The 115,343-nt window shown below is 38.3% G+C and carries 109 protein-coding genes, 1 tRNA gene and 1 pseudogene (1 of these 111 cut by a window edge); 54 read left to right on the forward strand and 57 right to left on the reverse strand.

Features of this window, described 5'->3' with window-relative positions:
• The 6 genes from H7U19_RS03725 to H7U19_RS03750 all read left to right on the forward strand — a co-directional run.
• A partial coding sequence (locus tag H7U19_RS03725; RefSeq protein ID WP_186558984.1) for a T9SS type B sorting domain-containing protein occupies nucleotides 1-1,742 on the forward strand: 1,742 nt, incomplete at its 5' end.
• 29 nt (nucleotides 1,743-1,771) lie between these two features.
• Nucleotides 1,772-2,698 carry a PorP/SprF family type IX secretion system membrane protein gene (locus tag H7U19_RS03730; RefSeq protein WP_186558986.1) on the forward strand — a complete coding sequence of 309 codons (927 nt, stop codon included), beginning with the start codon at nucleotides 1,772-1,774 and terminating at the stop codon, nucleotides 2,696-2,698.
• Between the two features lie 12 nt (nucleotides 2,699-2,710).
• The gene (locus H7U19_RS03735) at nucleotides 2,711-4,618 is read left to right on the forward strand and encodes an OmpA family protein (RefSeq protein ID WP_186558988.1); all 1,908 of its coding nucleotides are present in this window, start codon (nucleotides 2,711-2,713) and stop codon (nucleotides 4,616-4,618) included.
• A 109-nt stretch (nucleotides 4,619-4,727) separates the two neighbouring features.
• Nucleotides 4,728-5,255, forward strand: coding sequence for an isopentenyl-diphosphate Delta-isomerase (gene idi, locus H7U19_RS03740; RefSeq protein WP_186558989.1), 528 nt, complete (start codon nucleotides 4,728-4,730; stop codon nucleotides 5,253-5,255).
• Nucleotides 5,252-5,662 (forward strand): 6-pyruvoyl trahydropterin synthase family protein, encoded by a 411-nt coding sequence (locus H7U19_RS03745; protein WP_186558991.1) that lies wholly within the window; start codon nucleotides 5,252-5,254, stop codon nucleotides 5,660-5,662. The genes idi and H7U19_RS03745 overlap by 4 nt, the downstream gene beginning before the upstream one ends.
• A 170-nt stretch (nucleotides 5,663-5,832) precedes the next feature.
• On the forward strand, nucleotides 5,833-6,099 hold the full coding sequence (locus tag H7U19_RS03750) for a hypothetical protein (RefSeq protein WP_186558993.1): 267 nt from the start codon (nucleotides 5,833-5,835) through the stop codon (nucleotides 6,097-6,099).
• Between the two features lie 55 nt (nucleotides 6,100-6,154).
• On the opposite strand, the gene H7U19_RS03755 is transcribed toward H7U19_RS03750, so the two are convergent.
• Entirely contained in the window at nucleotides 6,155-6,850 is a 696-nt protein-coding gene (locus tag H7U19_RS03755) for a DUF4369 domain-containing protein (RefSeq protein WP_186558995.1), read from the reverse strand.
• Nucleotides 6,851-6,900: 50 nt separating this feature from the next.
• A complete protein-coding gene (locus tag H7U19_RS03760; protein WP_186558997.1) occupies nucleotides 6,901-8,205 on the reverse strand; it encodes a DUF819 family protein in 1,305 nt (434 codons plus the stop codon).
• Nucleotides 8,206-8,731: 526 nt separating this feature from the next.
• Here H7U19_RS03760 and H7U19_RS03765 point away from each other — a divergent pair.
• Nucleotides 8,732-9,397, forward strand: a complete 666-nt coding sequence (locus H7U19_RS03765; protein WP_186558999.1) for a M15 family metallopeptidase — start codon at nucleotides 8,732-8,734, stop codon at nucleotides 9,395-9,397.
• 60 nt (nucleotides 9,398-9,457) lie between these two features.
• Here the strand turns inward: H7U19_RS03765 and H7U19_RS03770 are convergent, their stop codons facing one another.
• Nucleotides 9,458-9,796 (reverse strand): DUF6249 domain-containing protein, encoded by a 339-nt coding sequence (locus H7U19_RS03770; RefSeq protein ID WP_222597370.1) that lies wholly within the window; start codon nucleotides 9,794-9,796, stop codon nucleotides 9,458-9,460.
• Between the two features lie 128 nt (nucleotides 9,797-9,924).
• On the opposite strand from H7U19_RS03770, the gene H7U19_RS03775 reads away from it, so the two are divergent.
• Nucleotides 9,925-10,512 carry an RNA polymerase sigma factor gene (locus H7U19_RS03775; protein ID WP_186559001.1) on the forward strand — a complete coding sequence of 196 codons (588 nt, stop codon included), beginning with the start codon at nucleotides 9,925-9,927 and terminating at the stop codon, nucleotides 10,510-10,512.
• Nucleotides 10,493-10,906, forward strand: coding sequence for a hypothetical protein (locus tag H7U19_RS03780; protein ID WP_186559003.1), 414 nt, complete (start codon nucleotides 10,493-10,495; stop codon nucleotides 10,904-10,906). Before H7U19_RS03775 ends, H7U19_RS03780 begins: the two co-directional genes overlap by 20 nt.
• Before the next feature lie 9 nt (nucleotides 10,907-10,915).
• Here the strand turns inward: H7U19_RS03780 and H7U19_RS03785 are convergent, their stop codons facing one another.
• From H7U19_RS03785 to htpG, 7 genes are all read right to left on the reverse strand, one after another.
• Nucleotides 10,916-11,422, reverse strand: a complete 507-nt coding sequence (locus H7U19_RS03785) for a cupin domain-containing protein (protein ID WP_186559004.1) — start codon at nucleotides 11,420-11,422, stop codon at nucleotides 10,916-10,918.
• Nucleotides 11,423-11,583: 161 nt separating this feature from the next.
• Nucleotides 11,584-12,738 (reverse strand): iron-containing alcohol dehydrogenase, encoded by a 1,155-nt coding sequence (locus H7U19_RS03790; protein ID WP_186559005.1) that lies wholly within the window; start codon nucleotides 12,736-12,738, stop codon nucleotides 11,584-11,586.
• A 277-nt stretch (nucleotides 12,739-13,015) separates the two neighbouring features.
• Nucleotides 13,016-13,654 (reverse strand): MOSC domain-containing protein, encoded by a 639-nt coding sequence (locus H7U19_RS03795; RefSeq protein ID WP_186559006.1) that lies wholly within the window; start codon nucleotides 13,652-13,654, stop codon nucleotides 13,016-13,018.
• Nucleotides 13,655-13,774: 120 nt separating this feature from the next.
• Nucleotides 13,775-14,830 carry a DUF3179 domain-containing (seleno)protein gene (locus tag H7U19_RS03800; RefSeq protein ID WP_186559007.1) on the reverse strand — a complete coding sequence of 352 codons (1,056 nt, stop codon included), beginning with the start codon at nucleotides 14,828-14,830 and terminating at the stop codon, nucleotides 13,775-13,777.
• Between the two features lie 11 nt (nucleotides 14,831-14,841).
• A complete protein-coding gene (locus H7U19_RS03805; RefSeq protein ID WP_186559008.1) occupies nucleotides 14,842-15,429 on the reverse strand; it encodes a TetR family transcriptional regulator in 588 nt (195 codons plus the stop codon).
• A 509-nt stretch (nucleotides 15,430-15,938) separates the two neighbouring features.
• Nucleotides 15,939-16,607, reverse strand: coding sequence for a hypothetical protein (locus tag H7U19_RS03810; RefSeq protein WP_186559009.1), 669 nt, complete (start codon nucleotides 16,605-16,607; stop codon nucleotides 15,939-15,941).
• 203 nt (nucleotides 16,608-16,810) lie between these two features.
• A complete protein-coding gene (htpG, locus tag H7U19_RS03815; protein ID WP_186559010.1) occupies nucleotides 16,811-18,724 on the reverse strand; it encodes a molecular chaperone HtpG in 1,914 nt (637 codons plus the stop codon).
• A gap of 521 nt (nucleotides 18,725-19,245) precedes the next feature.
• Between htpG and H7U19_RS03820 the strand changes: the two genes are divergently transcribed.
• Nucleotides 19,246-20,253: a 3-oxoacyl-ACP synthase III family protein gene (locus H7U19_RS03820; protein WP_186559011.1), complete on the forward strand. Its 1,008-nt coding sequence runs from the start codon at nucleotides 19,246-19,248 to the stop codon at nucleotides 20,251-20,253.
• A gap of 615 nt (nucleotides 20,254-20,868) precedes the next feature.
• Here the strand turns inward: H7U19_RS03820 and H7U19_RS03825 are convergent.
• Nucleotides 20,869-23,346, reverse strand: a complete 2,478-nt coding sequence (locus H7U19_RS03825; RefSeq protein ID WP_186559012.1) for a TonB-dependent receptor — start codon at nucleotides 23,344-23,346, stop codon at nucleotides 20,869-20,871.
• Nucleotides 23,347-23,499: 153 nt separating this feature from the next.
• Here H7U19_RS03825 and H7U19_RS03830 point away from each other — a divergent pair, with 153 nt between their 5' ends.
• Nucleotides 23,500-23,862: a CoA-binding protein gene (locus tag H7U19_RS03830; RefSeq protein WP_186559014.1), complete on the forward strand. Its 363-nt coding sequence runs from the start codon at nucleotides 23,500-23,502 to the stop codon at nucleotides 23,860-23,862.
• Here H7U19_RS03830 and H7U19_RS03835 read toward each other — a convergent pair.
• A complete protein-coding gene (locus tag H7U19_RS03835) occupies nucleotides 23,833-25,281 on the reverse strand; it encodes a sodium:solute symporter (RefSeq protein ID WP_186559016.1) in 1,449 nt (482 codons plus the stop codon). The genes H7U19_RS03830 and H7U19_RS03835 overlap by 30 nt on opposite strands.
• Nucleotides 25,282-25,381: 100 nt before the next feature.
• On the opposite strand from H7U19_RS03835, the gene recR reads away from it, so the two are divergent.
• The 13 genes from recR to H7U19_RS03900 all read left to right on the forward strand — a co-directional run bounded on the left by recR (nucleotide 25,382) and on the right by H7U19_RS03900 (nucleotide 36,016).
• Complete coding sequence (recR, locus tag H7U19_RS03840) at nucleotides 25,382-25,999, forward strand: recombination mediator RecR (protein ID WP_186559017.1); 618 nt, start codon at nucleotides 25,382-25,384, stop codon at nucleotides 25,997-25,999.
• A gap of 11 nt (nucleotides 26,000-26,010) precedes the next feature.
• A complete protein-coding gene (locus tag H7U19_RS03845) occupies nucleotides 26,011-27,108 on the forward strand; it encodes a glycosyltransferase family 2 protein (RefSeq protein ID WP_186559018.1) in 1,098 nt (365 codons plus the stop codon).
• Nucleotides 27,109-27,197: 89 nt separating this feature from the next.
• Nucleotides 27,198-28,523, forward strand: coding sequence for a dihydrolipoamide acetyltransferase family protein (locus tag H7U19_RS03850; RefSeq protein ID WP_186559019.1), 1,326 nt, complete (start codon nucleotides 27,198-27,200; stop codon nucleotides 28,521-28,523).
• A gap of 81 nt (nucleotides 28,524-28,604) precedes the next feature.
• Nucleotides 28,605-29,324, forward strand: a complete 720-nt coding sequence (locus H7U19_RS03855) for a hypothetical protein (RefSeq protein WP_186559020.1) — start codon at nucleotides 28,605-28,607, stop codon at nucleotides 29,322-29,324.
• A gap of 223 nt (nucleotides 29,325-29,547) precedes the next feature.
• A complete protein-coding gene (locus tag H7U19_RS03860; protein ID WP_186559892.1) occupies nucleotides 29,548-30,321 on the forward strand; it encodes a 3'-5' exonuclease in 774 nt (257 codons plus the stop codon).
• Between the two features lie 249 nt (nucleotides 30,322-30,570).
• Nucleotides 30,571-31,182, forward strand: a complete 612-nt coding sequence (locus tag H7U19_RS03865) for a fumarylacetoacetate hydrolase family protein (RefSeq protein WP_186559021.1) — start codon at nucleotides 30,571-30,573, stop codon at nucleotides 31,180-31,182.
• A gap of 1 nt (nucleotide 31,183) precedes the next feature.
• Entirely contained in the window at nucleotides 31,184-31,525 is a 342-nt protein-coding gene (locus tag H7U19_RS03870) for an Hpt domain-containing protein (RefSeq protein WP_186559022.1), read from the forward strand.
• Nucleotides 31,526-31,527: 2 nt separating this feature from the next.
• Nucleotides 31,528-32,778: a competence/damage-inducible protein A gene (locus tag H7U19_RS03875; protein WP_186559023.1), complete on the forward strand. Its 1,251-nt coding sequence runs from the start codon at nucleotides 31,528-31,530 to the stop codon at nucleotides 32,776-32,778.
• A gap of 82 nt (nucleotides 32,779-32,860) precedes the next feature.
• The gene (gene rpmB, locus H7U19_RS03880) at nucleotides 32,861-33,097 is read left to right on the forward strand and encodes a 50S ribosomal protein L28 (RefSeq protein ID WP_186559025.1); all 237 of its coding nucleotides are present in this window, start codon (nucleotides 32,861-32,863) and stop codon (nucleotides 33,095-33,097) included.
• A 24-nt stretch (nucleotides 33,098-33,121) separates the two neighbouring features.
• A complete protein-coding gene (gene rpmG / locus H7U19_RS03885; RefSeq protein ID WP_092579068.1) occupies nucleotides 33,122-33,304 on the forward strand; it encodes a 50S ribosomal protein L33 in 183 nt (60 codons plus the stop codon).
• Between the two features lie 33 nt (nucleotides 33,305-33,337).
• On the forward strand, nucleotides 33,338-33,490 hold the full coding sequence (locus H7U19_RS03890; RefSeq protein WP_186559027.1) for a DUF4295 domain-containing protein: 153 nt from the start codon (nucleotides 33,338-33,340) through the stop codon (nucleotides 33,488-33,490).
• Between the two features lie 394 nt (nucleotides 33,491-33,884).
• Nucleotides 33,885-34,838: a signal recognition particle-docking protein FtsY gene (gene ftsY, locus H7U19_RS03895; protein ID WP_186559029.1), complete on the forward strand. Its 954-nt coding sequence runs from the start codon at nucleotides 33,885-33,887 to the stop codon at nucleotides 34,836-34,838.
• A gap of 527 nt (nucleotides 34,839-35,365) precedes the next feature.
• Nucleotides 35,366-36,016, forward strand: coding sequence for a hypothetical protein (locus H7U19_RS03900; RefSeq protein WP_186559030.1), 651 nt, complete (start codon nucleotides 35,366-35,368; stop codon nucleotides 36,014-36,016).
• Here the strand turns inward: H7U19_RS03900 and H7U19_RS03905 are convergent.
• Nucleotides 36,009-37,097 carry a serine hydrolase domain-containing protein gene (locus H7U19_RS03905; RefSeq protein WP_186559031.1) on the reverse strand — a complete coding sequence of 363 codons (1,089 nt, stop codon included), beginning with the start codon at nucleotides 37,095-37,097 and terminating at the stop codon, nucleotides 36,009-36,011. The genes H7U19_RS03900 and H7U19_RS03905 overlap by 8 nt on opposite strands.
• A gap of 197 nt (nucleotides 37,098-37,294) precedes the next feature.
• Between H7U19_RS03905 and rimO the strand changes: the two genes are divergently transcribed.
• Nucleotides 37,295-38,599 carry a 30S ribosomal protein S12 methylthiotransferase RimO gene (gene rimO, locus H7U19_RS03910; RefSeq protein WP_186559035.1) on the forward strand — a complete coding sequence of 435 codons (1,305 nt, stop codon included), beginning with the start codon at nucleotides 37,295-37,297 and terminating at the stop codon, nucleotides 38,597-38,599.
• Between the two features lie 66 nt (nucleotides 38,600-38,665).
• On the opposite strand, the gene H7U19_RS03915 is transcribed toward rimO, so the two are convergent.
• From H7U19_RS03915 to H7U19_RS03925, 3 genes are all read right to left on the reverse strand, one after another.
• The gene (locus H7U19_RS03915) at nucleotides 38,666-39,946 is read right to left on the reverse strand and encodes a carboxypeptidase-like regulatory domain-containing protein (RefSeq protein WP_186559043.1); all 1,281 of its coding nucleotides are present in this window, start codon (nucleotides 39,944-39,946) and stop codon (nucleotides 38,666-38,668) included.
• Nucleotides 39,947-40,023: 77 nt separating this feature from the next.
• Complete coding sequence (locus H7U19_RS03920; RefSeq protein ID WP_186559045.1) at nucleotides 40,024-41,835, reverse strand: cytochrome-c peroxidase; 1,812 nt, start codon at nucleotides 41,833-41,835, stop codon at nucleotides 40,024-40,026.
• A 4-nt stretch (nucleotides 41,836-41,839) separates the two neighbouring features.
• Nucleotides 41,840-43,384 (reverse strand): alkaline phosphatase PhoX, encoded by a 1,545-nt coding sequence (locus tag H7U19_RS03925; protein ID WP_186559047.1) that lies wholly within the window; start codon nucleotides 43,382-43,384, stop codon nucleotides 41,840-41,842.
• Between the two features lie 393 nt (nucleotides 43,385-43,777).
• On the opposite strand from H7U19_RS03925, the gene H7U19_RS03930 reads away from it, so the two are divergent.
• From H7U19_RS03930 to bshC, 6 genes are all read left to right on the forward strand, one after another.
• On the forward strand, nucleotides 43,778-44,422 hold the full coding sequence (locus tag H7U19_RS03930; protein WP_186559049.1) for an outer membrane beta-barrel protein: 645 nt from the start codon (nucleotides 43,778-43,780) through the stop codon (nucleotides 44,420-44,422).
• A gap of 84 nt (nucleotides 44,423-44,506) precedes the next feature.
• Nucleotides 44,507-45,043, forward strand: coding sequence for a T9SS type A sorting domain-containing protein (locus H7U19_RS03935; RefSeq protein ID WP_186559051.1), 537 nt, complete (start codon nucleotides 44,507-44,509; stop codon nucleotides 45,041-45,043).
• A 19-nt stretch (nucleotides 45,044-45,062) separates the two neighbouring features.
• A complete protein-coding gene (locus tag H7U19_RS03940; protein ID WP_186559053.1) occupies nucleotides 45,063-47,393 on the forward strand; it encodes a hypothetical protein in 2,331 nt (776 codons plus the stop codon).
• Nucleotides 47,394-47,419: 26 nt separating this feature from the next.
• On the forward strand, nucleotides 47,420-52,810 hold the full coding sequence (locus H7U19_RS03945; RefSeq protein ID WP_186559061.1) for a T9SS type A sorting domain-containing protein: 5,391 nt from the start codon (nucleotides 47,420-47,422) through the stop codon (nucleotides 52,808-52,810).
• Nucleotides 52,807-53,520, forward strand: coding sequence for a hypothetical protein (locus tag H7U19_RS03950; RefSeq protein WP_186559063.1), 714 nt, complete (start codon nucleotides 52,807-52,809; stop codon nucleotides 53,518-53,520). The genes H7U19_RS03945 and H7U19_RS03950 overlap by 4 nt, the downstream gene beginning before the upstream one ends.
• A 72-nt stretch (nucleotides 53,521-53,592) precedes the next feature.
• On the forward strand, nucleotides 53,593-55,194 hold the full coding sequence (gene bshC / locus H7U19_RS03955) for a bacillithiol biosynthesis cysteine-adding enzyme BshC (RefSeq protein WP_186559073.1): 1,602 nt from the start codon (nucleotides 53,593-53,595) through the stop codon (nucleotides 55,192-55,194).
• A gap of 125 nt (nucleotides 55,195-55,319) precedes the next feature.
• On the opposite strand, the gene H7U19_RS03960 is transcribed toward bshC, so the two are convergent.
• Entirely contained in the window at nucleotides 55,320-57,176 is a 1,857-nt protein-coding gene (locus tag H7U19_RS03960) for a tetratricopeptide repeat protein (RefSeq protein ID WP_186559081.1), read from the reverse strand.
• Nucleotides 57,177-57,348: 172 nt separating this feature from the next.
• Between H7U19_RS03960 and guaA the strand changes: the two genes are divergently transcribed.
• The 4 genes from guaA (at nucleotide 57,349) to H7U19_RS03980 (ending at nucleotide 61,845) form a co-directional block, all read left to right on the forward strand.
• Complete coding sequence (gene guaA / locus H7U19_RS03965) at nucleotides 57,349-58,884, forward strand: glutamine-hydrolyzing GMP synthase (RefSeq protein ID WP_186559089.1); 1,536 nt, start codon at nucleotides 57,349-57,351, stop codon at nucleotides 58,882-58,884.
• A gap of 198 nt (nucleotides 58,885-59,082) precedes the next feature.
• Nucleotides 59,083-61,014 (forward strand): PBP1 and LysM peptidoglycan-binding domain-containing protein, encoded by a 1,932-nt coding sequence (locus H7U19_RS03970; protein ID WP_186559099.1) that lies wholly within the window; start codon nucleotides 59,083-59,085, stop codon nucleotides 61,012-61,014.
• Nucleotides 61,015-61,058: 44 nt separating this feature from the next.
• Nucleotides 61,059-61,601 carry a DUF922 domain-containing protein gene (locus tag H7U19_RS03975; protein ID WP_186559101.1) on the forward strand — a complete coding sequence of 181 codons (543 nt, stop codon included), beginning with the start codon at nucleotides 61,059-61,061 and terminating at the stop codon, nucleotides 61,599-61,601.
• A 4-nt stretch (nucleotides 61,602-61,605) separates the two neighbouring features.
• On the forward strand, nucleotides 61,606-61,845 hold the full coding sequence (locus tag H7U19_RS03980; RefSeq protein ID WP_186559894.1) for a DUF3820 family protein: 240 nt from the start codon (nucleotides 61,606-61,608) through the stop codon (nucleotides 61,843-61,845).
• 92 nt (nucleotides 61,846-61,937) lie between these two features.
• Here H7U19_RS03980 and H7U19_RS03985 read toward each other — a convergent pair whose 3' ends face one another.
• The 4 genes from H7U19_RS03985 to H7U19_RS04000 all read right to left on the reverse strand — a co-directional run bounded on the left by H7U19_RS03985 (nucleotide 61,938) and on the right by H7U19_RS04000 (nucleotide 64,182).
• Nucleotides 61,938-62,192 carry a hypothetical protein gene (locus tag H7U19_RS03985; protein WP_186559103.1) on the reverse strand — a complete coding sequence of 85 codons (255 nt, stop codon included), beginning with the start codon at nucleotides 62,190-62,192 and terminating at the stop codon, nucleotides 61,938-61,940.
• On the reverse strand, nucleotides 62,185-62,577 hold the full coding sequence (locus tag H7U19_RS03990) for a hypothetical protein (RefSeq protein ID WP_186559105.1): 393 nt from the start codon (nucleotides 62,575-62,577) through the stop codon (nucleotides 62,185-62,187). Before H7U19_RS03990 ends, H7U19_RS03985 begins: the two co-directional genes overlap by 8 nt.
• Before the next feature lie 12 nt (nucleotides 62,578-62,589).
• Nucleotides 62,590-63,135, reverse strand: coding sequence for an RNA polymerase sigma factor (locus H7U19_RS03995; RefSeq protein ID WP_186559107.1), 546 nt, complete (start codon nucleotides 63,133-63,135; stop codon nucleotides 62,590-62,592).
• Between the two features lie 198 nt (nucleotides 63,136-63,333).
• Nucleotides 63,334-64,182, reverse strand: a complete 849-nt coding sequence (locus H7U19_RS04000) for a transglutaminase domain-containing protein (RefSeq protein ID WP_186559109.1) — start codon at nucleotides 64,180-64,182, stop codon at nucleotides 63,334-63,336.
• Between the two features lie 265 nt (nucleotides 64,183-64,447).
• Here H7U19_RS04000 and radC point away from each other — a divergent pair, with 265 nt between their 5' ends.
• The 6 genes from radC (at nucleotide 64,448) to H7U19_RS04030 (ending at nucleotide 70,297) form a co-directional block, all read left to right on the forward strand.
• On the forward strand, nucleotides 64,448-65,146 hold the full coding sequence (gene radC / locus H7U19_RS04005) for a RadC family protein (protein ID WP_186559110.1): 699 nt from the start codon (nucleotides 64,448-64,450) through the stop codon (nucleotides 65,144-65,146).
• A gap of 91 nt (nucleotides 65,147-65,237) precedes the next feature.
• On the forward strand, nucleotides 65,238-66,542 hold the full coding sequence (locus H7U19_RS04010) for a polysaccharide deacetylase family protein (protein ID WP_186559112.1): 1,305 nt from the start codon (nucleotides 65,238-65,240) through the stop codon (nucleotides 66,540-66,542).
• A complete protein-coding gene (locus H7U19_RS04015) occupies nucleotides 66,529-67,221 on the forward strand; it encodes a YjjG family noncanonical pyrimidine nucleotidase (RefSeq protein WP_186559114.1) in 693 nt (230 codons plus the stop codon). The genes H7U19_RS04010 and H7U19_RS04015 overlap by 14 nt, the downstream gene beginning before the upstream one ends.
• A gap of 209 nt (nucleotides 67,222-67,430) precedes the next feature.
• Nucleotides 67,431-67,949, forward strand: coding sequence for a hypothetical protein (locus tag H7U19_RS04020; RefSeq protein WP_186559116.1), 519 nt, complete (start codon nucleotides 67,431-67,433; stop codon nucleotides 67,947-67,949).
• The gene (locus H7U19_RS04025; protein ID WP_186559118.1) at nucleotides 67,946-69,370 is read left to right on the forward strand and encodes a DUF5723 family protein; all 1,425 of its coding nucleotides are present in this window, start codon (nucleotides 67,946-67,948) and stop codon (nucleotides 69,368-69,370) included. Before H7U19_RS04020 ends, H7U19_RS04025 begins: the two co-directional genes overlap by 4 nt.
• 69 nt (nucleotides 69,371-69,439) lie before the next feature.
• Nucleotides 69,440-70,297 carry a hypothetical protein gene (locus H7U19_RS04030; protein ID WP_186559120.1) on the forward strand — a complete coding sequence of 286 codons (858 nt, stop codon included), beginning with the start codon at nucleotides 69,440-69,442 and terminating at the stop codon, nucleotides 70,295-70,297.
• A 51-nt stretch (nucleotides 70,298-70,348) separates the two neighbouring features.
• Here the strand turns inward: H7U19_RS04030 and H7U19_RS04035 are convergent, their stop codons facing one another.
• From H7U19_RS04035 to H7U19_RS04065, 7 genes are all read right to left on the reverse strand, one after another.
• Nucleotides 70,349-71,632, reverse strand: a complete 1,284-nt coding sequence (locus tag H7U19_RS04035; protein ID WP_186559122.1) for a replication-associated recombination protein A — start codon at nucleotides 71,630-71,632, stop codon at nucleotides 70,349-70,351.
• A 37-nt stretch (nucleotides 71,633-71,669) separates the two neighbouring features.
• Nucleotides 71,670-72,182, reverse strand: coding sequence for a CIA30 family protein (locus H7U19_RS04040; protein WP_246454586.1), 513 nt, complete (start codon nucleotides 72,180-72,182; stop codon nucleotides 71,670-71,672).
• Between the two features lie 41 nt (nucleotides 72,183-72,223).
• Nucleotides 72,224-72,709, reverse strand: coding sequence for a DUF192 domain-containing protein (locus H7U19_RS04045; protein ID WP_186559125.1), 486 nt, complete (start codon nucleotides 72,707-72,709; stop codon nucleotides 72,224-72,226).
• A 1-nt stretch (nucleotide 72,710) separates the two neighbouring features.
• A complete protein-coding gene (lgt, locus tag H7U19_RS04050; protein WP_186559127.1) occupies nucleotides 72,711-73,640 on the reverse strand; it encodes a prolipoprotein diacylglyceryl transferase in 930 nt (309 codons plus the stop codon).
• Nucleotides 73,641-73,788: 148 nt separating this feature from the next.
• Nucleotides 73,789-74,931: a peptidylprolyl isomerase gene (locus H7U19_RS04055; RefSeq protein ID WP_186559129.1), complete on the reverse strand. Its 1,143-nt coding sequence runs from the start codon at nucleotides 74,929-74,931 to the stop codon at nucleotides 73,789-73,791.
• Nucleotide 74,932: 1 nt separating this feature from the next.
• A complete protein-coding gene (gene gldI, locus H7U19_RS04060) occupies nucleotides 74,933-75,481 on the reverse strand; it encodes a gliding motility-associated peptidyl-prolyl isomerase GldI (protein WP_186559131.1) in 549 nt (182 codons plus the stop codon).
• Nucleotides 75,474-76,493 (reverse strand): DHH family phosphoesterase, encoded by a 1,020-nt coding sequence (locus H7U19_RS04065; protein WP_186559133.1) that lies wholly within the window; start codon nucleotides 76,491-76,493, stop codon nucleotides 75,474-75,476. Before H7U19_RS04065 ends, gldI begins: the two co-directional genes overlap by 8 nt.
• A gap of 76 nt (nucleotides 76,494-76,569) precedes the next feature.
• Between H7U19_RS04065 and H7U19_RS04070 the strand changes: the two genes are divergently transcribed.
• Complete coding sequence (locus H7U19_RS04070) at nucleotides 76,570-76,989, forward strand: nucleoside-diphosphate kinase (RefSeq protein ID WP_186559135.1); 420 nt, start codon at nucleotides 76,570-76,572, stop codon at nucleotides 76,987-76,989.
• A 64-nt stretch (nucleotides 76,990-77,053) separates the two neighbouring features.
• Here the strand turns inward: H7U19_RS04070 and H7U19_RS04075 are convergent, their stop codons facing one another.
• The 4 genes from H7U19_RS04075 to recF all read right to left on the reverse strand — a co-directional run bounded on the left by H7U19_RS04075 (nucleotide 77,054) and on the right by recF (nucleotide 79,839).
• Nucleotides 77,054-77,842, reverse strand: a complete 789-nt coding sequence (locus H7U19_RS04075) for a nuclear transport factor 2 family protein (RefSeq protein ID WP_186559137.1) — start codon at nucleotides 77,840-77,842, stop codon at nucleotides 77,054-77,056.
• A gap of 118 nt (nucleotides 77,843-77,960) precedes the next feature.
• Nucleotides 77,961-78,152 (reverse strand): cold-shock protein, encoded by a 192-nt coding sequence (locus tag H7U19_RS04080; RefSeq protein WP_186559139.1) that lies wholly within the window; start codon nucleotides 78,150-78,152, stop codon nucleotides 77,961-77,963.
• A gap of 210 nt (nucleotides 78,153-78,362) precedes the next feature.
• The gene (locus tag H7U19_RS04085; protein ID WP_186559141.1) at nucleotides 78,363-78,659 is read right to left on the reverse strand and encodes a DciA family protein; all 297 of its coding nucleotides are present in this window, start codon (nucleotides 78,657-78,659) and stop codon (nucleotides 78,363-78,365) included.
• Between the two features lie 88 nt (nucleotides 78,660-78,747).
• A complete protein-coding gene (gene recF / locus H7U19_RS04090; RefSeq protein WP_186559143.1) occupies nucleotides 78,748-79,839 on the reverse strand; it encodes a DNA replication/repair protein RecF in 1,092 nt (363 codons plus the stop codon).
• A 139-nt stretch (nucleotides 79,840-79,978) separates the two neighbouring features.
• On the opposite strand from recF, the gene H7U19_RS04095 reads away from it, so the two are divergent.
• The 7 genes from H7U19_RS04095 (at nucleotide 79,979) to H7U19_RS04125 (ending at nucleotide 86,472) form a co-directional block, all read left to right on the forward strand.
• Nucleotides 79,979-80,749: a tetratricopeptide repeat protein gene (locus tag H7U19_RS04095; protein WP_186559145.1), complete on the forward strand. Its 771-nt coding sequence runs from the start codon at nucleotides 79,979-79,981 to the stop codon at nucleotides 80,747-80,749.
• Nucleotide 80,750: 1 nt separating this feature from the next.
• The gene (gene ribH / locus H7U19_RS04100) at nucleotides 80,751-81,236 is read left to right on the forward strand and encodes a 6,7-dimethyl-8-ribityllumazine synthase (protein ID WP_186559147.1); all 486 of its coding nucleotides are present in this window, start codon (nucleotides 80,751-80,753) and stop codon (nucleotides 81,234-81,236) included.
• A 371-nt stretch (nucleotides 81,237-81,607) separates the two neighbouring features.
• A complete protein-coding gene (locus tag H7U19_RS04105; protein WP_186559149.1) occupies nucleotides 81,608-81,892 on the forward strand; it encodes a riboflavin synthase subunit beta in 285 nt (94 codons plus the stop codon).
• A gap of 7 nt (nucleotides 81,893-81,899) precedes the next feature.
• On the forward strand, nucleotides 81,900-83,756 hold the full coding sequence (gene mutL, locus H7U19_RS04110) for a DNA mismatch repair endonuclease MutL (RefSeq protein WP_186559157.1): 1,857 nt from the start codon (nucleotides 81,900-81,902) through the stop codon (nucleotides 83,754-83,756).
• A gap of 3 nt (nucleotides 83,757-83,759) precedes the next feature.
• Nucleotides 83,760-84,512, forward strand: coding sequence for a rhomboid family intramembrane serine protease (locus H7U19_RS04115; RefSeq protein ID WP_186559159.1), 753 nt, complete (start codon nucleotides 83,760-83,762; stop codon nucleotides 84,510-84,512).
• Nucleotides 84,513-85,382, forward strand: a complete 870-nt coding sequence (locus tag H7U19_RS04120) for a rhomboid family protein (RefSeq protein ID WP_186559161.1) — start codon at nucleotides 84,513-84,515, stop codon at nucleotides 85,380-85,382.
• A 64-nt stretch (nucleotides 85,383-85,446) separates the two neighbouring features.
• Nucleotides 85,447-86,472: an endonuclease/exonuclease/phosphatase family protein gene (locus H7U19_RS04125; RefSeq protein WP_186559163.1), complete on the forward strand. Its 1,026-nt coding sequence runs from the start codon at nucleotides 85,447-85,449 to the stop codon at nucleotides 86,470-86,472.
• Between the two features lie 153 nt (nucleotides 86,473-86,625).
• Here the strand turns inward: H7U19_RS04125 and H7U19_RS04130 are convergent, their stop codons facing one another.
• The 20 genes and pseudogenes from H7U19_RS04130 to H7U19_RS04220 form a co-directional block, all read right to left on the reverse strand.
• On the reverse strand, nucleotides 86,626-86,934 hold the full coding sequence (locus H7U19_RS04130) for a DUF6122 family protein (RefSeq protein ID WP_186559165.1): 309 nt from the start codon (nucleotides 86,932-86,934) through the stop codon (nucleotides 86,626-86,628).
• Nucleotides 86,934-87,557 carry a WbqC family protein gene (locus H7U19_RS04135; RefSeq protein WP_186559173.1) on the reverse strand — a complete coding sequence of 208 codons (624 nt, stop codon included), beginning with the start codon at nucleotides 87,555-87,557 and terminating at the stop codon, nucleotides 86,934-86,936. The genes H7U19_RS04130 and H7U19_RS04135 overlap by 1 nt, the downstream gene beginning before the upstream one ends.
• 107 nt (nucleotides 87,558-87,664) lie before the next feature.
• The gene (locus H7U19_RS16855; RefSeq protein ID WP_425489551.1) at nucleotides 87,665-88,096 is read right to left on the reverse strand and encodes an RDD family protein; all 432 of its coding nucleotides are present in this window, start codon (nucleotides 88,094-88,096) and stop codon (nucleotides 87,665-87,667) included.
• Nucleotides 88,097-89,683 (reverse strand): annotated as a pseudogene (gene lepB / locus H7U19_RS04140) (signal peptidase I); the annotation flags it as partial. It abuts the gene before it with no gap.
• Between the two features lie 65 nt (nucleotides 89,684-89,748).
• Nucleotides 89,749-90,453, reverse strand: a complete 705-nt coding sequence (dapB, locus tag H7U19_RS04145; protein ID WP_186559177.1) for a 4-hydroxy-tetrahydrodipicolinate reductase — start codon at nucleotides 90,451-90,453, stop codon at nucleotides 89,749-89,751.
• Nucleotides 90,454-90,480: 27 nt separating this feature from the next.
• A complete protein-coding gene (locus H7U19_RS04150) occupies nucleotides 90,481-91,098 on the reverse strand; it encodes a DUF5683 domain-containing protein (protein ID WP_186559179.1) in 618 nt (205 codons plus the stop codon).
• Nucleotides 91,088-91,999, reverse strand: a complete 912-nt coding sequence (locus H7U19_RS04155; protein WP_186559181.1) for a ParB/RepB/Spo0J family partition protein — start codon at nucleotides 91,997-91,999, stop codon at nucleotides 91,088-91,090. Before H7U19_RS04155 ends, H7U19_RS04150 begins: the two co-directional genes overlap by 11 nt.
• A gap of 3 nt (nucleotides 92,000-92,002) precedes the next feature.
• Entirely contained in the window at nucleotides 92,003-92,767 is a 765-nt protein-coding gene (locus H7U19_RS04160; RefSeq protein WP_186559183.1) for a ParA family protein, read from the reverse strand.
• Between the two features lie 118 nt (nucleotides 92,768-92,885).
• A complete protein-coding gene (locus H7U19_RS04165; protein ID WP_186559185.1) occupies nucleotides 92,886-95,702 on the reverse strand; it encodes a M16 family metallopeptidase in 2,817 nt (938 codons plus the stop codon).
• Nucleotides 95,703-95,860: 158 nt separating this feature from the next.
• Nucleotides 95,861-96,361, reverse strand: a complete 501-nt coding sequence (locus H7U19_RS04170) for a mechanosensitive ion channel domain-containing protein (protein ID WP_186559194.1) — start codon at nucleotides 96,359-96,361, stop codon at nucleotides 95,861-95,863.
• A 48-nt stretch (nucleotides 96,362-96,409) separates the two neighbouring features.
• The gene (gene scpA / locus H7U19_RS04175; RefSeq protein ID WP_186559202.1) at nucleotides 96,410-98,527 is read right to left on the reverse strand and encodes a methylmalonyl-CoA mutase; all 2,118 of its coding nucleotides are present in this window, start codon (nucleotides 98,525-98,527) and stop codon (nucleotides 96,410-96,412) included.
• 5 nt (nucleotides 98,528-98,532) lie between these two features.
• A complete protein-coding gene (locus H7U19_RS04180) occupies nucleotides 98,533-99,213 on the reverse strand; it encodes a hypothetical protein (RefSeq protein WP_186559204.1) in 681 nt (226 codons plus the stop codon).
• A 2-nt stretch (nucleotides 99,214-99,215) separates the two neighbouring features.
• Nucleotides 99,216-100,601 carry a methylmalonyl-CoA mutase subunit beta gene (locus H7U19_RS04185; RefSeq protein ID WP_186559206.1) on the reverse strand — a complete coding sequence of 462 codons (1,386 nt, stop codon included), beginning with the start codon at nucleotides 100,599-100,601 and terminating at the stop codon, nucleotides 99,216-99,218.
• Nucleotides 100,594-100,923: an FtsB family cell division protein gene (locus tag H7U19_RS04190; RefSeq protein ID WP_186559208.1), complete on the reverse strand. Its 330-nt coding sequence runs from the start codon at nucleotides 100,921-100,923 to the stop codon at nucleotides 100,594-100,596. Before H7U19_RS04190 ends, H7U19_RS04185 begins: the two co-directional genes overlap by 8 nt.
• Nucleotides 100,924-101,529 carry a uridine kinase gene (gene udk, locus H7U19_RS04195; protein ID WP_186559210.1) on the reverse strand — a complete coding sequence of 202 codons (606 nt, stop codon included), beginning with the start codon at nucleotides 101,527-101,529 and terminating at the stop codon, nucleotides 100,924-100,926.
• Between the two features lie 186 nt (nucleotides 101,530-101,715).
• Nucleotides 101,716-102,120, reverse strand: a complete 405-nt coding sequence (locus H7U19_RS04200; protein ID WP_186559212.1) for a c-type cytochrome — start codon at nucleotides 102,118-102,120, stop codon at nucleotides 101,716-101,718.
• Nucleotides 102,121-102,131: 11 nt separating this feature from the next.
• Entirely contained in the window at nucleotides 102,132-103,259 is a 1,128-nt protein-coding gene (locus tag H7U19_RS04205) for a PQQ-dependent sugar dehydrogenase (protein ID WP_186559214.1), read from the reverse strand.
• A 20-nt stretch (nucleotides 103,260-103,279) separates the two neighbouring features.
• On the reverse strand, nucleotides 103,280-105,574 hold the full coding sequence (locus tag H7U19_RS04210) for a TonB-dependent receptor domain-containing protein (protein WP_186559216.1): 2,295 nt from the start codon (nucleotides 105,572-105,574) through the stop codon (nucleotides 103,280-103,282).
• A gap of 70 nt (nucleotides 105,575-105,644) precedes the next feature.
• Nucleotides 105,645-106,607, reverse strand: coding sequence for a D-2-hydroxyacid dehydrogenase (locus H7U19_RS04215; protein WP_186559218.1), 963 nt, complete (start codon nucleotides 106,605-106,607; stop codon nucleotides 105,645-105,647).
• Nucleotides 106,608-106,898: 291 nt separating this feature from the next.
• Entirely contained in the window at nucleotides 106,899-107,366 is a 468-nt protein-coding gene (locus H7U19_RS04220) for a hypothetical protein (RefSeq protein ID WP_186559220.1), read from the reverse strand.
• Nucleotides 107,367-107,512: 146 nt separating this feature from the next.
• Here H7U19_RS04220 and trxB point away from each other — a divergent pair, with 146 nt between their 5' ends.
• The 3 genes from trxB to H7U19_RS04235 all read left to right on the forward strand — a co-directional run bounded on the left by trxB (nucleotide 107,513) and on the right by H7U19_RS04235 (nucleotide 108,970).
• A complete protein-coding gene (gene trxB, locus H7U19_RS04225; RefSeq protein WP_186559222.1) occupies nucleotides 107,513-108,493 on the forward strand; it encodes a thioredoxin-disulfide reductase in 981 nt (326 codons plus the stop codon).
• Between the two features lie 163 nt (nucleotides 108,494-108,656).
• Nucleotides 108,657-108,893, forward strand: a complete 237-nt coding sequence (locus H7U19_RS04230) for a GIY-YIG nuclease family protein (RefSeq protein ID WP_186559224.1) — start codon at nucleotides 108,657-108,659, stop codon at nucleotides 108,891-108,893.
• A gap of 2 nt (nucleotides 108,894-108,895) precedes the next feature.
• Nucleotides 108,896-108,970 (forward strand) — tRNA-Pro (locus H7U19_RS04235).
• 77 nt (nucleotides 108,971-109,047) lie between these two features.
• Here H7U19_RS04235 and H7U19_RS04240 read toward each other — a convergent pair.
• From H7U19_RS04240 to H7U19_RS04260, 5 genes are all read right to left on the reverse strand, one after another.
• Entirely contained in the window at nucleotides 109,048-109,884 is an 837-nt protein-coding gene (locus H7U19_RS04240; RefSeq protein WP_186559233.1) for a GIN domain-containing protein, read from the reverse strand.
• Nucleotides 109,885-110,197: 313 nt separating this feature from the next.
• The gene (locus tag H7U19_RS04245; protein WP_186559235.1) at nucleotides 110,198-110,923 is read right to left on the reverse strand and encodes a head GIN domain-containing protein; all 726 of its coding nucleotides are present in this window, start codon (nucleotides 110,921-110,923) and stop codon (nucleotides 110,198-110,200) included.
• 102 nt (nucleotides 110,924-111,025) lie between these two features.
• Nucleotides 111,026-112,822 carry a PspC domain-containing protein gene (locus H7U19_RS04250; protein ID WP_186559237.1) on the reverse strand — a complete coding sequence of 599 codons (1,797 nt, stop codon included), beginning with the start codon at nucleotides 112,820-112,822 and terminating at the stop codon, nucleotides 111,026-111,028.
• Nucleotides 112,819-113,160, reverse strand: a complete 342-nt coding sequence (locus H7U19_RS04255; protein WP_186559239.1) for a PadR family transcriptional regulator — start codon at nucleotides 113,158-113,160, stop codon at nucleotides 112,819-112,821. Before H7U19_RS04255 ends, H7U19_RS04250 begins: the two co-directional genes overlap by 4 nt.
• Nucleotides 113,161-113,461: 301 nt before the next feature.
• A complete protein-coding gene (locus H7U19_RS04260) occupies nucleotides 113,462-113,908 on the reverse strand; it encodes a DUF4870 domain-containing protein (RefSeq protein WP_186559241.1) in 447 nt (148 codons plus the stop codon).
• 281 nt (nucleotides 113,909-114,189) lie between these two features.
• Here H7U19_RS04260 and H7U19_RS04265 point away from each other — a divergent pair, with 281 nt between their 5' ends.
• Nucleotides 114,190-114,642 (forward strand): DUF4442 domain-containing protein, encoded by a 453-nt coding sequence (locus tag H7U19_RS04265; protein ID WP_186559243.1) that lies wholly within the window; start codon nucleotides 114,190-114,192, stop codon nucleotides 114,640-114,642.
• Between the two features lie 238 nt (nucleotides 114,643-114,880).
• A protein-coding gene (locus H7U19_RS04270; protein WP_186559245.1) for a TIGR00266 family protein crosses the window boundary here: on the forward strand, nucleotides 114,881-115,343 show its 5' portion. Its footprint extends 338 nt past the window's final position; only the first 463 of its 801 coding nucleotides appear in the window; its start codon is at nucleotides 114,881-114,883; its stop codon lies beyond the right edge, outside the window.

Raw genomic sequence — 115,343 nt, forward strand, 5'->3', positions numbered from 1 at the left:
GTGATCCGAACGACCCCTGCGATCCGATAGGAATAGATACAACCGACAGTGATGGCGATGGCTTGACCGACTGCGAGGAAACGACAGGAATCGATGACCCGAGCACACCGGACGATCCAACGACCTTTCCAGGTGGACCGACGAGTGATCCTAACGATCCCTGTGATCCGATTGGCATCGATACAACTGACAGTGATGGCGATGGCTTGACCGACTGCGAGGAAACGACAGGAATCGATGACCCGAGTACACCGGACGATCCAACGACCTTCCCAGGCGGACCGACGAGTGATCCGAACGACCCCTGCGATCCGATAGGAATAGATACAACCGACAGTGATGGCGATGGCCTAACGGACTGTGAGGAGACCACTGGAATCGATGACCCGAGCACACCGGACGATCCAACGGCTTTCCCGGGCGGACCAACAAGTGATCCGAACGACCCCTGCGATCCGATAGGAATAGATACAACCGATAGTGATGGCGATGGCTTGACCGACTGCGAGGAAACGACAGGAATCGATGACCCAAGTACACCGGATGATCCAACGACTTTCCCGGGCGGACCAACAAGTGATCCGAACGACCCCTGCGATCCGATAGGAATAGATACAACCGACAGTGATGGCGATGGCTTGACCGACTGCGAGGAAACGACAGGAATCGATGACCCGAGTACACCGGACGATCCAACGACTTTCCCGGGTGGGCCAACCAGTGATCCGAACGACCCCTGCGATCCGATAGGAATAGATACAACCGATAGTGATGGCGATGGCTTGACCGACTGCGAGGAAACGACGGGAATCGATGACCCAAGCACACCGGACGATCCAACGACTTTCCCGGGCGGACCGACGAGTGATCCGAACGATCCCTGCGATCCGATAGGAATAGATACAACCGATAGTGATGGCGATGGCCTAACGGACTGCGAGGAAACGACAGGAATCGATGACCCGAGCACACCGGACGATCCAACGACTTTCCCGGGTGGGCCAACCAGTGATCCGAACGACCCCTGCGATCCCATTACAACGGGATGCCAAGCGTCTATGGAAGTTACTAAGATTGCCGAGGTATCGGGTACGGATGTAGGAGATATAATTAGATATACTATTGAAGTTGAAAATACCGGAGATATTCTTTTAACTAATGTGTTATTGGAAGATATATTTCTTGATGCTAATGGTAACGCAATTTCTTTAACGGAGGATCCAATATTTGTTGGTGCGGATTTAGGAAGTACCGCAGGAACACTTCTTGCTGGTGAGACTGCCGAATATACAGCAAGCTTTACTATTACACAACCAGTTATAAATGCTGGAGGGGTAAGTAATAGTGTCATTGCTACTGCGCTCACAACGTCTTCGGGTACCGTTACCGATACAAGTGATGATGGCGATGATTTGGATGGAAATACATCCGACGATCCTACGTTTACAGAACTTGGGTGTTTATTAGTCTTCAACGAATTTTCACCAAATGGAGATGGCGATAATGATACTTTGGTTATCAATTGTATCGATAATTATCCTAACAATAATTTGGAAGTTTATAACAGATGGGGGAATATTGTTTATGAGAAGCGTGGCTATAGTAATGATTGGGATGGTACTTCAAATGGACGTTCAACGCTTAAAGTAGATGAAAAACTACCGGAGGGAACATATTATTATGTGTTGGACTTTGGAGATGGTTCTAAACCAAAAGTGGGATGGTTATACATAAACAGATAATTTAAGGTAAACAGCTAAAAAATTAAAAAATGATACAGAAATCATCATATATCAAAAGATTAATTTTAGTAGTGTTTACTGCACTATTAGGTATAGAAACTCAAGCACAACAGGACCCTCAGTTTACACATTATATGTATAACACCATGAGCGTGAATTCTGCATATGCTGGACAAAGAGACGTATTAAGTGCAACGGCTTTGTACAGGACCCAATGGGTTGGTATAGACGGTGCACCTGAAACAATAACTTTTGGAATTCATACTCCGCTTAGGAACGATCGTTTAGGCCTTGGTTTAAATGTTGTTAGCGATAAGCTAGGACCTGCTTCAGAAACAACTATTGATGCAAACTTTTCATATACCATTCCTCTCAATACTGATTTAGAATTGTCCTTTGGTGTGAAAGGTGGACTACATGTTCTGGATGCCGATTGGAGCAAGGGTCGTTTTCAAAACCCCGACAGAGTGTTTAACGATAATATTAATCTGATTTCTCCAACCTTAGGTGTTGGCGCATATTTACATTCAGATAAATGGTACTTAGGTCTGTCTGTCCCTAATATGTTAACAACCAAGCATTACGATGATTTTCAAGAGTCCATTGCCACCGAGCGACTGCATTTTTTCCTGATAGGTGGGTATGTGTTCGATTTAAGCGAAAACACCAAGCTAAAACCGGCCTTTTTAGTTAAGGCAGTAGAGGGTGCTCCCCTGATTGCAGATTTGTCCGCTAACGTATTGTTCAATGATAAGTTTACTTTAGGATTGGCTTACAGGTGGGATGATTCCGTTAGTGGCTTGGTAGGTTTTCAAGTGGATAAAAGCCTATTTGTAGGGTATTCCTATGATGCTACAACTACCGCTTTAAACAACTATAATAGCGGGACCCACGAAATTATGTTACGATTTGAATTACAGCAGATTGGTAAAATTTTATCCCCAAGATTCTTCTAAAAGACAATAGATATGAAACATAGAATATATATACTTTCAATACTTTTTGCTTTAGTTTTTAATAGTTCTTTTTCGCAAAAGGGAAAAGCTTCAAAAGCCATTAAAGCTTATGAAAAATTGTCTTATGTAGCCTCAAGAAGCGATTTGTTGGAATTGGCAAGTAAAGAAAACGCCTCTCCGGAGGTGATTGAAAAGTTGGCGAATACCTTTTATTTGAATAGTGAAATGGTAGATGCTTCAAAATGGTACGATAGCTTGATAGCATTGAGCCCTGAAACCCATCCTGAAAATTATTTTAGATTTGGTATGGCTTTGAAAGCACAGGAAAAATATGATGAAGCAGAGGGGGTTTTGGTAAAGTTTGCCCTAATGCAACCAGAGGATTCCCGGGCAAAAGCAATTTTAAATGCCCCAAATTATCTAAGGGACATTGAAAATAACTCAAAAGATTATGAATTGAGAAATCTGAATATCAACACTGAGTTTTCAGATTTTGGAGCTTCAATATATAATGGAAATTTAATATTTGCTTCATCTAGAGATGTAAATGAAAAAATATATGGTTGGAACGCCCAACCGTTTTTGGATATATTCAAAATAGATTCCATCGGTAATGTAACGGAAGTTTTAGGAAAAATCAACACGAAATATCATGAATCTTCCACTGCATTTACTAAGGATGGGAAGACTGTATACTTCACAAGAAATAATTATTTCAAAAAAAGGTTCAAAAAGAATAGTGAGGACACCCATGCTTTAAAAATATACAAAGCCACTTTGGCGGACGGGATTTGGACCAATATAGAATCTTTACCCTTTAACAGTGATGAATATAGTGTGGCGCATCCAGCGCTAAGTGTTGAGGAGGACAAGTTATATTTTGCTTCGGATATGCCCGGTACTTTTGGAAGCTCCGATATTTTTGTAGTTGATATCAATGATGATGGGACCTACGGCAAGGTTGTAAATTTAGGGCCGAATATAAATACCGAGGGCAGGGAGAATTTTCCTTTTATAAGTGACAAAGGGATGCTTTATTTTTCATCTGATGGCCATGTGGGGCTTGGCGGATTGGATGTGTTTAAGATTGATGTTGAGCATATTTATACTGGAACAGGTGTAAAAAATTTGGCGAAGCCGATTAACAGCCCGAAAGACGATTTTAGTTTTGTAATTGATGAAGCTTCTGGAAAAGGATATATTTCATCCAATAGGAAAGGAGGAAAGGGTGATGATGATATTTATAGTTTTGAAATGCCGGAATGTACCTTTAACGTGTCGGGAACGGTAATAGATAAAAGGACTAAGGAAATTTTACCAAATACCAAAGTTATCCTGTCAGACACCAATAATAATATCATAGAATCCAGGGTGAGTGACGGTTCTGGTAAGTTCGCTTTTACTATGGGATGTAACGATGCTACCTATATCGTTGAAGGCAAAAAGGAAAATTATAATGACGATTTTATTGATTTTTCGGTAGACGCTGAGGATATAACTACTTTAAAATTAGAATTAAAATTAGAGCCGAAAGTAGCCGAAGTGGGGACAGACTTGTTTAAGCTATTGAACCTAAACCCTATTTATTTTGACTATGACAAATCTTTTATCCGTCCTGATGCGGAAATTGAACTCGCAAAAATTATAAATTACATGAAGCAGTATCCCAATGTAAAGGTGGATGTGCGCTCGCATACGGACTCACGAGGGCGCGATGCCTATAATTTTGCTTTGTCCAATAGAAGAAACAAATCTACCATAGCATATATTATAAATAATGGAGGCATTTCGGCAAACAGATTATCCGGTAAAGGTTATGGGGAAACACAGCTTACGAACCATTGTTCAAATGGCGTAAAATGTTCCAAAGAAGAGCATCAGGCCAATAGGCGAAGCGAATTCATCGTTGTAGAAAACTAATACGCTAACCATCAACTTCAAAGGCATCTAAATTTATTTTAGGTGCTTTTTTTATTTCTTAAAACTAGGTGCAAAACAAGTGATTTTTTGTTCGTATTTTTGTTTACCTATGGAAGAAGAAAAAGTAATTCTTGTTAATGAACAAGATGAGCAGATTGGTTTAATGCCTAAGATGGAAGCCCATGAAAAAGCCATATTGCACCGTGCATTTTCTGTTTTTATTTTTAATGATAACAATGAATTGATGTTGCAACAAAGGGCTTTGGATAAATACCATTCACCTGGGCTTTGGACTAACACCTGCTGTAGCCATCAAAGGGATGGGGAGAGCAATATTGAGGCAGGAAAACGAAGATTGCAGGAGGAGATGGGTTTTGTAACGGATTTGGAGGAGTCCATTTCTTTTATCTACAAAGCACCTTTCGACAACGGTTTGACCGAACACGAATATGACCACGTTTTGTTGGGAAAGTTTAACGCAGAACCAACAATAAATGAAGAAGAAGTGGCGGATTGGAAATGGATGTCGCTAGAAGACGTAAAAGTTGATATAGCGCTAAGCCCAGAAAATTATACAGCATGGTTTAAGGTGATTTTTGAGAAATTTTACGAACATATTAATATTGGAGCCAAATGAAAGTAAAAGTGAGCAGAAAGGCCCATTTTAATGCAGCGCATCGCTTGTATCGCAAGGATTGGGATTTTAAAAAAAACGATGCGGTTTTTGGGAAATGCAACAATCCTAACTTTCATGGGCATAATTATGAACTGATTGTAAGTGTTACTGGAAAAATTGATCCTGACACCGGCTATGTGATAGATATGAAAGTGTTAAAAGATATCATAAAAGCAGAGGTGGAAGAGGCTTTTGATCATAAAAATTTAAATTTGGAAGTTCCAGAATTCAAGGATTTGAATCCGACAGCTGAAAACATTGCTGTGGTGATTTATAACAAGATCAAGCCTAAGTTGGACAACAAACTAGAGCTCGAAATTACACTTTACGAAACACCAAGGAATTTCGTAACCTATTTCGGAGAATAAGTTGCTTTAGGGCTAAGGTCATATCGTTTCTTATTAATGTCCACTTTCCTTGAAAATTCTCTATTTTCTTTCTTAACAAATGTTCATAACTCGTTTATTAATCATAAAGTTATAGGAATATTCATGTAGATTAATTATATAAATTTGTTAGAAACCTAAATAAAAAAGAAATGGCGAGTGTAAGAGATTTAAAGAAAGATATCAATTTTGTGTTGGGCGATATCATCGAAGCGGTATACGTTTGGGAATACCAAAATACGGATAAGGACACCAAAAAGAGTGAAGCGATAATCGATGAGGCTATCGAAGTTTTTGACGAATTAATCGCTAAGGTAAATGACAGAAAGGTTGAGAACAAAAGAGCACACTTTAAAGCAATAAATAAGGAACTTGAAGAAAAAGGCAAGGCGCTTATTGATAAAGTTAATAAGCTTTAAAACATAAACACTTTTTATTATATACACTTCAAAACATCTGTTTTGAGGTGTTTTTTTATTCTTTTGCTTTTATTTCAGTAATAAAATCCTGAAGTCTTTTGCCATATTTAGAAGCTTTTATTTCAGGGGTCAGTGAATTATTGATGGTATCCAGCCACTTTACTTTAGCATTGTAAATTTCAGAAAGCGCCAAGAAGGGAGCCACTTCACTATCCCTATGGTTTAAAGCAAAGTTTACAGTTTGAAGATATCCACTTTTTATAATGTTTTGACGCAGTTTGGCAATTGAATCTGCCTTTAGTGAATCTCCCTCTTTTTGTGCTTCAAAGCTCTCCTTTATCAAGTCTAGGTTGCGATTGTTTAATCTGGACATCAATTTTTTGTAGTCTTCATAAATTTTTTGATGTTCTGAACCTTTGATTTCGGCATCGCCCACAAAGTTTTTTAAAGTAGTGCTAATTTCCACAGTACCCTTGTCAGCAAAAAACTCAATGCGATCCTCTTCTTTCGAATTTTTGTCCAAATAGATATAGAATAAATCCGGCTCCTCCAAATCACTGTAAAGTTCAAATTTGGAGTTGCCATTCACCTGAACGGAATCCACTGTGACTAATAATGTGTCAATGATTCGTTTTAAGTAAACGGTGCCTTTTTTTAACCCATCAATATTGGCCTTTACAATTAAATGAGAATTTGATTTTGAGCAGGAAAACCCCAAAACAAACAAAATTAAGACTAGAAATTTCTTCATCAGAATTCAAAATTAACGTGGGCAAATATCATATAAATATTAGTGAAATGCTAACCGCCAGAGGCAATTTTCATAAGTTCGGCGCATAGCATGGCACCGTAAGTACCCACCACGTAACCGAATACGGCTAAAAGCACACCAACCGTGGCCAGTGACGGGTGAAATGCAGCCGCAACAACTGGGGCTGAAGCGGCTCCGCCAATATTGGCTTTACTGCCTATGGCCAAAAAGAAATAGGGCGCCTTAATGACTTTAGCCACTAAAACTAATAGTGCTACGTGGATGGCCATCCAAACCAATCCAACAAAAATTAATCCGGGGTTATCTGCAATTCTGGTCAAATCCATTTTCATTCCTATACTTGCCACGAGAATATAAATAAAAACGCTTCCAATTTTACTTGCACCAGCACCTTCGTAAGTTTTGAATTTGGTGAAAGACAGGAAAATGCCAATAGCGGTAGCCAAGGTAATCATCCAGAAGAATTGACTTCCGAAAGAGGATAGTGCGGAGGATTTGTCCCTTACTGCTTCAAAATTATTGGTCAAGAAATCGGAAATATTATTAGCTCCAAAATGTGATAAGCCAACTACGGTAAAGGCAATGCCCAAAATTACCATAAAATCACTGAGCGTGGGATTCTTTGAAATTTTAGCGGCATACGTAGAAACCCGTTCTTTTAAGGTTTCTATGGCGCTATTATCTGCCTTTAGCCAGTTATCAATTTTATCAGATTTACCAATACCCAATAGCAGGATAGCCATCCAAATATTAGCCACCACAATATCGACAATTACCATGCCTGCGTAATTATCTGTATTGTACCCATAAATTTCCAGCATGGCGGCCTGATTTGCACCGCCGCCAATCCAACTACCGGCTAATGTGGCTAGTCCACGCCATACTGCATCGGGGCCAGCACCTCCAACCGTTTCAGGAGATACCATCGAAATCAATAGAATAGCCAAGGGACCTCCAATAATAACGCCGGCTGTCCCCGTTAAAAACATGATCAGTGCTTTTGGCCCAAGATTAAATATAGCCTTCAAATCAATACTCAAGGTCATCAATACCAAGGCAGCGGGCAACAAAAACCTACTGGCGATGTAGTAAATTTGGGAATGATGTTCGATAACTTCACCAGAAGCATTAGTAGTTGTCCACTCTGGGGCAATGATCCCAAAAGTTGTTAGTGCCCCGGGCAGCATATATGCCATCAGCAAGGCAGGTATGTATTTATAGAATTTTTTCCAAAAGCGGTGCGAGCTGGACGAAGTATAGAATACAAAACCTAATGTCAACATTACCAGCCCAAAGGCGATGGTGTCTTTGATAAATATTTGTGCTTCCATCATTTTTTAGATTTAAAAAACCTAAGATAAATAAAATTTGAAAAGTAGTATTTTGAGTTTGGCACGATGCTTGTTTATTGTTAAACGATTACACTTCTAATGATATAGTTTAAGGAGTGGTTACTTTAAACTTAAGAAATGTAATTTCATATTTTGGTTGGTTAGTTAGAAAAAAAGCACCCATATCGGGTGCTTTTTTATGTCTCATAGCTAAAGCAAAACATGCATTTCATCGATGAAACAATCATATTCGACGAAGTGTGTTAAAGAAACACGTATTTCATCGATTTTTTATGTTTTTTATCGTTGCAATTCAAATACGTTTTTATATTTGACTCGTACTAAATAACACACTTTTTAGTTCAATGGATTAATTAATTAATATTTGCGTTATGTTGTTGATGTGGAGACCCCAAATCTAGCACATAATATAAAAGCAAATTAAGAAAAGACCGAGTTTGAGGGAACTCGGTTTTTTTGTGGACTAAACTTTAGCACCTCTTTTTTTTTTAAATTAGCTTTCTACTTTATGAAGGCATTTTTATATAGTTTAACATTCTTTCTCTGCAGTTTGATTCATGCGCAGTTACCCGATGGCTTTGTTTATGTAAATGATGAAATTCCAGATGTTTTAGTGGAATTAAAGTATTACAGCGCAAATAATTTTGTAGGAGAACCTGTTGACGGTTATCATAATAACTGTTTGATTTTGACCAAAGCAACTGTTGATGCTCTAAAAAAAGTACAGGCAGAGTTGAAACAGAAAAACCTATGCATAAAGGTATTCGACGGTTATCGCCCCCAGCGTGCCGTAAACCATTTTATACGATGGGCAAAGGATTTGAAAGACACAATTAACAAAACAAGATTTTATCCAGACATTCTAAAAAGAAATCTATTCAAGGCTGGTTATATATCTTCTCATTCAGGCCACTCCAAAGGGAGTACGGTGGATATTACCATTGCCAACTGTGAGACAAAGGCTGAATTGGATATGGGTAGTATTTTTGATTTTTTTGGGGAACGGTCTTGGGTGAGTTACGAAAATATTTCTGAGGAGCAGAAAAAGAACCGTCAATTGCTTCAAACGGTTATGCTGAAATATGGCTTTAGAAATTACCCAAAGGAATGGTGGCACTTTACCTTGCGTTTTGAGCCTTTTCCCAATACTTATTTTGATTTTCCCGTGGAATAAAAAAAACCTGCTCGTTTTGTTAGAACAGGTTTCATTTTTTTGATTGATGAAGATCCATGCTTACGATTTATCTAAATCCTTACTCATTTTAAACCCAATGAATAGTGCTATTCCGGCCGTCAGGAAGATGGAGCCTGGGTAAACAGCTTCGCCTAAATTAGTGTATTCATCAAGGATTGAGGCGATAAAAACACCAAGTCCAATTCCCATTAATAAAATCGAAAGGTTGAGTAAAATGACTTTCCACATGGGCGTTCTGTTGCTTATGCCTTTCATAAAAATACTCGCATCCGCCCCTTTTTCAATCAGTGCTAAGCGCTCTTTATTTCTGGTTGACAGAAATAGATAGACTACTCCGAACATGGCGGCGAATAAACTAAGTGGGATTAAGATTTCCATAATTATTTCGTTTTAATTGATTAATTTATTGTTTGTGCTTATGACGAGACACTTTAAGCTTTGGTTACAACTTTTTTTATTTTTTTCTGGATGTAACCTTTCTTTATAAATTGTCGTCTTACGTAAAAATGACCATCAACGACCAACATTATATAGATTTGACCATTGCAGGCGATACCACCGCATTCTCAATACTGGTGGAACGCTATAAAGATTTGGTGTTTACTTTGTGCCTTCGGATGCTTAAAAACAGAGAGGAAGCAGAGGAAGTTGCCCAAGATACGTTTGTAAAAGCATATAAATCGTTAAATAAATTCAAGGGAAATTCGAAATTTTCAACATGGATATACAAAGTGTGCTACAACTCTTGTTTGGATAATTTAAAGAAGAATAGGAAGTATTTGAATAATATACCCATTAACGAATATACGACACATGAGGTGAAAACAATCGGCAATGCATTAGACGATCTGGAACAGCAGGAACGTAATAAGTCCATTCAGGATTGTATCGGATTATTGCCGAATGAAGATGCATTTTTATTGACCCTATATTATTTTGAAGAATTATCTTTAGACGAGATATCGAAAGTTTTGGGCCTAAAGACAAATCATATCAAAGTGAAACTATTTAGAAGCCGAAAAAAGTTGGCTCATATTTTAAGAAAGAAATTGGATCCAGAAATATTGGAAAGTTATGAAAGCGCAGGAGAATAAACATTTAGATAAGCTAGCAAAACGGATTATTAAGGAGGGTGCATTGGAATCTCCATCTTTAAACTTTGTGGATAATGTAATGCTTCAGGTTGATGAACTATCCGTAACCAAGGCCACAACTTATAAACCGTTAATCTCCGGGAAAACTTGGGTGGGCATATTAATTACCATAGCCATATGTGCCATATTGATTTTTATGTTCGGTAATCCAGAGGAGGGCACAGGTTTTTTGAATAAATTTAATATTGGTGATTTTTCAGATGAGAGGTTATTTAAAAGCTTTTTTGAGGTCAATCTGTCCAAAACAGTTATTTATGCATTGGTTTTTTTCGGGATAATGCTAAGCTTTCAAATGTCTTTTTTAAAGTATTACTACGATAAAAAAGTTGAATAAAATTATGGTTTAGGTTCGGGTAAGTTTGGATATAACTTCCCTGTGTTCTGGGAACCGTTCGATCAATACATTTTGTGAAGGCATATCAAAATCACGAAAATCAAACCCTGGGGAAACCGTGCAACCTGCTAGTGCGTAACTGTCGGCTTCAATAACTTCAACTGCAAAATAATATTTGGCGGGCACTACAAATTGCGGGACACCACCTTTTTCCAAATTATTGCCAATTTCAACTTTTGAATAATCGCCTTCTTCTGAAATCATGTGAAGTAACAGCGGACTTCCCTTATAAAAATGCCACATTTCATCTTGCTTAATCCTATGGAAAGCCGAAAAAGTATCCGAAGTCAACAAAAAATAAATGGCAGTGCAATAGTTTCGATCACCGGTAAAAGTATCACCTAAATTTTCATTAGAAATTATACCGACACTACGATAGGTTTCCTTAAAATAACCACCTTCGGGGTGCGGATTTAGACCTAAAGTCTCTTTAATGTGTTGCACCTGCTCAGTCATATTTAAACCAATTTATCTACAAATACGAAGGCGTAATATACTAATTCCTAATCGACTACTATAATTAAAGAAAAAATGCCAAATACTGAAGTGAATTCAATATTTGGCATTCTAAGGGAAATGATTGTTTATTTAGAAATTTAATAAATTTCTATACAAAACTACATGGCCGCCTTGTATATAGCAATGGTGTCCTCTAGGGTTACCTCTCTTGGGTTGCCACCGGTACACACATCTGCCAGTGCATTTGTAGCCATTTCTTCAAAATCTTCCTCTTTAACCCCAAGTTCTTTTAGTCCAGCGGGTATACCCACAGATTTAGAAAGTGCTTTTATGGCCTCGATTGCGGCGTTTGCGCCCTGGGTATCGCTCATTTCTAATACGCCAACGCCCATTGCCCTAGCAACTTTTTTTAGTTTATGCGCGCAGGCAGGAATGTTAAATTGCTCAACATGAGGCAGTAAAATGGCATTAGCTACACCATGTGGCAAGTCATACATGCCGCCTAATTGGTGGGCCATGGAATGCACAAATCCCAGGCCTGCGTTTGAAAATGCTTGTCCAGCTATAAATTGACCCCAAGCCATTTTGCTCCTCGCTTCAAGGTCTTTGCCGTCAACCACCGCTTTTTCAAGACTTTGTGAAATTAATTTAATGGCTTCCAAAGCCAAGGCGTCAGACCATCCAAAGGCACCTTTGGTAACATATGTTTCTATAGCATGCGTAAGGGCGTCCATTCCTGTGGCAGCTGTTAAATCAGCAGGCTTGCCCAGCATTAGCTTAGGATCGTTTACGGCAATTGAAACTAAACAGTTTTTATCTACCATTACCATTTTGATATGGCGCTTTTCATCGGTTATAACATAATTTATCGTTACCTCGCTTGCCGTACCTGCTGTGGTATTTATAGCTATAATGGGCAAGGAAGCATGTTCTGATAAGTGAATACCTTCATAGTCTTCAATATTCCCTCCATTGGTGGCAAGGATACCGATAGCTTTACCACAATCCTGTGGGGATCCACCGCCAAGAGTCAGTATAAAATCGCAGTCATTTTCTTTTAATAACTCAAGTCCGTCATTTACATTTTTTACAGTTGGGTTTGGGTGCACATCGTCGAACAGTACAGTTTCGATATTAGATGATTTTACCACATCCAATACAGTTTGGGCAACTCCTATTTGCACCAAAACTTTATCTGTAACAAAAAGTGCTTTTTTATACGGAAGTGTTTTTAGTTCTTCTCCTAAATCTTCTAAAGCTCCTGGGCCTATTAGGCTTAACGGTGGTAAATATATTCTTCTGTTTTGTAACATTTTTGTAATTATTTTTAAGATTATTTATGCAATTATTTGCTAGTACAAATGACTAAAATCTTGTGCTCTATTTTTATGATTTTTGTCACCTATCCGTCGAATCTCAAAAATGTTTTTGCCGTCCGATGTAGTGCCAGTTTTTTAAGCAAAATCTCGGGTGAATTGCCCAAGAGTTTAATGGTGGTATTATTGGAACATTGTGCGCTTTTTGAAAAAAAGATACTTAAGAAAAGGCACCATTGATGTGAAGTGGTAGGTTTGAAAGGGCTACTTAATGTTATTGCTTTAGAAAGCGTGATAAAATCTGCCTTTTACGTTTTGGAAGAGCGTCATTGTCGACAATGAGTTTTAGCAACTCGGAATTTTTTTCCAAGGCGAAAAGTTGATTGAATAGTTGCCAGGTACTGATGCTGTTCTTTGCTTTTTCGACTAATTCAATTGTGTCGTGCGCTTTTACATAACCCTCCTCCAAAATTCGCACGTAAGTACCTGAGTAGCCAAAGTCAATAAACTGTTGAAGGGCGTTTTGGTTCCCGAATTTTACGCCAAACTTAAAACAAGGCTCTCTAGGTTGTGTAACTTGTACAAGCGCATTTCCAATTTTATAGATGTCGCCAATATGAATCTCTTTTTCGTTTAATCCAGAAACCGTTAGGTTTTCACCAAACATACCGCAATTCCAATCCAGATTAGGATAAAGGTTTTTCCAATACCCATAATGCTCAGCCGAAAATAAATAACAGGCCTTAAACTCGCCACCGTGCACTTTTTTATCTGAAACTTCGTCATTTTTCACACCTTGGTGGCCTAAAAAAATGGCGTGGCTTACAGGCTTTTTGTAGATGCCCGTTGTAACTTCCTTACCATTCCAGATGATGGTGGTGGGGTTTGCTATATTGGTGGATAGGATTTTCAACTACTTCGTTTAACGACTCTCATAAAATTTGTTGCAATTTTTCAAACTAAAAGTAAGCAAAATATTAACAACTCCGAACTTGTGAATTTTTCCGAAGGAAAAATGAAGGAGTAATAAAATTTATATTTTGTTATGTGCTTTTTTCCATATTTCTGTATCCGGGTGAAATTCTTTCCATCCTAACCACCAATGCTTTTCTACGATTATTTCTTTATTCTCATTAATGTCAGAAGCAGTCAGGTAGTCACTTGTTTTATTGTACTCTAATTTGATTTTCTTAGGGCCGTAATCGTCCATAAATACATCTAAGCCTTCAATTTCCGATTTGGGATATGCTTTAGAAATACCATTGTAATCTATCCCGAATACAGTTTCTCTTACCGGTAAATCCGATAAGTCGGTAAAACCTGGAACCAATACTTTAGGAGTGATAAAATTAATTGCTTTTAACATGAATTCACGGGAAACATAGCCTTTTCTTGCCTCAATGCATTTAGTAGCAAAATAGGTTTTGGGGTACTTTTTTTTCCACTCACCAAGGGTTGTATTTTCTCCTGACACCAAGGTTAATTGACTTCCTTTCATCTTGCCATAAATACACTCTCCTGTAGCTTGTTGCCACAAGCTATGTGTCTTTGTATCATAAATAATCATATTCCTTCTCCAAACCCCTGCCACTTTAAAATACAAGTTTTCGTTATTCATTTTTGAATCAAATGCAAGTGCACTTGTACAGATTGCGCAATACGATATGAGTACTGGTTTGTCGTCAATCATATCATTGATAATATGTCTTGGGATGACCACTTCTTCTAATGGATAGGCTACTGCCAAGTGATCAATACTAATCCCTATTATTTTTGTGCTCTCAGGAAAGTTGTTCGGTATGCCTTTTTCTACTTTTTTAATTTCAGGAAAAAGGAATTTCATATCGAAAAAAAATGAAAAAAGTAATAATAGCAAGGTGATTGTACCAAACCAGATCAGGGTTATGCTAAAACTGTGGTTGTAAATCGCCAAAGCTAATAACCCTAAGGAAACGATGGTAAATAATAATCGTTTTTGTTCAAAATAAGAGAAAAACCAAAGGGCAAGTTTTACTTTTCCGAATACTGCCGTTTGCCGACCGAAAGCGATGGCTAATGCCAATAAAAGTGCTGTTATTGCCAATATCATATCATATCATATCATATATGTTTAGTTTTGCTATACTTCATTATTAGGGCAGATCTCATTAAATCCGTGGGTATAACATCGCCCATTACCAATACTTGGAACATTATTCCATCAAGGGTAGCCATCAATAGATTGGCTTCGGCTTCATCAAAATTTGAATCTATTTTTTTAAGCGCGGTTTTTAACTTATTTACTTCTCCAATGTATTTTTTTGAAATCATTTTATTAATGAAATCGAATTTCCCTGTTTGAAGCCCCATTTGAGCCATCATTCGAATAACATTCTGTTTCTTGTCAATTAACTCAAAAAAACGTTCAATCGTGCTGATGATTTGGATTTCAGCACTCTGCTCTTTATCCGAAACAATAGTATTGTCTAAAATTTTAAAAGACCTGTGAATGATTTCGGTCAGTAACTCTTCTTTTGATTTGAAATAATTGTACAGAAGTCCGTTAGAAATTTTGGCTCGTTCTGCTATTTGTCTGGTAGAAGTATTGAAATACCCCTTAGAGGAGAATAGCTTAAGTGCAACATTAAGAATGTTTTCTTTGCTTGACTCTCGTATTTCTTCAAATTGTTTTTTTGATTTTGGACTCATATCTATTAATGATTGAACGCTTGCTCAAATATAGTAAATAGTTTTTAATGAGCGATTGGTTAGTGGTGTTCTTGGATTGAAGATTTAATTGCAAACAATGTTTCCAGGGATATACGCCATTTTAATGGTTTATATCCGACCTTAAAGAAAGTTCGACATTTTAAAAGGTAATGCCAAGTTTATAAAAACCAAAAAAACCACCCTGCTCTCACAAAGTGGTTTTGGATTTATAGTGTGTCTCGTCCTAAAATAGCGTTACGCTAAACACCAAGTGTAATGAATAACAATTATACAAAGAGACACTTGTTTACCGTTCCAAGTAATGGACGCGGGGTTTGCTATGTTGGTGGAGAGGATTTTCAAGTGGTTCGTTTAACGGTCTCGTATAACCTCAGTTACGAGTTAATATGCGTTAATTTTCGGTTTGGCACAGGCTTTAGCAATTCCGAGTGGATTCGGACGTAGTCGAATCCGCCGTAATTGCGGTTATACATTGTTCTATGCAGTTTTTATAATGTTCCTGAATCTTTAATTCCATATTCAATTCGTTTGTCTTTAATCAATTTAGAAACTTTTTTTGCTAGAATAATAAATGGCACGTCATATTTATATTCCTCAGCAAACCCGATAGATTCATCAATATGATATTCAATTCGCGAATAATAAAATTGATAGATCTTTTTAACGAATAATTTTTTGTTAGAATCAGTCAAGTTACTCTTTTCAAGTTCTTCAATAAAGTATTGAATCAGATAAAGAACATATTTGAATTGATATTCAAAAGTGATATTTCCTTCTTTCCTAATTTCTAAATCTCTAGAATAAATATCAATTGGCGATTCAAAAACAGTTTTGTTGAGATTTTGGTGTATTTCTTTTTCATTGAAGCCAACTTGATAAAATTCCTTTTTAATTTCTTCATAATCATTTCTAAATCGGTCTATGTTTTGATTTTCAATTTGTTGAGTGTTTGCTTTTACTTGTTCTTGAAAAGAAATAAAAATCAAGACAGCTCCTAAAATATTCACAATTGGTGCTGTAATTCCGCCAATGGTATCTCCAATCGCACCTGACTCAGAATTGAAAGATATAATTCCACTTATTTGAGTTAGTAATGCAGGTGATACAATTACTAAAAGAAGAAGTCCGATTATTAATAATTTATATGATTTATTCACGGTTGATTGTCAAATTGCATAGAACTCGGAGATAAGCTTGCGTTTTAATGAAGTTTATCGAATGTTAAACGAAGTTCGTTATTTTTTCCGACAAATTCAATTTTAAAATTAACCAAAAAACCACCCTGCTCTCACAAAGTGGTTTTAGATTTATATAGGATGCCCAAAGGGCGTATCAACTTTTTAAGCTGAGCCTGTCGAAGTTATTTAATCATATCATAACTACGCTTGATAAAGTTCGTCAATTCCTCACCTTTCAATAGCCCCTGAGACAATCGCGCCAAATCCAAACTCTGGTTGATCAAACGCTCCTGCTTTTTGCGGGTTTTGGTGTTTAAAATTTCACCCACCAATTCGGAGTTCGTGTTTACCACCAAATTGTACATCTCCGGCATATTGCCCATACCGAACATGCCACCACCGCCTCCGGTCTGTTGCATCTCCTTCATACGGCGCATAAACTCGGGCTGAGTGATGATAAATGGCGAAGCATTGCTATCCATAGCTTCCAACTGCACCATAAATTTTTCAGATGGAATCACTTCTTTTAGCAATTCGTCCAAAGACTTCTTTTGGTCCTCATCCAATTTGGAAACCGTGGTGTCGTCCTTTTTAATCAAGTTATCAATATGATCGCCATCCACACGGGCAAAGGACACATTTTCCTTAGTGCTTTCCAGCTTTTGAATCAAGTGCGATACGATTGGAGAATCCAACAACAGCACTTCATAACCTTTGTCTTTAGCCGTTTGGATGTAACTGTGTTGCTCATCCTTATCCGAAGCATATAAAATCACCAGCTTATCGTCCTTATCGGTCTGCTTCGCCTTGATTTTATTGTAAAGCTCCTCGTAAGTATAGTAAGTGCCATCAATCGTTGGGTACAACGCAAAAGCGTCTGCCTTTTCAAAGAATTTTTCCTCGGAAAGCATACCGTATTCAATCACTATTTTGATATCGTTCCATTTGGCTTCAAAATCCTCGCGATTGTTGTTGAACAAGGATTTTAATTTATCCGCCACTTTTCTAGTGATGTACGACGAAATCTTTTTTACCGCGCCATCAGCCTGCAAATACGAACGCGATACATTCAAAGGAATATCCGGAGAATCAATCACCCCACGAAGCATGGTCAAAAACTCAGGAACGATACCCTCAACATTATCCGTCACAAACACCTGATTTTGATATAATTGGATCTTATCCTTTTGGATCTGCATATCGTTGCTCAACTTCGGGAAGTATAAAATCCCCGTTAAGTTGAATGGATAATCTACATTTAAATGAATGTTGAATAACGGCTCCTCAAACTGCATCGGATACAGCTCACGATAAAAATTGCTGTAATCCTCATCCTTTAAATCTGTTGGTTGTTTTGTCCAAGCTGGAGAAGGATTATTGATAATATCATCAACCGTAATTTTTCTATGAGGTTCGGTCGTTTCCTTACCGTCTTTGTCAGTAATCGTCTGAGGCTCGTGCTCAGGGTCATTGATTTCCTTTGTGCCGAATTTAATCGGAATCGGCATAAACTTGTTGTATTTGTTCAACAGTTCACGAATACGAGATTCCTCGAGGAATTCCTTTTCATCATCCGAAATATGCAAAATAATTTCCGTACCGCGTTCGGTTTTCTCCGCAGGCTCCAAAGTAAACTCAGGCGACCCATCACAAGTCCAATGCGCCGCAGGCTCATCCTTAAAAGATTTGGTAATGATTTCAACCTTGTCCGCCACCATAAAAGCAGAGTAAAACCCTAAACCAAAATGCCCAATAATCCCGCTATCCTTTGCCGAATCCTTGTATTTATCCAAAAACTCCTCAGCACCAGAAAATGCCACCTCGTTGATGTATTTTTCAACCTCCTCGGCAGTCATCCCCAAACCTTGGTCAATCACGTGCAGTTTCTGGTTGTCCTTATCAATTTTTACCTCAATTTGTGGGTTGCCGTACTCCACTTTTGCCTCGCCAACATTCGTCAGGTGTTTCAGCTTTAAAGTTGCATCAGTCGCATTACTGATCAGCTCCCGAAGAAAGATTTCGTGGTCGCTGTACAAAAACTTTTTAATCAACGGGAAGATATTCTCTACCGATACATTAATGTTTCCTTTTGTCATGATATATCTATTTTATTCAATGTTTTTCTTGGTAGGGCATAGGTCAAAAAAAATACCAAGACCATAAATATGACAAACTGACACAATTTTAAGTAAAGTAATTTTTATTTGGGCGTTCCCCTCGATGCTACATTCAAAAGTTTCATTTGAAATTCGTCCTCGGGTCGGGCTTTCACTACTCAATCTTTTTAAAGCCTTTTTGCCCTATCGTCATTGCGAACATAGTGAAGCAATCTACTAGCCTAAAGAGATTACTTCGTCGCACACTCCTCGTAATGACGGACTTTTTGCCTAAGCTTTAAAAAGGATTTCAAACATGCCGTTCTATCCCTAACGCAACCCACCTGCCAACAACAGTCCAAACCCCAAGGCACGAGTTTGTCAGCTACCATTTTTTTTCAATTTGGAGTATTGTCCCGATAGCTATTGGGATTGGAATTTGGAATTTACAAATCATTTGGAATTTGTCCTGTTGGCTATCGGGATAATTTCGTATTTTGGTTTAAACAAAACTTGGGGATATGTATAATTCAAGAATAACCGGACTTGGCAAATACGTGCCGGAAAATGTAGTGACCAATCATGACTTATCAAAGATGATGGATACCAGCGACGAATGGATTCAAGAACGTACAGGAATTGTAGAAAGACGCTGGATTCCTGAAAACTCAGAAGATACATCAGCCGTCATGGGAGCAAAGGCCGCCCGAATAGCCGTTGAACGCGCAGGCCTCACCAAGGATGACATCGATTTTATCGTTTTCGCCACCCTGAGCCCAGACTATTACTTCCCTGGCTGTGGCGTCCAGATTCAAGATATGCTGGATATGCCGACCATTGGCGCATTAGATATCCGAAATCAGTGCACGGGCTTTGTGTATGCGGTTTCTGTAGCCGACCAATTTATAAAAACCGGGATGTACAAAAATGTTTTGGTGATTGGTTCAGAATATCATTCCGGAGGTTTGGAAAAATCCACACGGGGCAGGGGTGTTACTGTTATTTTTGGTGATGGCGCAGGTGCCGCCGTAATGAGCCGAACCGAAGATAATTCAAAAGGGGTTTTGTCGTCCCATTTACATTCCGAAGGAAAATATGCCGAAGAGCTCACCGTTCTGGGGCCAAGTATCAAACATTGGGTGCCAGAAATTTTGGAAAAGAACGATCCAGACGATACTTCATACTATCCGTACATGAACGGGACATTTGTATTCAAGCATGCAGTAGTGCGATTTAGCGAGGCGATAGTCGAAGGTCTGAAAGCTAATAATTTACGAAAAGAGGATATCGATATGCTGATTCCCCACCAAGCCAATTTGAGGATTTCGCAATTTATCCAAAAGAAGTTTGGTCTGCTGGACGACCAAGTGTATAACAATATTCAGAAATACGGAAATACTACTGCGGCTTCCGTGATTATTGCCTTGACCGAAGCCTGGGAGGAAGGAAAGATTAATGAAGGAGATACTGTAGTTTTGGCCGCTTTTGGCAGTGGATTTACTTGGGGCAGTGTGATTATGAAATGGTAGCAAATTCCTGCGGACGCAGGAATCTAAAGATGTATTAGGTTTTCAGTTAATTAGATTCCTGCGGATGCAGGAATGAAAAACCCGAAACCATATTTTAAAATACAGTTTCGGGTTTTCTTATGCCATTAACCAATCCAACTTCAATTAACACAAATTTTGAATTTGAAAGCGAAGCCTTTATGCTTTTGTCAGATGATAATAGCAAAATATTTATTTTACAATAATGCCATCTGTTGTTGCCTAAACAAAACTCGAAATACAAAGATTTCGAGTTTTAACCGTTTAACGAATTGTTTTTTAAAAGCGACTAACTCAAATAATTATTAAATCGGTTTTTGGTTATTTAATTTAACGTTTTTCTGTGAAAATTATTGTTGGACTCTTTAAATTTTAACAATTTTAACATTTTAATAAGCACAGTTACAACTACTTGCGAAGTAATTTACAGATTTATCCGATAAGCCTAAAGGGTATAGACTGTCATAGGCTTATGTGTTATCGCTCTTACCTTCTTTTTTGTCCAAAAGCAAAACCCCAAAGATTGCTCTTTGGGGTTTTTATTCAATAACCTGATAAAACACTAACCATCAACTATTTTCAGATTATTAAATGTTTTTAAAGGAAGCCTCCGCTTCCCTGTTTTGTGTTATTGTCGCGTTGTTTTCTTCTCAAAGCTCTGTATTTACCGCCACCAAATCTGTAAGACAGTGCCACATTCCAAGTGTTGCTTTCCCAGTTGAATTGCCCTCTACTTGGGAACGGGGAAACGGCTTCAAATTCAAAATTCATACTATTGAAAATATCACTGTAGTTAAAGCTGAATGTAGCCCTGTTGTCTTCCAAGAAACTGTAGCGCATGCCCGTATTTACCATCACCATGGGTTTTCTTGTAAATTGTATGCCTTTTTCCTCTCCACGGTACATGGCAAATAAAGAAAAACTTAATTTTTTTGAAGCTTTAAAATTGTTGAACAAGCGCAGGTTCCATACTACGTTATCAACAACAGTCGTATTCGTTTTAATGTCATCTAGTGTGGCATCTTCAATGGGGACATCAATAAATTCGGTAATACCCGTTTGTTCCTGTGAGTATAAATCAAAACTTCCGTTCAAACTCCACCATTTTGTAGGGCGATAGTTGCTTGACAGCTCAATACCGAAAGCTGTTGTATTGTCAAAATTATCGTATGAAAGAATAACGTTACCTGAGGTAATATCTGTCCTGTCAATACGTACATATCTATTAATGTTGTCTTCGATGATTCTGAAAAATACGCCTCCGGTGATGCTACCACCTTTTAATTTTCGGGTGTAGTTAGCTTCGATGGAATTGGTAAACTGGGGTTGCAATCTCATATTTCCAAAGGAAGACACTCTTGGTGTGCTCCACTCCCGGATGGGGTTCACCTGTTGCAAACCAGGTCTGTCCACACGACGGCTGGCACTAATTTGATAGGTGTTTTTTTCAGAGGCCTCGTAACTGACAAATACTGAGGGGTACATCTGAAAATAATTATTCTCGTAGGGTGTCAGTTCAACAGTGTTATCGGCAAAAGTCTTTAAATCCATGGCATCCTCCTCTACGGTCTCGAAACGCGCACCAATTTGATAGCTCCACTTTTCAAACTTTTTGCTATACGTGGCATAGGCTGAGTAAATATCTCTGTTGTATTCAAAATCAACACTAGGAGTTGGTATAGGATTGTTTTGTTCATCAAAACTCAATCCTGTAGACATGTAATCTACGTCAGAGCCAAACAAGCGCGCTTCTAACCCAAGTTCCAATTTGGATTCTTTCTTTAGGGGTTTAACGTAATCTACATTTATAGTGGTTTGGTCCCTTTCGGTGTCTACAAAATCCCTAAAATCCGGGGGAAAGTCAAAATTCACAAAATCAAAACTTGCATCTTCATCATTTATAAAATCGTTGTAATCGATTTCAATATCTAAGGTTTCGTCCTCATCAGAAAATTCATGTTTATAGACCAAATTGTATTGACTAGAGGTGTTTTCGCTAATATTGCCAAATAACTGCCTTTGCGATAAAGTTGGGTAGGTAATAAAGGTGTCTCCAAAGCCTGTACCCTCAAAAGTATTTTGGTTAGTGAAAACCGAAATGGTATTCTTATCGTCCATGTAAAAATCCACGCCAAATTTGTACAAATGAGACTGGTTGTTATTTCCAAATTTAAAATCTTGAAAGGAATCATCATCAAGTCTGTCAACGTAGCCAAAATTGTCATACTTCCCAATATTGTTACCATAATTACCGTAAAAATTGAACTTCCCATTGCGGTAATTCATGTCAATGGAGCTGTTGAATTTTGCAAAAATCTCTTTGGTTACCCCAACATTCACGTTTCCGTTAAAGCCGATTTGCGTATTCTTATGCAATTTGATATTAATGATGCCGCTCATCCCTTCGGGGTTGTATTTTGCAGAAGGGTTGGTAATTAATTCAATCGATTTTATTGAAGTTGAAGGGATTTGTCTCAACAATTGGGCAACTGGTACATTGCTCAATTTGCCATCTACCATTACTCGAACATTTTCATTACCCCTTAAACTGATGTTTCCCGTTTGTTGGTCTACATTTACCGAGGGGATATTGTTCATTATATCACTGGCCGTGGCCCCGGCAGTGGTCAAATCCTTGCCGACGGTAATTACCTTTCGATCTACTTTTTGTTGAATGGTGGATACCTCCGCAACAACCGTCACTTCCTCAAGGCTTTCCAGTTCTTCTTCAAGATAAATTTGGCCAAGATTTACGTTGTAATTCCCTCTTTTAAGGATAACGGATTTGTTATAAGTTTTGTAGCCAATATATTGAATACTTACTGCAACCTTGCCCTCTTCAATTTTTTCTATTTTAAACGTACCGTCGTCTAAAGTAATGCCTCCGGTGAGCGTTTCGCCCTTGTCATTTTTTATGATGACATTGACGTAAGGTAAGGGTTGTTTAAGTTTAGCGTCTAAAACTATTCCTGAAATGGTGCCTCTTTTGGCCTCCCCGGTTTCCGGTGGGGTGTTAAGGGCAGTTAAAGGTGAAATAGCGAAAAGAAACAGCCCTAGAAAAACGAAATTTTTCATTGTGATTGATTAGTTTGATTGATGATTAGCAACTAAATTGCTCAACAAAGAGACGTTTCTTTAGGGATTATGTTACTCTTTTTAACAAAAAATTATACCTTTTTAACATATAGGGGTAGTAGGATTTAATGAAATTTGAATAAACAACTGATAATGCGTAATAAAACATTAGTGTTTGGAGCATCACTAAAGCCCAATAGATATTCCAATTATGCCATTCAAAGATTGGTGGCTAATGACGTTGAAGTCGTGGCTTTTGGGTTAAAAAGCGGTACTGTTGAAGGCATTGAAATACAAACAGAATTGATTGAGTACGAGGATATCCATACGGTAACCTTATACGTGAATCCAAAACGACAAAGGGAATATTACAATTATATTTTGTCCCTAAAGCCCGAACGGGTCATTTTTAATCCGGGTACCGAAAATCCAGAATTCTATCGGGTTTTAAAAGAACACAATATCTCTTTTGAGCCTGCCTGTACGCTAGTTTTGCTTGCGACGAATCAGTATTAAACCAAGGAAAGTTAGTAGTCCATTGATGATTAATATTTCAAAACCAATTTGATAACCGTTCAATAAATCCACTGAATAGGCATTAATGAAATAGGACACGATTGGCGCTATAATAGCAATTATCCAAACATATTTATCCTTAATATGCGCCTTTGTGAAAATGCCAAAAGCAAACAAGCCCAAAAGTGGGCCGTAAGTATAACCGGCTGCTTTAAACAATTCCCAAATAACGGACACATCTTTAAAAATCAAGTCGAATAATAGTATCACCACAACCAATAAAATACTTACAAAAACATGGGTGGTTTTCCGTACTTTCTTTTGTTGCTCAATAGGTTTTTTGTCCAGTTCAATAATATCGATGCAAAACGAAGTCGTTAAAGACGTTAAGGCGGAATCCGCGCTGGAATAGGCGGCCGCGATTAGTCCCAACAGGAAGAAGGCTGAGGTCAAAACACCAATTTCAGGAAGCATGGCAATGGTTGGGAACAGGTCATCCTTTTTCGCTGTAATACCATGTTGTTGGGCATATTGGGTTAACAAAAGGCCAAGCGCCAAGAATAAAATGTTGACAAAAATCAATACCACACTAAAGGAGACCATGTTTTTTTGAGCTTCTTTCAGATTCTTACAGGTGAGGTTTTTTTGCATCATATCCTGGTCGAGCCCAGTCATGGTGATAGTTATAAACATGCCAGCCAAGAAGCTTTTCACAAAATATTGGGCATCATTCACATCATCAAAAAAGAAGGTTTTGCTAAGCGGACTTTGTTTTACGTTTGAGTAAATTTCAGAAATACCATTCAAGTCAAGGGCAGAGGCTAAAAATATTATGGTTACCACTACCGAAATCAGCATAAAAAGTGTTTGCAAGGTATCGGTAAAAATGATGGTCTTTATACCGCCTTTAAAGGTGTAAAGCCAAATGAGTGCAATTGTGATTATGACGGTTATAAAAAATGGAACTCCAAATTGATTAAATACCAAAAGTTGCAATACTTTCGCTACTAAGAACAACCTAAATGCGGCACCAACCGTCCTCGAAATTAAAAACGCAATGGAGCCTGTTTTGTAGCTCACATTGCCAAATCTATCTTTCAAGTAGGTGTATATTGAAATAAGATTCAGCTTATAATACAAAGGCAAAAGGACATAAGCGATCACCAGATACCCAAAAAAGTACCCAAAAACGACCTGTAAATACCCAAACTGTTTGGTCTCAACTGCACCCGGGACAGATATAAAAGTCACCCCAGAAAGCGAAGCCCCAATCATCCCAAAAGCCACCAAATACCAAGGGGCTGATTTGTTGGCTTTAAAAAAGGCATCGTTGGAATCTTCCTTTCCCGTGAAGTAGGAGATTAAAATCAAAACGATAAAATAAGCACCGATTAATAGAAGAATAGATGTTGGAGACATTGGTAATGAAACTTTAATATTTTCGAAAATAACCTTTTTTCTAAACTCTAACAGCGTGGCGGTCTATTTTCTATAAAAGAAAATCCCTAATTTCGCAGATATGGAATTTTCCTCAAAACTATTAGAGAATGCGGTAAATGAAATGTCGCAATTGCCCGGAATCGGGAAGCGTACGGCATTGCGGTTGGTGCTGCATATGTTGAGACAGCCCGAGACCCAAGCCGTGGCATTGTCCCAAGCCTTGCTTAACATGAGGACGGGGATAAAGTTTTGTAAATCCTGCCATAATATAAGTGATGTGGAGGTCTGCGAGATTTGTGCTAACCCGAATAGGGATGAAAGTGTGATATGCGTGGTGGAGGACATTCGGGATGTGATGGCCATTGAAAATACAAGTTCTTTCAAAGGGCTGTACCATGTGTTGGGAGGGAAAATTTCACCTATTGATGGTATTGGCCCACATGATTTGAATATTGTGTCTTTGGTTGAAAAAGTGAAGCTAGGAGGTGTGAAAGAAATTATTTTTGCGCTAAGTTCCACTATGGAAGGAGATACCACCAATTTTTATATTTTCAAACAGATTCAAGATTTTGATGTGGCGACGTCCACTATCGCAAGAGGCATTTCTGTGGGGGACGAACTGGAATATACCGACGAAATCACCCTCGGACGAAGTATTTTGAATCGGGTGCCATTTGAATCATCCTTAAAATTATAAATCACACTTTTTTGAAACTTTCCGTAGTTATACTCAACTATAATGTGCGCTACTTTTTGGAACTCTGTTTAAAAAGTGTGCAGGAGGCCATTACAGATTTGGATGCGGAAATTATTGTGGTGGACAATAATTCGCCAGATGACAGTTGTTCTATGGTCAAGCAATTGTTTCCGAGAGTAAAACTGATTGAAAATGCTGAAAATCAAGGTTTTTCAAAAGGAAATAATATAGGAGTGGATGTGGCAAAAGGAGAATATATCTGTATTTTGAATCCTGATACTGTTGTTCCTGAAGATGTATTTAAAACAATGCTTTCGTTTTGTGAAACACGCAAAAATTTAGGGGCTGTCGGCTGTAAATTGATAGATGGAACGGGCCATTTTTTACCCGAAAGCAAACGGAATATTCCTCGGGTCAAGGTGGCATTGAAAAAGTTGTTGGGTAATTCAAAACAGTATTATGCCAACCATTTAGGTGAAAATGATACAGGTGAAGTGGACATTTTGGTCGGTGCGTTCATGTTTTTAAAGCGAAAGGTGTATATGGAAGTTGGCGGTTTTGACGAGGATTATTTTATGTACGGTGAGGATATTGATTTGTCTTACAGCCTTTTGAAATCCGGGTATCAAAATTATTATTTTGGGGAAGCTTCCGTTTTGCATTTTAAAGGGGAAAGTACGTTGAAGGATAAAAAGTATGCCGAGCGCTTTTATGGAGCCATGCAGATTTTTTACAAAAAGCATTTTAAAAAGAATCTATTGTTTGACGCCCTAGTGGGTATGGGAGTGAGGGTAGTTCCGCTTCTAAAGGGAGATGATTCGAATGGAGGGCAAAAGCCGTTGCGCTATATCCTTCTTTCTGATGAAAAGAATAAAGGATTGGATGCTGTTTTGCCCAAAGAAACGGAAGTAAGGTCCGAAATTGGTGATTTTGAACGAGGAACGGAATTGATTTTTGATAATAACAAACTGACTTTTAGCAATATGCTGAAAATTATGGAGGTTAATTCCAATAATAAGGGGTATACATTTAAAATATGGCCCAAAAATTCTAACTTTATGGTGGGAAGCAATAGTGCTTCGGGAAGGGGCGAGGTTGTTACCTTTTAAAAGGTTTTGTTGTATATAATTTAAAAAAATTGACGATTTTTAGTTAATTTTGCAATCGAAATAAAAAATATAGGCTTTAATTTAAAGAAATGGCAAAGTTTGAATTGACGTTACCGAAAATGGGAGAGAGTGTTGCGGAGGCAACCATCACATCGTGGTTAAAGGATGTGGGCGACACCATTGAATTGGATGAGGCGGTTTTGGAAATTGCCACAGACAAAGTGGACAGTGAAGTGCCAAGCGAGGTTGAAGGCGTTTTGCTGGAAAGGCGCTTTGAAGTTGACGATGTAGTGCAAGTTGGGCAAGTATTGGCGGTTATTGAAACCGAGGGTGATGATGTGCCAGTTACTGAAGCGCAAGAGGTTTCAAATGAAGCCCCTGAAGAGGTGGTAAGCCAGCTAACGGAACGTGTTGAAATTGCCAAAACGGAGGTGAGTGCCGCTGCGCCAACTATTTCGAGCAATGAGCGTTTTTATTCGCCTTTGGTTAAAAATATTGCCAAACAAGAAGGTATTTCTCAAGAGGAATTAGACGCCATTCCAGGTACCGGAAAAGAAGGAAGGGTGACCAAAAATGATATTTTGGCTTATATAGAAAATGGAGGAAAAGCTGTTGTTAAAGCTGAGCCAGCACCGCAAAAAGAAGCCCCAACTCAACCTGTAAAGGAAGCTCCAAAAGTACAAGCAAAACAGGTTGCAGTAAGTGGCGAGGATGAAATTGTTGAAATGACCCGCATGGGGAAATTAATTTCCCAGCACATGACGGACTCGTTGCAAACTTCTGCCCACGTTCAAAGTTTTATCGAAGCTGACGTAACTAAAATCTGGAACTGGCGCAATAAAGTGAAAGGGGCTTTTGAAAAACGCGAAGGTGAAAAATTGACGTTTACGCCAATCTTTATGGAAGCGGTTGCGAAAGCTCTGCGTGATTTTCCATTATTGAATATCTCTGTTGACGGGGATAAAATCATCAAAAAGAAAAACATAAATATCGGTATGGCTACTGCCTTGGGTGATGGCAATTTGATTGTGCCCGTCATCAAAAATGCTGACCAATTGAATTTGGTGGGGATGACCAAACAGGTTAATGATTTGGCCAACCGGGCGAGAAATAATACTTTAAATCCGGACGATATTAAAGGGGGAACTTATACGGTTACCAACGTTGGGTCTTTTGGAAGTATTATGGGTACCCCAATTATTAACCAACCGCAAGTTGGGATTCTAGCTTTGGGTGCCATTCGGAAAGTGCCCGCAGTAATTGAAACTTCCGAAGGGGATTTTATTGGTATCCGATACCGTATGTTTTTATCGCATTCCTATGACCACCGCGTGGTGAATGGTGCTTTGGGTGGTATGTTTGTCAAAGCCGTAAAGGATTATTTGGAGGCTTGGGATAGCAATAGAGAAATATGATGGATTAGTCAATTTTTTCAAAATTTGTAATTTTTTTCTTTCGCTACAAAAAAATATCATATTTCGTACTTGTAAAATTGTATGAAAAATAAATTCCTTTTACTTAATCTATTCTACAGTATTTCTTTGATGCTTAATGCTCAGGTAGATACCATTTATATTGATGAGAACGGTAGTCGTATTTCAAAGGCAATTTATTATAATAAGGGGAAATCAAAGTTGTATTATGGTGAACGTTTTATTACTGATACGTTAGTGGTCGAAAAACTTAAGCTGAGCTATTATTTTGGAAAGTTAGAGCCCGAGGTTAAATCACAACTTTTCAAACTGTTCCATAATCGAAACAATATTGATACCTCTAAGGTGCTTATCATACATTATAACGATACCCTGAAAAACCCCAAGGATTATGTCAAAAATAAAGAGTTAAAATTTATGTACTCTTTTGGGCATGAACATTACAATAATTATAAAGGGTTTATTCGTGCACATAAGCAGTGTCGAAAAAGGAACAATGTTTTTAGGAAAATTGCGCATGTATGTCATTTTTTTGGTTTTAATGACGGACACCCAAATGAGTTCAGGAAGCAATTATGGTATAAGGATTATGGATTGATATTGAAGAAATTGTTTTTTAGTGGATATGTAAAAGCCAATAGGATGATTATTCGACCTAATGGAGAGTTTTTTATTGGATATTACAACAATTTTATATTCAAAGGATTGGTTGAAGAAAATGAATGGATAAATTCGAGAAATTTGTACATAGATGAATTAAATAAACTGAACTCATATAAATAAAGAGTTAAACTGCTCAGATATATTTTCACTTTAAACTGCCCGAAATATTTGTATTGCTTTAGAATCTGTAGGTTATTGAGAATAACTTAGGGGTTCTTACCTAAAATTCGTTTTACGAATTAAAGGAAAATAAAGGGTTGATTTTAGGTTTGAATCCATACTAAAAAGGGGGATTTTGAATAAATTTAAAGGTATATTTGCAGAAAAAATAGACTACTCTATAATGCAATTAAATCTATCAAAACCCATCTGTTTTTTCGATTTGGAAACCACGGGCGTTAATATTACCACAGACCGAATCGTCGAGATTTCTATTCTAAAAGTACATCCCAATGGGAAGGAGGACCGAAAAACTTGGCGGGTAAATCCAGAGATGCCCATTCCAAAGGAGGTTACGGCTATTCACGGGATTTCGGATGCTGATGTGGCCGATAAACCAACGTTTAAGGAATTGGCGAAGGAGGTTTACAATATGATAAAGGATTCGGATCTGGGCGGATTTAATTCCAATCGTTTTGATATTCCCTTGTTGGCGGAAGAAATGTTGCGCGCTGAGGTGGATTTTGATATGAAAAACCGTCAGGCCATTGATGTGCAGACCATTTTCCATAAAATGGAACAACGCACCTTGAGCGCCGCCTACAAATTTTATTGCAATAAGGATTTGGATAATGCGCATAGCGCGGAGGCGGATACGGTCGCCACTTATGAAGTGCTAAAAGCCCAATTGGAAAAGTATGACGCACTGGAAAACGATACGAAGTTTTTGGCCGAGTTTAGTTCTAGAAAAAAGTTTGCTGATTTTGCAGGGTTTATTGCTTACAATAAGAAAGGAGAAGAATGTTTTTCCTTTGGGAAGCATAAAGGGAAATTGGTAACGGAAGTTTTAGAGAAGGAACCTGGCTATTTTGGTTGGTTGTTAAATGCGGATTTTCCGTTGTACACTAAGAAGGTGTTGACGGCGATTAAGTTGCGACAGCTTAATAATAAGTTTTAGGAGATAGGAGACAGGAGACAGGAGACAGGAGACAGGAGACAGGAGACAAGAGACAGGAGATACTGTATTCGAGAACTGGCTTTAGCTGGTAGGCCCGCGTTAGGGATTGAAGAGGAAAGCCCACAGTCGCGCCCTAAGGCGTGACGAGGACTTGGAACGGAAAGCCCGACCCCCTTGTGGGTAACGCCCAAATAGAAATTAAAAATTTTCGCTTTGCGTCTTAGCGACTTTGCGCGAAAAAAGAAGTTTATGAAATTAATTTGCATCGGTAGAAATTATACCGAACATATTAAAGAACTGGAAAACGAAAAACCGACCGACCCGGTAGTGTTTTTAAAGCCTGATACCTCTATTTTATTGAAAAAACAACCCTTTTTTATTCCGGATTTTTCGGAGGATGTGCACCATGAGGTGGAGGTCTTGGTGAAAATAAACCGGGTAGGGAAGCATATTGCGAAGAAATTTGCGCATAAATATTATGATGAAATTGGCTTAGGCATTGATTTTACGGCCCGGGATTTGCAGGCTAAATTAAAAGCAAAAGGTCTGCCATGGGAAAAGGCCAAGGCTTTTGATGGGGCGGCGGTTGTGGGGAAATGGCTTCCAAAAACGAACTTTGAGGATGTAAACGCAATTGAATTTTCCTTAAAAAAGAACGATATTTTTGTGCAAAAAGGAAATACAAGCCACATGCTTTGGAAAATTGATGAATTAATTGAATATGTCTCAAAATATTTCACTTTAAAGATCGGAGATATTATATTTACGGGCACGCCTGCTGGAGTTGGTAAGGTTGTTGCTAACGATAAATTGAAAGGTTTTATAGGAGACAAAGAACTATTTTCGATAACAGTTAAATAACATGGAACAACACTACAAATTATTTAGGGTAAGAGAGTTAGCAGATAACGACGAGGATTTTGTGATGGCCTTGGCTGCCACATTTTTGGAGGAAGTGCCAGAGGATGCGGACCGTTTAAAAAAGGCGGTGGCTGAAAAGGATTATCATACGGCATATCAAGCAGCACACAAAATGAAACCAACAATTGATTTATTTGAATTGGGGGTATTGCAGGATTTAATAGAGGTTCAGGATTGGGGGAAGTTCACTAAAACGGATATGGACATTACCGATAAGTTAGATATTGTGATTGCGGCTGTAGATAATGCTGTTGCAGAAATTAAGTCGGATTTTGGATTGTAACTATGCTGGCAGAAATCATAACCATTGGTGACGAACTTCTTATTGGTCAGGTTATTGATACAAATTCTGCCTTTATTGCAGAAACCCTAAACAGTATTGGGGCTTCCATTTATCAAATTACTTCTATACAGGATGATAGGGAGCATCTGCTACAAGCCTTTAAAGATGCTGAAAGTCGTGTAGATATTATTATCATCACGGGTGGGCTGGGGCCTACAAAGGATGATATCACCAAAAAAACCATTGCGGAATATTTTGAAGATACATTAGTTCGGGATGCCTCGGTTACTAAAAATATTGAGGATATCTGGAAGAAGTATGTGCGACAAACATTGCTTCAAGTAAACAAGGACCAAGCCTTAGTTCCTTCAAAAGCTGAAGTGTTAATGAACGAACTGGGGACTGCCCCGGGTATGTGGCTGGATAAAGGGGATAAGACCTTCATTTCTTTACCGGGAGTACCGTTTGAAATGAAAAAGCTGATGGTGAACAAAGTGATACCAAAGCTTAAGGAAAAATATAAATTCCCATTTATTCTGCATAAGACCTTATTGACCTACGGATTGGGAGAAAGTACCTTGGCCAAGCGCATTGAAGCTTGGGAGGATGCTTTGCCAAGTGATATTAAATTGGCCTATATGCCTAATTTAGGCAGTGTACGGTTGCGTTTGTCTTCCAAAGGGCTTGACGAACAAAAGGTGAGAAAAGGTATTGACGCCGAAATAAAAAAGGTACTTCCTTTGATAGAAGGTGCCTTTGTAGGGTTTGAAGATGAAGCTGAATCTTTGGAGTTAATTATAGCAAACAGATTGACCGAATCTGGAAAGACATTAGCTATTGCTGAAAGTTGCACAGGCGGGGACTTGGCAGGACAATTCACCCAAAATGCCGGTGCGTCCAACTATTTTAATGGCGGGGTGGTGACTTATGCCACCGAATCCAAAATAAAGGTGCTTGGTGTGGCAAAAACTTTGATCGAAAAGCATTCTGTTGTCAGCAAGGAAGTGGCTGAGGCCATGGCTCAAAATGTCCGTGAACTTTATGATGCAGATTATGGGATTGCTACTACCGGTAATGCAGGGCCATCCAAAGGCGATTCCGATGTTGAGATTGGTACGGTTTTTATAGCTGTAGCTACCAAAAACACTGTAGTTTCTGAAGCATTTATGTTGGGATCCGCCCGTAAGCGTGTCATTAAGAAAGCGGTGAATAAAGCCCTAGAAATGCTCGAAAAAGAAATTTTAAAAAATTGATTTCATTTTAATTGTCATAATTCAAAATTTGAGTATATTTGCACCTCGTTTTTAAGCAACAACACATTTAAAAGTAAGGATAATGTCAAGAGTTTGTGAACTTACAGGGAAGAAGGCAATGGTTGGTAACAACGTTTCCCATGCAATGAATAAAACCAAGCGCAGATTTAATGCCAACTTGGTAAAGAAACGTTTTTACATTCCAGAAGAAGACAAATGGGTAACTTTAAAAGTGTCTACTTCTGCTTTAAAAACTATTAATAGAATTGGAATTTCGGCTGCACTTAAAGAAGCCAGAGCCAAAGGATTTATAAAATAATACGTCAGGGTAAAGTAGCATCAAATGGCAAAGAAAGGTAATAGAATACAGGTAATTTTAGAATGTACAGAACACAAGGAGTCTGGACAACCAGGAACTTCAAGGTACATTACTACTAAGAACAAAAAGAACACGCCAGACAGAATGGAGTTAAAAAAATTTAATCCAATCTTGAAGCGCATGACGGTTCATAAAGAAATTAAGTAACACGTTTTACAAGCTAAAACAAAAATATAAGCCATGGCAAAGAAAGCAGTAGCATCGTTACAAACAGGGTCAAAAAGATTAACCAAAGCCATAAAAATGGTGAAGTCTCCTAAAACAGGGGCTTACATGTTTGTAGAATCCGTAATGAGCCCAGACCAAGTAAACGATTTCTTAAACAAGAAATAAACGTTTATTTTTCAAGATATATAAAAGCTACCGTCTTTTAAGACGGTAGCTTTTTTTATATTTACAACTCAAATTTTAATGACAATATTTCAGTCGCATCATAAGGGCAAGAAAGTTGTTATCAAGTATTTGGGCGTTACCACAAGGGTCGGGCTTTCCGCTATATCTTTTTAAAGAGTCATTGCGAGGAGCTAGCGACGGGGCAATCTTAAACAGGAAAAGTTTCAAACCAAAATTAATGGGTTGCTATTTCTTTAAAAAGGATGTCGCTTTAATCCCTAACGCGAAAGTCTATGCCGTCTTTAATTAGGCAGTTTAGCTCTAAAACTTAAACCCTAACGATTGAGTAAAGACGATTAAACGTTTAAACTCATCAACGAATAAACAATTACAAATGAGTTTTTTCAAAAAAATATTCTCCTCAGAAAAAAAGGAAACCCTCGATAAAGGACTGGAAAAATCAAAAAGCAGTTTTTTTGGTAAACTGAGCAAGGCCGTTGCCGGAAAATCCAAAGTTGATGATGAAGTTTTGGACAATCTGGAAGAAGTTTTGGTCACCAGTGATGTTGGTGTAAACACTACCCTTAAAATTATCGAACGCATCGAAGCACGCGTATCCAAGGATAAATATTTGGGGACGGATGAACTCAATCAAATCCTCCGTGAGGAAATTGCTGGCCTGTTATCCGAAACCAATTCCGGTGAAGAATCCGAATTTACCATCCCCGAAGGCAAAACCCCATATGTGATGATGGTAGTAGGCGTAAATGGCGTGGGTAAAACCACAACTATTGGAAAGTTAGCCAGTCAGTTTAAAAAACAAGGACTGAATGTAGTACTTGGTGCGGCAGATACTTTCAGGGCGGCTGCGATAGACCAGCTACAAGTTTGGGCAGATAGAGTTGATGTTCCCATAGTAAAACAATCTATGGGTAGCGATCCCGCTTCTGTAGCATTTGATACCCTAAAAAGTGCAGTAACTCAAAATGCAGATGTGGTCATCATCGATACCGCCGGACGCTTGCACAATAAAGTCAACCTTATGAACGAGTTGACCAAAGTAAAACGCGTCATGCAAAAGGTGGTGGACGATGCCCCACACGATGTGCTTTTAGTTTTGGATGGCTCCACGGGGCAAAATGCCTTTGAGCAGGCCAAACAATTTACTGCCGCTACTGAGGTGACATCTTTAGCAGTTACCAAATTAGACGGTACCGCAAAAGGAGGCGTGGTAATCGGTATTTCAGACCAATTTCAGATTCCCGTAAAATATATTGGCGTCGGTGAGGGCGTCGACGATTTACAGGTGTTTAATAAGTACGAGTTTGTTGATTCTTTTTTTAGGTAAACTCATTCCTGCGAATCCCGATAGATATCGGGAAGGAATTTCGATAAGTAGAATATTTTGAATCTAAGCGATAAGAAAACACTTCGAATATTCGTTATCATTTCACTTATATATTCTGTTCTAAGAATTATAAGCTATTCTATTTCATTTATACAAACCTACTTCAACACAGATAATGCTTTAATCCCGGATTATTTGATTTGGTATGTAGCTTTTCCTCGATTTTTCTTTATTCCATTATATGGTTTGATTTTGTGGTTTTGTATAAGTAGTTTGATTAAAAAGAAATATAACCAAAATTGGGTTTTGGCTATTTTTTTGGTCGTCTTAATCAATTATTTTTTTGAGGCCGATATCTACATGTTTATAAATCAATTTAACCCATATAGAAACTAAGTATGGTAATTATTACATCTAGAGTACTAGAACCATTCGCTTTTTTTGAATTAACAATTTCTTAAAATAACCTTCATAACATCAGAAGATTCTTTGCGTTAATTATGAAAATTAACTAATAAAACCTTCTTGTGAAAACTTTCTCTTTTATTTTTTGCATTGCATTTGTGCTGTTTTCATGTACTGAAAACAAAACTTCGGGTAATATTGAAAACGCGGACGATGATAATTTTTATGCACTGACTGTGGGAAACTCTTGGGTCTATAAAAATTACAAACTAAACAAGGATACAAATGCTTATGATTTAACGCCCGTGATAGATTCCGCTAGTATTGTCTCAACGGAAGACATTAACGGAAACACCTATTTTAAGTTTAGGCGATTGACTACAGGGAATGAAACCAAAATCACCTTTTGTAATGAAAATGGCGAACGTTTTGAGTTTTTAAGGGATTCTTTAGGGTTTTTGGTCAATGAAGAAGGGAAAGTCAAATTTACGCATACAAGTTTTGATGAGCGTATATTTGGAGAGAATGACGATTTTAATATTTACGAAGCTTTACAAGAAGATACTGAAGAAGTAACTGTTGAATCGGGAATATTTTCTTGTGTATTCTCTAAGAGATATGCCGTACTTAATGCAAACAATGAGTTTCTGCCCGGAAAAGACTTCTTTTATTATGCCGATGGTTTTGGGTTGATTTATGATACATCTTCATTTGTGTCAAGCGACAAACCAACAATTATCAGAAGATTGGATTCTTATAAAATTATTAATTAATCAACTTATTAATCTCCCCCCAAAGCTCATTATCAAAACTACTAGGGCCTAAAAGGGATTCTCCGGCATCGTTGCCCATTCTTATAATCACCAAGTTTTGACTCGGAACAACGTACATTTTTTGGTCGTCCTTCCCCAATCCGGCATATAAATCATTAGGAGCATTGGGGATTAATTTACCTTGGAATTCAAACGTTAATCCCGGTCCTCGGTAGCTGTCTTTTCCATTCAGCCAGTACAAATAGCCGTAAGCTATGTTGTGGTTTTGTGAAGAGTTGGTCATAGCGTCAAAGTAGGCTTCGTCGTTCAAAATGACTTGATCATCCCATACCCCTTTATTGAGGTTCAAAAGCCCAAACCGTGCCATACTTCTGGCCGTACTAAAATAGAGATTGTTGTACCCAAAAGGCACCCAGGCGCCTTGCATCCCAATTTTATCCCGCAACTTTTCGTTAAAATAGGTTTTAAATTCTGTATTGACTGCACCCGCTACGATTTCATGCAGTATGGTGTAAGCCCCATTGTGGTAATACCAAAACGTTCCGGGTTCATTTTTGAAGTCAAAGCAATCTTTATCTGTACAATTATTATTGGGCACGGTATAATCCAAACCTGTAGTCATCGTTAAATGATGCCTAATTTTAATGTCGGTTTCTTGCTCGGGAGTTAGGTTGGACCAGCCTTCACCCAAATATAAATTGGATGCATCATTAATATTCAAATGGCCTTCAATCTGAGCAATTCCTGTAGTAAAGGCGGCTAAATTTTTAGCGGCAGAATTCCAAACCAAATTGGTGCTGGCGTCTGCACCATTACCGTACCATTCCACTACTATTTTACCATCTTTCAATATCAAAAAAGCTTTGGTGCCTCTATCTTCCACAAAGTCAAGCAATGGCTGAAGTGCGGTAACATTCCAATTCAATTCAGAAACTGTTCTGGTTTCCCAAGTTTCTGAGTTTATTGGCGGAAAGTATAACCCTGTTTCTGGTGAAGGGTTTGGAATGTCAGTAGTGTCTTCTGAAGAACAACTAAAGCTCACTATTAACAATAAAATAAGGGCGAAGACTGTCTTTTTCATAACGTAGAATTTCAATTTAGGACATTCAAATATATAAAAGGTTTAAGAGAAAAGGAGTTTTTAGGTTGAAAGTTTCAAGTTCAAAGTTATTCAAAATGAATAAAGTACCTTTTTAAAAACTGTTATTGAAAAATCCGTAAATCGTAAATCGAAAGTCGTAATTCATTAGTTATCTTTGCACCTCGTTTTAAGTCGGTATGCGCACAAAATCACTAAAAAAGAATAGAATAAATGTTGTCACACTTGGTTGTAGCAAAAACGTGTATGATAGTGAGGTGCTGATGGGGCAACTTAAGGCCAGCGGTAAGGATGTGGTGCACGAACAGGAAGGCAATATTGTTGTCATCAATACTTGTGGATTCATCAATAATGCCAAGGAAGAGAGCGTCAATACCATTTTGGAGTTTATGCAAAAAAAGGAGGCTGGCGATGTGGATAAAGTGTTTGTAACAGGTTGTTTGAGTGAACGCTACAAACCCGATTTACAAAAGGAAATCCCCAATGTGGATCAATATTTTGGGACAACTGAATTACCGGGTTTATTAAAAGCCTTGGGTGCAGATTACAAACATGAGTTGATTGGCGAACGATTGACTACCACCCCGAAAAATTACGCCTATTTAAAAATTGCTGAAGGTTGTGATAGGCCATGCTCGTTTTGTGCCATCCCATTAATGCGGGGCAAGCATAGAAGCACCCCGATTGAAGAGATAGTAATTGAAGCTGAAAAATTGGCATCCAATGGGGTAAAAGAGCTAATTTTAATAGCCCAGGATTTAACTTATTATGGATTAGATTTATACAAAAAACGTAATCTTGCTGAATTGCTTGAGGCTTTAGTAAAAGTTGATGGCATCGAATGGATTCGTCTGCATTATGCTTTTCCAACTGGTTTCCCGATGGATGTTTTGGAAGTGATGAAGCGAGAGCCGAAAATCTGCAACTATATAGATATTCCATTGCAACATATTTCTGATTCCATTTTGAAAAGTATGCGTCGTGGCACAACCAAAGAGAAGACCACAAAATTGTTGCAAGAGTTTAGAGCTAAAGTTCCAGAAATGGCCATTAGAACCACACTGATTGTGGGTTACCCTGGCGAAACAGAGGAAGATTTTCAAACTCTGAAGGAATGGGTTAGGGCGATGAGATTTGAGCGTTTGGGTTGCTTTACCTACTCGCATGAAGAAAATACGCATGCCTATAATTTAGAGGATGATGTGCCCGAAGAGGTCAAGATCGATAGAGCCAACCAAATCATGGAAATCCAATCCCAAATTTCTTGGGAACTGAATCAAGAAAAGATAGGGCAGGCGTTTAAAGTAGTTATCGATAGAAAAGAGGGCAATTACTTTGTAGGACGTACGGAATACGATTCTCCTGATGTGGATAATGAAGTTTTGATTGATGCCTCAAAAACCTATTTAAAAACTGGGGAATTCGCCAATGTCAAAATCATCGATGCAGAAGACTTTGACCTTTATGCTAAGGTTGTATCATAGCACAAAAAAACCGATTAAGTCAGATACCCAATCGGCTTTCCTGTCTTAAGGAATCCTCAATTTATACTATGATTCTTCCTTTTTAGCACTCTTTTTATCAAGTTGCTTTTTAATCTTTTTTATAGCATTTTCAATAGATTTTTCAGGCTCAATAATATTATAGGCGCCCCAAAATTCTGGGTCTGAAAAGCCAGAGGTCTGCTCGGTCAAAATAGTTGACGGCCTTAACATTCTATCTCGGGATTTAGCAACTTTGGTTTCTGGAATTTCCCAATTGGTAATAGCCATTTCGCTATTTAAAGCATAAATGCTGTTGAATAATTTTCCTTTCCAGTTCACCTTAAAAGTCAACCCTATATTGCTGTAAGCGTAGTGCCACTTGCCGTTCTGCGTCCTGTATTGCACTTTATAAGTAGCTTCGGTAGGATATACATCTACTTTTCTAGGTTTCTTTCTAACGAACATTCTACTGGACAATTCCTTGTTTTTAACATTCAAACTATATTTGGCGCTGGTTAAAGCCAGGGTATGGGAGTCAATATATAGTTTTCCGTAGTACATAGGTGTTTTTACATTAGGTTTTTGCTTAAAGTTTACGACATACACTATATTTTTATTGATGTTGGTAGACGTCTCATAGTTGAAGTCATATAGGTCAATATCCTCTTCGGTAAAGATATATTCGGGATATTTTACCAAATCGGTATACAAGTTGCTGAACGGACCTCCTTGCAATTTCAATGCTAAAGTGTCCAGCCTTGAATAATTTGTGTTTTTGCGTGATTTGATAAGTTCAATATGGTCATTTCTTAGACTGCTGTAAGGTTGCTTGTGGATTTTCACTACCGCTTCCGAAAGTGATGCATTTTTACGTCTTTTTTTTATGGTTTCTCTGTAAAAGGCGGTCATTAAAGCGTTTTTGTCATTGTAAGCCGAACTTTTATTTTCCAATGTTTTCAGGACTAAAGTTCTCGCGTCGAATGGAGGTGCCGCAATGCTTACGGCAGTGAGCTCAGTCAAACTAGGTTTGAGTTCAATCTTTTCAGCAGTTCCCAAATCGATAATACTCAAAAGTTTTCTTTCGTATCCCAAATGGGTGATAACCAATTTAGCATCGAGGTATTTATAAGGGATTTTTAAAAGGAACTCACCATCGGAGTTTGTTACAGTACTGATATTAGTGCCATCCACTACAATGTCTGTAAAGATCAGTTCATCACGAGTTTCTTCATCAATAATCTTCCCGCTTACTTCCTTTATGGCTTGCGTGTCTTGCGCCTGCGCAAAAACAAAGGAGCACAAAAAGGTAAGCACCAAGCCAAATTTTATAACGTTCTTGTTTTTCATAGTAAAGGAGTTTATTTCTTGTTAATTTACAAAAAAAAGATGTAATAAACTGCCTTTCAATTAGTTTTAAGAAAAATTTAATAGGTGGTTGTTTCTAGAATATTATCTGTCAATGTTTTCATAAAGGCAATAATTGCAAGTTGTTCATCTTCCGATAAGCCCAAATTATCAAAAGGCAAAGTTTGGTGGGGAACATCAAAACCTAAACCTGCACCTCCACCCTTATTATAAAAATCTAAAACTTCTTCTAGGGTTTGGTATACCCCATTGTGCATATAAGGTGCAGTTAACTCAATGTTTCTAATTGTTGGCGTCTTAAAGGCACCCTTGCGTTGTACGGTTTTAAATAACTCATACCTGCCCAAATCGTCGCTCAAACTTTTATTTTCAGAAGTTTCTGCAACCCCAATAATTTCAAGTTCGGTATCGGTAAAATTTGGAGGCACAGTGCCATTGAATATAGGGGGAAAGTGGCAGGTAGCACAAGATGCTTTGCCCATAAAAAGGTTAAAACCCTTTATTTCTTCTGAAGATAAAGAGGATTCTATGGTATTGATATTATTGTCGAATTTAGAATCGAAGCTATTCAAGGTTCTAACGTACGATGCAATGGCATGCCGAATATTAAAGTCGTCTCTTTTGTCTTTATAAAGGGAATCTAAAATTAATCTATAATTCTTGTCCTTTTTTACCCTTTGTACGATAGCCTCCATAGTCATATCAAATTCTGCATGATTATTTACCACACCTACAATTTGGCCCTCTAAACTTCCCATTCGGGCATCCATGAAATATAGTTGCTGAAAGCTGGAATAGTTTAAGGTGGGCGTATTTCGCTTTTGTGCTGTGTTGAATGTGGTCCTGCCGTCAGTAAAGGCCTTGTCTTTTATATGACAAGTGGCACAGGCCATGTTCTTGTTTCGGGATAGATTTTTGTCGCTAAACAGTTGTTTTCCGAAGGCTACTTTTTGTTGAAGCTGTGTCGTGTCGCTTTTATAATCGGTGAAAAAGCTAGTGTTTATGGCATTTTTTGAAAACAGGGAAGTGATATCATTGGATAAAGCAAGCTCAAATGGGAATGAAACATCCCAATCCTTTTGCGTTGAAACCAAAAGCTCTAATTGGGGGTTAGTATAGTTTTTTATAAAAGCGTATCTGTCAAAATTTTCAAAATCTTCGTTTAAGCTTTCCTTTGCTTCTTGTATCGATCGTATTAGTTGCTGATATAGATTAATAGATTTGAATTTCGATTTATTGAAATTGACAATATCCTCCAACGTTTGATAGGTGCGTTGACTTTCTGTTAATGATTGTGTCAGTACAGGCGAGTCAAACCCAGTAATACCGGTTGTGGCAATGCGTACAATTTGATTCCGAACAAGCCAAATGATATGATAATCCTTAAGGTTGATAAGAGTATTGTTTTTCACCAATTTTAGCCTGCTACTGGTTATTTTTGCAGTTTCATTAATTTTTAAGGTATCTGGGTTATCCTCAAAAAGTAATTCCTCAATCACCTGAAAACCAAATGGATTTCTAATTTTTATGTCACTGGGGTCTTCTTCATGCACCTGTAAAATATTGGGGGCGTTCAGGGATTTGTAATTGTTTTGGTCCACATAGGCCAATATGGGTTCGGCAAGTTTAAAATGTTGGCGCGCCTTTTTGTAAAGCCTTATTTTTTGGAAAATGTCATGTTTTGTAACCAAAGTGTCCAAATATTTTGCACAGTTTTCAATTTCTGAATTGAATAGGGTTGCAATCAATTCATTAACTGAAGGGGGCGATAGTGCTTTTTTCTTTTGGTTACATCCAGTGCCTATCAAAAGCAAAAGACATATACTTAAAATATATGTCTTAGCTTTTATAACAAATATGTGTTGGTTCATATCATTATCGGTCTAACCCCTTAACTATATATAGTACAGAGCCTTCTTTTCTTGAGTTGTAAGCTGGGTTTGCTGTAACATCGGTAAAAGCCGAGCCGTCTTCAGGCTCCCAACCATGATTTTGAGTGATGAGAACAAATGTTTTTTCGCCATTGGCAACAACATCGGTTACATCAATCATACCAGTAATTTCCCAAGTTCTGGAAGTTGTGCCATAGCCCTTAGTTGCGGCCTCATCTTGGTCGCATTCCAAAACTGTTTTAACCGTCCCAGTATTAAGGTCATATTGATATAATTTGGCATAGCCTTGAATATCAGCATTTAACGAAGCGTATCCGTTAGGGTCTTCTTGAATGTAGGCATAGTTTTCGGTTACCAAAATATTATCAGGAGAGTGGAAACCGTCCGCTTTACCGCCTTCTTTATCTGCATCTAAAACACAGGTTATTTTTGCGGCGCCCGTAGGGTCTGTATCGTTTAAAACTACTTTGTAAATCCTTCCAAGTAACGAACCTTTGCCTACCAAATCAGTTTTGTTACGGCCGGTAACCGCAAAGTAAATTTCCCTCTGATTTGCAGAAGAACCTCTTCTCCAGTCGATATCCTCCAATCTGGAGAATCCCATAACGCCTTTGGCCTTAGCTTCGGCATCCAATAAATCTATTTGTGTTTCTTCTAATTCTACGAATTCAGCATCATATTCTGTGCCTTCAACCATATCCATCTCAAAGTTGATGCCAGCAGAAGTTACTTTTAAACCATACAGTTTCCCATTGTCAAGCCTCCCTCTACTACCAACGTACATGCCCAACTGTCCTGAAGGAACACTATTGTCGGAATGGTCATCACCAATAAAGGCTACAGTTTTGTCCGGATAAGCATCTTTACCTATAACAACTGCATTTTCGGTTGACCATTGACCAAATTTCGGGAGCATAATGGCACTATCAGCATTATTGGCAGACCTGTATGGATTTGTTGCAAAAACTCCTTTTGATGAGCCACCCCATTCGCCACCGGATAAGTAAACGGGGCCAAAACCGTGCTCTTCTGGGGTGACCAAAGACCCCGAACATTGCGCCGTGAACGCCGTGGCAAATGCATTAAGGATGTATTCACCATGTAAAGGTTTTAAGTCTTCATTCAATCTAATTCGGGCAATGGAGTAATCTGCTTCAATATTATTGATTAAGGTGAAAGTGCCGTCATCTTCTTTCAATAAACCGGCACCATCTGCCATGGAGCCATATACGAAATCTGGTGAACCTTCTATAACATCTTCAGAGGACAAAATAGGAGTTACGGTAATTGACGAGAATGCAGGATCTACCTTTAGTAGATTAGGTGTTTTTGAAGATTCTAATGGTACCAATTCTGCTATTGTAAGGTCTTCCCCGTCTTCTCCGTCCTCACCATCTTTTCCATCTTCTCCATCCTGGCCGGCAACGCCGTCAATGCCGTCTTTTCCATCTTCTGCACAACTAATCACCGTTATGGGTATCATTGTCAATACGAAAACTAATAATAAAAAATTGAGTAATTTTTTCATGATTTTTTTGATTGTTTTTTTAGGTATTATTTCCTCTCAAAATTATGGTTACAATCAAAAAACGGTGTTAAGGGATTACTGTACTTTTATTAATTTAGGGTTACATCAAGGTTAGCAACTTTACCAAAATATTACCACCGTTACTTCAATGTTAAATAGTGTTACGCCAGTATTAATTATTGAGTTTCTAATAGTAATACTTTCAATTTTCAGGGAGTATTTTCAATGGACAAAGGGTGGACATCAACGGATTTATTTTTTTTATTAGGGCCATATCGATACATTAGTGTAACCTAACTTGATATCTATGCCATCCAACCACGCTATAAAACCTAGTGCAGTTATCGAATTGTGCCTAAAGCTTTCACCCGAGTTGTTATCCTCTTGATTGTTATGAAGAAACATTTACTATTCGCTTTTGTTTTTCTATTTAGTGTTGCTCTTTATGGACAGCAGTTGTACATGGAGTATGGTTCTACCATCTCGTCGTTCGATTATAAAAACTCACAAGGACAGCGATTGAACAATCTTTTGTCTCGCTCAAAATCCTATTTCGGTATGGGGTACAGGCATACCCTTAATGGTGCAAAGACTTTGTTTTTGAACGCGGGCCTTTCCTATAATAATTATGGTGCAATAGGAAGCGAAAGTAGGGTGGATAATTATTTTGAATGGGATGTCAGTTATTTAGGAGCAAATGCAGGTTTGGATTTGAAATTGTTCCAATTGCGGGATCTTATTTTTTATGCGAATGGGTCGGCTGCACTTGAATTTATGGTAAGGGGCAATCAGACTATAAATAATGATGTGTTCAATTTGGTGGGTGAAGATGAATTCAATAACAATATTTTGTTTTTAAGGGTGGGAGTGCTAATGCAATATCCCATTTCGAGCTCAACAGCAATTTACGTTGGCTATAAGTACGGGAGTTCGGTGCTTATAAATAGTGGCGAAAGTGAAGAAAAATTGAAGTTGAATGCGCATCAATTTGGCATAGGCTTTATCATCAATTTACCCAATTGCTACTGTGATTTTTAGAGGTGGACAAATTATGGACAAGGGATGATGGAGGCCATTTATTATATAAATTAGTATGACGCTTTATGTTTTGAAAAAGAAAAAATGAAGATTAAAACGATAAACATATTAGGTTTTTTGATGTTGGCGTTGGGGGTCGTGTGTTCAGCCGGTGGGCAAGATACGGCTGGCCAAAAGACATATAAAATCATCCGATCAAGTTTAGGTTCAGGAGGGTCTTCGAAAACCTTCGCCACATCAAAAGGCCAGTATAAAGTAAGCCAAAGCATCGGACAATCCAGCGTTATTGGAACCTATTCCCGTAGTGGCTACTATTTACGGCAGGGCTACCAGCAACCTTCGTCCAAAATTAGGATAGCCAAAACTTCAGATGAAAACAATCTCTTGGCCACTGTACTTCCTAATCCTTTTAACCATAAAATTTCGGTGTCTTTCAGTGAAAAGACTGATGCCCCAATTTCGGTTTTAATTTATGATATCAGTGGCAAGCTCATTTATACAAAAGACTTTTCACCATCAAAAAATATTCAAATAGACCTCGGGCATGTATCCATGGGGTCATACCTGCTCAAAGCATTTTCTAATGGAAAAGCGTTTAACGCAAAACTTATAAAACAATAGTACCCAAAATCAATTTGTTATGAAACGAATTTTTACCCTAACGTTATCTTTATTATTATCAACATTGGCACTTGCCCAAACTGACGGTATTACCTATCAAGCAGTCATTATTGGCCCCGATGTTTTGGAATTGCCCGGAGTAGATTCCGAAAATAATTACTTGCCAGTTGCAGATATCGCTATTAAATTCTCGATTATAGCCCCTGGAAGTGGTATAGTGGAATTTACAGAAATTCAGGATACCACCACCGACGAGTTCGGAAGGGTGAACTTAATTATTGGTCAGGCGAATCATGATGAATTTGAAAAGATAGATTGGAACGGTAATGCAAAATCCTTAAAGGTTGAAATCGACTTTAAAAATGGCGATGGTTTCGTAGATATGAGTATTGAAAAATTGACCTATGTGCCCTATGTAGCGCACAGGGATATTACTGCTACCGGTACTTTGGACGTAGATGGCGATACATTTTTAAATCGTGAATTGACCGTAGATGGACCCACTACATTGAATAGTACGTTGACTGTTGCCGGGCAAAACGCTTCTGAACTTACGGGAGATTTAACCGTAGATGGCGAAACTAATTTGAACAACACTCTAAATGTTACCAACCAGAGTGAGTCTAATCTTTCCGGGCCATTAACGGTGGGTAATAATTTAAACCGTCCAGATGCGGCGGCACCAACCGTATTAAACGGCTCTTTGGAAGTGTATGGGGAATCAACTTTTACAAGTTTAGTGGCTGATACATTGACGATTAATGTTGAAACCAATTTGAATGGGGATGTCAATATAACTTCTGATAACCAAGTTAAAATTACCTCGACTTTAACTGGCGATGAATTGGACATAAATAGTTATCCTTTGTTGATAGAGGGAGGCAATCAAGGCATAGCGGTAAGAGTAAATGCCGTTGGGGCAAGAAATAATAATAATTTCATTTCTTTTTGGGACGAAACGCCTGTTGGGTTGCAACCATACGAGCCTACGGTTTTCAATGCATTGGTTAGGGATATTTTTGATGCGGTTGGCATAGGCAGTGCAGGGGTATTTGATGGATTTAACTATAACCCAAGCCCTGGAGCCAATACAATATCTGGAGTAACCTTACCGGATGCTAACGGACCTATGCTTTGGGGGCGCATTGAAGGTGAAACCGACCCTGACGAATTTATAAATAATGCCGATTATAATTTAGAACAATTGAGTGTCTATTATGATGTAGTAGATGGTTTATTAGATCTTATTTGGGAAATTGCTGATTTAGGAAAAACTACGGTAAATGTTACTGCGGCCTCAACGAGTACAACATTTTGTGCTGGTGTTGGGGGTTGTTTTACTGCTCCAGTTCCATCATTGATTGCAGCGGCAGCATCAAATTTGGCTGTGCAGATTATAAAGGTTACTGCTGCAACGGCTAATGAGGTTTTTGCCGGATATATGCTCAATACGTTTTACGATAATAAGAATAGGTTTAGAGGGGTGTCCTATGCCTCTGGAGCGGGGGATTATGCCGAGTATTTGGAACGTATGTACAGCAGCGAAACAATGAGTTATGGCGATATTGTTGGAATCTATGGAGGCAAAATTTCAAAAAAAACCGCTGGTGCCCAGCGCATGATGGTGATATCATATAAACCAGCCGTATTGGGAGCATTGCCACAAGATAACAACGCCCATCTTTTCGAAAAAGTGGCATTTATGGGGCAAGTGCCAGTAAAGGTGATTGGACCTGTAAACATTGGGGATTATATTCTTCCTAGTGGAGGTAATAATGGTCTGGGCATTGCAGTTTCACCAGATGACATCACGGCCAAAGATGTGAAGAATATCGTTGGAGTAGCTTGGGAGTCCTCGATAAGCAACTTAAGTTACAATCTCATCAATACTGCTGTTGGCATCAACAACAACGACAATAGCCCTATTGTACAAAAACTGGAGCAACAGGTTTTAGAGCAAAGGCGACAATTGGATGAACTTACTGATGTTCTGGCTAACGCACTGAAACGTTTGGATGCCTTAGAGAATGGGGACACTTATTATGATGCCTACAAGCCGGAAGTCCATGAGGATTCTAAAAATAACATGGACCATTATGGACGGAAATATGAAATAAAAGATGAGATCATTTACTATGAAATTACCGATGACGAGATTGAGCAAGGACTTAGAATGGCCGAAAATACTTTTAAGGAATTGGGGGCAACAAAGGCCGAAAATTTCATCTTAAAGAAAATTAAAGAAGACCCTAATTTTAAGGAGCAGTTCAAGGTGCAATTTAGGAAGGCCTTTGAAAAACAAATACACTATCATAAAGAGATAAACACAGAAAACAGAGAAAAACATTAACTGAAAAAGTGTTGAAAAATCGTAAAATGAGGACTGCCTTTTTTGTTTTAACCTTGCTGTCTGTGATTTCCACCGTGCAATCGCAAAACACGGCAATACCCGATGTTAATTTTGAGGAGTATTTGGAGACCCATGATGCTAACGGGGGTGTTGTCCCCGTTGGTGACGATAGTAGTATGGGGGACGGGACGGCTAATAATGGTTTAGTGCTTACCGATAGAATTGCCAATGTTAAGTCTTTGATAATTAGTGAAATTGGTGCCTCTGATTTAACGGGAATTGAAGATTTTTCCAGTTTAGAAACTCTTATTTGTAGCAACAATAATTTAGTAAACCTGGATGTTTCTAGTAATGCAAATTTAAGAACATTGCTCTGTAGCGCTAATGAGCTGGCAACTTTGGATGTATCCAATAATCTCGATTTGGAAGATTTGGATTGCTCCATTAATCAGATAGCGGTTTTAAATGTTGGTAGCAATACGCTTTTAAAAAGCCTGGACTGCTCTGAAAATAGAATCAATACTTTAAATGTAAACCTCAATACTGAATTGACGCGATTGTCCGTGTCCGGTAATCGAATTGGTGTTTTGCAGGTTGATAATAATGTCAATTTAGAAAACCTGCTATGCGCATCTAATCAGCTTGCCGGCATTAATTTATCGGCAAATACGAATTTAAAGGTATTGAACCTCGCAAATAATTCCATAGCGACATTGGATTTGAGTGCGTTAAATACCTTGGTTTGTCCCAATCCACAGACCGACCCCATAACGCCCTGTCAGGATGCATCTTCTATCAATGTATCCAACAACCAATTGACTACTTTGACCGTTGCTAATGGTCATAACGATTTAATAACCTATTTTAATTCTGAAAATAATCCCGATTTATCCTGTATTCAGGTGGATGCCGGTTTTATGCCCAATGCCAATTGGTCAAAAGACGATTGGACGTATTATGCCGAAACAACTTGCGCCGATATTTATACCTACGTACCTGATGATAATTTTGAGCTAGCCCTCATTGACCTTGGACATGATACCATCCTCGATAATTTGGTGTTGACGGCAAATATTAGTGGTTTGCTAACTCTGGATGTGTCCAATTCAAATATAGACAGTTTGATAGGGATTGAAGATTTTGTGGCCTTGCAAACACTCAATTGTAGTGGTAACAATATCGAAATGGTTGACATTTCCAACCTATCCGCCCTTTCAAATTTTAATGTTTCTAACAATGATTTGATTCAGGTAGATTTGGGTAGCCTTTCAAATTTGGCAGTTCTGAATATCTCAAACAATGCGCTTAATACTTTGGATGTCAGCAATAATGTGGCCTTAACAAATTTAGATTGCTCCAATAACTCACTTCAATCTTTAGATGTAAGCAGTTTACCCGCTTTAACAGATTTTAATTGTGAATCCAATGCTTTACGGGCATTAGATATTAGGAATGGGCAAAACCCAAACCTTTCAATTTTTAGCGCAATAAACAATGCAGATTTATCCTGTATTGAAACTGATACAGGTGCTGTTCCCGGTGGTGTAACCTGGGCGGTTGATGCCACAGCTTCTTATGCCATAAATTGCGGCACCTATGTGCCGGACAATAATTTTGAACAAGCACTGGTAAACTTGGGATGGGATACCCTGCCTTTGGACAATTACGTGCCAACTGGTAATATTAATGCACAAACCAATTTGGATATTAGCAGTCTTAATATTTCTGATTTGACGGGTATTGAGGATTTTGCGGGATTACAAACATTGAATTGTTCTGGGAACGAAATCGTTACATTAAATCTGGTAGCAAACACTAATTTAACGAGTATCAATTGTAATAATAATCCATTGGAGTTTGTAGATATCAGAAATGGAAATAATACAAATACTACGTTTTTCAATGCGACAACCAACCCCAATCTATTTTGCATAAATGTGGACCCAGCAGTTATAGGAAATATTCCTGCAGGCTGGACGATAGACCCGATCGCGACATACAATGCAGATTGCGAAAATAATAGGTACACCCCAATTCCCGACAATAATTTTGAACAGGCTTTACTTGATTTGGGTATCGATTTTGGTGTGCCAGACAATCAAGTGTTGACGGCCAGCATCGAATATTTAGAATCATTAAATGTAAGTGGTGAAAATATTCAAAACCTTCAGGGTATAAAGGCATTTTCTTCTTTAGTAGAGTTGGATTGTAGCAATAATTATTTAGATGAATTGGATATTAGCGGAATGGTCAATTTAGAACGATTGTATTGTGGATCCAATTATTTTTTGACTTCCAATGTGGCTAACCCCAATGGAGTTTTAAACATAACGGCAACCCCAAGTTTAACAACTTTGTTCTGTGCCCATAATGATTTGGCCGATTTGAATGTAACATTAAACACGAATTTGGAAGTACTCGATTGCTCCAATAACCGATTGGCGCTTTTGGATATTAGCAACAATACAAGTTTGGTGGAGCTGAATTGTGACAATAATCAAATTTCAAACCTTACCACCTATACTGCAGATAACTTTACTTTAAGTGAATTGAGCTGCGCAAATAATACCCTTGCAAACTTGACCGTCAATCGATGTTTGGGGTTGACAGAATTGAACTGTAGAGCCAATAGTTTAACCCAACTTAATATTACGGCCAACGTAGCTTTGGAGGTTTTGAATTTTTCGGACAATGAACTAACGGATGTTAATTTATCAGCAAATACTAATCTGATATTGCTTTCAGGGTCAAATAATGACCTGTCTGAAATAAATGATGTGTCTTCCACAAACTTGGAGCGAATAATTTTGGGTAACAATCAAATAAATGAACTCAGTGCAGTTTTAAGTACTTTGCCATTACTCAAATATCTTGTGGTAAATGGCAATCAATTGACGGATATGGATGCCAGAAATAATCCGAATTTAATCGAATTGAATGTTAGCAATAATAGTTTATCATCTTTGGAATTGTCTGCAAATTTGAATCAACTGAAAACGTTGAATTGTAGCAATAACCTTTTGGAAAATGATCTGGATTTGTCGACGATAGGTACGGGAACGTGTCCAGCAAATGAAGACTTTTGTCCAAATTCGATTACCATCAATGTGTCGAATAACCAATTCGATTTTGTGAATATCCAAAACGGAATAAATAATGAAATTTCTGGTTTTGTGGCCACTGGAAACCCCAATTTGTTCTGTATTCAGGTGGACGATGAAAACAATATTGGAGCGAACTGGCTAAAAGATGCAATAGCAGAATACAGTACCGATTGTCGATTTGGCGAAACCTATGTCCCTGATGATAATTTTGAGCAGGCTTTAATAGGTTTAGGTTATGATGTCGGTCCTTTGGACGATTATGTACCAACTGCAAATATTGAAGTGGTTACCAATTTGGATGTTAGTGCTGAGGGTATTGTTGACTTAACTGGGATTGAGGATTTTATCGCTATGGAGGATTTTAACTGTGCTAATAATGCGATTTCCGAAGTGGATTTGAGCAATAATCCTGCTTTAAGTATTTTGAATCTTTCAGGAAATATGATTTCCGATGTGGATTTAAGCGCAAACACAAATCTTGTTAATCTGAATATTTCAAATAATGAATTTTCAGAGTTTGTGCCCGAGGACATTCCAACGTTGCAAATCTTTAATTGCAATGAAAACATGATAGTTGAGTTGGATTTTACCGCGAATACTGCATTGACCAATTTAAGCTGTGCTACAAACGCCTTGGAGGTTTTGAACTTACAAAACGGTCAAAATCCGAGCTTGTCCAATTTGGACGCTCAAAATAATTCTGACCTGAATTGTATTCAAACGGATAATGGCAACGCGCCGGCTGGGGTCACGTGGTTGAAGGATGCAACAACGAATTACGCTATCGATTGTCATTTTGGCGAAACGTATGTGCCGGATGATAATTTTGAGCAGGCCTTGATAGATTTGGGCTATGATGCCGGTCCTATGGACGATTATGTACCGACTGTAAATATTGAGAGAGTAACGTCTTTAAGCGTGAGCAATAAAAATATTGCGGATTTAACTGGAATCGCTGATTTTGAGGCTTTGTTAACTTTGGACATAGAGGGCAATAGTTTAACCACGGTAGATTTAAGTGCCAATATTACTTTATCCAATTTAAATGCTTCAGGAAATCAATTCGCAACATTAGATATTTCCAATTTGCCCAACTTGCAAGTGTTGGATGTTTCACGTAATAGTTTGTCAAGCATCGATACAGATTCTAATTTGGGACTAACTGTGCTCAATATTTCGGGCAATTTGTTTACGGCTTTGGATGTAAGTTTATTGACCGATTTACAAGTTCTGCGATGTTCGGGCAACCAATTGGAAGAATTGGATGTTACCCTCAACACCAAATTGACGGAGCTAAGATGTTCCTCAAATGCATTTATTCAGGATAAATTGAACCTTCAAAACGGTGCAAATGCTATTTTAAATCAATTCAATGCTACTGGAAACCCAGACTTAAGCTGTATTTTGGTGGATGACCCCATCGCGGTAATATCCAATGTTAACGGGGATTACGATAGTTGGTTCAAAGATCCATCTGCAAGTTATCAGACCGTCTGTGACGATGCCGATAACGATGGGGTGGCCAACGAAGATGATTTGTGTCCGGGAACACCCTTTGGTGTTCCGGTGGATTTATTTGGATGCCGTTTTTCAATATTGCCCGAGGACAATTTTACCATTTTGATTACAGACGAGACCTGCTTGAATAACAATGATGGCAAAATAAATATTGTTACCAAAGAGCACTACGTTTACAAAGCATTGTTGACCAGTGATATTTTTAGCAAAGAATACACTTTCACTAATGAAATCAACATCTTAAATCTTGTGGCCGGAACGTATAGGCTCTGTTTAACATTGGATGAGTTTCCGGATTTTATGAGGTGTTATGATGTCGTTATCAGGCATCCAGAGCATTTATCGGTAATAACTGGAAAACAGGGAAATTCAAAAAAGGCAACCTTTCAAATGTCGGGTAGTTCTAATTACCATGTGGAGTTTAACGGATTTCAGTTCACCACAAGTGAATCGGAAATTGCCTTAAGTTTGGAAGATGGTGCCAATTCCATTAAAATTTCCACGGATTTGGAATGTCAAGGGACTTTTGAAAAGCAGATTTTTATCTCAGACGAAACGTTTGTGTACCCCAATCCATTCGGTGATACTTTTGACATATATTTAGGTGATTTAAGTGAAGAAGAATCCGCCGTAAATGTGTATTCCTATTTGGGGCAATTGGTGCATGCTGAAACCGTTTCAGCAAAAGAAAAAAGAAATTTAAGGGTAGATTCAAGTCAGTTTTCGTCGGGTGTTTATACAGTATTGATTCAATCAAAAAGTCGCACATCAACCTTTAAAATTGTGAAGAAATGAGACGATTATTTTACATATTCTATTTAGGGATTTCGCTATTTGGATGCAGTAAATCTTCAAATAATGACGGAGGTGGAGGGGAAGACCCCAACAACCAAGGAGGACCGAACCAGCCTAATCCATTGATTGTCAATCTGCAGTTTCCACATGAGGATGGTTTGTGCAATGTAGGTACGGACATCACCTCGACCCAAAGCACAGTTGTGTTTGAATGGGAAGCGAGCACCACTGCTGAAAGTTACACCATATTTGTTTCAAATCTGATCAACGGTGCTGAAATACAGGAAACCACCAATCAAGATAAAATTGGAATTACATTAGATCGAGCCACCCCATATTCGTGGTATGTAGAATCTACTGCAGGATCCAAAACCGAAAAAAGCGAAACTTGGAAATTCTACAACGCGGGCACCGGGGTAGAAACTTATGCGCCTTTTCCAGCTACTCTAGATTCTCCATCTATGGCAGCATCCGTAAATGGACCAAACGTTACCCTGCAATGGACGGGTAGCGATGTGGACAACGATATTTCGGGTTACGATGTATATTTCGGGACTGTCAACCCTCCAATTTTGCATGCAAGTGACGTAGCAACCACACAACAAAGCGTTTCTGTCACTTCTGGTAGTATTTATTATTGGAAAATAGTAACCAAAGATGTCGTAGGAAATGCATCCCATTCTGATACCTTTCAGTTTAGAGCACTTTAAAATAGCTCTTAACTTAATTTTTAGATTTCAAAAATTGGAATAGCTGTATATTTACATGTTTTTAATTAAAATATGCAACAGGAATACCTTCCTTTTAAAGATACGGGCTACTTTTCTTCCCTAATTTGTGATTACTTGGATGAGAAATCGGATTTAATGCCTTTTTATAATCGATTCCCAAAATTGGAAAATTTCGAGGCGCAAATCGAGGAAAAAAAGTTGTCTTTTTCTGTCCAGTCGCGAATTACTTTAACCGAAGCTCTTAAAAAACAGTACGAGAACCTTGAAACTTCAGAAGCGACCATACAGAATATTGAGCGTTTATATTCTGAGAATACATTTACCATCACAACAGGCCATCAATTAAACCTTTTTTCGGGACCATTATATTTTCTGTATAAAATAATTTCAACCATAAATCTTTCGGAGGAACTAAAACAGGAATACCCTGAATACGATTTTGTACCTATCTATTGGATGGCTACGGAAGATCACGATTTTGAAGAAATCAATTATTTCAATTTTAAGGGCAAAAAATTTCAATGGAATAGAAAAGCAGGAGGGGCCGTTGGGGAGTTGTCCACTGTAGGTTTGGATGAGGTTTTGGAATTGTTTTCTGCGGATTTGGGCAGTAGTACAAATGCTGAAGCTTTAAAGGAACTATTTAAAAAAGCATATTCGGACCATGATAATCTCACGGATGCAACCCGATTTTTAGCAAATGAACTTTTTAAGGGCTACGGTTTGGTTATCGTTGATGGAAACGATGCCGATTTAAAGCGATTGTTTGTGCCTTATATGGAAAAAGAGTTGATTGATCAGAAAGCTTTTGAAACGGTTTCCGAAACAAATGAAAGACTGGTAGGGGTTTCCGGGGACTATAAAATTCAGGTGAATCCCAGAGAAATCAACTTATTCTATTTACAAGAAAACTTGCGTGAGCGTATTGTTTTTGAAGATGAAAAGTTTAAGGTATTAAACACAGATATCGTTTGGAGCAAGAGTGAAATCCTAAAACGTCTGAATGAAGCGCCGGAACACTTTTCTCCAAATGTGATAATGCGCCCGTTGTATCAAGAAGTTATTCTTCCTAATTTGTGCTATATCGGCGGTGGTGGCGAATTGGCCTATTGGTTGCAATTGAAATCCTATTTTGACGCTGTTGAAGTGACTTTTTCAATACTTTTATTGAGAAATTCCGTGCTGATTAAAACTGAGAAGCAGGCCAAAAAACTTCAAAAACTAAATATTTCAAATGAAGATATTTTTCTAAAAAAAGATGCCTTTATCAATAAAAAGGTGAGGCAGATTTCAAATATTGATATTGATTTTTCAGATCAGAGAAAGCATTTGGAACAACAGTTTAAGGATTTGTACAAACTTGCAGAACAAACTGATGAATCATACATTGGAGCTGTAAAAGCGCAAGAAACGAGGCAGTTGAAGGGATTGGACTATCTTGAAAAACGTTTATTAAAAGCCCAAAAACGAAAGCTTTCGGATGAGGTGTCCCGAATGACAGATATTCAAAATGAACTGTTTCCCAATAGCAGTTTGCAGGAGCGCAACGCCAATTTTTCAGAGTTTTACTTGGAGTACGGAAAGCCTTTGATTCCTAGTTTAAAAAAAAGCTTGCAACCCTTAAATCAGGAATTTTTGATCTTGACGTTATAGAAACTAAAAGTATGTTGAGGTGTCCTGCGATTCTGAACTTGTTTCAGAATCTCAACGTATTAGTTGCAATTATTATGAGAACCTGAAATAAATTCAGGTTGACACGCAATCACTTTTAGAATGGTTTAAAGACTCAACACCAAATCCTGTAACGAATCCTCTGTAGTAATCCCTAGTTTTTTACGCAATCGGTAGCGTGCTTTTTTAATGCCCTCGGGAGAGACGTTCAAAATATTGGCAATTTCCTTGGAAGACAAATTCATCTTTAAAAGTGCCATCAATCGGAGTTCGTTGGAAGTCACCTCAGGGAACTTCTGTTTAACGGTGGAGTTAAAATCCTTGTGTACTTGTTCGAAATAACGGCTAAAGTTTTCCCAATTATTGTCGTCCTTCAAATCAAAATCAATAGTCCGGATTAATTTGTTAAACCCTCGTTTTGAATTTTCGGAAGTTTTAAATTCCTGGGCTTGTTGTTTAAGGTTTTCTAAAACCTCGTTCTTTTTGGCCAAATGCAGGGCGTGGGTTGTGAGCTCTTTCTTTTTAAAATCCAGTTCAAGATTCAATTTTTCTTTTTCGGTTTTACTGCGTTTCAACTTTTGTCTTAATGCGTAGAAACCAATTAGAGACAACAACAAACCGAAACCTAGTAATACCATATAAAGGGTGTTGATTTCGCTTTTCTTTTCTAATAAATCAATTTCTCTTTTTTGAAGTTGAATTTGTTGCTCTCTCTTTTCAGCTTCATATTGGGCTTTTAACTCGTCAATTTGTTTTGCTTTTGTTTCATTAAATAGGCTGTCGTTATAGATTTGATATTGTCTTTGGTCGCTTAGGGCAGCAACATAATTTCCTAATTTTTCATTAGCGATAGATCGTCCGTGATAACTGTCTCGGATCACATCCAACGCATTTATAGAGTCGGCCAGTTGAATACCTTTACTGTAGTTTTTGATAGCCCTTTTGTAGTCCTTTATCCTAACAGCAACCTCTCCAATTTGATTATGTCCAATGATAAGATTATTGGTAGAGCCTATTTTCTTTGTAATAGCCTGCGATTTTTCGAGCATATTCAAAGCTTTTTTGTGCTCACCGTTTCTGGAATAAATATCTGCCATATTGCTATAATTAGCAGCAACTAGGTCGTCTCTTTTAATCTTTTGGCCAATTCTCAAGCTTTCCTTGTAATTTTCAAGAGCTTTATCGTATTCTTTTAAGTACCAATAAACGTTGGCAACCTCCATAAACATGGTAGATTCCCAGTACGGTCTGTCCAACCCCTTAAATTTCTCCAAGGACGCTTCAAGCGGAGCTATTGCCTTTTTGTAATTTCCTCGCAACATCTCTATTCTACCTATGTCGGCCAAAGCAATGGCTTTTCCAACTTTGTTTTCTGGGGTTATGGTATCCAATACCTTATTTGCTTTCAACGTCTCTTCCATGGCCAATTTAAATTCCCCGTTGTCCATATAAATAGTGGCTTTTCGTTGAAGATTGTCAACCATATGTGTGCCATGATTTAATGCCAGGGCGATATCGTAACCCTCATCGGCCAACTTCAAGGCTTTATCAAAGTCACCTTGAATGGTTTCAAAAATGGCATATTCATTTAAGGCGAACCAATGTGTTTCTTTGAGACGTGTTTTTGCAAGCTTTTTAGTCGACTTCTCGAAATAATATCTGCTGGAATCTTGGTTGGGCAGAAACCTGTAGTAATATGCCAAGTTAAGGTAACCCAAACCGATACCCTTGTCATAATTTATTTTTTTAGACAGTTGTAGTCCTAAACGGGCATATTTGAAGGCATCCTTGGGACTTTTGTGCCTATGTAATCTAAAAAGCTCATGCGCCGTTTGTGCCTTTTCAATGCTTTCGGGTTGAGATTTATAAGTTTGAAGTAGGCTGTCAATTTGCTTTTCATTTTGAGAAGACAAATAATTCAACGCAAGAAAACACAAAAAAATAGCGAAAGAAAAGGGTTTCATGGCTGGTCTTTTTTGTTAAAAATAGGGTTTTATGGCGAGCAAATCAAATGCCAGCAAATTGAATTGAAGGGTTTTGAAAGCTTTCGGTTATCCACAAAAAATGTTCAAAAAAATCACCTAAAAAATCAATAATCCGCATCCCTCAATAAAAAATCAATTCCTATTTTTGCGCATGCAACATGATAAGGTACTTATTCTAGACTTCGGATCGCAATACACACAGCTTATTGCCCGTAGAGTTAGGGAACTCAACATTTACTCCGAAATTCATCCATTCAATAAAATGCCGCCAGATTTAGAAGACTATAAGGCAGTAATTCTGTCAGGTAGCCCAAATTCGGTACGTGGTGAAGATACATTGCATCCCAACCTTTCGGAAATTAGAGGGAAAAAGCCCATTTTAGCCGTTTGTTATGGTGCCCAATATCTGGCCCATTTTTCTGGTGGTGAAGTTGCACCTTCTAACACGCGTGAATACGGTAGAGCCAACCTTTCTTTTATTAAAGGAAACGAGCCATTTTTGGCACATATCCATACAGGAAGCCAGGTTTGGATGAGCCATAGCGATACGATAAAACAATTACCAACCAATGGTGTTTTGATTGCCAGTACGCATGATGTGGAAAATGCAGCGTATCGCATTGATGGCGAGGAAACCTATGCCATTCAATTTCATCCGGAAGTGTATCATTCTACTGATGGGAAGCAGGTTTTAGAAAACTTTTTGGTAAGCATTGCAGGCATCCATCAAGATTGGACACCCCAATCTTTTGTGGAAGAAACCGTTGCCGCCATCAAGGAAAAAGTGGGTAACGACAAAGTGGTTTTAGGACTTTCGGGAGGTGTTGATTCTACCGTAGCGGCGGTGCTTTTAAACAAGGCGATTGGAAAAAATTTGTACTGCATTTTTGTGAACAACGGTCTATTGCGCAAAAACGAATTTCAAAATGTGTTGGCGCAATATGAGGGTATGGGGCTTAACGTAAAAGGTGTCGATGCCTCACAACGCTTCTTGGATGCGCTAAAAGGTATCGAAGACCCGGAAAAGAAACGTAAAGCGATTGGAAATGCCTTTATTGAAGTATTTGATGATGAGGCCCATAAATTGAAAGATGTGATTTGGTTGGCCCAAGGCACAATTTACCCAGATGTAATTGAAAGTGTTTCGGCTACGGGAGGACCTTCAGCAACTATAAAAAGCCATCACAACGTTGGTGGTTTGCCTGATTTTATGAAGCTTAAAATTGTTGAGCCTTTAAAAGCGATTTTTAAGGATGAAGTGAGGCGGGTTGGAGCCACTCTGGGTATTGATCCTGAATTATTAGGGCGTCACCCCTTCCCTGGGCCTGGATTGGGTATCCGTATTTTAGGGGATATTACCGCTGAAAAAGTACGAATGCTTCAAGAAGTAGATTATATTTTTATCAACGGACTTAAGGAGTGGGGGCTTTATGATAAAGTTTGGCAGGCAGGCGCCATGTTATTGCCCGTAAACAGTGTTGGTGTGATGGGGGATGAGCGTACCTATGAAAAGTGTGTGGCACTACGTGCGGTTGAAAGTACGGACGGCATGACGGCCGATTGGGTAAATCTGCCCTATGAATTTCTTCAAAAAACGTCTAACGATATTATCAATAAGGTTAAAGGTGTAAACCGAGTGGTTTACGACATTAGTTCAAAACCCCCGGCCACCATTGAATGGGAGTAAGTGTCTTTTTTCAAAAAGATGTGTCAAAGTAATAGTCAATATAATTTCGTTTAAAACGTTATTTTTGAATATTGGTGGATACTTGGGATTTTGGCATGTTATATGCAATCCACATTAAAAGAACGGCTTGTAGTCTTTATCTCAACTATCATACGTATATAATTATTGGATAGAGGTTCAGCTTATAAAACAACAGGAATGAATAGATTTTTTAGGGTCCTAATCGTGGTTTTGATGTTTGGTTTTACATCCGTCAGTGCCCAAAACTATAGTACACATCAAGTGAAAAAAGGAGAGACGATTGAGGAAATCGCCAAGCGCTATTTTGTCACTCCTTTTGATATTTATTCTTTAAATCCTGATGCTAAAAAAGGATTGAAGCCCAATACTATTTTAATCATACCGATTTCAAAAGCGAAAAAACCGAAAATAACGGAAGTTAAGGAATTACAAGGCTTCAAAAAGCATAAAACCAAACGGAAGGAAACCCTTTTCGGTATTGCCAAAAAATATGATATAGCTGTCGAGGACATCAAAAAATACAATACGTTTTTATATGCCAGTAATCTTCGAAAGGGCGATAAATTGCAAATTCCGGTTTTCAAAATAAGAAAGGTAGAAGAGGAAGTAGAAACGAATAAAACCTACATCGTCCAACCAAAAGAGGGCAAATGGCGCATCGCTTATAAATTCGGAATTACCATTGCCGAATTGGAAGCCTTAAACCCGAATATGGGTGAGGTATTGCAGGAAGGGCAACAAATTTATGTGCCTAATATTGATGAAGGTGAAGAAAAATTGGTGGATGAAAAATACAGCTACTACAAGGTGTTGCCAAAAGAAGGCTTTTACCGATTAAAGCTGAAACTAGGGTTGGAACAGGAGGACATTGAAGCGCTTAATCCGGGTTTAGCAGAAAGTGGTTTAAAAGCAGGAATGATTTTAAAAATTCCTTTTTCTGAATCTTCAGAAGTTATTGGGGAGGAAGCTGAAGCTACCAATTTAGTAGGACGCATCAAGGATTATGAAACAAAGCACATTGCGGTGATGTTGCCATTTCGTTTGAATCGTGTTGAATTTGACTCCATTTCCGAAACCAAAAGAAGCATTGAAAAGGATCCGTATTTGGATGTGTCCTTGGATTTCTATTCCGGGGTATTGATGGCTCTCGATTCCTTAAAAAAACTAGGGGTATCATTAAAAGTAGACGTTTTCGATACCAAAAACCAACCCTCAGCGGTTTCAAGGTTATTAAAGGATAGCGATTTTGAAAATGTGGATGCGGTCATTGGCCCCTTGGTAGGCAAAAACTTCGAAATTGTTGCTTCCGAGCTTAGGAAATCTAACGTACCTGTTGTTTCGCCAATTGGGACGGATCTAAAGCTATATGATAACGTATTCCAGTCAAGACCTTCTGACGATTTGTTGAAGGATAAAATTGTGAATTTTGTTAAAACTGATAGTTTGCCAAAACAGATCATTATTATCGCAGATTCCAAAAATATGGAGATTGCCAATGCGTTAAAGCGCGAGTTTAATGCTGCAAAAATTATTTACTCCAGAAAAAATAAAGAGGGCGAGGACGAAAACTATGTATTGGTGGACGATATTAAGGAAGCTTTGCAGGCAGGTGACAATTTGGTGTTTTTAGAAACACAAAATGAAGGTTTTGCATCAAATGTGACTAGTATTTTGGCGTCATTGATACAGAAGGAAGATAAGGAATCAAAGGAAGATGAAATAAACATTGTTTTAGCCACCACTAGGTTTAATGGTGCTTTTGAAGGAGACGAAATTAATAACACGCACCTTGCCAAGTTAAATTTCACCTATGCTACCGCTTCAAAAAGTTATAACGAAGAAGAAAACAAGGGTTTTGTGGAACAATATGAGCGCATTTACAATTTAACGCCAAACCGACGTGCCGTAAAGGGTTTCGATTTAACAATGGATGTTGTATTGCGTCTGGTTACCTCTGAAGATTTATACCTGTCGGCCAACGAGGCACCTTTAACGGCTTATGTTGAGAACAAGTTTGCTTACAAAAAGAAAATGTTTGGAGGGTATTACAACGATGCCGTGTATTTGGTGAAGTACGACGATTTATCCATTGTTGAAGTAGAGCAATAAGCTGAGATATTTTGGCGTTCTATTGAAAACTTTGGTAGATTTTAATGCTTAGAGTATTCCTGCTTTTTTTCTGTTGCCTTTTTGTTCAAAGTGATACTGAACCCGTGTTATCTTGGAACGCAGCCTATAAATTATCTTGGGAAGATTTTAAAGGTAAGCCCAAAAATTTGGGAAGTGCCGTTGCAGTCACGGCTTCTGGAATAACCTTTGGGTTTTCCGTACGCCATTCCAACGAACGTGTGGTAAGTTTTGATTCTGAAGTGCACGCCCATTTTTACCCTGAGCAATCTTGGTACGATGCCAAAAGGGGCACACCTCATATTTTGGGCCATGAGCAATTGCATTTTGATATTACGGAATTGCATGCCCGAAAGTTTAGGCAACGTATTGCCCAGTTGGAAGTTTCAAATGCCGTTAGAAAAGAATTGAAAGCTGTACATCTCGCCATCAATAGGGAGTTGTCCGAAATGCAGGATGCATACGACAGCGAAACAGACTATTCCAGGCAGGTGGAAGCCCAAATCCTTTGGGAAAGATATATACAAAAAGAGTTACAAAAATTGGATGAATTTAAATCTGTTAATTGACCCAATGCTTCCTGATAAACAATTCCTCATTGATTTGGCCCATACCAAAATGCCTTACGGAAAATACAAAGACAGGTATTTGATTGATTTACCGGAATACTATATTGTTTGGTATCACGGTAAAGGCTTTCCCAAAGGAAAGCTCGGGGATATGCTCCGTCAGGTTTACGAATTAAAACTGAACGGGCTGGAAGATATCATCCGAAACATTAAGAAGCAATATCCAAAACAATCTAGAAATTAAAGAGCAAAAGTTTCCCTCTATAAAGCCTGTGCTGAGCTTGTCGAAGTAAGGGGAGTAAGGGGTGTGTTAGAATTTGTTAAACGAATTGATTACTAATCCGGCAATCGATCACAATAAAACCCTTCACTTTTGATTTGATTGATGATATCGCCTTCATCTAAATTTGCGGTGGCCTCAATTTTCAAAACATTATCAATATCTTCGGTATCCAAGCTCCATTTTACGATGCTTTTGCTGTTTTCAAAAAAGTACCGTATCCTTTCGATTTGCTCCGATGATCGTATGTTCGTTTTCAGGATAAACAGTTGCGTAGGCATGGCGTAGTTAAAATAAAAGAAATTAGTCATCGGTCTCTGGCTCTTGGTTTAAACGTTCCAAATAGTCCTCATAGGCCTTGTTGCCTTCTTCCTTCCAAAATTTGTCGTAATATTTCCATTTTGAAAAATCGCGCTTTCCTTTGGTTTTACAAGACTTATCTTTGTCGGAAGAGCTCTTACTACTGCTACCGCAACCTCCAACTAGTATTTTTAGGAGAATGAATAGCCCCACGGCTTTCCAATAGGTTAATGTTGGTAACCCAAAAATGTCCGGCATCAGCCAGTTCCAAAGCCACATCAGCACGAATCCGAACAATATGGCCAATCCAGTGATGGCAAATATGCCGAAAATGACCATTCCGACAATTTCGCCCGGGGACTTCCCCCTCATTTTATGTTTAAAGAAATTTGACATGTTTCTATGGTTTTAATTAATAGTTTCTTGTTTCGATTTTAATGTTTTATAAAGTTGGGAAATAGCACGATGGCGTCTGGACATCAACGTGCCCACAGGAATGCCCGTTTCCTCTGAAATTTCTCGATAGTTATAGCCTTCAAAATCCACGGCGATAATGATATTTCTATAGTCCGTTTTCAGTCCTAAAATGGCCTTTTTTAGTTCGCCGTGCATTTCTTCAGAATAGGCTTGTGACTCCGTGTCGTACAGCAATTCTACAAAAGCGTTCAACTTAAAATCGATATTCTCGATGGGATAGGGCGGAGTTTTGCTAGTGGCTCTCATAACGTCGATAATCTTGTTTTTAACGGCATGGTACACAAAACCAGCCACGTTGTTGATGGGCGAATAGCGGTCCGCCCCCGAAAACAATTTTAAAGCCACGTCCTGGATAATATCCTCTGCATCCCGGTTAACACTGGCCTTTAGCCGAGAGTTAACGTAAGATTTAAGCGATTGGTACTCCTCACTAAAAAAGGTGTTTAGCTTTTTGTTGTTTTCTGATTGATGATTCATGTAAAGGCTTTTTTATCAGCACTTCAACTATAAAGACGCAACAATTCAAAACCATTGCGTTTTTTTTGGATTATTTTTTAGTAAGACGATTTAATTAGGGAAATGTTTCTAGCTTTTTTGGGGAAATTTCGGGGAGTGAAGTCTTGAGAAAAGGAGTTGAGGAAAGCGATTCAATATCATCACAAAGGAAGTAGAGGGTTATGGTAATTTGAAGCTCATCACATGGTCGTATTCTGTCTTCATATATTCATTGTCAAAATATTCAAATTTGGCAATTTTGACTTTGAAAAAAGCTGGATTAGATATTTGATCCTTATCAAATTTAAAGTAGATAAAACTATCTTGATCAATAACTTCAATATTATATATAGGCTTAAAATTAATATTATCAGAACTAAAATTTAAGCCGACTGTCCATTTGTTTTTAGGAATTTTTTCAAAAACAAAATAATAAGATTCTTGGTCGAACATTAATTTAGGGATTTCTGTAAACCCGATCATAAACCAAATTGGCTTAACAAATTGAGATTTATTGAATTCCTTCAAAGTAAGAGGTTTTTTCAATAGTTGCCATCTGCTTTCTTCAGGAAAATGGGTAATAATAGAGAGTTCTGGTTTAATATCGAAATAGAATTCTGAAACTTCTTTATCATTGGATGTTCCCCAGGTTGTATCAACAAGAATCCATTTTTTATTTAGTTTGATTGCATTCCAGGCATGCCGAAAATTGTCATCTTTGTTTAATTCAACATAATGATTTCTTTCATCCCGAATATGTCCGCTTATTATAACGGCCTCAATGTCAACTTTATCCATAAACCACTTATAAAGATTAGAATATCCAGCACAGACTCCTTTTCTATTTTTATAAACTTGTTGTTCATATTGCATGTTTCTGTATTCCTCCAATGAGATTAATCCTTCTTTCTTATCATTAAGTGATTTGTGGTCATATGTAATGTTTATGCTTGTCCAATAATAGAAAAACCTTGCTAATTGTTCTTTGCTTTCATACTTTTCTTTTGCAAACTCTACTAGCTCCCTCATTTCAAGATCCAGTTTGTTTGCTTTTTCAATTAATACCTTTATAGATTCGTTCTGTGAAAAAGACGAATTAATGAAAATGGATAATGTTATGTATAGGTATGTTTTTATCATTTTGTAACAATGGATATGTAAACAATTATAGCATATATTGTGCCACCTTCATAATAGCAAAAGAACTAATTTTAATGATACTTTTTACAAAATCAACCCCAAATTTTCACCAAAATTAAAACCCATTTTCCCCAACAATACATATCTTTAACCAATGCAAGAAAAACCGAGTTCGTTTTCCATAAAACATTGGAACCAGGACGACCAGCCCCGCGAAAAATTGTTGTACAAAGGCAAAGCCGCGCTAAGTGATGCAGAGTTGGTGGCCATTTTAATCGGGTCGGGGAGCAGGGACGAAAGTGCCGTAGCGCTGTGCAAACGTATTTTGGCCAGCGTGGACAATAACCTGAACGAACTGGGCAAATTGTCCATAAAACAACTTATGGATTTTAAGGGTATTGGCGAAGCGAAAGCCATAACCATCACGGCAGCCATGGAACTGGGACGGAGGCGTAGGGGAGAGGAAGCCTTGGAAAAGAAAAAAATTACTTCGAGCAAATCCGTTTTTGAATTGATGCAACCCGTCATCGGCGAGTTGGAGCACGAGGAGTTTTGGATTATCTATTTAAACAATTCCAACAAGGTGATCCAAAAAAGCCAATTGAGCAAAGGAGGTATTACGGGTACTTTGGTAGATGTGCGTTTGGTCATGAAAAACGCCTTGGAAACTGGAGCCACGGGTTTGGTCTTGGCACATAACCATCCCTCGGGAACCTTAAAGCCAAGCCAAGCCGATAAAAATATTACCCAAAAATTAAAAACTGCTGCCCAAAGTTTGGATATTCGTGTTTTAGACCATCTTATTATAACCGAAAAAGCCTATTTTAGTTTTGCAGATGAATCACTACTTTAAAATTCCAAATATCAATTACAAAATTCCAAAGGATTCTATTGGAATTTGGAGTTTAGTCCCGATAGCTATCAGGATTGGAATTTGATACTGAATGTTACTAGTTTACACCCATAAAATATCGCCAAGATTAAAATATGTTTTTAAGCATATTTGCACTCGAGTACTGGGTATAAAGGTAGAATTCACCACAAAAATTGAAGAATTTATTGCCCACGACAGTTTAAAAATGTCATACACCAAACAGCATTTGGGCAATGAGTTTTTTATCAAAAGCCATGATATTTTATTTGAGCAGGGACTGTCCGATTTGGAAATTAATGTGCAAAAATGGGAAGACACCAAGTGCTTTTTTTTCAATGGAGACAAAAGTGCCATGCCCTTTGATATTTTTGCGGCCTCATTTTATTTGCTGTCTCGTTACGAAGAATATTTACCGCAGGTAAAGGACGAGTACGGACGGTTTACTGCCGAAGAAAGTTTAGCATTTAAGCACAACTTTTTGCACCAGCCGGTAGTGGATATTTGGGCTTATAAATTCAAGGCTGCCCTAATGCAACAGTTTCCAAAGTTTGAATTTCCAAAAAGGGAGTACAGCGTAAAGCCAATCATAGACGTCCCGGCGCCCTACGCTTTCAAATTAAAAGGTGTTATGCGGACGATGGGGGGCATTGTTAAAGACCTTTTTCGGTTTAGATTCAAGCTGTTATATGAAAGATTTTTGGTGCTTTTCAGTTTAAAGCACGACCCTTATGACACTTTTAAGTACATCATAAACAGACAGAAACATGTTGGCTTTAAGTTTTTAGTATGCTTCTTTATAGGCTCGTATTCTACCTATGACAAAGGCATCAATATCAACAAGCGCAGTTTCATTTCTTTGATAAAACATTTAGCAGACTATTGCAATGTGGGACTTAAGGCATCCTATTTTGCCGTAAATGATTTGGAAATCCTCAAAAAAGAAAAACGGACAATGGAGGAGGTAATTAATACGGCGTTAAGAGCATCGCGATTTTCCTTTTCGAAAATTAGTTTGCCCGAATCCTATCGGAATATGGTGCAGCTGGAAATCAATCAGGATTACACCATGGGCTATGTCAATCATATTGGCTTCAGGGCCGGATCTTGCACACCATTTTTGTTTTATGATTTGGACTATGAAGTGCGGACCCCGTTGCGCATTTGCCCATTCCATTTGATGGATTTTGCTCTATTGAAAACAGCATCCCTATTGGATAAAAAGCAGGTTTTGAATGGGGTTATTAACGAGGTGAAAAAGGTAAATGGGGAGTTCGTTCCCGTATTCCATAACTATACCTTTAGCAGTTCGCCAAGATGGGAGGGTTTTAAGGAATTGTTCAACATGATTTTAGATTCGGCCAATGAAGAAGCTTAACGGAATCACCGACGTTTTTTTTGATTTGGACCATACCCTTTGGGATTTTGAGAAGAATTCCGCCTTGACCTTCCGTAAAATTTTCGGTTTGAACCACATCGAGGTCAATCCAGATGAGTTTTTAGAGCATTACGTCCCGATTAATTTTGCTTATTGGAAATTGTATCGTGAAGAAAAAATTGAGAAGGATGCGTTAAGGTTTGCAAGGTTGGATGATACCTTCAAAGCCCTAAAGACTTCCGTGGAACCCAAAAAAATACACAAGTTGTCCTCGGATTATATAGCCCATCTTACCTCGTTCAATCATTTGGTAGCTGATGCGGTTTCGATTTTAAACTATTTGGGAGGTAAATACCAACTTCACATTATCACCAACGGTTTTGATGAAGTACAACACAGTAAGCTCAATAAATCCAAAATCGCTCATTATTTTAGAACCATTACCAATTCCGAAATTGCTGGAGTGAAGAAGCCCAACCCTAAAATATTTCAATATGCCTTGAATCAAGCCAAGACTGAAGCTGGGCAAAGTATCATGATAGGGGATAGCCTCGAGGCGGATATTGAAGGAGCTTTGAATGTTGGAATGGATGCCATTTTTTACGCCCCTAACAGCACAGACATTAATGGAGAAGTGAGACACATTTCAAGTTTAACGGAATTAAAGCACTATTTATGAATGAAGTAATTCAAACTTTTCTTTTGCCTAAAAAATGTTGTAAATTCACTTACTTGTCGTTCCTTTTTTTAACCATAGTTATGGCTATGATTTTCATGAAGAGCCTCAATTGAGCAAAAACAAAAGTCCAAATTACTTCAACAATTTAAGCCCATTCTAATCGTTTTTTCTCTATGAAATTTAATCTATCCAAATCTCTTATTTTTCTAATGGTCCTGCTATCAAACTTTGGATGCACCAAGCCAATAGATTTTGATCAGGCCGATGATTTACTTTTAGAACCAGTTTTGGAATCCAGTATCATATTTTATGAAGCTGCCGCTGGCGATTTTTTTGCTGGAGGTATGTTGCAGAATGTTGTGCAGGATGTGGTTGGAATTGATATTTTCGGGGACAGTTTTGTTCAGGATAATTTGATAAAGACTGAATTTGTTTTTGAAGTGAAAAACTCGATTGATCGAGCATTCGATCTGCGCTTGGACTTTTTGGACGAGAATGGGCAAGTGTTGGAGTCTTTTACTGTTGATACACCTGCTTCGCCTGACAATTCTGAAATAATCACCGAGCATATTGAAACTTTTGAAGGTGTGCCTCTCGAAAATTTAAAGCAATCCCGACAATTGGTATTTACTTTGGTAATGCAGACGGGGCCGCCATTGAACCAAAATTCGCAAGGAACCATCGCATTGAAATCAAAAGGAATTTTTTATTTAATGATTGGCGGATGAGTTTAAAAAAGGTACCTTTTATTTTGCTTTTAATGGTTGGGCTGTGTTTTTCGCAGAACAAGCAGATTCTTTATGGTTTTTCTGAAATTCCTCAGTCGTTGTTATTGAATCCCGGGGGCAAGGTGGATTATAGTGGCTATTTTGGAGTGCCCATGTTATCTCATTTTCATGTTAATGCCGGCTCATCAGGAGCTACGGTTTATGATGTATTCGCTGATGACGGAAGAAGTTTTAATGCCAAATTGAGCGTTTTGGTGAACACTTCAAAGCCTCACGATTTTATGACGGCTAACCAGCAATTGGATTTGTTTTCAGGAGGATTCGCATTTGGAAGTAGTTTTGAAAAAAATGAATACTTGAGTTTTGGACTGTACCAAGAATTGGATTTTATTAGCTATTTTCCTAAGGATTATGCGGTTTTGGCACTTGAAGGTAACCAATCCAATATTGGTCGGCCTTTCAATTTAGATCATTTAAATGTAAATGCTGAGCTACTTACTGTATTTCATGTAGGATATAATAAAAAAGTCAATGAAAAGCTTACTTATGGCATTCGTGGCAAGATATACAACAGTATTTTGAATGTGAATTCAACTAAAAACGAGGGGAGTTTTTTAACCGTTAGGGGCCAGAATAATTTTTACCAGCACATCTTTGATTTGGATTTGGAAGCGAGAACATCGGGCATTGCAAGTTTGATAAATGATGATAATTCTGATGCCAGTGAGGATATTAAAACACTAAGGAAGCGAATTTTATTTGGCGGCAACCTCGGATTGGGACTGGATTTGGGATTTACTTATCAGATGACCGATCAATGGACGTTCGATGCCAGCATTTTGGATATTGGTTTTATTAGGCATTCAAAAGACGTTGAGAATTATGCCTTTAAAGGTGATTTGATTTATGAAGGCATAGATCCTCTTTTTCCGGAAACAGGCGATTCGCAAACTGCTGATGACTATTGGAGCGAAGTTGAGGAGGATTTTGAGGAGCTCTTTACTAGGGACACTTCAACTTCAAAATACACTACTTGGCGCCCAATGAAATTTAATGCCTCCTTGAACTATGCCTTTGGAAAGAAAAAATTAAAGGATTGCGACTGTTATGCCGAGGATGGTGAGTATCTGAATGCAATTGGTGGGCAACTATTTGTTGTAAATAGACCTAAAGGACCACAAGTAGCTTTGACGGCCTATTACTACCGCCGTATTTTTAACGGTTTAAGGGCTAAGGCTACCTACACTGTGGACTCTTTTTCGTTTTATAATATGGGATTGGGGCTTTCTGCACATGTTGGCGGTATAAATTTGTACCTCATGGCGGATAATTTTGTTCAGTACAGAAATGTTTATGATGCGCAAAGTGTATCTTTACAGTTAGGACTAAATTATATTTTTAGAAGTAGAAAAGACAAATAGTCTTAGTCAGGAAACAGCCTAAACCAATTAAATTAAAATAGTGTTGAATTAAAAATTTTGAAGAACTAGATGAAAACTAAATTAGTTACAGCGATAGTCGCATTGTTTACGCTTTTAAATGTTTACAGTCAAAGTGATCTTAATAATTACAAATACGTTATTGTACCGAACAAGTTTGATTTTTTAAAGCAAGAAAATCAGTATCGTTTAAATGAGTTGGCGCAATTTTTATTTAACAAGCATGGGTTCAAAACAGTTATGGAGGGTACGGATTATCCTGAGGATTTGTTGTTTAATAGCTGTTTAGGGTTGCGGTCTAACGTCGAAAAGGAATCCGGAGTGTTCAAAACCAAACTAAGAGTAGTACTTAAGGATTGCAACGGGAAAACTGTTTATGCCTCGCCATTAGGGGAAAGTAGGGAAAAGGAATATAAGGTGGCCTATAACGAGGCCATGCGTGTCACATTTGACCATTTGAGGGCATTAAACTATCAATACGTGCCGAAGAAAGAACACCAGGTGGCGAAGACTCAAAAAAATGAGGCTGACAACGAAATACAAAGGCTTAAAGAAGAAATTAAAACACTCAAAAAGGAAAAAGAGATTAAACAAATAAAACAACCCAAAGCAGTTGTGAACAAAAGGCCGGTTACACCTCAGAAACAGGAAGTACTCCAAGCCAAAAATGTTGAACCCAAAACTGAAAGAGCCTTGTCAAACGTCTTATACGCACAAGCTACTGAAAACGGTTTTCAACTTGTTGATAGTGCTCCCAAAGTGGTTTTCAGAATTCAGAAGACAGGTTTATCCAATGTGTTTTTAGTTGAAGGAAAAAGCAGTATAATATACAGGACGGATACGGGTTGGGTTTTGGAATACTACGAAAATGGGGCATCAAAGCAACAGGAATTGAATATCAAATTTTAATGGTATAGTTGTTGCTCACCTCTTACTTCCACATTCAGGTTGCCAGCTTCCTCAATACCCATATTTATCTTTCCAGCGTTGTTTTAAGAATTCGCGTTGGGCATTTTCTCGGGCGTTATTTCCAGGTTCATAAAGTGTTGTGCCTTTAATATCATCAGGCAGAAATTCTTGATTAGCAAAGTTGTTTTCATAATTATGGGCATACTTGTAGTTGTCGCCATAGCCCAATTCCTTCATTAATTTGGTCGGGGCATTTCTTATTTCCAAGGGTACGCTTAAGTCCCCTGTCTCTCTTACCAGCTGTTGGGCTTTTCCTATTGCCGCATACGCCGCATTACTTTTTGGAGAACAAGCCAAATAAGTAGCACACTGGCTTAAAAGGATTCGCGATTCGGGATAGCCAATGGTTGAAACAGCCTGAAACGTATTATTGGCAATCACCAATGCCGTTGGATTGGCATTCCCAACGTCCTCACTGGCGGCAATTAAAAGTCGCCTAGCGATAAACTTTACATCTTCTCCGCCCTCAATCATCCGTGCTAACCAATACACCGCACCGTTTGGGTCACTTCCACGAATGGATTTTATGAATGCCGAAATAATGTCGTAGTGCTGTTCCCCGGTTTTGTCGTAACGCACTGTGTTATTTTGGACTTTTTCAAGTACGGTATCATTCGTTATGGTAACGTTATCTCCGTTTTCGGAGGTAACTATCAGTTCAAAAATATTCAACAATTTTCGTGCGTCGCCTCCGGATAGCCGTAGTAGCGCATCAGTTTCCTTTAGTTCAATTTTCTTTTTAGAAATGAACTCGTCCTTTTCTATTGCTCTGGTTAGCAGTGTTTCCAAATCGTCTTTGGAAAACGAATTCAAAATGTAAACCTGGCAACGTGATAACAATGCTGGAATTACTTCAAAACTTGGATTTTCTGTAGTAGCTCCAATCAATGTAACCCAGCCCTTTTCAACACCCTGCAATAACGAATCCTGTTGGGATTTGCTAAATCTATGGATTTCATCGATGAATAAAATCGGGTTTTTGGTAGTAAATAGACCTCCACTTTGTTTGGCTTTTTCAATAACTTCCCGAATATCTTTTACTCCAGAATTGATGGCACTTAAGGTGTAAAACGGTCGTCCAGATTCCGTGGCTATAATATTGGCCAAGGTTGTTTTTCCCGTCCCTGGAGGCCCCCAAAAAATCATGGAAGCGATTAGCCCATTTTTTAATTGTTGCGTCAATGCCCCGTTGTTGCCCACTAAATGGGACTGACTCACATAGTCCTCCAGTGTTTTTGGGCGTAAGCGTTCAGCTAATGGAGTATTGTCGTTCATAGCCATAAAATTACGGTAATTTTTTAGGTTTTTGACCTTATCGTAATTCGATTTTGTCGACCAGTAATTGAAATGGTTCCACCTTTTTATTACCGAATAAAAAACCTATTTCTGAGACAAAATCTGATGAAAAATTTGGAATATCCAGTTGGCGTCCTCTAAATTTTGGAATTAAATCCTTTAATTCGATTCTCAAGGTTTCCCATTTACCTGAGGTTTGAAAATAAGTGACGTAAGAATGCCGTTGTGAAGTCGTTTCTTTTATTCGAAACTGATACCGTTTGCCATCACCTTTTATCCTCAATATAATCTCGGAATGATTTACAATAGCTATTGGAGATGTAAAATAACGCACAGAAGAAAAACCACCATTGTTTTCTAGTGAAATTTCACCGCGGAATTTCCCGTAGCCCTCATCAGTTAACTCAAAATTGCCAGAGGATTTTCCGCCCATTACGCGGTCGTCAACTATCATCCAGTTCCTAATATCACTTTTTTTATTGAAGTTGAAGACTAATACGTTTTGTGTCATCGATATTCTTCGTAACAATTAAAAATTTTGTGTTCCTGTTTCGTATTTATCATGAAACACTATTTCCATAAAATTGAATCCCCAGCCTTTAACCCCCATTGATCTGCCAAACCCGCATTGATTTCCAAGACATATTTGGCGGGAGCCTCTGAGGGCAAAGCACTTTCATCAAAAGGTTTGGCGTTTTTTTGAAAGCTCACAATGGATTTTTTGGCGTCTATATAAATGATATCCAAAGGGATACGGGTGTTTTTCATGTAGAAATAACGCTCGCGTTCATCTTCAAAAACAAACAGCATGCCTTGATTGGATTTCATGCTGTTGCGGTACATCAATCCAGTTTCAACATCAAAATCGGTATCTGCAATTTCGATGTCTAATTTTGTTTTTAATGAGTCCGTTTCAGGATTGAAAATTTGGAGCTCACCTTCTTTTTTAAAAGTGACTTCGGTCTGTTGCACCTTTGGGTTTTCCTTTTTACAGGAGACTGCTCCCAAACTAAAAAGGGCTAAAACTAAAAGGGAAATACCGAATTTGAATCTCATCTTAACTCACGGGCGATTTCGGTTTGTATACAAACATAAAATAAAGCCCCAGTAAAATTAGTGGAATACTTAGCCATTGGCCAGTGTTCAATGCCCAAGTGGCACGCTCGTCCACTTGTGCTTCTTTGACAAATTCTACAAAAAAGCGTACCGTCCATAATAGTACCAAAAACAGTCCAAAAAGGAATCCGGTTTGGTCACGTTTCGATGTTTTAGAGTAGAAATACCATAATATCAGAAATACAAATATGTAGCTAATGGATTCGTACAGCTGTGAAGGGTGGCGATAGGGCACCGCATCCAAAAGATTTTGAAATTGCGGATTTTCGGTAACGGCATTATAGGCTTTTTGAACGTCCTTGATACCCGTCAGCCTGACAATTTCACTTTTGTAATATTCATCTTGAATAAATCGAACGCCCAAAGGAAAATCCCCAGAAGCTTTACCGATAATCTCAGAATTGATAAAATTTCCGATTCTCACGAACACCGCACCCGAAGCTACCGGAATGACAAGTCTGTCCAAAATCCAAAGCAGGGATTTGTACTTGTATTTTCTGCGATACAAGTACATTCCGATGATAACACCAATAGCAGCACCGTGACTTGCCAAACCTTGAAATCCGGTGAATTCAAAGCCTCCTTTAAATTTAAAGGGAAGAAATATGCTGAAAAAATCTTGAGAAATCAATTCGGATTGGTAAAACAGCACATGTCCCAAACGCGCACCCAACATGGTAGACAACACAACATAAATGAACATGGGGTCTAATAACTCCAAATTCATTTTTTCTTTGGTGTAGATGCGCTTCATAATGTACCAACCCAAAATAAAGGCAATAACCCACATCAGACTGTAAAAATGGATTTTGAAGTTTCCGGCAATATCTATCCCCGTAACGGGGTTCCAATCAAATTTTAATGCGTGCATGAGTGAAATTTTACAGGGGTAAATATAAGGTTTTGGGGGTATTTATCTGTTAAAATTATGTTTAGTTGTAAAACCCCTCCGCCTTCGGCACCTCCCCTTAAAAAAAGGGGAGGAGTCTTTTAAGCATGTTTTTTATCTTTTTTCTAAGTTATTTAGCCAAACTCAAAACCTCAACTTCAAAAACCAAGTTGGATTTTGGGGGAATACCTTGGCCTCCGGCCTCGCCATAACCTAAATGATAGGGGATAAATAATGTGGCTTTGTCGCCTACTTGTAGTTCTTTTAAACCTTCTTTAAACCCTGCAATCATGGGGGCGTCAGGGCTTAAATCCGCTTTTATTGGCTGATAGCGATTCGAAGCCTTCTTCTTTTGGTTTACCGCTTCCATGGCCTCTGCTAGATTTAGATTGCTGGTATTAAGTAATGTGCCGTCTTCGAAAAACAATGCATAATGTACCATGGCTTTGTCGAACTCCTTAATTTCCGGCCCGGAGCCTTTTTCAGAAATAAAATACTTAAGGCCCGAAGCCAATACAATGGCTTCTGTTTCTTGCTGAGTGTGCTTTTGTTTCACAGCATTTTTAAGCTTGGCTATTTTAGCTTTTCGTTTTTGTTCCTTTAAATCCGCTTTGGAAAAATTCTCTATAAAAACTTCTGGTGCCTCAAAGTTTTTGGCCCTTCTACCTTTTCGAATAATTCTCAATTTACGAAGTGTATCATTGGCCATAATGGAATCGATAATATTTTTACCTAAAACAACTTCTCCAAAGACCGTATGACAATGATTTCGGGGGTCTTCACAATCCCTCAAATTACCATGTTCACCATAGGCGTCCAACCATGGTGTTTCCTTGTGGGTTATATAAAACTGGCTTCCATTGGTGCCATAGCCGGAATTGGCCATGGCCAATATCCCTTTTTTATCATGTTTCAAATCGGGATGGAATTCGTCCATAAACCGATATCCAGGATCGCCCTCGCCATTGCCCAGTGGGTCGCCTCCTTGAATCATAAAATTCTCAACAACGCGATGAAATATCGTCCCGTCATAAAAGGCCTTTTCTTTATAAAGTTTGGAAGCAAGAGGATTGGTGCCTTCTGCTAGCGCTACAAAATTGGCTGTGGTGATGGGCACTTTGTCGTAATGTAATTTGGCCACGATGATACCTTTGTTCGTATTGAATTCAGAATACAGGCCATCCTCTAAATCCGGATATTCCGATTTGCAACTGGTCACGATCACCAACAAAAAAAAGGCTAATCCTTTAATTAGAACATTAAAACTTGACATTTTAGTTATCCTGTACTTTTGTGATGGAATTTACGGTTACCTCTGCAATTAATGGGACATTGGTGCCGATTTTGTTCTCGTCTCCATAATACCCATAAGCTTTTTGCGATGGAAACAAAAAAGTAATGGTTTCGCCGGCTTTCATCAGTTTCAAACCTTCGCGCAAACCGGTAAAGAGTTCCTGTTTGTCCATGGCATATTCCAAATTCTGGAAATTTTCCTTGGGATAAATTAAGTTGCCATTAAAGTCTTTCAAATTATAGGAGTAGTTCACGATATCCCCGAATGCTGGCATATAATTATCGCTCTCGGTAATTTTTGTATTGTAATAATACCAAAACCCACTTTCTGAAGCAATATAATTGGTAGAGTCGTTTTTTGCCATCAACTGTTCAATCCAAGCCTGCTCCTTGGCATAGAGTTTTTTGTTCCGTTCAACAGAGGCATCAATAAACGAACCACTTTTCACCGAGATAGGTCTTCGGGCTTCGGGCGTTTTGCAGGAAAAGCAAATAGCAAGTAAGCCTATAATAATTAATGTTTTATCCATAGTTTAGGGCTGATTTATATTCAGGCAAGATACTTAAAAATTTTTCAACCGTACCTTTTAAGGAGCTTTCACTTCTTCCCCCCGCTGCATTATTATGGCCTCCACCATTAAAATGTGCCCGCGAAAATTCGTTGACCGAGAATCCGCCTTTGGAGCGCAAAGAAATTTTTATAATGCCTTCTTGCTTATCTTCAATAAAAATTGCCGCGAATATGATGTTTTCCAAAGCAAGGGCGTAATTCACTACGCCCTCGGTGTCCCCCTTTTTGTAATCAAATCGATTTAATTCACTTTGAGACAGGGTGATGTATGCAGTCCTTAAATCTGGAAGCACTTTTAAGTTGCTTAAAGCACGCCCCAATAATTGTAGTCTGTTGTAGCTATTGGTGTCAAAAACAAGGTTATGTATTTCCGAATTGTTTGCCCCTTTATCAATAAGTGAGGCCACAACGCGATGGGTGGTACTCGTGGTTGATGGAAATCGGAAAGAACCGGAATCCGTCATAATACCCAAGTACAGGCAAGTGGCTATCGTTTCGTCAATTTTGTCCGTATCGCCAAGCATATCAATAAAATGATATATCATTTCACAGGTTGAACTCATACTGACATCGCTGTACATATAAGTCGCATAATCGTCTGGTTCCTGATGATGGTCGATTAAAATCTTGATGGCCTTTGAAGCTTCTAAACCAGGTTCCATCGCTCCGGTTCTATGAAATGCATTGAAATCTAAAGTGAAGATAATCTGGGCGTCGGCAATGACATTGTCGCATATTTTGGTCTGCGAATCGTATTTTAAGATGGTTTCCTCCCCGGGTGTCCATTTTAAAAATCCAGGATAATCATTTGGTGTGATGACTTGAGCGTTATGGCCGTACTTTTTTAGGTAGTGATAAAGACCCAAAGTTGAACCAATCGCATCGCCATCAGGGTTTTTATGGGGAACAATTACAATGTTTTTTGGGGCACTTAGCAATTGCCTTATTTGCGCTATATCGTCTTTATTCATAGGGAACGAAGATACAATTTTTTAAACTTGGTTTTTGATGAAAATACGTTACTTTTGCGCCAAATAAAACATAAAAATGGCAACAAACAGAACATTTACAATGCTTAAGCCAGATGCAGTTGAAAAGGGGCATATTGGTGCAATATTAGAAAAGATTTCAGCTTCAGGTTTTAGAATTGTAGCGATGAAATTAACGCAAATGACCAAGGCAGATGCTCAGACATTTTATGCGATACATGAAGAGCGACCATTTTTTGGTGAATTGGTCGAGTATATGACGCGTGGCCCAATCGTAGCGGCTATTTTGGAAAAAGACAATGCTGTTGAGGATTTTAGAACTTTAATTGGTGCAACAAATCCTGCGGATGCTGCGGAGGGTACTATAAGAAAAATGTATGCAGATTCTATCAGCGAGAATGCTGTTCACGGAAGCGATAGTGATGAAAATGCTGCTATTGAAGGTGCGTTTCATTTTTCCGGACGTGAGCAGTTTTAAACTGTCTTTCTGACAAATATTAAGAAGCCTGTAAAATTTGTTTACAGGCTTTTTTTATTTAACATTACTGTTCTTTCGTTGCTTTCTCAACAATTTCTCCATTTTCTCGTACAACCATTTTTATAGCCTTGCCATGATCATCTTTTACAAATTCAAATGTTAATGGTCTTTTATTGTGAAAAAAAGTGGTTTTAGATTTTGGGTAAATCATAAATTTCATATTGCCTGCATTGAGTTGAAGGCAATCGCTAGTGCTGTTAATTACGATATCCCCCATTTTATCTGTACTGTATACGCCAGTATATATTTCAAGAGTTTCTTTGGTAAGAGTAACTTTCTTTTGCTTTTTATCCTCTGAAGGACTTTTGTGGTCATAGCTCAAAACTCGGGTCATTTTCCATTGGTTTTCAAGTAACAGCCATAAATGGGTAAATTTAGCATTGCCGTCTTTGTATTTAGGCTTATGATTTTCCGATATATAAAAAGAGTGCTCCCCGGAGATTACTGCACCATAATTGCCTAAAGGATAAATCTTAATGGTCTTTGGAACGGGAACTCTTGTTAATTTCCAATTATCTTTTTTTGAACAAAGATTTTTTTTCAGAGTTTCTAAAAAAACCATTTTCCCATTGGAAATTCCATTTTTATCGTGATAAAATTCCAAATCTTCAGACACATAGTTTTTTAAAACGGCGAAGTCACAGTCGTTAAATGCCTGCCAGAAAACACTATCATGATAAGCAATAGCCTTTTCTATTTCTTGTTTTTTTAAGTTGTAATTTTGAGCTTCTAGGGATGTCAAAATAAAAAATTGTGCAATACATAGGATTGAAATAAGTTTTGTTGAAGTCATATATCGATTTTTTTTGTTTACAAGTTAAAGGATGGTATTATTTAAGATATGTTACACAAAAAAAGCCCGAGACATCGTCTCGGGCTTTTCTGTAAGAAAAAAAGTGAAATAATATATATTAGATTACTTTTACGTTTACTGCGTTTAAACCTTTTCTACCTTCCTTAAGATCAAACTCAACTTCGTCGCCTTCGCGAACTTCGTCGATTAATCCAGAAATGTGAACAAAATGTTCTTTTTGCGAACCTTCTTCGACAATGAATCCAAATCCTTTTGAATCATTAAAGAATTTAACTGTTCCTTTACTCATGTTAAAAAAATTAAATTATTACTGCGGACAAAGGTAATGTGTAAAAACTTTAAAAATCAATAATTTACGTTTTATTTTTATTAAATCTTAAAATGTAGGCTAAAGGGCTCGTAAATAGTGAAGTTAGCCGTTTTCCTGTCATCTTGTCCCGAAAGCTCCCGATAGCTATCGGGACGGGATTGATTCAGGATATTTATTCAAAACAAGATATTATCGTAAAACCAACTTTTTAATCAAATCCTTGCCTAATTCCTCGTTTAGCATATTGATAATTTTTTGCTTTCCGTAGCTGAGTTCCTCTCGAAGTACGCTCGAACTTAACTGAACATAAAGCGTCTCCCGTTCCAGTTTTACTGAAGTGGTATAATTGTTTACGCCGTTGCCCATTAGTTTTGCCCAGGCCTCGGCCGCGTTCACTTTGTTCAACCCTTTTTCCAATTTGTTGGTTTCTACAAACTCCTTTAGGGCGTCTTTGATGCTGATATGTTCGTTGTTGCGTTTGGGCATGGTTTCTTGTTCGTCGTTAAGTTGTATGTTTTAAAGCCTTATATCGTATGATTGTTTTTTGAAAAGTGTTTCTATCATCAGTGATCCGTCACCCGTCACCCCTCAACCTAAAAACCTCATAACTCTGATGCACCTGCTTTACCGCTTTTTCCGTCCGTTCCGCATGGGTGTCACTGATAAACAGTTGCCCAAAATGTTCATCGTCCACTAATTTAATGATTTGGGTGACGCGTTGCTCGTCCAACTTGTCAAAAATGTCATCCAATAGTAAAATGGGGTTTACACCACTTTGGGCTTTTATAAAATCGAACTGTGCCAATTTCAAAGCAATCAAAAATGATTTTTGTTGGCCTTGGCTTCCAAATTTTTTCACGGGATGTCCCTCAATTTGAAATACCAAATCATCTTTGTGAATGCCTACACTGGTAAATTGCAACGCCCTATCCTTATTTATATTTTCATTCAAAAGAGTATGTAAATCGTTTTCGGATAAATGGCTTTCATATACCAAATCCACATTTTCTTTCGCATTGCTAATGGTTTCGTATCGCGACTTAAAAATCGGAATAAACGATTTCAAAAAAGCATCTCGCTTTTCGTAAATCACTGTGCCATATTCCGTTAATTGCGCATTATAAACTTCCAAAGTATCGCCATTAAACGTATGATTCAAAGCAAAATATTTCAAAAGAGCATTGCGCTGTGCTAATACTTTGTTGTAGTTAATGAGTTGAGTTAAATACTCCTTGTCGCTTTGCGAAATCACGCTATCAATAAATTTACGGCGTGTACTGCTACCTTCAATAATCAAGTCCCTGTCGGCAGGCGAAATAATCACCAAAGGCAAAAAACCAATGTGGTCACTAAATTTTTCATAGGCCTTGCCGTTGCGTTTAATCACTTTTTTTTGACCACGTTTCAGGCTCACCACAATCTTTTCAGGTTTATCCTGTTTTTCATAATCGCCGTGGACCATAAAAAAATCTTCATCGTGCTTGATATTCTGTAAAGCCACGGGATTAAAGTAGCTTTTTCCGAAGGATAAATGGTAAATCGCGTCCAGTACATTGGTTTTGCCAACCCCGTTATTTCCAACAAAACAGTTTATTTTTTCATTGAAATCAAAAGACTGGCTCTCAAAATTTTTATAGTTGACTAAGGACAACGATTTTAAAATCATGCAGTTAGCGACTTGATAGGTGTTATTTGAATTTTAACTCAAAAGAAGTGCAAATTATTGAAAAATAACGAGCTAATTGGTATGTGTTATGTAGAAAAATTATATTTTTGCGCCACGTAAATTTTATTCAGAAAAATAGATGGCTACTTATAAGAAGCGAGGGTACAAGCCCAAAACCAAAGTTGAAAAGGAGCAAAATATAGAAGAAGGGTCAACAACGGCCGAGGTGTTTAACACGTTGGACGAAACGGCTTCGAAGACCGAGGCGTTTGTAGCCAAAAACCAAAAGTATATTTTTATTATTATCGGTATTGTGGCGGTCTTGGTTTTAGGGACTTTGGCTTACAAGGAATATGTGGCCAAGCCTAAGCAGTTGAATGCTATGAATGATATGTTCCAAGCTCAAAAATTCTTTAACGATGCGGTTAATGGTGTTGAAAAGGATTCGCTTTTTAATTTGGCTTTGAATGGTGGTGAAGGAAAATTTGGAATGCTTGATATCATTGATGAATACAGCGGTACGCCTGCAGCCAATTTGGCAAGTTACTATGCGGGTACGGCGTATTTACGTTTGAAGGATTATAAAAATGCGGTAGCTTATTTGAGCGAATTTGAAAGTGACGATGAGGTGTTGGCGCCATTGGCGAAAGGAAATATTGGTGATGCTTTTGTACAGTTGAACCAACCTGAGGATGCTTTGGAATATTATGAAGAAGCTATTGCACTTCGCGATAATGGATACACCACACCAATGTATTTGTACAAGGCAGGAGCTTTGGCATTGGAACTGGGAGAAGCTGATAAAGCATTGACTTATTTCAAACGCATTAAAGAGGATTATCCGCAATCAACCGAAGCTTCAACGGTTGATGTGTTTATTGGAAAAGCACAGGTTTTAGCTAGCAAATAAGATGGCTACTGAAAATAAAAATTTATCGGACTACGATAAAACTGCAATCCCAAACGCGAATAAATTTCGGTTTGGGATTGTTGTTTCAGAGTGGAACGAAAGCATCACTGAAGCCCTATATCAAGGAGCTTATGGCACTTTAGTTGAGAATGGCGTATTGCCTGGGAATATCGTTCGTTGGAATGTTCCTGGGAGTTTTGAATTGATTTACGGTTGCAAAAAAATGCAGGAACAGATGGTCAACGCTGTGATTGCCATCGGAAGTGTGATACAAGGGGAAACCAAGCATTTTGATTTTGTGTGCGAGGCTGTATCTCAAGGTATAAAAGACTTAAATGTGATGCGCGAAACCCCTGTAATTTTCTGCGTACTTACTGACAATACAATACAACAAGCACAAGACCGTTCCGGCGGAAAGCATGGCAATAAGGGTACCGAAGCGGCCATAGCAGCAATCCAAATGGCCGAACTTCGCAAAAACAGTTAGCAGTATACAGTTACACTTTAGAATATCCGTCATCCACCTTTTTGTTAACATTTTTTAGCAATCCACCCCCGTTTTTCTGTGGTTTTTTGAGTATTTTTGAGGGATTAGGAATGGTACATTTTGTTCGGTCAACGCAAACATAAACGGTTTAATTATCAGCCTCGATTTTCAAAGGAAAATCAAGATGATGTCAATGTGGAGGAGGATACAACGGAAACGGAATTTGTGTCTAAATGGCGGCAACAAAGTGGCAACAAAATTAGGATGAGAGGCATTCTGCCCTTTCGGACATTAATCCTGATTTTGGTACTATTATTGATTTGCATGTACTTATTGGAGAAAAATTACATGTAAATTAAAATTTGGACACCATGGGACTTTTAAAATTAAGAAAGAACAAGAAATTTAGTTATACGCCTCGCTACTACGACGATAAAGGCGAAGGCAGTCCTTTCGAAATCAAGCATAAGTTTGATGAGCACAGGACAACTGTAGGCTCAAATAAAGGCTTAAAAGGTAAATTTATTAATGCCATTAATGACTATAAACACAACGAAAATAGGGAAGCTAATCGTAGGGTTTTAATCATTGTTGCGATTCTTATTCTTATCTTTTTATTCATAATCGGTTTCGATTTATCTATTTTCTTTTCGTAAATAATTGATGGCAGACATTATACAACTCTTACCTGACCATGTAGCGAATCAAATTGCCGCCGGTGAAGTTGTACAACGTCCGGCTTCGGTTGTGAAGGAACTTTTGGAAAATGCGATTGACGCTGGTGCAGAAACCATCAAACTGATTGTAAAAGACGCGGGGAAAACCTTAATCCAAGTTATTGATGATGGCAGGGGAATGAGCGTTACTGATGCCAGATTGAGCTTTGAGCGTCATGCCACTTCAAAAATCCGTAATGCGGACGATTTATTTCACCTGAATACCAAAGGGTTTCGGGGCGAGGCTTTGGCCAGCATAGCCGCCATTGCCCATGTGGAACTCAAAACCAAACAGGAACACGACGATGTAGGAACTGCCATCGTTATTGAAGGTAGCGAAGTTGCTTCACAAGATGTGGTGGTGACTCCAAAAGGCACTTCAATTTCTGTGAAAAACCTATTTTTCAATATTCCAGCAAGGCGAAATTTTTTAAAGTCGAATGCTGTGGAGTTACGTCACATTAATGATGAGTTCCATCGTGTTGCTTTAGCGCATCCTACGATTCGTTTTGTGATGTTCAATAATGGTAGTGAAAATTTCAATTTGCCCATAGGTAATTATCGGCAGCGTATCGTGAACATTTTCGGAAATAAAACCAATGAAAAATTGGTGCCGGTGGATGAAGATACCGAAGTATTGAAGATTTCAGGATTTGTTGGAAAACCAGAGTTTGCTAAGAAAACCCGAGGCGAACAATACTTTTTTGTCAACAACCGATTTATAAAAAGCGCCTATCTTAACCACGCAATTTTATCGGCTTACGAGGGTTTATTGAAAAATGGTACTCATCCCAGTTATTTTTTAAATTTAACGGTTGACCCGCAGTCCATCGATATCAATATACATCCGACCAAAACAGAGATCAAGTTTGATGACGAGCATACGTTGTACGCCATTTTACGGTCGTCCGTAAAACACAGTTTGGGGCAATTTAATATTGCGCCTGTTTTGGATTTTGAAAGGGATGCAAGTTTGGATACGCCTTATGGTTTGAAGAATGAAATGGCGCAAACGCCTAAAATTGAAGTGGATAGAAACTTCAATCCATTTTCGGATACCAAAACCACAAAAAGTGGGAATGGATCTGTTAGTTTTACAAAGCAACCCATAGAAAATTGGGAAAGTTTGTACGTTGGATTGGAATCCAAGGGCACGGTTTCCCAAAATGATTTTTCAGAAGTTCAGTTTGAAAGTGAAGAAACCACTGGGGCTTTGTTTGAAGAAAGGGGGACTGCAGAAACAGCCAATTCTACCTATCAGCTTCACAATAAATATATTATCAGCGCCCTAAAATCTGGAATGTTGGTGATCGACCAGCATCGTGCGCACCAGCGTATTTTGTATGAGGATTTTCTTCGTGATATTACCGTGAAAGAGGGGGTAAGCCAGCAATTGTTGTTTCCTTTGGAGTTGAGTTTTTCATCTCAAGAACTCGAAATTCTGTTGCAGTTGAAGGCCGATTTGGAGCATACGGGATTTGTGTTTTCAAACCTGACGGAGGATTTCATTGAAATAAAGGGAGTTCCTGTAACAGTGCCAGAAAGCGAGATCTCCATTATTTTAGATCAGTTGATCAGCGATGTACAAAATGAAGTTCCTGACGCTAATTTTAGTGCCACGGACTTATTGGCAAAATCCATGGCGAAAAGTTTAGCCATAAAGACTGGACAGTCGTTAAAAAAGGACGAACAAGAGCATATTGTAAACAAACTATTTGCATGTAAAGAGCCAAACGTATCGCCTACTAATAGGGTTACATTTATTACTATTGGTACCGACGAGTTGGATAAAAGGTTTATTTAAGTTATGATGAGGATTACGGATACAGTAAAGCATTTATTGATTATCAATGTGATAATGTTTGTTGGTAGTTTGATTGTTGGAAACGTTGCCTTCGATAGTCTTTCCATTTGGTTTTATGAGAATGATAATTTTAGGCCTTGGCAAGTCATAACGCATATGTTTATGCACAGTCAAACATTCATTCCTCATATCATTTTCAATATGCTTGGGATTTGGATGTTTGGTAGTCCGTTGGAACAAATATGGGGCAGAAATAAGTTTTTGTTTTTCTATTTTTCATGTGGTTTAGGTGCGGTTTTTTTGCCTTTTGTCATTGATTATTTTAGATTTAGTTCTTTGATAGCACCCCTAGTGGAAAATGGTTTTGAAAAGGATTATATTTTGTCTGTTTTAAACGAGGGAAATGTTGATACAAGGTGGAAAGGAATCATTGGGGAAGATAATTTAAACAAATTAGCCCGCATATTTTTTGGGTCTGGTTTGGGAGCTTCAGGCTGTTTGATGGGGTTGCTTGTAGCATTTGGGATGTATTTTCCAAATAGCGAATTAATGTTGATATTTCTGCCTATTCCTATTAAGGCCAAGATTTTTATTCCTCTATTATTGGCCTACGAAATCATCTCTGGAATTACTGGAGGAACTTCCATGTTTGGTGTTAGCGTGGCTCATTTTGCACACGTTGGAGGTGCACTAACAGGTCTTATCATTGCATGGTACTGGAAAAAAAACCAGTTTAACCAAAACCGTTGGTATTAAATGGCAACTTTAAATCAGGATATAAAAGATAAGCTACAACGACTTAATGCGCTAGAAAAGCTGATTGTTGTCAATCTGGCCATTTTTGTTTTGGGGTATTTATTGAAGATTATCTTTGGTTTGCCCAGTGAATCAAGTTTATCATGGCTAGAATTACCTAGTACATTTAGTAATTTCATTTTGAAACCTTGGAGCATTGTTACCTATGCCTTTACCCACTATGGATTATGGCATTTTGCAATCAATATGCTATGGTTATATTTTATCGGGCGTATGTTTCTGAATTTGTTTTCGCCCAAAATGGCACTTAACATTTACTTTTTGGGAGCCATTTGTGGGGGGCTGATATTTTTGCTGGCCTATGACTTTCTGCCAAACAGCCGTGCGAATTCACAGCTGGTAGGAGCCTCGGCCTCGGTTAGGGCGTTGCTAATTTTTCTATGTGCCTATATGCCAAACCAAGAGGTGCGTATTTTTACATTCAACATTAAGCTTTGGTACATTGGATTGGCCATTATAATTTTGGATGTCATTGGGCTTTCCGGTGGAAACGCGGGAGGCAATTTAGCGCATTTGGGTGGTGCCGTGTTGGGCTATGCGTACGCCAAGCAATTACAGAAAGGCCATGATATTGGAAAGGGCTTTGAGAAGTTTATGGATGGCTTTTTTGGGTTATTTAAATTTAAAAAGAAAGGCCCTTTAAAAACGGTTCATAAAAATAAATCTAAGGTTGGGGGTTATACTAAAGCTGATTTTAATGAGTTTAACAATCAAAAGAAAATTGATGTTATACTGGATAAGATTAGTAAAAGTGGTTATGACAGCCTTACCGCAGAGGAAAAGGATTTCTTGTTCCGGGCAGGTAAATAATGTTCGCATAATTTGCAATTGGAAACATCCTTAATTAACTTCGGTCTACCAGCCAATCTTCAATATGCGAAAGCTAAAATTTTTTGATAAAATTCTTTGGTTCTTTAACAGGGTAGTGGCCGTGCTTCTTCTGCTGTCATTTGTGTTGCCTTTTTTGCCTCCAAAGACATTTTCGGTATTGTCGGTTTTAAGTTTGGGTGTTGCTTTCCTCATTATCGTAAATGTGATGTTCTTTTTATATTGGTTGGGTACATTGAAACGAAAATTTATGTTGTCTCTGGTAGTACTGGCCATTGGTTATTTTTCATTTGGATCGCTCTATAAATTTTCGGCTTCAAAAAAAGAAAGCTCCCCCAATAATTTTAAGGTGATGAACTACAATGTGCGCCTATTCAATTTGTATGAATGGATTCCTGAAAAAGGAATTGAGACTAAAATGGTTGATTTAATAAAAAGTGAAGCACCACATATTTTGAGTTTACAAGAATATCATCCACATAAAAATATAGACCTGTCTTTTTACAAGTACAAATATGAAAAGCTGTCAGGAAAGAAAACCAAATACGGCCAGGCGATTTTTTCTCAGTTTCCTATTATAAATTCTGGCTCCATTGAATTTCCTAGTACCTCAAACAACGCCATTTTTGCCGATGTTGTATATAAAAAAGACACAATAAGGGTTTATAACATTCATTTGGAATCTATGCGTATTGATACCAAAGTGGAAAATCTAAAAAAAGAGGATTCCGAGCGCCTGTTCAAGCGAATAGGCACCACCTTTAAAATGCAACAATTTCAAACGGAACTCTTTTTGATGCACAAAAAACAGTGTAAATACAAAATGGTGATCTGTGGCGATTTTAACAATACCGCATTCTCCTACGTCTATCGAAAAATAAGAGGAAATTTAAATGATACCTTTAAGGAAGCCGGGAATGGTTTTGGGCGCACCTATCATTTCCAATTCTTTCCCATTCGGATAGACTTTATTTTGAGTGATGAGAGTTTTGAGGTGAATGGGTTTAAAACCTATGATGAGCATTATTCTGATCATTATCCGATTATGACGACCTTGAGTCTGGTGGAGTAGTCCCAGTCACAGTTTACAGTCTCAGTCTAAATTTAGAATTTAAGATTCAAGTTTTCTTTTTGTTGAAAATTATTGGAAGTAGTGGAGCTATCCGAACTAATGCTTTGCGCCTCTGCGTCCCTGCCTGCCGGCAGGCAGGTTTACGCGAGATTTTTACATAAACGAGCAATCCACAACATCTGAAACAATATGAATGACCAAGCCCAACCCAACCAAACGGGATTTTTTCGGAATGCACAAAAAGACATAAAACAAAATTGCAAAGTAGGAGTGGAGGGGGTGGAAGCCAATACTGCATCTGTTTGGGTCAAAAATCGGGTCGGCCAACAAATGATCCACATCAATGAGCATACCCGCTAGCATCACAAGGTATGCATACTTCCATTTCGATTTAAAAAAGAGAAGGGCAACCGCCAAAGGCAACAAAAGGTGACAGCCATAATGGGCAATCGGTTGGAGCATTACTCAAAAATTAGCGTTTGAGATTCCAAATAATTCATTGCATTTGGTCCCTCGTTAAACAACAGGTCTAAAATACTCAAATTGGGAATAAAACCGTGTTTATTTTCAAATACCTGGGTGTACGTTTCAAAATCGAAACTATAAGATTTCTTTGCATTTACGAGATATCTGAAATCACTTTTGTTACCGATTTCTTTTTCAAAAGAAGCCGTTTTGGAATAATCTATTTCCAATTGCAAACATTCGCAAATCACTTCAAAACATTTCAGGTTAAAGTCCATAAGATAAGTGGCCTCTTCAAAAAACAAATGCTTAAGCTCGTCCTCATAAAATTCAAAAAAGGGAGAGGTGCGGTATGCAGATTCCAGAGATTTCCAATGGTTTAATTGCCATCTATCTGCATTGAAAATTTCAACTTCGCTGTACTTTTGTCGGTTTTTTTGCGAGAAAATAACAGGAATATTAAGCGACAATTTTCCATTGGCACCATAAATATAAGTGCGATTTCGATAGGTTTGTTTTACGAAATTGTCAAAAACCTCAAAGGTTATATTTCGTGCATTAGCTAAGGCCACAAAATGCGCAATGTTTGGGAAATATGTGGGGTGTATTACAATGCTCATAGTTGTCATTCCGGCGAAGGCAGGAATCCACTTTAATTACTACACTTTTGTTTGAGATACCTGCCTTAGCAGGAATGACAGTCACAATCTTAAGATATTTTTAAAGGTTACTCCTTATGTTTATTAATTACCACTGAATTAGCGGCACCGTCGTGTATTGCCTTTTTCTTCTTCTTATCTAACGTAATTGTAATCAATGAAATCCATCCTAGAGAAGCCTTTAGAATAAATCTAAAAATTGCTACAGGGAAAGAAATTTTCTTATTGGGATCGCCGTCTTTCCTAACAGTTATTTTTGAAATTGTGTGACCAATTGTTCCTCCATAAAATGATGTCATAAATGGATCGTAAACTAAAAATATAATTACTGATAAAATAATTTTTAAGTAATCTGATGTTGAGCCAAATAGTGAAAACACCTCAGAAATAAAATACATGGATACAACTAAAATAATAGAATCAATTATTGCTGCTTGTATTCTGTTTTGAATTGTGGCATAAGTTATGTTTTGAGAATTAAAATCACTTATTTCAGAAATTTTGTTCTTTTTATAGAGCCTATTTAAGATAATAATTGTGAATAATAAAACTAAAAATGGCATAAATAGCGAAGATGATTCTTTTGAGCCATGCACCGTCGTAAACAATCTTTTCCAACGAATTTTATTGATGCCTTTTCCAAAGCTGTCCCAGCTCATCCAAATAAATACTGGCTTACCGACAACGTGGTTAAACGGCACAAAACCCCATGCACGGGCGTCTATCGAATTATGACGATTGTCTCCCATCATCCAATAATAATCCTGTATAAATGTATATGTGCTGGCAACTTCACCATTAATCAAGATTTGATTGCCTTCCACTTTTAGAGTATTGCCCTCATATTCGGTAATGACGCGTTTATAAAGAGGCAATACTTCTAAATTAATATCAATGGTTGCACCTTTTTTCGGAATATATAGTGGCCCGAAGAAATCCCGGTTCCAGTTGTAAGCGGGATCATGCGGAAAAATATCCTCAGTTCTCTCGCCTTTTTCCATAATATTCGGAACAGTCCCTGCGACATTTGGATGGTTTTTAAATTTCGCCAATGCTTCATCTGATACGGCCGGTAAATAGTAACTTGAAAATTGCCGGTCAATAGGATAGGCACCGTCTGTGATATCATAACGCGTGGCCAAAAAATTTGGGTTGAACTGATGTGTTTTTGGTTTTACGTAATAACTGAATTGCAATTTTGCTCTATCAGGTAATTCGTTTTTCTTTCCGTTAATGTAAACATAACCGCCACGAACTTCCAAAGAATCTCCTGGCAAGCCTACACAGCGTTTTACCAAGTTGGTCTTTTTGTCAATGGGTTTATAATAGTTCCTGTCTGGATGGAAATCGTTCATATCCAAAAGCGTATCAGCCGGTTGGTTGAATACTACTATTTCATTTCTTTCAATGTCCTCAAAACCAGGGATGCGAATGTATGGCAATTGCAATTTATTGATCCACGAGGTATTCCGTTCCCCAAAGTGGTCATTAAAGAGGTACGATTTCTTCTTAAGCAAGGGTATGGTGTCGTGTACCATTGGCGCCCCAACGGTTGTCATCGGCACCCTTGCACCGTAATGAAACTTACTGACAAACAAAAAATCACCAACCAACAAGGATTTTTCCAAGGAAGATGAAGGAATGGTAAATGGCTGCATAAAATACGTATGCACGATGGTAGCGGCCACAATAGCAAACAAAATGGAACTGGTCCATTCACCCGAACCCGATTTTGGTTGTAAACTTCGGTTTTCAACGTAATTTACATCTGCCACATAGTTTAGGTAATAATTATAAAAGCCTAAAGAGGCAACAGCAAGAAACGTGTCCAAATGGGTGTTTTTACCAAAGCTTCTGGCAGTTTCCACCCAAACTACAATCAGCATTATCAAATTCACAATGGGCAAAAACATCAAAATAATCCACCACCATGGGCGGTTGATAATTTTCATTAAAACCACACCGTTGTAAATTGGCACAAAGGCTTCCCAGGCTTGCCTACCGGCTTTTTGGTATAATTTCCATGTACCTAATCCATGGATGATTTGGATAATCAATAAAAAAATAAGCCATTGTGTAAGTGTCATCTCTTTACTTTTTATTAACCCAATTAGGGCAAAAATCGTTGTGCTTGTTACAAGAAATCAAAATATTAACCAATGTTTAACACATCGTTCATACTAAAAACCCCTGTTTTTCCAACGAGCCATTCTGCTGCCACCACGGCACCAAGTGCAAATCCTTGTCTGTTATGTGCGATATGTTCGATGGAAATAGTGTCAACTTCGCTATCGTAGGTCACCGTATGCGTTCCGGGTACATCTTCTATGCGCTTAGCTACAATAGGAACAGTGTTTTCGCCTTTTTGATTCAGCTTCCAGCTATCATAGTTTTGATTGTTTTCGATAACCCCTTCTGCCAAAGTAATTGCAGTTCCGCTAGGTGCATCCAATTTTTTAGTATGATGAATTTCCTCCATGGACACATTGTACTGCTTGAGGTTACTCATCATTTTTGCCAAGGTTTTGTTGAGTTCAAAAAAGATGTTTACCCCTAAACTGAAGTTGGAGGCATAAATAAAAGCCCCGTCATTTTCCTTGCAAAGTTCAATGGCGTTATTGTAGTCTTTCAGCCATCCAGTTGTTCCTGAAACTACGGGAACGTTATTCTTTAAACAGTTAGAAATATTGTCAAAAGCCACTGAGGGGATGCTGAAATCTATAGCCACATCGGCTTTGGTGATATCGTAATCTTTATCGTCTTTATCAATGGTTAGCACCACATCGTGCCCTCTGTTAATGGCAATTTTTTCAATGGTTTGCCCCATTCTTCCGTATCCAAGTAATGCTATTTTCATATCTAATTTTTGATATCCAAAAACGGACTAAAACTTAAAATTTAAGGTGAGCCCCACGTTATTACTACTATCAATCTCATTAAATTCGTAGTGGGGTGCTAAGGTAAGGTTTTCATCAACATTATACTGCAATAAATGCGCATCCACATTGGCGTCAATAATATTGAGGGCGTAGAACCCAGCGGTAACTAATAGAGAAATTTCTTTGTTTCGTCTGAAAAGTTGTTGTGCACGCCTTAACCCATCATCAGAAATTTTCTGGGTTGTTGGATTTCCCTCGGCATCAAAGTTATAAAACTCATCAGTTCTAAAACCTGCAAGCCTACTTTTGTACGCATCCCGATATCTATTGTATTGTTTGTCGTTTCTTACATAAAAATATACCCCAGTACCGATGGCGCCGTACACTATGGGTATTTTCCAATAGCGTTTATTGTAGGCCTGGCCTAAACCAGGTAAAACAGCAGATAGGAAAGCCGCCTTTGCGGGTCGCAATGGGTCCAGAGGCTTCCGTTTTACGACCTCCTGCTCAATCACTAAAGCGGATGGAATACTATCCGCAGGTGTTTTATCCTTCTTTTGGGCTATGGCCGAAACGCAACATAAAACGGCTAATACAAGTCCGAGTTTAAGTTTATTTGGCACGTTGCACTAATTTTTTGATACGATTAAAATCTTCTTCAGAATGAAAAGGGATAATGATTTTTCCCTTTCCATTTTTAGAGACTTTAACGTCTATTTTATGCCCAAAGTATTCAGAAAACTCCTTTATGCCTTTTTTAACGTGCTTTGGGATATCGTCTTCGAGATCTGCTTTTGACAATTTTTTGCCAGTTTCGGGATCGTTATGTTGACGTACTAAAAGTTCCGTTTCTCTTACTGACAACTTTTTGGAGAGAATACTTTCGTAAATGTCCAATTGCGCACTTTGGTCTTCAATAGTGATCAGCGCACGTCCATGCCCCATGGAAATAAAACCATCCCTCATTCCTGTTTGAATGATAGGGTCTAACTTCAAAAGGCGCAAATAATTGGCTATGGTAGAGCGTTTTTTACCCACGCGCTCGCTCATTTGTTCCTGAGTTAAATTGATTTCATCGATTAAACGTTGATAGGACAAGGCGATTTCAATGGGGTCTAAATCTTGGCGTTGGATATTTTCCACTAATGCCATTTCCAAAGATTCCTGGTCGTTGGCAATTCTAATATAAGCCGGAATAGTTTCCAAGCCTACCAATTTAGAAGCCCGATAACGGCGTTCTCCAGATACCAATTGGTATTTGTTGAAATCCAGTTTTCTAACAGTAATGGGCTGGATAATGCCCAATTCCCGGATGGAAGAGGCCAGTTCCTTTAAAGATTCTTCGCTAAATTTGGTTCGTGGCTGAAACGGATTGACTTCAATGGCATTGATGTCCAGTTCAACAATGTTACCAATGACTTTGTCGGCACCTTTGTCCTGAACGGATTGGATATCGTTATCTGGGTCTTTCAGCAATGCGGAAAGCCCTCGTCCTAAAGCCTGTTTCTTCGTTGCCTTCGCCATAATTTAGGAGTTTTTAGTTATGATTTCGTTCGCTAGGCTAAGATAATTGCTGGCACCTTTACTGCCGGCATCATAGTCGATAATGCTTTCGCCATAACTTGGTGCTTCACTTAAACGTACATTTCGCTGTATGATGGTTTGAAATACCATATCATTAAAATGCTTTTGTACTTCTTCGACCACTTGATTTGACAAACGCAACCTTGAGTCGTACATGGTCAGTAATAGGCCTTCGTAATCCAAATTGGCATTGTGTATTTTTTGAACACTTTTGATGGTATTCAATAATTTGCCCAACCCCTCCAAAGCAAAATATTCGCATTGGATGGGAATTAAAACCGAATCTGCGGCTGTTAAAGCATTCAATGTCAATAACCCCAGAGAGGGCGCGCAATCAATCAAAATAAAGTCGTAATCGTCTTTGATGTCCTGAACAGCCGTTCTCAGCATATATTCTCGCTGATCTTTGTCCACTAATTCAATTTCAATGGCAACAAGATCAATATGCGCCGGAATGATATCGAGATTTGGGGTCTCCGTAGCAACAATAGCTTCTTTGGCTGAATTGGTGTGTTCCAGCAATTGATAGGTTCCTGTTTCAACACTTTCAACATCAATCCCCAATCCGGAAGTAGCATTGGCCTGAGGGTCAGCATCTATCAGCAATACCCTTTTCTCCAAAACACCCAGTGAAGCTGCTAAATTCACTGAAGTGGTTGTCTTGCCTACACCTCCCTTTTGGTTAGCAATTGCAATGATTTTGCCCATTAAATTGTTTAGTTTTTAGGGGGGTAAAAATACAATTATTTATCAGGAATAAAAACGTAACTTGTTAACAATAAAGTATAGTTCCGTATAGCTTTTGTACTAAGGATTCTCAAATTATTTATTCGGGTTTTTCAGGATTATGGATACCTAAAATATAGCCCTTTGATAAATATTTTTTGCCCACTGCCTGAACTTGTTCCGCAGTTAGTGCATTAATTCTCTCTTCGTATTCAAAAATCTTGGAAAGGTCCTGTTTGTTATAATCGGAATTTTTTAACCTATTAAGCCAATATTTATTCTTCTTTAGGTTTTGCTTGGTTTTAAGGATTTGGCTCTCTTTTACTTTTGCCAAATCTTTTTCGGTCGGCCCATTTTCAATAATCTTTTTCAATTCATTATTGGCTACTTTAATAAGTTTGTCCACATTTTCTGGTCCGCAAGGAAAGCTAATACTAAAATTATAGCGTCCGTAGGGCACTTTGGAGATATTACCTCTCGCTCCAACACCATACACATCGCTTTCTTCTTCCCTGAGTTTTTCAACAAGCTTAATGGTCAAAATCTCTCCGAGACTTCTCAGTGCGCGGGTTTCTTCAGGATTATATTCAGTTTCGCCTTGATAAACGATCCTGACACTGCTTTTTGGGTCTGTGCCCTTTTCTATAATTTTTGTATGGCTTCCCGTCAATGGTCTGTGTTCAGGGAGCTTATAGTTTTCCTTTTCCGTTTCTGAAGGTAAACTAGCAAGGTAGGTTTTGCAATATGCTTTGAAAATCTCTTCATCAATATTTCCAACAAAATAGAAATTAAAGTCACCGGCATTTTTAAAGCGTTGGTTGTACAATTTATGTGCTAAATCGTAATCCGCATTATCCAAATCTTCTTCGGAAGGGAAGCCAACATATCTCGGATTATCTTGATTCAAAAATTTGCTGAATTCAATTCGAAAATAATATTGGGGATTGGATAATAAGTTTTTAATGATTGCTTTTTGCTTATTTATAAATGAAGCAAAAGCTTTGTCATCTTTATTTAAAGCCGTAAAATATAAGTGAATCAACTGAAACATGTCTTCCAGATATTTGGGAGAGGCAGAACCTGAAATTGCTTCGCTGTAGTTTCCGATACTTGGCCTTACGGATACAATTTTTCCCGATAGCATTTTACCCAATTCTATTTTATCAAAACCGTTTACACCGGCCTCTGATAAAGCTCCATTGGCATAACTAGTAGCCTTGTAATCTTCTAATGAGTATAGGGATGTGCCACCGTAACTAAAGGAACTAAACAGAATTTCATCATTTTTAAAATCAGTGTTTTTATAAGTAACAGTCATACCATTGCTTAATGTTAATGTGGTGGTTCCTAAGATATCATTATGCACTTCATCTAAAATCGAACCTTCCTCAGGAATTTTGGACATTAAGGATTGGGCAACTTCTTTGTCATTATACGGCTCTATTTCAATGGTTTTTATGTGCTTCAAAAGGTCCAATACTTGTGTGTCGGTAACTTTAGCAATGCCTTCTTTTTCAGGCCCAGTGATGACGATTACCCGATTTTCATCCTTTACAAAGTCGTTAATGATGTTATTGACGTCCTCAAGTTTAATGTCAGGCAAATGTGTTTTATGAAATTCATGCTCCCAGGCAATTCCAGGAATGGGTTCACCATTTAAAAAATGCCGAACATATTCACCTACAATGTTTCTAGACATATTCTTATCCTTGTCCTTAAAAGCTTTTTCAAGCCTAGCCAATATGTTTTGCTTTGCTCGATTAAACTCCCCTTTAAAGAAGCCGTGTTGCCTTACGCGTTCATTTTCAATCAGCAAGGTTTTAAGGGCATCCAGTTGCCCAGTTTCGCTGGTGACAGCAAAGGATTGATAGGCCGCTTTGGTTTTGGCCCAAGTTCGCCCATGGTAGCTAGCTCCATAAACAAATGGCGGATTTTCACCATTGCGTAATTCGTCCAAACGGTTGTTTATCATTCTTGTGAATAAAGATTTAATTATTCCTTTTTTATAGTCTTCAAGAGTTTTCATTTGCTTTACATTGGTACTATCCTTAAACAGTACCTGTACTCTTGATATAGGGGCTTCGTTGTCGGATTCTATGGCAATAAATGTTTCTTTATGGTTAGGTAGATAAAAAACCTCTCTTTCCCGTGGATTCTCAGCTTTTGGAATAGTATTGAAATGCTGTTTTATCTTTTCTTCAAGGGTTGCAACATCAATGTCGCCTACAGCAATTACGGCCATAAGGTCCGGTCTGTACCAATCTTTGTAAAACCGTTTTAAAACATCGTAATCAAAATTTTCAAGAACGTCTTTTTTGCCAATAGGTAATCGGGACGCATATTTTGAACCGTAGAGCACTTTGGGAAGATAATTTTGCAACATACGCTTATCGGCTCCTTGGCCTAATCTATATTCCTCTAAAACCACACCACGTTCCTTATCAATTTCTTCATGGTCCAGCGTCGCATTGTGTGCCCAATCTTCAAGAATTTGGAAACCTTTGTCCAGTTTTTCAGGGTCATCGCTTGGAATGGGAAGGATGTACACCGTTTCATCAAAACTAGTGTAGGCGTTTAAATCGGCTCCAAAAGTTACGCCTATGCTTTGCAGATAATCTACAAGATCATTCCTTTCAAAATTCTTTGTGCCGTTAAAATTCATGTGCTCCATAAAATGGGCCAGGCCTTGCTGGTCATTATCTTCTAAAATTGAGCCGGCATTAACTACCAAGCGCAGTTCCAGTTTGTCCTCCGGCTTTTTGTTATTTCGAATGTAATAGGTGAGGCCATTGGAAAGCTTCCCTATTTTTACATCATTGGAAATAGGTATTTTTTGAGCCAATGATGCGTTTTGGGCTAAAATGTAATTTGAAACGAAAAGAAATAATGAAATAGCGAAAAGAACGGTCTTTTTCATGGAATAATTGATTTTTATGAATTGATGAAATATTGGTTATGAAATTAAGTAAAAAGTTACAGTTCATTAGAAAAATTCATCGAGATTAACGTGAATTTAACTATCAAATTAGTATTTCCATTTAGCCTAAGGAGAATGAAAGCCCAATAACTTTCGGTTTATCCCTTCCCCATTTTCTTGATACTTTTTTGGATGAAGATGTTATTCGGCAATGTCAGAATTTCTTTTTCCTTGGTTTCCAAGGTGATAAAGAACAGACCAATTTCGATAACTTCGCCTTGAACTTCATAATCCTTGGCTTCTAGGATGGAGATATGATCATTGAGCTTTACGGGGTGTTTAAAGAAAATTATGAAGCTTGAAGTGATATTTGAAAGGATCGACCATTGCGCAAAAAAGGCTACACCGACCACGGTAAGCACAGAACCAATAAAAACAGCTAATCTAGACTGGTCAATGCCCCAGATCAATAAAATAAAAAGCGCGCATAACGACAAGAATAGTGTATTGATAATACTCTTCATGATAAGGCCTCTTGACTTCTGAATAAGTTTGTCATTTAAGGTTTTATCAATAATCTTAAAGCTAATAAAGCGCAAAACGAGATAAATTACGATAACGATTATGGATTCAATAATTCTGATATAATCAATTTCCATAGTTTATTTGAGAAGATTTTAATGTCGTTGGGAAAATTAATTTAATTTTTAGTCCAAAAGTATTTCTAAAATTTTTATTGCTGCATCACTAATCTTCGTTCCTGGCCCAAAGATGGCAACCGCTCCTGCATCAAACAAAAACTGATAGTCCTGTTTGGGGATCACACCGCCAACGATTACCATAATATCGTCACGTCCGAAATTTTTTAGTTCTTCAATTACTTGAGGAACCAAGGTTTTGTGTCCGGCAGCTAAAGATGAAACGCCAAGAATATGCACATCATTTTCAACGGCCTGCTTGGCTGCTTCTTGTGGGGTTTGAAATAAAGGACCAATGTCCACATCAAAACCGATATCGGCATAGCCAGTAGCCACTACCTTGGCACCTCGATCATGCCCGTCCTGACCCATTTTTGCAATCATAATGCGCGGTCGTCTCCCATCCTGTTCCGCAAATTGGTCGGCCAGTTCCTGTGCTTTCTTAAATGAATCGTCGTTTTCTATGGCTTTACTGTACACTCCTGAAAATGATTTTATCCGTGCCTTATAACGTCCGAATGCCACTTCCAACGCATCACTAATTTCACCTAAAGTCGCACGGGCTCTAGCGGCTTCAACAGCTAAAGCTAATAAATTTTCTTGTCCGTTTTGCGCGGCTTCCGTTAATTTTGACAAAGCAAGGTTTACTTTTTCCGAATCCCTAGCAGATTTAATAGTGTTTAGGCGTTTTATTTGGGCATTGCGAACCGTTTGGTTATCGACTTCCAAAGTGGAAATCGGATCTTCCTTTTCTAATCGGAATTGGTTAACTCCGACAATGATATCTTGTCCGGAATCAATTCTTGCCTGCTTTCTTGCGGCGGCTTCCTCAATCCTGATTTTCGGGATGCCTGCTTCAATGGCTTTGGTCATGCCCCCTAAATCTTCAACTTCCTGGATCAGTTTCCAAGCCTTTTGGGCAATGTCATGTGTCAATTTTTCAACATAGTAGCTCCCGGCCCATGGATCCACAGTTTTCGTGATTTGTGTTTCTTCCTGAAGAAAAATCTGTGTATTTCTTGCAATTCGAGCAGAAAAATCTGTTGGTAGCGCAATGGCTTCATCCAAAGCATTGGTATGCAAACTTTGTGTGCCCCCAAAGGCAGCTGCGGCCGCTTCAATAGTGGTACGGGCTACATTATTAAAAGGGTCCTGCTCGGTCAAACTCCAGCCAGAAGTTTGGCAGTGGGTTCTAAGGGCTAGGGATTTTTCATTTTTAGGATTGAACTGCTTCACGATTTTTGCCCAAAGCATTCTGGCAGCGCGCATTTTGGCGATTTCCATAAAATGGTTCATGCCAATGGCCCAAAAGAAGGATAGTCGTGGGGCAAAGGTATCAATGTCCATGCCTGCATTGATGCCGGTTCTCAAGTATTCCAATCCATCCGCTAGGGTGTAGGCCAATTCGATATCACAGGTGGCACCAGCTTCCTGCATGTGGTAGCCGGAAATACTGATGCTATTGAATTTCGGCATGTTTTTGCTCGTGAATTCAAAAATATCAGAGATAATTTTCATGGACGGGGTAGGTGGGTAGATATAAGTATTACGCACCATAAACTCCTTCAGAATATCATTTTGAATTGTTCCAGAAAGCTGTTCCAACGAAACTCCCTGTTCTTCCGCAGTTACAATATAAAATGCCATAATTGGTAAAACTGCACCGTTCATCGTCATGGATACAGACATTTTATCCAAAGGAATCTGATCAAAAAGGATTTTCATGTCCTCCACGGAATCGATGGCAACACCAGCTTTGCCCACATCGCCAATCACACGTTCGTGGTCGCTATCATAACCGCGATGGGTGGCTAAATCAAAGGCAACAGATAGCCCTTTTTGCCCTGCGGCCAGGTTTCGTCTGTAAAAAGCGTTGCTTTCCTCCGCAGTGCTAAATCCGGCATATTGCCTAATCGTCCATGGCCGCCGCACGTACATCGTACTGTAGGGGCCACGTAAATAGGGTGCTATGCCTGCAACAAAATCCAAATGGTCAACATTTTCTAAATCTATATCTGAATAAACCGATTTCACGGCAATACCCTCAGCAGTTTCAAGGGTATTAACTTTGGTTTTCGGTCTCCCGTCTTCCGAACTTAGAATAATATGTTGAACATTTTTCCTCAAATTAATTAATGGTTGTGCCCGGCATGCGGATCATTAGTTTCCGGTGCTTTTGGAGGCAGTTTGTTAAAATCCACTTTTGCCTTTGGCTTTTCTTTTACCTGGTTTAAATCTACATCAAAAAGCTTCGCGTAGAACAAGTCAAAAGCCATATAAGCTGATAAATATTTATCCCGAATTGCCAACGAATATTTGGACTGCAATGCAGGTCCAAAAAGTTTCGGGCTCATGCTATTTGTAGTTAAAAGCGCGTTTAAAGTCGTCTTCAAATTATTATCCGAGATGTTATCCACAATACATTTAAACACCGGGCTGTCATAATTCAATTTGCTTTTGGCGCTATTGGGATTCCATAATTCGCTTTTGGTTTTCAATACCTCAAAAATTTCCACCGTATGGGGAGACACTACTTCGCTATATTTCACCCGATTTCTAGTGGCATAACTTACAAATTGAGAATACGCTCGAGTAACGTTAGGGTTGTCCTTTCCATAGTGCGCGATGATGTCTTCTTCAAAAGAAAATAAGGCTTCGTTGAGCAGTTTCGCATCAAAACCATCACAGTTTAGTACAATTCCCTTTTCGGCGAATTTATAGTCGCTCAGTGTTTTTTCCTTTGCCTTCTTTTCGCAACTGCAAAAGGTGATAACAATCAAAAATACAATAAGGTTAAGTTTTTGTTTCATCATAATCATTCGGTTTTTAAGCGTTCTTGTTCTAATTTTTCGGTTAATCGTTTTTCTATTATGGGTTCAATTAAAGTTTTTCTTTTCTGTTGCTTTACGAAAGGGTATAGTTCCAAGTTTTGTTCCATTCTGTCTTCGGGGTTAGGATGTTTGTTACTTCCCAAAATTACGGTTTCACCGGCGTTGAACTGACCCTGTTCCTTCTCCGCACTTTCCTTAATTTTCCGTTGAATGGTGCCATCTTTCAGCTGTTTCAAAAAGCCACCATTTCCTTCAATATCCTTGAATAATGCCAAGGCTTTTTCTGCCAATTGAGCCGTTAAACTTTCGACATAATAAGAGCCATCCGCAGGATTGTCAACAGTATCAAAGTAGCTTTCATGCTTTAGTATCAATAGTTGATTTCGGGCAATTCTTGAGCCAAAAGCATTTTGTTTGTGAAATATGGCGTCATATGGAAAATTGCAGATTGTATCCGCGCCACCCAAAATGGCACTCATGCACTCGGTAGTGGTTCGCAACATGTTCGTGTTATAATCGTAAATAGCTTTATTTCGTTTTGAAGGTGTTGCAAAAATATGGACGTTGTAATTCAAGCTGTACTCTTTTTTAAGAGTGTCAACAAGCAACCGGAGTGCCCTCAGCTTTGCAATTTCAAAGAAATAATTTGAGCCGACCGAAACATTAAAAGTGATACAGATTTCCGATGTGTTTTCAGTTGAAATCGTATTTTCTAAATGATTGAAATATTCATTTGCATGGGCTAGGGCATAGGCCAATTGTTGCACGATATTAGCACCTGCATTCTGATACAATGAAACATCAACGGCAAAGGATTTTGATGCTTTTACAATAGCTTCAAACTTTGAAAAGTCATTTTTTAGGCTTGCAAACCAGTTTCCTGTTTTGGCCAGGTTTCCGATGATATCGGTGTTTAAGCGCACTCCTTCCCGATAGCTATCGAGATCCATAGGAATGACAGAAAGTTGTTTGGCAAATTCAGCCGAAAGAAATTGAAATTCAAAATAAATTTTGATGGCTTCAAGATCGATATTTTCCAAGAGTTGTTCAAGGGAAATATCCTCGGAAGGTATGATAAACTTGATACTTTCGACACCTCCTTTTACTGAGGAAATTGCATTTCTGTTTGATTTATTTACATCGGCTACGTAAATGGTCTCACATATTTTAAATTGGCTGGCTTGGGTTTTCGAAACAGGAGGGAATTCCTTAAAACCATCCGAATGGTAAAATGGTTTGACTTGGACGCCTTCATTGCTTGTCCAAACAAGCGTGTCGTTGTAATCCGCACCCTTTAAATCGTATTGGATTTTTTGTTTCCACTGTTTTGCGGAAACTGGTTCAAATTCATTAAATAACGATTCACTCATTATCCTTTGTTTTTAAACTGTCTTCGTATTCAATAATGAAGATTTCCTCATTTTCGCGTTTCATGTAATACTCCTCGCGGGCAAATTTTTCCAAACCTTCCTCCGTGCTTAGCTCCTTCAATGCCTTTTTATCCTTTTCAATTTCCTTTTTGTAATACTCCTTTTCGGTTTCTAAATCATCAATATCATTATTGAGTTCATTGTGGATAAACCAGGAATTACTGTCAAAAAAAATCATCCAAACCACAAAAACTATCAATATCAAAATATAGATGTTTTTGAAGGGTTTTAGGTATTTATTGTTGGGGCTGAACTTTCGCATTTAGAGTTTTTCGTTGATTATGGTTCTTACAATATCTATGGCCACAGTGTTATAATGGTTGTTCGGGATAATGATATCCGCGTATTCTTTCATTGGTTCAATAAACTGATCGTGCATGGGTTTTAGTGTGGTTTGGTACCTAGTGAGTACTTCGTCCAAGTCCCGTCCCCGTTCCGAAATATCACGCTTTAGTCGCCGTATCAATCGTTCGTCACTATCGGCATGCACAAATATTTTGACGTCAAACATATCCCGAAGTTCGGGATTGGTGAGAATCAAAATACCTTCAACAATCATCACTTTTCTGGGTTGCGTAATAATGGTATCCCCGGTTCTATTATGTTTAACGAAGGAATACACGGGTTGGTGTATCGCCTTACCTTTTTTTAGCGCTTTCAAATGCTTCACCAGTAAGTCGAAATCGATACTTCGTGGGTGGTCAAAATTGATATTTACGCGCTCGTCATAGCTTAAGTGGGAGGTATCTTTATAATAGGAGTCTTGCGAAATTACGCCAACCTCACCTTCAGGCAACTCTATTAGCAACTGGTTGACTACCGTTGTTTTGCCACATCCTGTACCTCCAGCTATTCCTAAAATTAGCATATTGAACTATCACTTTTATCCTAAAAACAAAGTTAGTAATTGAAATGAAATTATTTCAATATTCTGAAGAATCATCAGTAGTAAACCTTACACCTCCCTTACTCCCTCCTTTTTAGGAGGGAAACTCGAGCCCAAAATTTATTTGTATGCCTAATCTCCTCTATTAATAGGGGATTAAGGGGGTGTTCATTTTTTAATAGCGGAAACCTCCTCAACCGTCACTATTTTGTCACTTTTATTGCCCCAGTTGTTGTACACATAATTCATCACATCAGCTATTTCCTCATCATCTAAACCCATGGGGGCCATATAACCGTTATATACTTTTCCGTTTACGGTAATCTCCCCTTTTTGACCAAATTTGACTCCCTTTATGCTGGCTTCCCTGTTATTTATTAAATAATCAGAATTGGCCAAAGGCGGATATACATTTTCTACACCTTCACCTGCGGGCAGATGGCAATTCATACAAAAATCGGTATACACTTCCTGCCCTCGGGCGATACTTTCTTGGAGTTTATCTTGCTGAAAGTTTAAAGTTGAAAGCATCGTGATAACGGCACCAAATATGATAAATAGAAGTAGTTTCATGAGGTTTGAATTTAATTAGTCTTAGGTACAATTCTAAAGATGCCTTTTCCTTCCACAGCGACGTAGACAAAACCATCTGGAGCTTGCTTAACATTCCTTAAACGGCCTATGCCTTCAAACAGTTTTTCGCGTTTTATCACTTTGTTTTCTTTAAGAATGAGGCGTTCCAAATATTCAAATTTTAAGGAGCCCACCAAAAGATTGCCTTCCCAATCTGGATATTTATCTGAAGCAACAATAGCAAAACCACACGGAGCGATGGACGGTACCCAATAAAATACCGGTTGTTCCATACCATCCTTTTCGGTGATGTCCGTAAACGTGGTGCCACTATAATTAATACCATGCGAAATCACGGGCCACCCGAAATTTTTCCCTTTTTGGATGATATTAATTTCATCACCGCCTTTTGGGCCATGCTCGTGGATCCAAATTTCTCCCGTTAGCGGATGTTTTACCAAACCTTGGGGATTGCGATGCCCATAACTGTAGATAGCTTTTTTAGCATCGGTTTTATCCACAAATGGATTGTCCGATGGGATGCTGCCATCGTCATGTAATCTGTAAATTTTGCCACAATCACGGGTGATATCCTGTGGATTGACATCGCGATTACCACGATCCCCGATAGAAAAATAAAGGTACCCTTCGTTGTCAAAATCAATTCTTGACCCCCAATGTTGACCTTTTTTGGAATTCATTTCCGCTTTGTACAACACTTCTTGATTGGTCAAGCGCGTGCCCTCCAATTTGGCTCTCATGATGGCCGTGTTGCCACCGACACCTTCACCCTCAGTGGAAGCATAGGAAAAGTAAATCCAGCCGTTGTTTGAATAGTCTGGGTGCAGTTTTATGTCCATAAAACCGCCCTGCCCCCTTACATAAATTTTCGGTAGGCCTTCAATTTCTTTTTTTTGACCTTCTTTGAAATGAATGAGCGTTCCTGTTTTTTCAGAAATCAATATACTTCCGTCAGGCAAAAATTCCATGCCCCATGGGATATTTAAACTGTCTACAACAATTTCGGTATCATAATTTAATGTTGCCGGAGCTTCTGCCTTAATCTCAGATTCGATTTGTTGTGCACAAGCATAGAGGGATATCGACAAGAAAATCAATACGATGTTTAACTGTTTCATTTCTGATGTAATTAATATGTCTAAAAGATATAACTAAAATTTATTCCTGAAAAATGATTTACAGGATTTCCAGGATAGTAATATCTCGGGAGGTTATTTCCAAAACTCGGAGCATTAATCAAAATTTGGGATGCATAAGGTATGTCGAAGATATTGTTTATTCCACTGAAAACATTGATTTTTAAGCTTTTATTAAGGGTTTTAGCCCACCCTATTTTAAGGTTTACCAGCCCATAGCCTTCAGAGTATAGGTTGTTACTGTCGGTAATTGGCATTTTGCCGACGCCGATATAATTTATATTGCCATAAAAGCCCCAATCGGTGCTTGCCTCAATAACGGCGTTAAAGACATGCTTGGGCACGCCTGTTAAATCGTTGCCAGAAAAATTTTTGTCATCATCAACAAATGTTTTAAAAACATATCGATTTAAAGAATAGCTTGTAAACAGGTTAATGCGATATTTTGGGTGTTGGAGCAATTTGTAATTTAAGGTGGCCTCTAAGCCGTCATGTTGCGTTTTTCCCGCGTTAATGCCGATAAACTGATCTTCTGCTGTCCGGCGGGCTACTAAAAGATTTTTAATGTTCATGCGATAGGCCGAAAGATTAAATTGAAGTCTATGGTTAAAAATTTCGCCTCTTGTACCAACTTCGAAATTCCATCCCGTTTCGGGTTTCAGATTTGTGTTTATCTGGCCGTCAGGGAGCAATGTTTCGTCAAGGGATAAAGGCGAAAAACCATGACCAATATTTGAAAATACGCTCACATTTTTGCTCACCCTCTGGGATATGCCTAAAGTTGGTGAAAGGATAGTATTGAAATTAAAATTTCCGGATTGGTCCGGATTGTCATTTGAAACAGGAAAGCGATCCTCTAAGTCATAGCCTGTTCGATTTAGATTTAATCCCATGGAAACAATTAAATGTTGTGTTAGGTCAATATTGGCCTCGGCGAAAGCATTGAAATAGCCTCTGTTTTCTTTGAAATCCGAAAGTTTGTCGCCTTGAACACTTCCGGTCTCGGGTGGAAAATCTTGGTATAAATTATCGAATGTTTTGTGGCTATAATTATCCTTAAAATATTCTCCTCCTATGGTCCAAGAAAAGGGTTTTATCCCCAGATTGGCATCACCCATTAATCTTGTCCTGAATCCGAAAGCGACGGTATTTTCTTCTAAAATATTAAAGGGGCGAGGTTCAAATGCCTCCCTAAACGAGGTAAATACGCTGGTGATATACCTGAGTTTTGAGCTGAGGTTATGCTTCCAAGTCAAGCCAAAAACACCACGTTTTGCGTCCTCAAAGCCTTTTGCGCTTTTCCAAGTAAATGCGGCCTTATGAGGCTGGTTCTCAAAATCATTTTGGTTTAATGAGCTGGGGATAAAAGCCTTAAGAGAGACGTAGCTTCCAAAGACCATGAGCTTGTTGTTGGCATTGAGCTGATGGTTTGTGCTTAGGGTAAGGGTTTGTCGGTTGTAATTGTTATTTTCCCTAAAACCATCACTGGCGGTATTGCTATAAACGGCTTTAAAACTATTGGTCTTAGTAATTAGGTCTACATTCAGTATTCCTTTTTGGAGGCCGAAAGAGCCTATTTGAAGTTCGGGATTTATTTGTGATTCATTTAAATATGATGTGTCGGATTTCAAGTGGATTACTCCTCCAAGTCCTGCGCCATAACTACTGGATGTGGCACCTTTGGTAATTTCTATTTTGGACAATGAGGCTAGTTCGAAATCTTCTATTGTAGTTTCCCCACTGCCATTTGTTAATGGAATGTCATTGAAGTACGCTCTAATTTTAGATGTCCCAAAAGGTGTTCGTGAGCCTACGCCACGTACAGTAATTCTATTGGTATTCAGCGCACCATTTTGCATAAATACTCCCGGCGTTCGGTTTAGGATGGGTGCAAAATCGGTATGGTTGGACTGCTCGATGTCTTTGGGGCTAATAAGGTGGATCGCATTAGTGGATTCCATAAATGCCGTCGGGATTTGATGCGCATTGACGATTACTTCATTTAGCAAAGAAAGATACTTGCTTAGCTTAATTATTGTCAACGAGTTGTGGATAAGGGTAAATTGAAGCGAGTTGTAGCCTTGTTTTCCAATTAAATAAATACCTGTTTCGGCTATTTTAAACCGACCTTCAGAATCGGTTAAAACGGACGTTCCCGTTTTAATAAAAGTGATTTTTACGTCTTTTAGTGGCGTACTGTCTGAAGCGTCCACAACCTTGCCTTCAACCTGCGCAAATGTACCATAGGAAAGACAAAGAAATACATGTATTAAGAGGACTCTGAGTAAGGGATTCACAAAGGCAAATTAACTAAAAATAAGAATAAACCCGTTAGGTTAAGGATGATTCCTAATGCAAAATAGCGCATTAATTCACCACATTTTGAGGTTTCCCATTTAGGTAAGACTTTAGGTTTTCAACTGTCGTCATCATTAATCGCTGTCTGGCTTCTTTTGACGCCCAGGCAATGTGTGGCGTGATAATACAATTTTCAGTCTGCAATAAAGGATTGTCTTTTTTCATGGGTTCTTCCGAAATCACATCAAGGGCAGCGCCAGCAAGTGTGCCGTTGTTTAGTGCGTCGGCCAAATCCTTTTCAACCACTAAAGGGCCTCGGGCGGTGTTGATTAAAAAGGCACTATGTTTCATTTTAGATATTGTTTCCCTCTTGATAATGCCTTTTGTTTCAGTTGTTAAAGGACTATGCAAACTCACAAAATCGGAGTCCTGCAATAATTCGTTAAGCGAAACAAATTCCAAGCTTTCATTTTCATATTCGCTATAAATTGTACGATTGTAAACTAAAATTTTCATCCCAAAAGCCTGAGCCAATTTAGCTGTTGCCTTCGCTATTTTGCCAAAACCAATTAAACCCAGTGTTTTTCCCGACAATTCTATCAAAGGATAATTCCAATAAGAGAAATCCCGGCTTTTGACCCAATCCCCATTTTTAACCGAGGCATTATGGTCGCCAATACGATGACATAATTCTAAAGTCAAAGCCATTGTAAATTGTGCTACAGCTGAAGAGCTGTAGTCTGGAACATTGGTGACGGTTATTCCTGATTTTCGTGCAGTGGCAATATCAACTATATTATATCCAGTAGCTAAAACACCGATATATTTTATCGACGGTGCTTGTGAGAGAATATTCGAGTTCAAAGGGGTTTTGTTGGTGAAAATGATTTCGGCATCACCAATATTTTCAATAATGGCATCATCATTATAAAGGGTTCTGTCAAAAACATTGATATCTCCAAATTGAGCTATGCCATCCCAGTTTAAATCACCCGGATTTAAAGTATATCCGTCTAGTACTACTATTTTCATGAATCAAATTTTGTTCATAAAGATACTATTTGAAATTAAGCATGGAGTTAGAAGATTACATTATTATTTTAGTTTTCTGAAAAAAGAGGGTGTCCTTCTAAATTTATTCGAATTTGGCTATGCTTGTTGTTTTGAATTCCGAGTTTACAGATTTCTGTTTAACCAGAAGTCAATTAAAATAGGTGCAAAAAGCATCATTTTAATAATCTACTTTGCCAGAAACCAAAAGGTTTTAGAATTTATAAGAAACTAAACCATTGAAAGTGTTGTTGATCTGTTTGGTTTAAACAATTAATCAACTCTAATATAGTTTTCAGCATAAACGTAGTCTCCTAAACTATCTACTATAATTTGAGAATATCTATCTTCTGTAATATTAATCTTAAAGATCCACTCATTACGTGTTTTTAATTGCTCATTTACAGGTTTAGAACCATAATCTAATGTTTCAGTTAAAATACCATCTTTATAGGTATAATCTCCTACTCCAAACCAATCTAGAGAATCCCAAGCTCGTAGTTTGCTCCACATGACCTTGCTTTTAGAAAACATTTTTCTTTGTTTTAATTTGCTAGAGGGTCTGATGGTGTCAAAAGTTTCTCCCCCATAATTTACATAACTATCTATTTCCCAAACTCCCTCTAGTGTGTATTCCTTATTTGCTTCTTGTTCTGTTGTTTCCAGATTAGTTTGCTTGTCTGAATTGTTGCAACTAGTAAATACTAGAACAGCTGCAATAAAATATAGATATTTATTCATGATGATAAAGTTTAGTTTGTAATCAACAAGTTACAAAAAAGAAAACAGGTATAAAAAAATATTATTGAGCTATTATTTGTGTTAATAACTTCCATGTAAGGTTTGCGCCAAAAATTCTACTTTTGTTCTACTAAATTGATAAGATTATGGCAGAAGATATAGAAAGAGTAAAATGTTTGATTATAGGATCGGGTCCTGCAGGTTATACCGCGGCTATTTATGCGGCGCGGGCCAATATGAAACCTGTATTATACCAAGGAACGCAACCCGGCGGGCAGTTGACTACGACCAATGATGTGGAGAATTTTCCTGGATACCCCGATGGAATTACGGGGCCGGAAATGATGTTGCAATTACAGGCTCAGGCGCAACGTTTTGAGACTGACGTAAGAGATGGCTGGGTGACCAAAGTTGATTTTTCAGGAGACATCCATAAAGCTTGGGTGAACGACACCAAGGAAATTCATGCCGATACCATCATTATCTCAACAGGAGCTTCAGCAAAATATTTAGGTTTGGAGTCAGAACAAAAATATTTAAAGCTTGGAGGTGGCGTTTCTGCATGTGCGGTATGTGATGGATTCTTTTATAGAAATCAGGAAGTAGTGATTGTTGGTGCTGGGGATTCAGCCTGTGAGGAAGCGCATTATTTATCTAAGCTTTGTAAAAAAGTAACTATGTTGGTAAGACGTGATGAGTTTAGGGCTTCGAAAATTATGGAAGCACGCGTTAGAAATACCGAAAACATTGAGATTTTGTTCAATACAGAAACGGATGAGGTTTTAGGTGACGGACAAGTCGTAACAGGTGTTCGAGTATTTAATAACAAGACTGATGAAAAATTTGAAATTCCGGCTACTGGATTTTTCGTGGCGATTGGGCACAAACCAAACACTGATATATTCAAGGATTATCTGGATTTGGACGAAACGGGATATATTATCAACGTTCCGGGTACATCAAAAACCAATGTAGAAGGGGTTTTTGTATCTGGTGATGCGGCAGACCATGTTTACCGTCAAGCTGTAACAGCCGCAGGAACTGGCTGTATGGCCGCTCTAGATGCCGAGCGATACTTGGCCGCCAAAGATACTACCTTTGAAGTTTCTACTTCCACTTATAATTAAGGCATTAATATAATTAACAAAGGCCAAAGTTTTAATTGCTTTGGCTTTTGTTATTATTTAAAAATATGTTTTCTTTGAAAACTATTTTTAAAATCGGGATGTGGCGCAGTCCGGTTAGCGTATTACGCCAGGGCGTAATGGTCGCTTTCTAAACAATTTTAGAATGGATTATGCGGTTTATATCCTTTTTAGTGAGAAGCTGAATCGCTATTACTGTGGGCATACAAACGATGTAGAGAAACGTTTGGATACGCATAATAGCGGAGGTAAAAAATACACAACCAAGGGCATGCCTTGGGTTTTAATAAAAGTATATCATTGCAGTTCGCGTTCGGAGGCTGTGCGATTGGAAAGAAAAGTAAAAAAGAGAGGTATACAAAGGTACCTTGATGAAAATTAATTCGGGATGTGGCGCAGTCCGGTTAGCGTACACGGCTGGGGGCCGTGTGGTCGCAGGTTCAAATCCTGTCATCCCGACTAAGTAAAAAAAACCATTCATTTTATGAATGGTTTTTTTTTACTTTTAAATAGAGTAATTTAAGTGGCATGCTTTTTTACTTCACCTTTTTCTGAAGTTTAGTGGTATCCGTCATGCTATTAATGGTTATTTTAGGATTTTGATATAAGTAGATGGAACTTGTCCCGGTGGCATCAATAGTGATGTCCTTAACCACCTCCAAGTAAGCTTCGCTCGAAATATTGCAAGCCACTTTACAAGAATTTATTGTGAAATTTTTTCCCTGAAATTGGGCATTGTTGTCTAGCTCCAGTTCCGCAGAATCGCAGTTTCCTTCAATCTCGGCACTGGTCCTCTCCAAAAGCAGGGCGGTAACTTTTGGGGCGTTGATTAAGGCTTCAAGCTTTCCCGTGCCTCGCATGCTAACAATGCAGGTATCAGCAGTAAGGTTTAACTTCGCTTTTGCTTTGCCGGCACTTTCAAAGTTAAAATTATCTGTTTTGATGGTCAGTGCTACTTTTGAATCGCCTTTGGTATTCAACGTGCCGTTCAATAGTTCAAGGGGTGTCAGTCCGTTAATTTCGGAATTATCGGTAGTTTCAATATGCGTGAGGGTTTCGTCATACCTAACAGTAATATTCAGCTTTTTTTTAGAAGTGATGCGCTTTAGCTTATCAAACGAAAGCACACCATTTTTTACGTTGAATTGAATGACTTCGTGCAAGTTTTCATCAGCTTCAACCTCAACCGATGGTGTTCGATTGTATATGATATCAATTTCAAAATCTTCATCTAAAGCAATAGTATGAAAAGCATCAATTTCTGTGTTTACAGTACTTAAAATGCGATTGCCCTTTATTTTTTCAAGGCTTTGGGCATGGAAAATAACAACGGAGAATAAAGTAAAAATGAGCGTATAGTATGATTTTTTCATTTTTAATGTTGGATTAATAATTAACAGGTTGGTTAAACACAATATTAGGACACGCAAAAGGAAAAAGCGTCACATTCAAAGATATACAAAAACCACCCCAAACAATTGTATTTGAAGTGGTTTTCGACAATAAAAAATTTCTTGAACCGAACTATTCCTGTGGTGGAGTTGTCAGAATATTTTTTTTTCACATTTCAGAGCTCAAAATCGAAATTTTGTTATTTAGATTCCCGTTTGCACGGGAATGACAATTTCATAGGAAACCCCGACGCAGAGCGTCGAGGAATTCTTTTCAATTAATGGTTGCTAGTTGTTATTTTTTTCGGATACTTCCAGCTGAATTTTTCTTGGCATCCACTTTCGTTGGGTTACCATAATATCGAATGTCGCCGCCGCTGTTGGCATTGGCAATTAATTCTCTGGAAGTGTTCACTGTGATACCTGCGCCGCTCGTAGCCTTTACGTTGGAGGATTCTGCAATTAAGTCCCCCGCCTTTATGTCGCTACCGCTAGTTGCTGTAGCAGTCAGTTTCACGGTCTTTCCGGAAATTTTTTGATTGCTTCCGCTGGTCGATTCACAATTTAATACTTGTGCGTTCACGCTTACTTTCATATCGCTGCCGCTAGTGGAGCGTAAACTTAGGGTTTCCGCAGTAACGGTGTTAGTGGAGTACAAGTCACTGCCACTCGTGCTGATAAGGCTGGTGATATCCTTAAAGTGCACGTTAACCTTTTTAGTGGCTCTGCCAATATTTTCAGAAGTATGAATCTTTAAAACCCCATTTTTTATTTCAGTTTCAATAAGACCCATGACATTTTCATCGGCCTCAATAATGATTTTTTCACTGTTGCCTTGAGTAATATACACGTCTAGACCTTCAGTGGCTTTAATGCTGTTGAAGGATTCTGTAACGTTTCTGGTTTCTGTAACCACGTTGCCGTTACCGGTGACTCCGGGGTTGAGGTTGATGTCGAAATTGCATGAAAATAAGCTAAGGCTTAATACAGATGCGATAATGATTTTGATTAGTGTTGTCATGATTGTTCGTTTTTTGATTGATGAATATGTTGCAAATATGCTTTGACTTAAATTTGATTTATAATTAAGGTGACTGAATTGTAAATTAGAAAGGATGAATTGTTAATCCGATTCAATATTAATGCCGTCTGAGCCTATATTTACTTTAACGTCTTCGGCATCTACTTTAATGCCTTCACGGTTTATTTTTACGCTGTTATCCTCATCCTTTATTTCGATACCGTCCCCGTCAATTTTAACGCCTTCGGTTTTCACATTTATATTAAAATCACCTTCGTCACAGTCCAGACATTTCACGGAATTCTGCATAACCCTTAGATAATGCCCTTCCATACCATTGTCCAGAATATCATTGTAATGAGGCGAATTCCTGTGGAAGGAATACGTATTGTTGTCGGCATACAAAGTTGAACCTTCGGGCAAATACAGAATCAGTTCCACTTCTTGGTCTCTAAACTTGTTTTTGAAATCGGTCGTTAAAAAGGCATCCAATTGAAGTTCGTTGCCAACCAGCGCATAGTTATAATTGATTTGTTCGGCGCGTTCTTTCGCAATTTTGTACTCACTGCCTTCGGCATTTTTTTCAATGCTCAAGGAAGCCAAGGAATCCTTTGTGGACCTCACAATAAGGCGAACATCCGAAGCATAAATCATCTTTTCGTCGTTATCATCATACACCAATTTAAACGAATGTGGATTCCTGTGTAGATAATCAGAATTCGAATTATTATAGCGGTCGTTGCCCACCATTCTCACCGAAATCGTATCCTTGACCGTGATATTCAATTGCTCCTTTTGGGTAATGTTCGCATCAAAAGCATGCTCACTAGCCTGTTTTACACCAACAACTACCAATCCGATAACGGCCATCAGCCAAAGCCCTAATAGAGAGAATTTTGCAATGTTCCCTATGGATTTCAAGTTGTTTATCAAGATTTTCAATCCCAAGTAAAACAAGAAAAAGAATGGAATCCCAAAGGCAAAAAATAACAACAACGACACCATCCACACAGGGGTGTTCGCCGCATTGGCCGCATCCACAATGTCAAAGCCAGGAATGTGTACAGCTTCTGATAAGCCAACTGAAAGAAAAGCGACAATTAGCGCTATCAAGGTGGTAGCTCCAATAAAAATAAGTAATACCCCAATAAATTTGGCAAACACTTTAAAGAGGAACATAATTACGTCCCCCAGTGCTTCAAAAAAACCTCTTGAGGTGGATTTAATGTTATTTGCGCCCTTTTTTACATCTACCTTTTTAGCCGCATTGGATACCGAATCCGATACATTTTTGGCCACGTCGCCAACCGTTTCAGATACGGAATCAAACCCGTCCTTGATTTTTTTTTCAATGTTACTAATGTTGACAGGCTCACCCGTCATCATTATTTTTTCGGCAGTGGTCTTAGCTTCGGGCACTAAAATCCAAAGTAGAATGTAAAGTAAAACCCCAGTTCCTGCACCAGCAACCAAAAGTATCCAAGCTAAGCGAATCCAAATGGCGTCAATACCAAAGTAGTGCGCCAATCCCGAAGATACGCCGCCAATATAAGAGTTGTCCGTATCCCTGAATAACTTTCTTGAAGGCCTATGGGAATGAGATGTAGCCTGTGGCCCATCCTCAAAAATCTCGTCGTCCACAAGGTAGTCTTCGGGTTGCCCCATAATGGCAATCACCTCGTCCACTTCCTTAATTCTAATCACTTGTTTTTCGTTTTGAACGCGCTCGGTAAAGAGTTCGGCAACGCGTGCCTCAATATCGGCTATAATTTCAGATCGACCCTGTGAGTCCGTAAATGAACGTTTTATAGCCTCCAGATAGCGCTGTAATTTTAAGTACGCATCCTCATCAATATGAAAAAATATACCTGCTAAATTTATGTTGACTGTTTTATTCATTTTTTTGTTGTTTTTTGGCTTGTTACAATGTTTACCGCGTTACGCAATTCATTCCAGGTAACGTCTAATTCCTTTAAAAATAATTTCCCCGTTTCGGTCAAACCGTAATATTTCCGAGGTGGTCCAGAGGTCGATTCTTCCCATCTGTAATTTAAAAGGCCAGCATTCTTAAGTCGTGTCAGCAAAGGGTAAATCGTACCCTCAACCACCAGCAACTTTGCGTCCTTCAAGGTGCCCAGGATTTCTGCTACATATGCATCGTCATCCTTTAGAACCGATAGGATGCAGAACTCCAAAACCCCTTTACGCATTTGTGCTTTTGTGTTTTCTATCTTCATAGTGTCATTCGTTTAATGTTTTAAAACTGTTCATTTTTTGATTGATTTGATTGATGATTTTTTTGTCATTTCGAGTGTCACGCTTTGGCGTGATGTATCGAGAAATTGGGCGTTACCACAAGGGTCGGGCTTTTCGCTAATAGTTTTGGCTCGATGCGCGCCTCGCCAAAAGTTGCCGCTTCAATCCCTAACGCGGTGCCGTCCGTTGATTTAAATTTTTATATATACTTGTCATTTTCGTTATTTTTAAGGTTTTGAGTGTCCCCTCTAAAAAGAGGGGAGTCAGGGGTGTGTTAAACTGTTATTTCAAAAAATTAATAGTAAAAGGATACCTGTACAATTCCCCATCACGTGCTTTCAAACTCGCCACGACGATCAAAGCCAACTCCACAATAAAAGCAATGATGGCCAAAACCCCCAATCCGCCTCCAATATAAAGTAAGGGCGATGGCTTATCCAATGAAATATGAAAATCATGGAAACTATGAAAATCTATAAAATCAAAACTTCCAATTAATTTGAAGATGAAAAAGGGCACCGTTAAAGTCCCCAGGATTAGAGCGTACAGAAAAATACTAATCTGAAAATTAAGGGCCTGTTTGCCATGTTCGTCCACAAACGCAGATTTCTCCTTATTGGCGGACCATAAAATTAAAGGCCCAATAAAATTTCCAAACGGAATAAAAAACCGACTAAAAGTGGACAAATGGATAAAAGTCGCAATGTTTTTTTGATGGTTATCTAACATGATTTTTTTGATTGAAATAAAACATATAATAGTTTCTTATACAAATATATGTCTAAAAGCAGGTACTTTGTTACGCATAGTACTAAAAATTAACAAAAAATTAACATTTAGCAAAGGCTATTATTTTCATAACTTAGTAGAAATTTTATTGTATAAAACTCATTAAAAACCAAATATTTGTCATTCTGAACTTGTTTCAGAATCTAAGTAGATGAGACACTGAAACAAGTTGGGTGTGACATAGCTTGGACAGTGTAACCGAACTTAAGAATACCTAAAATATGAAGCTCACCCCCAGTAAATTAAATACATTTTTGATGTTCAAATTGCCCTCAGCTTATCTATGTGGCGTGCGGGTAAAACACATTGACAATGATAAATGTGAAGTAACCGTAAAGCACCGTTGGATCAATCAAAACCCATTCAAATCCATGTTTTGGGCGGTACAAGGCATGGCCGCTGAGTTAACCACAGGAGCTTTGGTAACTGGGAAAATCCAAGAATCCGGTAAGCGTATTTCCATGTTGGTCACGGCCAATCATTCACAATTCACCAAAAAGGCCACGGGCAGAATTACATTTACCTGCAAGGATGGCCACTTGATTGATAAGGTGTTGCAAAAAGCCATCGAAACTGGCGAAGGGCAAACCATTGAATTGACCTCCATTGGAACAAATGAAGAAGGGGTTGAGGTTTCGTGTTTTGGTTTTGAGTGGAGCGTGAAAGTGAAATAGTAGGCAGTGTTCAGTAGGCAGTCATAGTGTTCAAAAGTAATTTTTGGAAATTGAATGAGTGTCGAACTTTGCGCCTTGGCGTCTTTGCGAGAAAATTTTATGCAGAAGTTTTCAGTTAACACGTTTTGGAATTTAGTCCCGATAGCTATCGGGATTGAATATTGGAATTTGGTTTTCGTTGTAACAAAGTCCAAAACAAATCAACAAATAAACGAATCAACAAAAAACACATAAAAAAATGACAGCACACGAAATAGACTATCGCATCTACGGCGAGGAAATGCAATACGTAGAAATAGAACTGGACCCCAACGAGGGGGTCATTGCCGAAGCAGGAAGCTTTATGATGATGGACGATGGTATTAAAATGGAAACCATCTTTGGTGACGGCTCACAAAAGGACTCGGGCTTTTTAGGTAAAATTTTGGGCGCCGGAAAACGCATCCTTACCGGGGAAAGCTTATTTATGACGGCCTTTTACAATGTGCTTTCGGGAAAGCGAAACGTATCTTTTGCCTCACCATATCCTGGAAAAATTATCCCAATTGATTTGGCGCGTTTTAACGGCAAATTCATCTGCCAAAAGGATGCCTTTTTATGCGCTGCCAAAGGGGTAAGTGTGGGCATTGAGTTCTCTAAAAAATTAGGTCGTGGCCTGTTTGGTGGCGAAGGCTTTATCATGCAAAAACTAGAAGGTGATG

Origin of the sequence: Hyunsoonleella aquatilis (assembly GCF_014270105.1) — a bacterium.
Lineage (GTDB): Bacteria > Bacteroidota > Bacteroidia > Flavobacteriales > Flavobacteriaceae > Jejuia > Jejuia aquatilis.

Excerpts from the sequence above, each read along its gene's own strand:
- H7U19_RS03730 (WP_186558986.1), top strand. The coding sequence starts at position 1,772 with ATGATACAGAAATCATCATATATCAAAAGATTAATTTTAGTAGTGTTT.
- H7U19_RS03735 (WP_186558988.1), top strand. The coding sequence starts at position 2,711 with ATGAAACATAGAATATATATACTTTCAATACTTTTTGCTTTAGTTTTT.
- idi (WP_186558989.1), top strand. The coding sequence starts at position 4,728 with ATGGAAGAAGAAAAAGTAATTCTTGTTAATGAACAAGATGAGCAGATT.
- H7U19_RS03745 (WP_186558991.1), top strand. The coding sequence starts at position 5,252 with ATGAAAGTAAAAGTGAGCAGAAAGGCCCATTTTAATGCAGCGCATCGC.
- H7U19_RS03750 (WP_186558993.1), top strand. The coding sequence starts at position 5,833 with ATGGCGAGTGTAAGAGATTTAAAGAAAGATATCAATTTTGTGTTGGGC.
- H7U19_RS03755 (WP_186558995.1), bottom strand. The coding sequence starts at position 6,850 with ATGAAGAAATTTCTAGTCTTAATTTTGTTTGTTTTGGGGTTTTCCTGC.
- H7U19_RS03760 (WP_186558997.1), bottom strand. The coding sequence starts at position 8,205 with ATGATGGAAGCACAAATATTTATCAAAGACACCATCGCCTTTGGGCTG.
- H7U19_RS03765 (WP_186558999.1), top strand. The coding sequence starts at position 8,732 with ATGAAGGCATTTTTATATAGTTTAACATTCTTTCTCTGCAGTTTGATT.
- H7U19_RS03770 (WP_222597370.1), bottom strand. The coding sequence starts at position 9,796 with ATGGAAATCTTAATCCCACTTAGTTTATTCGCCGCCATGTTCGGAGTA.
- H7U19_RS03775 (WP_186559001.1), top strand. The coding sequence starts at position 9,925 with ATGACCATCAACGACCAACATTATATAGATTTGACCATTGCAGGCGAT.
- H7U19_RS03780 (WP_186559003.1), top strand. The coding sequence starts at position 10,493 with ATGAAAGCGCAGGAGAATAAACATTTAGATAAGCTAGCAAAACGGATT.
- H7U19_RS03785 (WP_186559004.1), bottom strand. The coding sequence starts at position 11,422 with ATGACTGAGCAGGTGCAACACATTAAAGAGACTTTAGGTCTAAATCCG.
- H7U19_RS03790 (WP_186559005.1), bottom strand. The coding sequence starts at position 12,738 with ATGTTACAAAACAGAAGAATATATTTACCACCGTTAAGCCTAATAGGC.
- H7U19_RS03800 (WP_186559007.1), bottom strand. The coding sequence starts at position 14,830 with ATGATATTGGCAATAACAGCACTTTTATTGGCATTAGCCATCGCTTTC.
- H7U19_RS03805 (WP_186559008.1), bottom strand. The coding sequence starts at position 15,429 with ATGAGTCCAAAATCAAAAAAACAATTTGAAGAAATACGAGAGTCAAGC.
- htpG (WP_186559010.1), bottom strand. The coding sequence starts at position 18,724 with ATGACAAAAGGAAACATTAATGTATCGGTAGAGAATATCTTCCCGTTG.
- H7U19_RS03820 (WP_186559011.1), top strand. The coding sequence starts at position 19,246 with ATGTATAATTCAAGAATAACCGGACTTGGCAAATACGTGCCGGAAAAT.
- H7U19_RS03825 (WP_186559012.1), bottom strand. The coding sequence starts at position 23,346 with ATGAAAAATTTCGTTTTTCTAGGGCTGTTTCTTTTCGCTATTTCACCT.
- H7U19_RS03830 (WP_186559014.1), top strand. The coding sequence starts at position 23,500 with ATGCGTAATAAAACATTAGTGTTTGGAGCATCACTAAAGCCCAATAGA.
- H7U19_RS03835 (WP_186559016.1), bottom strand. The coding sequence starts at position 25,281 with ATGTCTCCAACATCTATTCTTCTATTAATCGGTGCTTATTTTATCGTT.
- recR (WP_186559017.1), top strand. The coding sequence starts at position 25,382 with ATGGAATTTTCCTCAAAACTATTAGAGAATGCGGTAAATGAAATGTCG.
- H7U19_RS03850 (WP_186559019.1), top strand. The coding sequence starts at position 27,198 with ATGGCAAAGTTTGAATTGACGTTACCGAAAATGGGAGAGAGTGTTGCG.
- H7U19_RS03855 (WP_186559020.1), top strand. The coding sequence starts at position 28,605 with ATGAAAAATAAATTCCTTTTACTTAATCTATTCTACAGTATTTCTTTG.
- H7U19_RS03860 (WP_186559892.1), top strand. The coding sequence starts at position 29,548 with ATGCAATTAAATCTATCAAAACCCATCTGTTTTTTCGATTTGGAAACC.
- H7U19_RS03865 (WP_186559021.1), top strand. The coding sequence starts at position 30,571 with ATGAAATTAATTTGCATCGGTAGAAATTATACCGAACATATTAAAGAA.
- H7U19_RS03870 (WP_186559022.1), top strand. The coding sequence starts at position 31,184 with ATGGAACAACACTACAAATTATTTAGGGTAAGAGAGTTAGCAGATAAC.
- H7U19_RS03875 (WP_186559023.1), top strand. The coding sequence starts at position 31,528 with ATGCTGGCAGAAATCATAACCATTGGTGACGAACTTCTTATTGGTCAG.
- rpmB (WP_186559025.1), top strand. The coding sequence starts at position 32,861 with ATGTCAAGAGTTTGTGAACTTACAGGGAAGAAGGCAATGGTTGGTAAC.
- rpmG (WP_092579068.1), top strand. The coding sequence starts at position 33,122 with ATGGCAAAGAAAGGTAATAGAATACAGGTAATTTTAGAATGTACAGAA.
- H7U19_RS03890 (WP_186559027.1), top strand. The coding sequence starts at position 33,338 with ATGGCAAAGAAAGCAGTAGCATCGTTACAAACAGGGTCAAAAAGATTA.
- ftsY (WP_186559029.1), top strand. The coding sequence starts at position 33,885 with ATGAGTTTTTTCAAAAAAATATTCTCCTCAGAAAAAAAGGAAACCCTC.
- H7U19_RS03905 (WP_186559031.1), bottom strand. The coding sequence starts at position 37,097 with ATGAAAAAGACAGTCTTCGCCCTTATTTTATTGTTAATAGTGAGCTTT.
- rimO (WP_186559035.1), top strand. The coding sequence starts at position 37,295 with ATGCGCACAAAATCACTAAAAAAGAATAGAATAAATGTTGTCACACTT.
- H7U19_RS03915 (WP_186559043.1), bottom strand. The coding sequence starts at position 39,946 with ATGAAAAACAAGAACGTTATAAAATTTGGCTTGGTGCTTACCTTTTTG.
- H7U19_RS03920 (WP_186559045.1), bottom strand. The coding sequence starts at position 41,835 with ATGAACCAACACATATTTGTTATAAAAGCTAAGACATATATTTTAAGT.
- H7U19_RS03925 (WP_186559047.1), bottom strand. The coding sequence starts at position 43,384 with ATGAAAAAATTACTCAATTTTTTATTATTAGTTTTCGTATTGACAATG.
- H7U19_RS03930 (WP_186559049.1), top strand. The coding sequence starts at position 43,778 with ATGAAGAAACATTTACTATTCGCTTTTGTTTTTCTATTTAGTGTTGCT.
- H7U19_RS03935 (WP_186559051.1), top strand. The coding sequence starts at position 44,507 with ATGAAGATTAAAACGATAAACATATTAGGTTTTTTGATGTTGGCGTTG.
- H7U19_RS03940 (WP_186559053.1), top strand. The coding sequence starts at position 45,063 with ATGAAACGAATTTTTACCCTAACGTTATCTTTATTATTATCAACATTG.
- H7U19_RS03945 (WP_186559061.1), top strand. The coding sequence starts at position 47,420 with ATGAGGACTGCCTTTTTTGTTTTAACCTTGCTGTCTGTGATTTCCACC.
- H7U19_RS03950 (WP_186559063.1), top strand. The coding sequence starts at position 52,807 with ATGAGACGATTATTTTACATATTCTATTTAGGGATTTCGCTATTTGGA.
- bshC (WP_186559073.1), top strand. The coding sequence starts at position 53,593 with ATGCAACAGGAATACCTTCCTTTTAAAGATACGGGCTACTTTTCTTCC.
- H7U19_RS03960 (WP_186559081.1), bottom strand. The coding sequence starts at position 57,176 with ATGAAACCCTTTTCTTTCGCTATTTTTTTGTGTTTTCTTGCGTTGAAT.
- guaA (WP_186559089.1), top strand. The coding sequence starts at position 57,349 with ATGCAACATGATAAGGTACTTATTCTAGACTTCGGATCGCAATACACA.
- H7U19_RS03970 (WP_186559099.1), top strand. The coding sequence starts at position 59,083 with ATGAATAGATTTTTTAGGGTCCTAATCGTGGTTTTGATGTTTGGTTTT.
- H7U19_RS03975 (WP_186559101.1), top strand. The coding sequence starts at position 61,059 with ATGCTTAGAGTATTCCTGCTTTTTTTCTGTTGCCTTTTTGTTCAAAGT.
- H7U19_RS03980 (WP_186559894.1), top strand. The coding sequence starts at position 61,606 with ATGCTTCCTGATAAACAATTCCTCATTGATTTGGCCCATACCAAAATG.
- H7U19_RS03985 (WP_186559103.1), bottom strand. The coding sequence starts at position 62,192 with ATGACTAATTTCTTTTATTTTAACTACGCCATGCCTACGCAACTGTTT.
- H7U19_RS03990 (WP_186559105.1), bottom strand. The coding sequence starts at position 62,577 with ATGTCAAATTTCTTTAAACATAAAATGAGGGGGAAGTCCCCGGGCGAA.
- H7U19_RS03995 (WP_186559107.1), bottom strand. The coding sequence starts at position 63,135 with ATGAATCATCAATCAGAAAACAACAAAAAGCTAAACACCTTTTTTAGT.
- H7U19_RS04000 (WP_186559109.1), bottom strand. The coding sequence starts at position 64,182 with ATGAGGGAGCTAGTAGAGTTTGCAAAAGAAAAGTATGAAAGCAAAGAA.
- radC (WP_186559110.1), top strand. The coding sequence starts at position 64,448 with ATGCAAGAAAAACCGAGTTCGTTTTCCATAAAACATTGGAACCAGGAC.
- H7U19_RS04010 (WP_186559112.1), top strand. The coding sequence starts at position 65,238 with ATGTTACTAGTTTACACCCATAAAATATCGCCAAGATTAAAATATGTT.
- H7U19_RS04015 (WP_186559114.1), top strand. The coding sequence starts at position 66,529 with ATGAAGAAGCTTAACGGAATCACCGACGTTTTTTTTGATTTGGACCAT.
- H7U19_RS04020 (WP_186559116.1), top strand. The coding sequence starts at position 67,431 with ATGGTCCTGCTATCAAACTTTGGATGCACCAAGCCAATAGATTTTGAT.
- H7U19_RS04025 (WP_186559118.1), top strand. The coding sequence starts at position 67,946 with ATGAGTTTAAAAAAGGTACCTTTTATTTTGCTTTTAATGGTTGGGCTG.
- H7U19_RS04030 (WP_186559120.1), top strand. The coding sequence starts at position 69,440 with ATGAAAACTAAATTAGTTACAGCGATAGTCGCATTGTTTACGCTTTTA.
- H7U19_RS04035 (WP_186559122.1), bottom strand. The coding sequence starts at position 71,632 with ATGAACGACAATACTCCATTAGCTGAACGCTTACGCCCAAAAACACTG.
- H7U19_RS04045 (WP_186559125.1), bottom strand. The coding sequence starts at position 72,709 with ATGAGATTCAAATTCGGTATTTCCCTTTTAGTTTTAGCCCTTTTTAGT.
- lgt (WP_186559127.1), bottom strand. The coding sequence starts at position 73,640 with ATGCACGCATTAAAATTTGATTGGAACCCCGTTACGGGGATAGATATT.
- H7U19_RS04055 (WP_186559129.1), bottom strand. The coding sequence starts at position 74,931 with ATGTCAAGTTTTAATGTTCTAATTAAAGGATTAGCCTTTTTTTTGTTG.
- gldI (WP_186559131.1), bottom strand. The coding sequence starts at position 75,481 with ATGGATAAAACATTAATTATTATAGGCTTACTTGCTATTTGCTTTTCC.
- H7U19_RS04065 (WP_186559133.1), bottom strand. The coding sequence starts at position 76,493 with ATGAATAAAGACGATATAGCGCAAATAAGGCAATTGCTAAGTGCCCCA.
- H7U19_RS04070 (WP_186559135.1), top strand. The coding sequence starts at position 76,570 with ATGGCAACAAACAGAACATTTACAATGCTTAAGCCAGATGCAGTTGAA.
- H7U19_RS04075 (WP_186559137.1), bottom strand. The coding sequence starts at position 77,842 with ATGACTTCAACAAAACTTATTTCAATCCTATGTATTGCACAATTTTTT.
- H7U19_RS04080 (WP_186559139.1), bottom strand. The coding sequence starts at position 78,152 with ATGAGTAAAGGAACAGTTAAATTCTTTAATGATTCAAAAGGATTTGGA.
- H7U19_RS04085 (WP_186559141.1), bottom strand. The coding sequence starts at position 78,659 with ATGCCCAAACGCAACAACGAACATATCAGCATCAAAGACGCCCTAAAG.
- recF (WP_186559143.1), bottom strand. The coding sequence starts at position 79,839 with ATGATTTTAAAATCGTTGTCCTTAGTCAACTATAAAAATTTTGAGAGC.
- H7U19_RS04095 (WP_186559145.1), top strand. The coding sequence starts at position 79,979 with ATGGCTACTTATAAGAAGCGAGGGTACAAGCCCAAAACCAAAGTTGAA.
- ribH (WP_186559147.1), top strand. The coding sequence starts at position 80,751 with ATGGCTACTGAAAATAAAAATTTATCGGACTACGATAAAACTGCAATC.
- H7U19_RS04105 (WP_186559149.1), top strand. The coding sequence starts at position 81,608 with ATGGGACTTTTAAAATTAAGAAAGAACAAGAAATTTAGTTATACGCCT.
- mutL (WP_186559157.1), top strand. The coding sequence starts at position 81,900 with ATGGCAGACATTATACAACTCTTACCTGACCATGTAGCGAATCAAATT.
- H7U19_RS04115 (WP_186559159.1), top strand. The coding sequence starts at position 83,760 with ATGATGAGGATTACGGATACAGTAAAGCATTTATTGATTATCAATGTG.
- H7U19_RS04120 (WP_186559161.1), top strand. The coding sequence starts at position 84,513 with ATGGCAACTTTAAATCAGGATATAAAAGATAAGCTACAACGACTTAAT.
- H7U19_RS04125 (WP_186559163.1), top strand. The coding sequence starts at position 85,447 with ATGCGAAAGCTAAAATTTTTTGATAAAATTCTTTGGTTCTTTAACAGG.
- H7U19_RS04130 (WP_186559165.1), bottom strand. The coding sequence starts at position 86,934 with ATGCTCCAACCGATTGCCCATTATGGCTGTCACCTTTTGTTGCCTTTG.
- H7U19_RS04135 (WP_186559173.1), bottom strand. The coding sequence starts at position 87,557 with ATGAGCATTGTAATACACCCCACATATTTCCCAAACATTGCGCATTTT.
- dapB (WP_186559177.1), bottom strand. The coding sequence starts at position 90,453 with ATGAAAATAGCATTACTTGGATACGGAAGAATGGGGCAAACCATTGAA.
- H7U19_RS04155 (WP_186559181.1), bottom strand. The coding sequence starts at position 91,999 with ATGGCGAAGGCAACGAAGAAACAGGCTTTAGGACGAGGGCTTTCCGCA.
- H7U19_RS04160 (WP_186559183.1), bottom strand. The coding sequence starts at position 92,767 with ATGGGCAAAATCATTGCAATTGCTAACCAAAAGGGAGGTGTAGGCAAG.
- H7U19_RS04165 (WP_186559185.1), bottom strand. The coding sequence starts at position 95,702 with ATGAAAAAGACCGTTCTTTTCGCTATTTCATTATTTCTTTTCGTTTCA.
- H7U19_RS04170 (WP_186559194.1), bottom strand. The coding sequence starts at position 96,361 with ATGGAAATTGATTATATCAGAATTATTGAATCCATAATCGTTATCGTA.
- H7U19_RS04180 (WP_186559204.1), bottom strand. The coding sequence starts at position 99,213 with ATGATGAAACAAAAACTTAACCTTATTGTATTTTTGATTGTTATCACC.
- H7U19_RS04185 (WP_186559206.1), bottom strand. The coding sequence starts at position 100,601 with ATGAGTGAATCGTTATTTAATGAATTTGAACCAGTTTCCGCAAAACAG.
- H7U19_RS04190 (WP_186559208.1), bottom strand. The coding sequence starts at position 100,923 with ATGCGAAAGTTCAGCCCCAACAATAAATACCTAAAACCCTTCAAAAAC.
- udk (WP_186559210.1), bottom strand. The coding sequence starts at position 101,529 with ATGCTAATTTTAGGAATAGCTGGAGGTACAGGATGTGGCAAAACAACG.
- H7U19_RS04200 (WP_186559212.1), bottom strand. The coding sequence starts at position 102,120 with ATGAAACTACTTCTATTTATCATATTTGGTGCCGTTATCACGATGCTT.
- H7U19_RS04205 (WP_186559214.1), bottom strand. The coding sequence starts at position 103,259 with ATGAAACAGTTAAACATCGTATTGATTTTCTTGTCGATATCCCTCTAT.
- H7U19_RS04215 (WP_186559218.1), bottom strand. The coding sequence starts at position 106,607 with ATGAAAATAGTAGTACTAGACGGATATACTTTAAATCCGGGTGATTTA.
- H7U19_RS04220 (WP_186559220.1), bottom strand. The coding sequence starts at position 107,366 with ATGAATAAATATCTATATTTTATTGCAGCTGTTCTAGTATTTACTAGT.
- trxB (WP_186559222.1), top strand. The coding sequence starts at position 107,513 with ATGGCAGAAGATATAGAAAGAGTAAAATGTTTGATTATAGGATCGGGT.
- H7U19_RS04230 (WP_186559224.1), top strand. The coding sequence starts at position 108,657 with ATGGATTATGCGGTTTATATCCTTTTTAGTGAGAAGCTGAATCGCTAT.
- H7U19_RS04240 (WP_186559233.1), bottom strand. The coding sequence starts at position 109,884 with ATGAAAAAATCATACTATACGCTCATTTTTACTTTATTCTCCGTTGTT.
- H7U19_RS04245 (WP_186559235.1), bottom strand. The coding sequence starts at position 110,923 with ATGACAACACTAATCAAAATCATTATCGCATCTGTATTAAGCCTTAGC.
- H7U19_RS04250 (WP_186559237.1), bottom strand. The coding sequence starts at position 112,822 with ATGAATAAAACAGTCAACATAAATTTAGCAGGTATATTTTTTCATATT.
- H7U19_RS04255 (WP_186559239.1), bottom strand. The coding sequence starts at position 113,160 with ATGAAGATAGAAAACACAAAAGCACAAATGCGTAAAGGGGTTTTGGAG.
- H7U19_RS04260 (WP_186559241.1), bottom strand. The coding sequence starts at position 113,908 with ATGTTAGATAACCATCAAAAAAACATTGCGACTTTTATCCATTTGTCC.
- H7U19_RS04265 (WP_186559243.1), top strand. The coding sequence starts at position 114,190 with ATGAAGCTCACCCCCAGTAAATTAAATACATTTTTGATGTTCAAATTG.